Genomic DNA, 91,687 nt, shown 5'->3' with positions numbered 1-91,687 from the left:
TCTTGCACGAGGATCTGGTCTTCGTGGCCTTCCACGTAGACGTTGCCGACCGAGTCGGCGGTGAAGGCGCCCTGGGTGATGTTGCCCTGGGTTTTACCGGTGATGCTGATGTAGGCGGGGGTAGGCATGACGGACTCCGTTGTCGTCGTAATGGCCCCGAAGGGCCGGAAAGCTTCCCGAAGGAGGCGACCCGACGACATATGCAAAATCCATGCCAAGTTAATGAATAAAAAATAACCCCATTAAAATCAAGCACTTGAAAAGCAAACAAACCCCTTTCTAGTTGCTTATCAAAACCAGGACATCAAAAACCCGAGATTTTCACGAAAAATCGGGCCAAATTTGACCCGGTTTTTTCTAAGTGCTTGATAAATAAGGAATCGCACCGGGTCAAAATTGGCCCGGGCGGGTCAAATTTGGCCCGCTCTATCTTCCAGAACGATTTAGCCGGCGAATCGGGCATCCCCTGCCCCAACGTTCCGACCGTGACGGCACTGCGCAAAAGCCGGCCCTACAGCGCCTTAAGCGTGCTGAAAGAACCAGAACGCCACCCCAGTCGGCAAATCCCTCCCGAATACGCATTAGTGATTTGAATATGCAGCCAGGGCTGCACAGGCGCGCAATCAGAAAACAGATATCGACATGAGAATTCAATCGTTCTAGCGCGACGGCGCATCGGCCAGACTGCGTTTTTCCAAAGCGCACACAGGAACACCGATGTCCCTCCCCTCAGTCACCGGCCTGGACCACTACATCATCCGGGTCAACGACCTGCAGGCGGCAACCGACCGCTACGTCAGGCTGGGCTTCAGCCTGGCGCCGCAAGGCCGGCACCATCGCGGCACGCGCAACCAGACCATCATCCTGGATGCGAACTATCTGGAACTGCTGACCTTTCCCGAAGATCTGAAGGCGCAGTCGCGCTTTGGCGGCTTTGACGACGCCTACGAAGGTCCGGTGGCCACCGCCCTGCAGACGACAGACAGCACGGCCGTGCATGCCGAGCTGGCGCGCCTGGGCATCGATGCCGAGCCGCCCGCCAGCGGCGGCCGGCCCGTGCACCTGCCGGAAGGCAGCGAGGACGCCGCCTGGAACAACACCCAGTTTCCCGTCGGCCTGCTTGGCGTGCCCGACTTCTTCACCTGCGGCCACCTGACGCGCCATCTGGTCTACCGGCCCGAATGGCAGGACCATGCCAACGGCGCGCGGCGCATCGAAGCGCTGATCGCCGTCCATCCCGAACCGCGCTCGCTGCGCGCCGGCTATGAGCGCGTGTTCGGCGCCATCGCCATCGGCGAACTGCCCGACGGCGGCCTGCAGGTGCGGCGCGGCAGCCTGCGCATCGATTTTCTGACGCCGGCCGCGTTTGAACAACGCTACCCGAAGGTCCGCGCGCCGGCCGGACTGCCTGCCGCGGCCCAGGGCGGATGGTTCGCGGGGTCGGTCATCGGCGTGCGGGACCTGCAAAAGACACGCGCGCTGTTCGACGCCAACCAGGTGAACTACCGCGCCAATGCGCGCGGCGAACTGGTGGTGCCGCCCGAGGACGCGGGCGGCGCGCTGCAAGTCTTCGCGCAGGAGGCCTGACATGAGCCAGACCCTGCCCGACTACTGGGACTGCTTCGCCAGCGACTACGCGGCGGCGCGACTGGCCTTCGTGACCGCGGCCGCCGGGCGCGGCGCGGCGCTCTTTCGCCATGAGCACCCCACGCTGAAGGACGCGCAGGGCGAAGCCCTGAGCGTGGATGTCGCCGTACTGGGCCGACGCGACGCGCCCCGCACCCATCTGGCGATCAGCGGCACGCACGGCCTGGAGGGCGCGGCCGGTTCGGCGGTGCAGCTCGCGTGGCTGCATGCCGACGGCGGGCGGCCCTTGCCGGACGACGTGAACGTGGTGCTGGTGCATGCCTTGAATCCGTATGGCTATGCGCACGACACCCGCACCACCGAGAACAACGTCGACCTGAACCGCAATTTCGTCGACCACACGCGCCCCTACCCCGCCAATCCGCACTACGCCACGCTGCACCCGCACCTGATCCCGACGCAATGGACCGAAGCCACGCTGGACGCGGGCGCCCGGGCGCTGGCGCAGTTCAAGGACGCGCATGGCGCGGACGTGCTGTTCAACGTCACCGCCAGCGGCCAGTACACGCACCCGGACGGCCTGGTCTACGGCGGCCAGGCCCCGGAATGGTCCAACCGCACGCTGCGCCGCATCGTCGATGAACACCTGGCCGCCAGCGAGCGCGTGGCCTTCATCGACTGGCACACCGGCATCGGCGAATACGGCGAACCCTTTTTCCTGTGCTTCAACGACGACGGCAGCCCGGAGCAGGCGCAGGCCGCAAGCTGGTGGGGCGCCGAGCGCGTGCGCGACCAGCGTCCGCACGGCCTGGCGCGTCCCGACTATCAAGGGCTGGTGTTCCGCGGCGTGCAGCAGGCGCTGGGCGAGTGCGCACTGGCGGGCGCGGTCGTCGAGTTCGGCACGCGCGGCCTGCAGATGCGGCCCGCGCTGCGCCTGGACCAGTGGCTGCGCTTCAAGGCGCCGCTGGCGGCCGACGCCGCGCGCGACGCCCAGTTGCGCGCCGACCTGGTGGACGCCTTCGTTCCCGTATCCAGCGTGTGGCGGCGCAGCGTCGTCGCGCACGGCCTGCACATTACGCGCCAGGCCATAGCCGGCGTGGCCGGCTGGTGATTTTTTTCCCATACAACCTCTCTTTAACTGGCAGTCATGAAAGCTATTGTTTTGCGTGAACACGGCGGCAGCGACAAGCTGCGCCTGGAAACCAACTTCCCCGATCCCGTGGCCGGTCCCGACGACGTGGTGATCCGCGTCAAGGCCTCGTCCCTGAACTATCACGACGTGTTCACCCGCCGCGGCATGCCCGGCATCAAGCTGCCCTTCCCCGTCATCATCGGCCTGGACGTGGCCGGCGAGATCGTGCAGACGGGCGACAACGTGCGCGACTGGAAGGCGGGCGACCGCGTCCTGGTGGACCCGATAGACCGCGTCGACGGCGGGCTGGTCGGCGAGACCATCCACGGCGGCCTGGCCGAGCTGTGCCGCGTGCCCGCGCACCAGTTGCTGCGCCTGCCCGACGAGGTCAGCTTCGAGCAGGCCGCGGCGCTGCCGGTGGCCTACGGCACCGCGCTGCGCATGATGAACCGCATCGGCCAGGTGCAGCCGGGCGAAAAGGTGCTGATCCTGGGCGCCAGCGGCGGCGTGGGCGTGTGCGCCGTGCAACTGGCCAAGCTGGCCGGCGCCGAGGTCATCGCCTGCGCCGGCACCCCCGAAAAGGGCGAGGCGCTGCGCGCCCTGGGCGCCGACCACATCATCCTGTACACGGAAGAGGACTTCCTGAAGGCCGTGCAGGAACGCTTCGGCAAGCCTTCCCGCCGCCGTGGCGGCAAGCCGGGCGGCGTGGACGTGGTGGTCAACTTCACGGGCGGCGACACCTGGGTCAAGTCCCTGCGCTGCCTGCGCCTGGGCGGACGCCTGCTGACCTGCGGCGCCACCGCCGGCTTCGATCCCAAGGAAGACCTGCGCTACATCTGGACCTTCGAGCTGCAGATCCGCGGCTCCAACGGCTGGGACCGCGACGACCTGCATGAGCTGCTGGCGCTGGTGCGCGACGGCCGCCTGCGCGTGGAGGTGGACCGGGTCTGGCCACTGGAACAAGGCGCCCAAGCGCTGGCCTCGCTGGAAGATCGCAAGATCGTCGGCAAAGTGCTGGTGGCCTCATGAGCGCGGTGCTGGATGCGGCCGAGATCCAGGCCAAGTTCGACGGATCGCCCTTCATCGCCTGGCTGGGCCTGTCGGTGCGCGAGGTGAACCACGAACATGGCGAGCTGACGGTGCTGGCGCCGATGCGCCCGGAATTCGAGCGCGGCGCGGCCAGCGGCCAATGGCATGGCGGCCCGCTGGCTGCCGTGATCGACACGGTGGGCGACTTCGCCGTCGGCATGCTGCTGGGCCGAGGCCTGCCCACGATCAATTTCCGCGTCGACTACCTGCGCCCCGCCGTGAACACCTCGCTGACCGCCGTGGCGCGCGTGCGCCGCAACGGCCGCAGCGTGGGCGTGGCGGACGTGGACCTCTACAACGACCAGGGCGCGCTGGTGGCCATCGGCCGCGCCACCTACGCCACGCTCAGCCAGGGCTGAGCCGGGCAATTCAATCAAGGATTTCATCATGACACTCGCCACGCGCCCCGGACGGCGCGCCTTCCTCACCCGCTCCGCCGCGGGCGGCCTGGCCGCCACCGGCCTGGGGCTGGGCCTGGCGCCCCGCGCCCTGCTGGCCGCCACGGACCAGCCCGGCGCCGATGCCGGCCCCGCCCGCAAGGGCGGCACGCTCGTCGCCACCTGGGGCGGCCTGGAGCCGCAAGCCCTGTTCGTGCCGGGCGGCGGCGGCTCCAGCCCCTTCCAGACCTCCACCAAGATCCTGGAGCGCCTGCTCAAGCTGGACGCGGACCTGAAGTTCCAGCCCGCGCTGGCCCTGTCCGTGACGCCGGCGGCGGACTTTCGCAGCTACACGATCAAGCTGCGCGAAGGCGTCGCGTGGCATGACGGCGCGCCCTTCACGTCGGCGGACGTGGTCTACAACGTGCTGCAGCACTGGAAGCCGATCTCGGCCGGCATCGCGCTGAAGTCGCTGACCGAGGCCACCGCGCCGGACCCGCACACCGTGGTGCTGAGCTTCAATGCGCCCGTGCCGGAGTTCTTCCTGAAGTCCACGCTGTCCGGCCAGTACCAGCTGCTGGTGCCCAAGCACCTGTACGACGGCAAGGACCTCATCACCAATCCGCTGAACAATACGCCGGTGGGCACGGGCCCGTGGAAGTACGGCAAGTGGGTGCGCGGCAGCCACGTCGAATACCTGCGCAACGACAAGTACTGGAATCCCGGACTGCCGAACCTGGACAAGCTGGTGATCCGCTGGTGGGGCGATCCGGCCTCGCGCGGCGCCGCGCTGGAAACCGGCGAGCTGGGCCTGGCCTATTCCAATCCGGTGCCTGCCCGCGACATCGACCGGCTGATCAAGACCGGCAAGGTGGTCGTGGACACCCGCGGCTACCAGAACACGGCGTGGACCGTGACGGCGGAATTCAACCAGCGCCGCGATATCGTCAACCGCCGCGAGGTGCGCCAGGCCATCCTGCACGCCATTGACCGCCAGTTCATCGTCGACACCATCTACTACGGCCGCGGCAAGCCGGCGATTGCGCCCATCTTCAGCAGCAACCCGCTGTTCTTTACCGAGGACGTGCCGCGCTACCCGTTCGACCCCAAGAAGGCCGCCGCGCTGCTGGACGCCGCCGGCCTGCCCGTCAAGGACGGCAAGCGCTTCACCGTCAACCTGCTGGCCGCCGCCTGGTTCGAGGAGAACGCCAAGCTGGGCCAATACCTGAAGCAGGCGCTGGAAGACGTGGGCATTGCCGTCAAGCTGGATTCCGTGGACCGCGCCACCGCGCTCAAGCGCATATATGGCGACTACGACTACGACATCGCCGTGTCCAACTTCACCTCGCCGCTGGAACTGGTGCCCACCGTGACCCAGTTCTTCACCACCGACGGCATCGTGCGCGGGGCCGCCTTCCGCAACGCCACGGGCTATTCCAGCCCCGAGATGGACGGCATCGTCGCCAAGCTGGCGGTAGAGACCGCGCCCGAGGCCCGCCGCGCGCTGGCCGCCCAGTTCGCGCGCCTGGCCTCCACCGATGTGCCCATCGTGCCTCTGGTGGAAATCCAGTCGTTCACGCTGGCCGGCAAGAAGGTGCGCAACTTCACCACCGGCGCCAACGTCCAGGGCGAAACCCTGGCCGACGTCTGGCTGCAGGCATAGGGCAGCGCCATGCCGATCCGCCTGATCTCGCGCCGCCTGCTTCAGGCCATCCCGCTGCTGCTGGGCGTGGTGGTGCTGAACTTCGCCCTGATCCAATCCGTGCCGGGCACCTTCCTGGATGTCATGACGGCCGAGCAGCAGGTCACCGATCCGGCGCTCATCGAACGCCTTCGCGTCACCTACGGCCTGGACCAGCCGCCGGCCGTGCAACTGCTGAAGTACATCGGTTCGGTGGCGCGGCTGGATTTCGGCTATTCCTACCGGCACAACCTGCCGGTGCTGGACGTGATCCTGGCCCACCTGCCGGCGACGCTGGTGCTGATGCTGGCCAGCATCGCCATCGCCGTGCTGGTCGGCATGGCGGCCGGCATCGTGTCGGCCGTCAAGGTCAACACCTGGTGGGACAGCGCCGTGTCGGCGTTCGCCGTGCTGTGCTTTGCCGCGCCTAGCTTCTGGCTGGGCATCATGCTGATCATCCTGTTCTCGGTGAAGCTGGGCTGGTTCCCGGTGGGCGGCATGGTGACCATCGGCCTGGACGGCGGCCTCTGGCGCCAGGCGCTGGACGTGCTGCACCACCTGGCGCTGCCCGCCATTGCGCTGGGCCTGTTCTATTCCGCGGCCTATGCCCGCGTGATGCGGGCGTCGATGCTGGAAGTCAGTCGCATGGACTACGTGCGCACGGCCTACGCCAAGGGCCTGACGCGCGCCGCCGTCGTGCTGCGCCACATCCTGCGCAACGCCGTCCTGCCCATCGTGACCCTGCTGGGCCTGCAGCTGGGCGCGGTGCTGGGCGGCAGCATCGTGATCGAGGCCGTGTTCAGCTGGCCCGGCATCGGCGGCGTGCTGTTCGACAGCGTCATGAGCCGCAACTATCCCGTCGTGCTGGGCATCCTGGTGCTCAGCTCCGTCGTGGTGATCATCGCCAACATCATCGTGGATCTCGCCTACACGCGGCTGGATCCGCGCATCAAGGCCGCCTGACATGCCCGCATCTCCTGCTCTTAATCCTCCCGCCCGCGTGGCAGCGGCCGGCAGCCGCCCGGCCTCGTTCGCCGCGCGCTTCGCCCGCAATCGCGGCGCGGTGGCGGGCGCCCTGGTCCTCCTGCTGGTGGCGCTGCTGGCCGCCGGGGCGGGCTGGCTCTACCCGGTCAACCCGCTGCGCATCGTCGGCGCGCCCGAAATCTGGCCCTTCGAATCCTGGCGCTATCCGCTGGGCACCGACTCCATGGGCCGCGACATCGCCGCGCTGATCGCGCACGGCGCGCGCGCCACCCTGCTGATCGGCCTGGTGGCGGCCGCCACCGCCACGCTGATCGGCGTCAGCGTGGGTGCGGCCGCCGCCTGGTCGGGAGGCTGGATCGACGAGGCGCTCATGCGCGTGACCGAGCTGTTCCAGATCATCCCCAACGTGGTCTTCGTGCTGACCATCGTGTCGGTGCTGGGCCCGCGCATCGAAACCATCACGCTGGCCGTCGGCCTGGTGTCCTGGCCCCCGATCGCGCGCCTGACCCGCGCCGAATTCCTGTCCTTCAAGGAGCGCGAGTTCGTGCAGGCCTGCCGGGCCGTGGGCATGCGCCCCTTGCGCATCGTCGCCGCCGAAATCCTGCCCAATGCGCTGCCGCCCGTCATCGTCATGTCGTCGCTGGTCGTGGCCGGCGCCATCCTGTACGAATCGGTGGTGTCCTTCCTGGGCCTGGGCGATCCCAACATCGCCAGCTGGGGCCGGCTGGTCGGCGAAGGCCGCAGCCTGATCCGGTCCTCCTGGTACATCTGCGCCGTGCCCGGCGTGGCCATCATGCTTACCGTGCTGTCGCTGAACCTGGTGGGCGACGGCCTGAACGACGCGCTCAACCCCAAGCTGCACAGGCGCTGAGCCGCCAACTTCCGGAATCTCTCCCCATGACGCATCCCCTCAAGAACCTGGGCGACCTGGCCGATCCCCGGCTGCCCGCCGAGCTGCCCGCCATCATCGACCTGCGCCAGCCCGGCGCGCCCGCGCACTACAGCCACGGCGAGGCCGACCGGGTCGCCGGCGGCGTGGCGGCGTGGCTGACCGCCCGCGGCCTGGAACCTGGCGCCCGCATCGCTATCGCGGCGCTGAACCGCGCCGAATACCTGATCGCCTACTTCGGCATCATGCGCGCCGGCTTCGTGGCCGTGCCCATCAACATCAAGCAGTCGCAGGAGAACATCGACTACGTGCTGCGCGACGCGGATATCGCGCTGGCCTTTGTCGATGGCCCCCGGCGCGCCGCGTTCGAGGCCACCGTGCCGGTCCTGGACTTCGACGACGCTGGCCCGCTGGGCTTTGCCGCGCAGATCGCGCCCGCCAGCTTCGCCGCCGTCACGCCGGCGCTGCATGACATCGCGCAGATGCTGTACACCTCCGGCTCCACCGGCAAGCCCAAGGGCGTGCCGCTGACCCACGCCGGGCAGCTCTGGGCCCTGTCGGCCACCTCCGGCCCCGCCGCGCCGGCGGACAAGCAGGCCCGCTACCTGCTGGCGCAGCCGCTGTTCCACATGAACGGCCTGTTCATGGCCAAGCGCGCCTTTGCCAGCAACAGCCTGCTGGTCATCCAGCCCGCGTTCGACGTGGCCGCCTACGCGGATGCGCTGGAGCGCTATCGCATCACCGTGCTGACGGCCGTGCCGACCATGTTCGCCCGCCTGGTCAAGGACCCCGCGCTGCTGCGGGACCGCGACCTGTCGGCGCTGGAGCGCGTGATGCTGGGCTCGGCGCCCATGACCGTGGCCTTGTATGAACGCATCCAGCAGGCGCTGCCGCAGGTGCGCATCACCCATGGCTACGGCACGACCGAGGCCGGGCCCGCCGTGTTCGGCCCGCATCCCGCCGGCCTGCCCACGCCGCCCCTGGCTGTCGGCCACCCGCTGCACCCGGACCAGGTGCGGCTGGCGGACGGGCCGGGCCCGGACGAAGGCGTGCTGTTGATGAAGAACCCCGCCGTGCTGGCCGGCTATCACAACCTGCCGGAGAAAAGCGCGCAGGTGTTGAAGGACGGCTGGTACTACAGCGGCGACGTCATGCGCCGCGACGGCGACGGCTTCTATTATTTCGTGGGCCGCGCCGACGACATGTTCGTGTGCTCGGGCGAGAACATCTATCCGGTGGAAGTCGAGAAGCTGCTGGAATCGCATCCCGACGTGCGCCAGAGCTGCGTGGTGCCGCTGGCCGACGAAGAGCGCGGCAACATCCCCGTCGCCTTCGTGGTGCGGCGCGGCGGCAGCGCGCTGGATGCCGAGGCGCTCAAGCGCCATGCGCTGGCCCACGGCCCGGCCTACCAGCATCCGCGCCGCATCCGCTTCGTGGACGACCTGCCCTGGGCGGGCACCAACAAGGTCGACCGCAACGCCCTGCTGCAACAGGCGCGCGAACTGGAAGCCCGCCAGGCTTGGACTCGGACAGAGAAGGAGGCCGCATGAGCGCCGCGACGGACTCCCTGGCCGGCAAGACCGCCCTCGTCACCGGCGCCAGCCGCGGCATCGGCCGCGCCATCGCGCTGGCATTGGGCCGGCGCGGCGCGCACGTCGCCGTGCATTACAACGCGGCGGCCGGAGCGGCGGATGAGGTCGTCAGCCAGATCCAGGCGTCGGGCGGACAGGCCTGGGCCTTGCAGGCCGACCTGGCGGACCCGGATGCGCCCGCCAGGCTGGCGGGGCACGCGCGCGCCGCCCTGCGCGAGCGCACTGGCGAGGACGGCCTGGATATCCTGGTCAACAACGCCGGCGTCGGACTGCGCGCCCGCTTGCCCGACGTGACCCCGCAGGACTTCGACCGCGTGCTGCAGGTGAACCTGAAGACGCCGTTCTTCCTGATCCAGCACTGCCTGCCCTTCCTGCGCGACGCGGGCCGCATCATCAATATCTCGTCGATGGGCACGCGCGCCGCCTATCCCGAGATGAGCGTCTACGCCCCGGCCAAGGCCGGCCTGGAAGCGCTGACCCTGCTCTTGGCGAGCGAACTGGGCGCGCGCGGCATCACCGTGAACGCGGTGCTGCCCGGCGCCACGGCGACCGACCTGAACCAGCGAGCCCGCGATCCGGAGACCAGCCGCGTCATTGCGCAGACCATCGCGCTGGGGCGCGTCGGCCAGCCCGAGGACATCGCCGACATCGTGGCATTCCTCGCCTCGCGCGAGGGGCGCTGGGTGACCGGGCAGAGCATAGACGCCACCGGCGGGCAGCGCCTGTAGCGCGCGCCCGCGGATTACCTGCGCGGCGCCCCCCGCACAGGTATTCCCATATACATATGTGATATCGGTATTTTTCATGCGGGCCTGGGTCTTTTAGGATTCCAGCGTTGTTGTCCCCTTTACGCTGGAATTGCCTTGCCACGCCTGACTCCCCTGGATCCCGCCAAGCTGGATCCCGCCACCGCCTCCCTCTTCAATCAGCTGCTGCAGGACTACGGCCCCTACGCCAACATGCTGAGCGCCTTTGCGCCGCGTCCGCCGGCGTTGAAGCATTTTTTCTCCTACCTGGTGCAATCGCGCGAAGACGGCCTGATCTCGCCGCGCCATCTGGAAATCGCGCTGCTGACGGCGTCCAAGGCGCATGCCTGCCACTATTGCGTCACGCTGCACACGCCCAAGCTGGCCGCGCACGGCATCTCGCAGGAGGCCATCGATCGCCTGCTGGAACCGGCAGTCCCCGGGCTGGATGAGAAGGACCTGGTGGTGCGCGACTACGCCGTGCTCGTCACGCTGACGCCGGCGCAGGTCAGCGACGCGTTCTACCGCAAGCTGCAGTCCTTCTTCAGCGAAGAGCAGATCGTTGAACTGACCATCCGCATCGCGCTGTGCAGCTTCTTCAAGCGTTTCAACGAAGCGCTGGAAGTGCCGCAGGAAGACGTGGTGGCCCTGGAACTGGAGCATGGCGCGGCTTGAGGCGGCGTGATTCGCCCCGCCATGAGCCCCACCCCTCCCCTCAAGCTGGAAATCCGCAATCTCTCCAAGCGTTTCCAGACCGACACCGGCCCGGTCCAGGTCCTGGACGACATCAGCCTGAACGCGGCCAGCGGTGAATTCGTCAGCATCATCGGCCCGTCCGGCTGCGGCAAGTCCACCTTGTTCAACATCCTGACCGGCCTGCTGGAACACGACGCAGGCACGATCTCGCTGGACGGCCAGGCCCTGCCCAATCTGCGCGGCCGCGTCGGCTACATGCTGCAGCGCGACCTGCTGATGCCCTGGCGCACCGTGCTGGACAACGTGCTGGTCGGGCTGGAAATCCGCGGCACGCCGAAAGCCGAGTCCACGGAGCTGGCGCGCGACTACCTGCACACCTTCGGCCTGCTGCCGTTCCAGGACAGCTACCCGAAGGCGCTGTCGGGCGGCATGCGCCAGCGCGTCGCGCTGGCGCGCACGCTGCTGCCGGACCCGGACGTGCTGCTGCTGGACGAGCCGTTCTCGGCGCTGGACTACCAGACCCGGCTGTTCCTGGAATCCATGCTGGCCGACACCGTCAGCAAGCAGGGCAAGACAGTGGTGCTGGTGACCCACGACATCGACGAGGCGATCGCCCTGTCCGAGCGCATCTTCGTGCTGAGCGCGCGTCCCGGCCGCCTGAAAAGCGTGCACGAGATCGAGCTGGGCACGCGTTCGCCGCTGCAGGCGCGCCACGACAACCGCTTCCCCGGCTACTTCGACCTGCTCTGCCAGGAACTCGACATACAGACCGCCCGCAAGGACGGCGCCCACGCATGAGCCAGACTACCGCTTCCATCGCCCAGGGCGTCGCGCCCCCTGCTCCCACCTCGCGGCGGGCGGGTTTCCGCCTTCCCGTCCTGGCCACCCAGCTGCTGATTCTGGCCGTGCTGTTCGGCGCCTGGGAAGCCGGCGTCCACTCAGGCGCCGTTTCGGGCTTTCTGTTCGGCTCGCCTGCCGGCGTCCTGCAGGCCGCCTGGAAGATGACCGTGTCCGGAGAACTCTGGGAACACGCCAATTACACCTTGTGGGCATCGGCAGCGGGCTTTGTCGTCGGCACCATCCTGGGCACCGCGCCCGGGCTGGCGCTCTGGTATTCACCCTATGGCGCCAAGGTGGTCGAACCCTTCCTGGTCGCGATCAACAGCGTGCCCAAGATCGCGTTCGCGCCGCTGGTGATCCTGTGGTTCGGCACCGGCCTCATCTCGAAGGTGGCGCTGTCGATATCGCTGACTTCCATCGTCGCGCTGCTGGCCGCCTTCCAGGCCGCCAAGGACACCGATCCCGACATCCAGAAGATGCTGGTGTCGCTGGGCGCGACCAAGCGGCAAATCTTCACCAAGGTCGTCGTGCCGTCCGCCCTGCCCGCCATCATCAGCACGTTCCGCATCAACATCGGCTTCGCGCTGGTGGGCACGGTCGTGGGCGAATTCATTTCGTCCAGGTACGGGCTCGGGCACGTCATCTTCGTGGCCTCCTCGCTCTATGACCTGAACACCGTCTGGGTCGGGATCTTCTCGCTGATGCTGCTGGGCTTTGTCCTGTACGCCGGCGTGGACATCGCCGAGAAGCGCCTCCTGCGCTGGAAAGACCAGACCTACGCCACCCAATTCAAACTGTGAACCGCGCCGTCGCGCCACTGCAATCGACCATGAAAATCACATTCCCCCTGCGCTTTGCCGCCGCCGCCGCGGCCTCGCTGCTGTCCGTCTCCGCCATGGCCAACGACAAGGCCGTGGTGTCGGCCGCCTTCAAATCGGTGTTCTACCTGCCCGTGTACTTTGCCGAGGAACACGGCTACTTCAAGGACGAAGGACTGGACGTGCGCATCGATGTGGCCTCCTCGTCCACCAATGCGCTGGCCGCGGTCATCTCCAAAAGCGCGGACTTCTCCCTGCACGGCCCCGAGTGGACGGCCATTTCGTTTGGCCGCGGCGCCCCCGTCAAGGTCGTGGGCGGCACCTTGAACCGGCTGGGCGTGTGGCTGACCTGCAAGCAGGGCTTCGCCTTCGACGGCTTCAAAAGCCTGAAGGGCGCCACCATCGCCACGGGCGCCATGCCCACCACCAGCTCGTCCGCCTTCATCAAGCTGGTCAAGAACGCCGGCCTGGACCCCAAGCGCGACCTGAACCTGCTGGAAGTGCCCCTGGGCAACGAGATCGGCCCGCTGAGCTCCGGCCAGGCGGATTGCGCGGTGCTCTACGAGCCCGGCGCGTCGCAGGCGCAAGCCCAGGGCTACAAGGTCGTGTCCGCGTTCTCGCGGGAGATCGGCCCGTACACGTTCTCGGCCATCTCCACCCGCCAGGACATCCCGCAGCAGGTGTCGCGCAAGTTCGTGTCCGGCATCGACCGCGCGCTGAAGGCCATCCATCAGGACCCGGCAGCCGCGGTGGCCAGCGGCCTCAAGCTCTTCCCCAACCTGGACCCCGCGGTCGTGCGCGCCTCGGTGCAGCGCCTGATCGACGACGGCGTGTTCGCCGATTCGGTGGCCGTGCCGGAACAGGCCTTGAAGGACGCGCTGCAAACGCAGATAGACCTGGGCAACCTGGACCGCATCCCGCAGGACGGCAAGTGGCTGGATCTGGGGTACTCGCAGCAGATTTCGGGCAAGACGTACTGACGCGGCGCAGGATCGGTCTCGCCGCGTGGGCCAACGCCCGCGCAGCGATCTATCCCGGCGGGCTGGCCCAGTCCTTCCGGCCAGCGTCGACTTCGAACGCCAACAGGCATAGAAATGCCCCGATTGCAGGATCTTCGTGCTCAGATCAGGAACTGGCGGTAGGCCTCGTTGCCGGTCTCTTCGGAGTGCGCGTAGCCCAGTTGCCGCAGGAAGGCGTCCAGCGCCGCGTCGTCGGCCATTGGCGCCTGGATGCCCACCAGCGCGGAGCTGAAGTCCGCGCCCTGGCTGCGGTAGTGGAACAGGCTGATGTTCCAGTTGGGCGCCATCTCGGACAGGAATTTCATCAGCGCGCCCGGGCGCTCGGGGAACTCGAAGCGGAACAGGCGTTCGCCGCCCGCAAGCGGCGAGCGCCCGCCCACCATGTAGCGGATGTGCTGCTTGGACACTTCGTTGTGGGTCAGGTCGCTGGCGGAAAAGCCCTGCTCCTGCAGCGCCGCCATGATGTCGGCGGCCTCGCCGCGGCGCGCTATCTGCACGCTCACGAAGATGTGAGCGGTGCGCGCATCGGCGATGCGATAGTTGAACTCGGTGACGCTGCGCTGGCCGATGACGCGGCAAAAGCGCCGGAAGCTGCCGCGCTCCTCGGGCACGGTTACGGCGAACACCGCTTCGCGCGCCTCGCCCACCTCGGCCCGGTCGGCCACGAAACGCAAGCGGTCGAAGTTCATGTTGGCGCCCGAGGTGATGGCCACCAGCGACTGCCCTTGCGCGCCTTCGCGCTCCACATACTTCTTCAGGCCCGCCACCGCCAGCGCGCCGGCCGGCTCCAGCACGCTGCGCGTATCCAGGAACACGTCCTTGATGGCCGCGCACACGGCGTCCGTGTCCACCAGGATGATTTCGTCCAGATGCTCGCGGCACAGGCGGAAGGTTTCCTCGCCCACCAGCTTGACGGCCGTGCCGTCCGAAAACAGGCCGACCTCGGCCAGGATGACGCGCTCGCCCACCCGCAGCGACTGCGCCATGGCGCAGGAGTCTTCCGTCTGCACGCCGATGACCTTCACGCCGGGATTCACCGCCTTCACGTAGACGGACACGCCCGCGGCCAGGCTGCCGCCGCCGATGGGCACGAAGATGGCGTGCAGGGGCTCGGGGTGCTGGCGCAGGATCTCCATGCCCACCGTGCCCTGGCCGGCGATCACGTAAGGGTCGTCGAATGCGGGGATGAAGGTCAGGTCCTGCTGCTGCGCGAGCGTCTGGGCATGGGCGTAGGCGTCGCTGTAGGAGTCGCCCGCCTGCACCACCGTGACGGTGGGGCCGCCATGGGCGCGCACGGCGTCCACCTTGACCTGCGGCGCGGTCTGCGGCACCACGATGATGGCGCGCACGCCCAGCTTGGCGGCCGAGATCGCGACGCCTTGCGCATGGTTGCCGGCGGACGCGGTGATCACCCCGCGGTCGCGCGCCGCCTGAGGCGTGTTGCGCATCTTGTTGTAGGCGCCGCGCACCTTGAACGAGAACACCGGCTGGTTGTCCTCGCGCTTGAAGTGGACGGTGTTCTTCAACCGCGCCGATAGGCCGCGCGCGAGGTCCAGCTCGGTTTCCCGGGCGATGTCGTAGACCCGGGCGGTCAGGATCTGCCTCAGGTATTCCATCGGCGTGGCATTGCCGGCCTGGAATGCCGATGCGGTGTGCGGTGTAGCGGACATGGGGTTCTCTGCTTGGGTAGGCTTGCCCGGCAGAGGCGGCCACAAAAAACCCGCCTCTTGGGGCGGGTGGCTGTGACTGTTGCGGTCGCGCGCTAACCCACCATTCTCGGAATGATGGTAATAATCAGCGAAATGCGGACGGCGCGGAAATTCATGGGGCGTAGCTTCCTCCAAGCACGCGGCTTTGTCAAACCGGACGTTCTCCGGGGTCGGGCAGGAAACCCGCCGCGAGCCCGGGCGCGGACGCGGCCACCTCCGGCGGCAGCCCGTCTTCGGCGCGATAGCGCGCCATCTGGGCCACGATGCCGCGGTACATGCGCTCGCGCCCCGCGGCTTGCGGCACGCGCCGCACGAACAGATAGTCGTAGTGCGACAGCATCCGGCGCAGCAAGGCCGCGTCCAGGCTCAGCAACAGCAGCCGCAGGTCGTCGGGCAGGCTCGCATCCGGGTCCGACAGGAACAGGCCGAGCTGCATGCGCGTAAGCGGCTTGGTCTGGTAGAGCCTGCGATTGGCCTCGTCGCAGGCGGCGCGGTCGCCCATCGCCAGCAGGGTCGTGCACTTGAGCACCAGCAGGAACACCTGGAACTCGGAACCCGGCTCGGCCAGCTCGATCCCCTGGTCGAAGTCCGCCACCGCCTCGTCCAGCCGGCCGCGATTCAGCTTCAGCTGCCCCAGCACGGCGAAGGCGGACGCATAGGCCGTGCCCTGCGCGAACGCCTCGTCGGCCAGCGCTTGCGCCAGGTCCAGGTGGTCCGGGCTGACAAAGCACAACAGCTTGGCCGCCGCCAGCATCAGCATGGGATTGTCGCGGATGTGCGGCAGCGCCTGGAACACCTGGGCCTCGATCTGCGGCTCCAGCTCCGCGGGCTTGCTGCCCAGGTCCAGCACCAGCCGCGCGTACAGGTGCGACGCCCACATCAGCGCGGTCTGCGGATCGTCCGGGTGCTCGGCGCGCAGCTTGTCCAGTTCCTCCGCCGATTCCAGCCAGCTTTGCGGCGTGCGCGACAGCAGCACCGCGGCGCGGTGTATGCGCAGCTCGAACGGCTCGTCGGTGGGCCCGGCGTGTTCGCCCCGGGCGCGGGTCAGGCTGCGCCATATCTCGCTCTTGATCGACGCGGCGCAGGCGGCGGCCGCGCGGCTCAAGTCCGGCGTTCCGCCCGCGCCGATGACGAGCCGGTCGGCGCGCAGCGCCTGTCCGCCGGCGGCCTCGCGCAGGGCCACGGCGCAATGCACGCCGGCGTCGTCCTGGCGCAAGCCGATCTCAACCCGGAACGGCGCGGCCGACCGGGCTTGCGCGCCCGGATGCAGGCTGACGCCCCGCTCGCTAGGCAGGCGTTCGCGCAAGGCCTCGGCCAACGCCGACAGGAATGCCTGAATGGACGGATCGCCGCGCAATCGCTCGGGGCCGGCCACCGGGCCGATGGCCAGGTAGACGGCCTCGGGCAGTTCGGGCGCGGCCGCGGCGATCCAGCTGTAGCCCTCGCCATAGCTGGTCGCGATATAGCGCGGCGCGCGGGCGGAATCGCCCAGCTTGGCGCGCAGGCGATTGATGAGCAGGTCGACGCTGCGCTCCAGCGCGTCGGCCTCGCCGCGCTGGGTGGCGTCCAGCAGGCGCTGGCGCGGCAGGATCCTGCCCGCATGCTGGATGAGGAGCGCCAGCGCGGCGGATTCCGCCGGCGTAAAGGGAGTGGCCTGGCCCCGGCCATCGGTGGCGTAACGGAACCGCTCGTCGAATATCAGGTCACCGAACCGCATCTGCTCTCCTGGCTGATGGCGCGCAACAACGGCCATCGCCGGCCGCTGCCCCGGCTGACCATCGGGACAAATCCTTGTGGGATGCGAAATATATTCGATGCTTGCCCGAAGATGCCAGCACGTTGTCGCCAGGACCGGCGCCCAAATTCGTGAAAAATAATATGTCCCCGCTTAATTTCTGGCCCCATCCGGCCGCCTGGGACATCAAATGCGATCCGTTTCGCGGCGCAATGCGTAGCACGGTATTACAATGGAAGGTTCGTGGCAGTCGCACTTCCCAAGGCGGACCAGGATTTGGCCGGTGAAACCGGCGGTGTCCCGATCCAGTCAAAAAATAGGGCAGGCGGCGGCCATGTTGGGCGGACGCTCGGCCTGTCGTGTCCGCCCATACGAACCCACTCTCGACAACATCTACCGGCGTATGCCGCATAGCATGTTCGGGTCTGCGCGTTAAGCGCCTCTCGCCGAACAGATTCAAGGATCATGTCTCTTACTCCGAAGATTATCTATACCCTCACCGACGAAGCTCCGGCGCTTGCAACCCGTTCGCTGCTACCCATCGTCCAGGCATTCGCCAAGCCCGCAGGCATCACGGTCGAGACCCGCGACATCTCGCTGGCAGGCCGCATCATCGCCCTGTTCCCCGACTACCTCCAAGACAGCCAGAAGCTGTCCGACGCGCTGGCTGAGCTCGGCGCGCTGGCCGTCCAGCCCGACGCCAACATCATCAAGCTGCCCAACATCAGCGCCTCGATGCCCCAGCTGAAGGCGGCCATCAAGGAACTGCAGGAACAGGGCTACAAGCTGCCCGACTACCCGGACGCTCCCGCCAACGACACCGAGCGCGACGTCAAGGCCCGCTACGACAAGGTCAAGGGCAGCGCCGTGAACCCGGTCCTGCGCGAAGGCAACTCCGACCGCCGCGCGCCCCTGTCGGTCAAGAACTACGCCCGCAAGCATCCCCACAAGATGGGCGCCTGGGCGGCTGACTCCAAGTCGCACGTCGCGCACATGAGCGAAGGCGACTTCTACGGCACCGAAAAGTCGGCCCTGATCGCCGAAGCTGGCGACGTCAAGATCGAACTGACCGCCGCCGACGGCGCGAAGACCGTGCTGAAGGAAAAGACCCCGGTCAAGGCCGGCGAGATCATCGACGCCGCCGTGCTGTCGACCGCCAAGCTGAAGTCGTTCCTGCAGGCGCAGATCGACGACGCCCGCGCCACCGGCGTGCTGTTCTCGGTGCACCTGAAGGCCACGATGATGAAGGTCTCCGACCCCGTCATCTTCGGCCACGTCGTGTCCGTGTTCTACAAGGACGTGCTGGCCAAGCACGCCGATGCGCTCAAGCAAGCCGGTTTCGACCCCAACAACGGCATTGGCGACCTGTACGCCAAGATCCAGTCGCTGTCCGCCGACCAACAGGCCGCGATCACCGCCGACATCGACGCCGCCTACAAGACGCTGCCGCCGCTGGCCATGGTGAACTCCGACAAGGGCATCACCAACCTGCACGTGCCCAGCGACGTCATCGTCGACGCGTCCATGCCCGCCATGATCCGCGACTCCGGCAAGATGTGGAACGCCGAAGGCAAGCTGCAGGACACCAAGGCCGTCATTCCGGACCGCAGCTACGCCGGCGTCTACCAGGCCGTCATCGACGACTGCAAGCGCAACGGCGCCTTCAATCCGGTCACGATGGGCAGCGTGCCCAACGTCGGCCTGATGGCGCAGGCCGCCGAAGAATACGGTTCGCACAACAAGACTTTCGTCATCCCGGCGGCCGGCATCGTGCGCGTCACCGACGCCTCGGGCCGCGTGCTGCTGGAACAGGCCGTCGAAGCCGGCGACCTCTGGCGCATGTGCCAGACCAAGGACGCCGCGATCCAGGACTGGGTCAAGCTGGCCGTCTCGCGCGCCCGCGCCGCCAAGACGCCCGCCGTCTTCTGGCTGGACGAAAAGCGCGCCCACGACGCCCAGGTCATCGCCAAGGTCAAGCAGTACCTGAACGACCACGACACCAGCGGCCTGGACCTGCGCATCCTGGATCCGGTCGAAGCCACCAAGTTCTCGGTCAAGCGTATCCGCGAAGGCCTGGACACCATCTCGGTGACCGGCAACGTGCTGCGCGACTACCTGACCGACCTGTTCCCCATCATGGAACTGGGCACCAGCGCCAAGATGCTGTCGATCGTGCCGCTGGTGGCCGGCGGCGGCCTGTTTGAAACCGGCGCCGGCGGTTCGGCTCCGAAGCACGTGCAGCAGTTCCTGGAAGAAGGCTTCCTGCGCTGGGATTCGCTGGGCGAATTCATGGCGCTGGCCGAATCCCTGGATCACCTGGGCCGCACGTACAAGAACCCGACCGCCCAGATCCTGGCCAAGACGCTGGATCTGGCGACCGCCAAGTTCCTGGACGAAAACAAGTCGCCGGACCGCAAGGTCGGCGGCCTGGACAACCGCGGCAGCCACTTCTACCTGGCCATGTACTGGGCCCAGGCCGTGGCCGCGCAAACCGACGACCGCGCGCTGGCTGCCCAGTTCGCGGCCGCGGCCGGCGCGTTCTCGGAAGGCGAAGGCAAGATCCTGGAAGAGCTGAAGGCCGCCCAGGGCAAGCCGGTCGACATCGGCGGCTACTACCAGCCCAACGAAGCGCTCGCCAGCCAGGCCATGCGCCCCAGCGCCACGCTGAACCAGGTGCTGGCCTCCATCGGCTAAGCCCCTTCCCCACCGGCCGGCCCACGCCGGCCAGGCAGGGAACCTAGCCGGCAGCCCTCAAAGGGCTGCCGGCTTTTTCATTTCCGGCCCGCCGCCCCGGACGGGCTGCCCGGCTCCAGCCGGTCCAGCCGCAGGCGCCCGCGTTCGTCGGTCAGCCGGCGCATCGCGCCCCAGGCCGCGCCCATCGCCGCCATGCCGCTGGCGCCGCACAGCAGGAACATCAGCAGGATCTGGTACTTGGCGGCCTCGACCGGGTCCATGCCCGCGATGATCTGGCCGGTCATGATGCCGGGCAAGGTGATGATGCCGGCGGCCGACATCTGGTTGATGCTGGGCACGATGCCGCGCCGCACCGACTCCCGCAGCAAGGACGAAAATGCCTGATGCACGGTCGCGCCCAGCGCCAGCCGGGCCTCGATCGCCAGCTTTTCCCGCCTGACTCCGGACAACATGCCGTCCAGCGCCAGGCTGGCGGCGTTCAGCACGCTGCCCAGCACGATGCCGACCAGGGCGATCGTGTAGCGGGGGTCGTACCAGGGGTCGGGGCGCAGCGCCGTGCTCAGGATGAACAGCGCCGTGATCGCCGTGGTGGCTACCACCGCCAGCGTGCCGACCCAGCCGTTGCCGTGTCCCGTCAGCCGGGACTTGGGGCGGGCCGCCACTTCGCGCGCCGCCAGCGCCATCATCACGGCCACCACCAGCGCCGTCAGCCACGGGGCCGCGTGCGCGAAAACAAGGCGCAGGATCTGGCCGACCAAGAGCAACTGCACCACCGTGCGCACCGCCGCCCACAGCACCTGCCGCTGCAGGTTCAGGCGCAGCGCGAAGGAAATCCCGGCGCTCAGCAGCACCAGGAACGAGGCGATGGCCAGATCCAGCGCCTGCAGCCTGATCACGTCCATAGCGGCTCCATGCTGCCCTGCTCCATGCGCCACGAGCGGCGGGCCAGCCGCGCGGCCTGTTCGGCGCTGTGGGTGACCAGCAGGATGGCGGCGCCCGCCGCCAGGACGCGCAGCAGTTCCTGTTCCACCCGTTCCGTTGCGGCCTTGTCCAGGGCCGCGGTGGGTTCGTCCAGCAGCAGCACGCGCGGGGCCTGCATCAAGGCGCGCGCCAGCCCCAGGCGCTGGCGTTCGCCGGTGGACAGCTCATGCACCAGCGCGTCCAGCTTGGCTTCGGCCAGGCCCAGGCGCCCCATCACGGCTAACGCCGCGGCGCGGTCCGTGAAGTGCGCGGACACGTGGTCGTCCCACCAGCCGGCCTCGGCCTGGCAGTACACGACATGGCGGCGCCATTCAAAACCGCGCATCGCCGAACGCCTGTGGCCATCCAGTTCGGCCTCGCCGTGGCCGGGATCCAGGTCGGCCGCCAGGCGCAGCAGCAGGGACTTGCCGGAACCCGATGCGCCCACGATGGCCGCGCACTCGCCGGCGGCGAGATCCAGGCTGACGGGCGCCACGCGTTCGCTGTATATGCCCCGCAGCCTGAGCAGGGGCGCGGCGTCAGTGGCGGATCGCATGGCGGAAAGCGGTGGTAGGCATGAGTACCGATCTTAGACCGCTTCCGCCTTCACCCAATCGATGAAGGCCTGCACTTCCGGCCGCGCCAAGGCGTCCGGCCGGCTGACGATGTAGTACGCAAAGCGCGCGGGCCAGGGCCGGTCCAGCGCGACGGCCAGCTTGCCAGATTCGAGGTCTTCGCGCGCGTGGGTGTCCTGCACCAGGGCGATGCCCTGCCCCGCGCCGGCCGCGCGCATCAGCAGCAGGTCGTCCTCGAAGCTGGGGCCGCGCTGGGCGTCCGGCCCCGCGTCCACGCCGTGCGCCTGCAGCCACAAGGCCCAATCGGCGCGGTCGGCGTCCTGCAGCAGCGTGTACTTCAGGCAGTCCTCCGGATGCGCGATGGCGGGGCCTTGGGCCAGCAGCGCCGGGCTGGCCACGGGCAGCAGCACGGGGGCCATCAGGCGGAAGGCCGACAGCCCCGGGTAGTGGCCCAGGCCGTGGCGCAGCGTCACGTCGATCCGGTCGCGCTTGAAGTCGGCCAGCTTGGAAGACGCCTCCACCCGCACCTCGATATCCGGATGCAGAGCCGAGAACCCGCCCAGGCGCGGCACCAGCCAGGACGAGGCGAATGAGGGGACGGTGCTGATGGTCAGGGCGCGCCGTGCGGAATGGGATTGCAGCAGCGACATCGATTCCTCGATCTGCTCGAAGGCGCGCAGCAGCCCCGGATACGCGCTGGCCCCGGCCTGCGTCAAACGCACCCCGTGGCGCTCGCGCACAAAAAGCGCCACGCCCAGGCGGTCTTCCAGCAGGCGTATCTGCTGGCTGACCGCGCCCGGCGTCACCCCCAGCACCTCGGCCGCCGCCTTCAGACTGCCCAGGCGTCCTGTCTCGGTGAAGGCCCGCAGCGCGAGCAAGGGCAGCACGGCTCCCATGGGATCAGAGCATATGCGCCAGGAACTCCCGGCTGCGCGCCTGCTGGGGCGCGCTGAAAAAGTCGGCCGACGGGGCTTCTTCGACGATACGGCCGTCGTCCATGAAGATGACCCGATGCGCCACTTCGCGCGCAAAGCCCATTTCGTGGGTGACGACCAGCATGGTCATGCGTTCGTCGGCAAGCTGCTTCATGGTGCGCAGGACTTCGCCGGTCAGCTCCGGGTCCAGCGCGGACGTGGGCTCGTCGAACAGCATGATGTCGGGCTCCATCGCCAGCGCGCGGGCAATGGCCACGCGCTGCTTCTGGCCGCCGGACAGGCGCGTCGGATAGTTGTCGCGCTTGTTAAGCAGGCCGACCTTGCGCAGCAGCTCTTCCGCCTTCGGGATGATCGCGGCGCGCGACATGCCCTTGACCGTGATGGGCGCTTCAATGATGTTCTGCAGCACCGTCATGTGCGGGAACAGGTTGAACGACTGGAACACCATGCCCATCTTGCGGCAGATGCGGCGCACGTCGGCGTCGCTGGCGTACTGGCTGCGCCCGCCGGGGACCGCGGTGGCCATGGCTTCGCCTTCGACCTCGATGCTGCCCTCGTCGATGGTCTCCAGGTGGTTCAGGCATCGCAGGAAGGTGCTCTTGCCGGAGCCGGACGGCCCGATCACCGCCACCACTTCGCCCTGGCCCAGGGTCAGCGACACCTCGTCCAGCACGCGGTTCGCGCCGAAGGACTTGATGATGTCGCGGGCTTCGATCATGACGGGACGGGAGGCCTGCCCCGTCTGGCCGGGCAAGGGATTACTGGTCATATTTGGCATAGCGCTTTTCCATGTGCTGGAAGAACCACGTCAGGACCAGCGTCATGAGGAGATAGAAGGCGGCGGCGACCAGGAAAGGCGTGGTCGTGAAATCGCGCTGCACGATGCCCCGCGCCGTGCGCAGGATGTCGTTCAACGCCAGTACGTAGATGAGCGAGGTGTCCTTGACCAGCGTGATGGTCTCGTTGCTCATGGGCGGCAGGACGCGCTGCACCATCTGCGGCAGCACGATGCGGCGCAGCGTCTGCAGATAGGTCATGCCCAGCACCTTGCTGCCTTCGTACTGCCCGCGGTCCACCGACTGGATGCCAGCGCGGAAGATCTCGGCAAAGTACGCCGCGTAGTTCAGGGCAAAGGCCACCACCGCGGCCGGAAAGTCAGGCAGCCGCACCCCGACTACCGGCACGAACGGCAGCGCGAAGTAGATGAACAGCATCTGGAGCATCAGCGGCGTGCCGCGCATCAGCCAGATATAGCCATTGACCATCCGGCTCAGCAGCCGCCACTTGGAGATCCGCGCGAGGGCCAGCACCAGCCCCAGCGGCACGGCCAGCGCCAGCGTGATGAAGAACAGCGTCAAGGTCACTTTCGCGCCTTGCGCCAATGGCCCCAGAAGGGAGAGTACGTAGTCCATGCAGTGGGTTCGCGCCGCGAAGGCTAGAGGGGAATCATGGGCAAGCCCGCCTGGCGCGATGGCGCCGCGGCGGGCTGCGGGACTGCAACGGCGCAAGGCGCCCGGGCCGGCAGGCCGCGGGCGCCGTCGCCGCTTACTTGATGATGTTGGCGCCGAACCACTGGGTGGCGATGCGGCCGGCGGTGCCGTCCTGCTTCATCGAATCCAGCGTCTTGTCCAGCTTGGCCAGCAGCTCGGTGTCGTCCTTGCGCACGCCGACGCCGTAGTCTTCGGTGCCGAAGTTCTCTTCCAGCACGCGGTATTCGCCCGCGCGCTTGCTGATCAGGTAGCGGCCCACCACCTCGTCGACGACGATGGCGTCCAGGCGGCCGGCCGCCAGGTCCATCAGGGCCGTGACGTTGTCGCCGAACTTCTTCACTTCCTTGATCTGGGCGGCAACCGGGTCGCGGGCGATGGCGTCGGTGGCGCTGCTGCCGTCTTGCGCGCCGACCACCTTGCCGGCCAGGTCGTTCTTGACCTTCACGGGCGAGGCGTTGCCCACGATGATGATCTGGTGGTTGGCCATGTAGGGCGCGGTGAAGCTGATGTTCTTCTTGCGCTCTTCGGTGATGGTCAGGCCGTTCCACAGCACGTCGACGCGCTTGCCGTTGAGCTCGGCTTCCTTGGCGCTCCAGTCGATCGGCTTGAATTCGACCTCGATGCCCAGGCGCTTGCTGGCTTCCTTGGCCATGTCGATGTCGAAACCGACGATCTGGTTGCTGGCGTCGCGAAAGCCCATGGGCGGGAAATTGTCGTCCAGGCCGACGACGACCTTCTTGGCGACGGCCGGCGCCTGGGCGCCCGAGGCGGGCGCGTTGTCGCTGGGACCGCAAGCCGTGAGCATCGTGGTTGCGGACACAAGAAGAACAGCAGTCAGTTTTTTCATAGTTATGGGTGCGCCTGGCGCAAGAATGAAGAATGCCGGGAAGGCTCGACAATAAGCCGCGAGCCGGTATTTTAGCGTCCCCACGGGGAAGTGCCGGCGCCACTGCCCCCGGGGCGGCGCGTCCGCCTGCCGGACAGGGCCGGCATGCTAGGCTTGGGCCCCTTACTGCATGGATGCCGCATGACCCCAGCCATTCGTCTTGGTCCCCTCGTATTTCCCACGGAGCTCGCGGTGCTGATCGCGGCCGCGGCCATCGGCCTGCTGGCGGGACGCATCCTTGACCGCCGGTCCGGGCCGGATCGCCCGGCCGACGTTTCGACCGTCCTGTGGCGCGCCCTGATCGCCGGGCTGGTCGTGGCGCGGCTGGGCTTCGTCTGGCAGTACCGGGAGCATTTCGCGCAGGATCCCATCAGGGTCCTGGACCTGCGCGATGGAGGCTGGTCGGGCATGCTGGGCCTTGCCGCCGCCTGGATCTACGGCGTGGGCGCCATGGTCCGGCGCGGCGCGCCCCGGCCGGCGGTGCTGGGCGCCCTGCTCCTGTCCAGTCTTGCCTGGATCGGCGGCGCACGCTTGCTGGCTCCCGCCGGCGAGCCGCCGCCGGCGCTGGCCGCCTTGCCATTGCAGCAGCTGGACGGCGCGCCGGTCACGCTGGCGGTCTTCAATGGCAAGCCGACGGTGATCAACCTGTGGGCAAGCTGGTGCCCGCCGTGCCGCCGCGAGATGCCGGCCTTCGCCCGCGCGCAGGCAGCGAATCCGGATGTGAACTTCGTCTTTCTGAACCAGGGCGAAGCCACTCCCGAAATCAGGCAGTACCTGGACGAACATGCGCCCGCGCTTGCGAACGTGCTGCGCGACCCCACGAGCGAAGCGTCGCGCGAGATGAGCAACCGGGGGCTGCCCGCCACCCTGTTCCTGGATGCAGGCGGCCGCCTGGTCGACCTGCGCGTGGGCGAACTGTCCGCGGCCACGCTGGCCCAGCGCCTGGAAGCGATCCGGGCGGCCGAAGGCGGAAAATAGCCGCGGATTGCCGGCGAGAGCCCGCCCGCCGCCTGGCCAGCCTAGGCCGGCAAGACCGATGCCCAGGGCAAGGACTGCCCCTGCATCCGGCGTTCGAACAGGCGCAGGCGCTGCCCGGCATGGCTGGGCATTTCCTCCAGCCGCAGCACCAAGACCGGCCCTTGCGGGCAAGCCCGGGCGGTCGCGATGATGGCGGGCGCGTCCGCGCCCTTGGCCGGCATCGCGGTCCAGGCCTGGAGTTCCGCATATTCCACCGCGACGGCCTGCGCCCGGTCATGGCCGCAGGCCGGGCACCACAGCCGGGCCGGATAGACCCGGTGCCCGCAGGCGCGGCACTGGCTGACGTCGACGCTCATGCATCCTCCCTGGCCAGCACGGCGGCGTTGGCGCACATGCCATAACGCAGCTGCACCATGCCGTAGCCTGTAGCCACGCCCACGCGCGCGCCGTTCAACTGCCGTTCGCCGGCGCGGCCCAGCAACTGGCGCGCGACCTCGGCCAGGCCGTGCATGCCGCCCGCCGTGCCCGCCTGGCCGGCGGACAACTGCCCGCCCGCCGTATTGACGGGCAGGTCGCGCGTCGCCAGGCGGCGGGCGATGAACCCCGGCAGATCGTCCGCGCTGGCCAGGCCCAGGTCGCACAACTGCGCCAGCGCCATGGCCGGATAGTCGTCATAGACGCTGACCACGTCCATATCGTCCGGCCCCAGGCCTGCCTGCCGCCATAGCGCCGGCGCGAACGCGGCGATGCCGGTTTCCAATCCGTCGCCTTCCTGCTGATCGCCGTTGTAGCGCGCGTCGCTGGCCAGCAGCCGCACGCTGGCGCCCCCGGGACGGGCGCGCAACACCAGGGCGCAGGCGCCGCTGACCACCGGCACGCAGTCCATCCGGCCGAGCGGCGGCGCCACCATGGGCGCGTCCAGGTACTGGGCCAGCGTCAGGGGCTGGCGATAGGCCGCGTTGGGATTGGCCGACGCCCACCGCCGCTGCGCCACGCACAGCGCGCCGTAGTCCTCGCGCCGCAGGCCGGTGCGCGCCATCTGGCGCTGCGTCAGCATGGCGAAGAGCGGATTCGGGCCCTCGCAGCCCAAGGGGCTGAGATAGTCCTGCGCGCTGCGGTTGTAGCCGCGCACGAGTCCGGCAAAGTCCGCCCCGGCGAAGTGGTCGCCGGCCACCAGCACGATGGTCTCGGCCTGGCCGGCCTGCAGCGCCAGCCAGGCTTGGCGCAGCAGGTTGATGGCGCTGGCGCCCCCCATCTCGTCCTGCATGCACCAGTTCAGCCGCAGCCCCAGCCGCCAGGCCAGGTCGATCGCGCGGTCCGGGCGCAGCGTGAACGACGCCACGCCCAGCCCGTCCACCTGCGCGGGCGTCAAGCCCACGCTGGCCAGCGCCTGGCCGATGGCCTGGGCCATCAGCGCCGTCGTGCTGCAATCCGCGGCGGGATGGCGCAGCGCCGGCGTTTCGCCCACGCCGACAATGCCCGGATGGCGGGCCGAATTCATTCCGTGTCCTGCCTGGGCGGCTCGCGCGTCAGCAGCAGCGTGACCACGGTGACGGCGGCCATCCCGACCAGGAACCACGCCACGGGCGTAGCCGATTCGTACTCGCGCAGCAGCGCCATGGCGATCAGGGGCGAGAGGCCCCCCGCAAACACGGATGCCAGTTCATGGCCCAGCGCCAGCCCCGTGTAGCGGACCTCGGCCGGGAACAGTTCGGCGAAGTACGCCGGCTGGGTGCCGATCATGGCGGCATGGCAGACGGTGTTGCCCAGGAAGAACGCCAGGAAGATCCACAGCGGCTCCTTGGTCTGCACCATCCAGAAGAACGGAAACGCCACCAGCATCAGGCCGACCGACCCGATCAGGTACACCGTCCGCCGCCCGATGCGGTCGGACAGGTGGCCAAACCAGACCAGGGTGCCCAGTTCGATGAACATGGACAGCAGCACCCCGCCCAGCATGACGTCGTTGGGTATGCCCAGAAACTTGCCGTAGGCCAGCGCGAACGCCAGGAAGATGTAGGAACCGCCGTTCTCGGCGACCCGCAGCCCCATCGCGGTGAAGACCTGGCGAGGATAGCGGCGGAACACCTCCACCGCCGGCATGCCGCGCTTGGCCGTCTTGGCCGCCTGCACGAACTCCTCGCTTTCCGGGATGTGCTTGCGGATATACAGCCCTACCCCGAAGATCAGCACGCTCAAGATGAACGGCAGCCGCCAGCCCCAGCTCATGAACGCCTCTTGCGGCAGTTGCTGCGCCAGCATGAAGACGCCCGAGGACAGCACGAACCCGCCCGCCACGCCGAGCTGGCTGAACGAAGAAAAGTAGCCGCGGCGCTTGCCGCCCACGGCCTCGCTGATCAGCAGCACGCCGCCGCCCCATTCCCCGCCCGCCGCCGCGCCTTGCAGGATGCGCAGCGCCACCATCGCCACCGGCGCCCAGACGCCGATCTGCTCGTAGGTGGGCAACAGGCCGATCAGGAAGGTGGCCACGCCCATCAGGCCCAGCGTCCATTCCAGCGCCAGCTTGCGGCCGTAGCGGTCGCCGATGTGGCCGAAGATCACCCCGCCCAGGGGCCGCGCCAGAAAGCCCACGGCAAAGCCGGCGAATGCCCCCATCGTGCCCAGCAGCGGGTCGGTGCCCTTGGGAAAGAACAGCTCGCCGAACACCAGCGCCGCCGCCGTGCCGTAGATGAAGAAGTCATACCATTCCATCGCGTTGCCCGCGACGGACGCCATCACCACGCGCCGCGTCCGCTTCCTGCGCGCAGCGTCGCCGGCGGACACCGCCGCCCCCTTGTATGCCATCGTCATTGCCGCCCCTTGTCTGTTTGAATGGATCAATGGCGCCTAGCGCGCCACGCGATAGCCGGCGGCGTCCCGGTCCCAGGTGTCGCCGGTGATGCCTTCATCCCGCAAGCGGAACTTGCGGACCTTGCCGTTCTCGGTGCGCGGCAGATCGTCCATGACGCGCAGGTAGCGCGGCACGGCGAAGTACGGCATGCGGGGCTGGCAGAAATCAAGCAGGGCCTGGGGCGCGATGGACAGCCCGGCCTTGTAGACCAGCGCGGCCATGACTTCGTCCTCGGCCAATTCGGAGCGCACCGCATAGACGGCCACGGTGGCGACCGACGGGTGGGCCAGCAGGACCTGCTCCACCTCGTAGGACGAGATGTTCTCGCCGCGGCGGCGGATCGCGTCCTTCATGCGGTCCAGGAACCGGAAGTAGCCGTCCGCGTCGCGGATCACCCGGTCGCCCGTGTGGAACCACAGGTTGCGCCAGGCCTCCACGGTCTTGTCGTCCATGCCGAAGTAGCCGGTAGCGATGGCAAAGGGCGGATGGGCGCGCAGCAGCAGCTCGCCGGGCTCGCCATCCGCCACCGGCGCGTCCTGGTCATCGGCCACCATGGCGTCGAACTCCGGCGCCACGCGGCCCATGCTGCCCGCGCGCTGCTCGGCCAGCGTGCCGCCCAGCGCAAAATTGGTTTCGGTGGAGCCATAGCCCTCCAGCAGCGCAATGCCCGTGCGCTCGGCGAAGGCCGCATGGAAGCGTTCCGGCACGCCCGGCGCCAGCGCAATGCGCGCGCGATGCCGGCGCTCGGCCGTCGCGGGCTCATGGGCCAGCAGCATCGGCACCATCGCGCCCAGCAGATAGGTCACCGTCGCGCCGGTCGCCTCAAGGCGGTCGAAATAGCGGCTGGCCGAAAAGCGTTCGTCGCAGATGATGGAGGCGCCCGTGACCAGCGCCTGGAAACAGGCGTTCAGGGCGTTGGTGTGGAACAGCGGCAAGCTGGTGTAGAGCACGTCGTCCCGCGCGATCTCCAGATTGCGCGCGGCGATCCTGCCCCACCAATAGAACTGCGCATGCGGACAGCACACGCCCTTGGACAGCCCCGAGGTGCCGGAGGTGTACAGGATGGCCAGCGTATCGCCCGGCCCGAGGTCGGCCGCGGGCGGCAAGGGCCCTTCCGTTTTTTCTGGAGGCGCGCTGGCGGGCGCGGGCAAGGGCGGCGCGCCGGCAGCCCCATCCAGCAGCCAGATCCGGCGCAGGGCCGGCGCGCCGCCTTCCAGCGCCGACAAGGCGGGACAGCAGGCGGCATCCGCCACCAGCAAGGCGCAGCCGCTGTTGGCCAGGATGTGGGAAAGCTGCATGCCGCGCGACGCCGTGTTGATGGGCACCACCACCGCCCCCAGCCACCCGCAGCCCAGCACGATCGACAGGAATTCAAGGCGGTTGCCTGCCATCAGGCCCACGCGGTCGCCGCGCCCCACCCCTGCCGATGCCAGGCGCGCCGCCCAGTCCGCCGCGTGGGCAGCCGCATCCGCGTAGCGCAAGCCGCCGCCAGGGGCTTGCACCCATAAGCGCTCGCCCAGGCGGGCGGCCTGATCCAGCAACAACGACGGCAATGTCAACGCTTGCATGGCGACGCTTCCCCTGTTGTGCGGCCGCCGGCTGGCGATGCGCGACCTTCTGTATTTAGTCTAGGAATCAACTATTTATGTGTCAAATTTATGGATATTATTTATCTTATAAATCTCACTGATATCAAGGGCGTGCGTGGACTTCGACCTGAATCTCATGCGGGTTTTCCTGACGGTGCTGCATGAACGCAGCGTGACGCGCGCGGCGCAGCGGCTGAACCTGACGCAGCCCGCCGTGAGCTATGCGCTGGCCCGCCTGAGGGAGAAGTTCGACGATCCGCTGTTCCTGCGCACGCCCTCCGGCATGCAGCCCACGCCGGTCGCCTTTGCGCTGGCCGACCCCATCGAACGCGGCATGAACAGCTTTGCCGAGGCCATCAGCCTGCGCCTGCAATTCGAGCCCGCCAGCAGCACGCGGCGCTTTCGCCTGTCCATGTCGGACATCGGTGAAATGGTGTTCCTGCCGCCGCTGATGGAGCGCGTGCATGCGCTGGCCCCACGCCTGCAGGTGGAAGTGCTGGAGATTCCGCTTGAACACCTGCCGCAGGCGCTGAAGGATGGCGAGGTGGATCTCGCCATCGGCAACCTGGCCGGGCTGGGGCGCCATACCTGCCACGCCGACCTCTTCAGCGAACGCTACGCCTGCATGGGGCGGCGCGGCCATCCGGTGCTGTCGGCGGGCCTGACGCGCGGCCAGTTCAAGCGCCTGGACCACATCCTGGTGGCCTCGCGCGCCAGCGCGCACCGTCTGCTGGACGACGTGCTGGGCGAAGCCGGACTGCATCGCCAGCCCTACCTGACGCTGCCGCATTTTTCGGCGGCGGCCGAGATCGTGCGGCGCACCGACCTGACCGTGACCCTGCCCTACCGCGCCGCCATCTGGTTCAACCGCGACAAGGCCTTCGAGATACGCCCGCTGCCCATCGCGCTGCCGCCGCTATGCGTCACGGTGCACTGGCATGCCCGCTTCGAAAGCGATCCCGGCACGGCGTGGCTGCGCAAACTGGTGGTGGAGACGCTGGCGGACCGCGGCGACGCGCCATAGCGGCACGGCCGGCCTGTATCGGCAGGCCCCCGCCGCCGGCGGCCCGCCGCGCGCCCCTCAGCCCATCGCGGCCAGCATCAGGTCCAGGTTCTGCACCGCCGCGCCGGACGCGCCCTTGCCCAGGTTGTCGAACACCGCGGCCAGCAGGACCTGGCCGTGCTGTTCATTGCCGTACACGGCCAGGCGCAAATCGTTGGTGCCGTTGAGCGCCTGCGGATCCAGGTGCGTGTGCGCCGCCGCGTCCTGGCGCGCCGCCACCTGCACATGCGCGGCGCCGGCGTAATGCCGAGCCAGGCAGTCATGCAGCTGCTGGCTGTCCACGCCCGCCGGCAGCAGGCGCAGGTGCAAGGGCGCGGTCAGGACGATGCCCTGGCGGAACGCGCCATAGGCGGGCACGAAGATTGGACGCTGCGCGAGGCCGGCATGGCGCTCGATTTCTGGCGTGTGCTTGTGCGCCAGACCCAGGCCATAAAGCTGGAACGCCGGTCCCTGCGGGCCGCCCGAAGCTTCATAGGCGGCTACGCTGGCGCGGCCGCCGCCCGAATAGCCGGACACCGCATGCACGACGGCCGGATAGTCCGCGGGCACCAGGCCCGCCTGGATCAAGGGCCGCAGCAAGGCGATTGCGCCGGTCGGATAGCAGCCGGGATTGCTTACCCGCAGGGCGCGGGCAATCCGTTCGGGCTGGCCGGCGCTCATCTCGGGAAAGCCGTATTCCCAGCCCGCATCCGTGCGGTGGGCGGAACTCGCGTCGATGATGCGCACCTTGGGGTTCACGACGGAGGCCGCCGCCTGGCGCGCCGGCTCGTCCGGCAGGCACAGGATCGCGATGTCGCAGGCGTTGATCGCCTCGGCGCGGCGCTGCGGGTTCTTGCGGTCGGCTTCGGGCAGCGTCAGCAGGCGCAAGCCGCTGCGCCCGTTGAGGCGCTCGTGGATCTGCAGGCCGGTGGTGCCCTGGTCGCCGTCGATAAAAACAAGAGGTTGGGTCATGACGCTGTCCGTCTGGGGTGATGGGTGGCATTCATCATCGATCCAGCATCCAGATAAGAAAAGTCGAATATCATGACCATCTGATTCAGATTTTCTGAAGAAAAGAACCCATGCGAGAGATCAGCCTGGACCGTCTGCGCACCCTGGTGGCAATCGCCGACCTGGGATCGTTCGCGGACGCCGCCCGCGCCTTGCACCTGGCGCCGCCCACGGTCAGCCTGCACATTGCGGATCTGGAGGCGCGCATCGGCGCGCCGCTGCTGACGCGCAAGCGCGGCCAGGTGCGGCCCACCGCCATTGGAGAAACCCTGCTGGAACGCGCGCGCCGGCTGCTCGCGGAGGCCGACCAGGCCCTGGACGACGTGCAGCGGCAGGTGCAGGGGATGGCCGGGCGCGTGCGCCTGGGCGCGTCCACCGGCGCCATCGCGCATTTGCTGCCGCAAGTGCTGGAGACGCTGGGCCGCGACCATCCCGGCATCGACGTGCAGGTGGCCGTGCTGACCTCCCAGGAAACCCTGCGGCGGCTGGCGGACGGATCCCTGGACGTGGGCCTCGTGGCGCTGCCCCAGCCCCCGCTTGACGGCCTGGTGCTGCGCCCCTGGCGCCGCGATCCGGTCATGGCCTTCCTGCCGGCCGGCTGGAAGGCGCCGGCCCGCATTGCTCCCGCCTGGCTGGCCGAACGGCCTCTGATCCTGAACGACGCCAGCACCCGGCTGTCGCGCCTGACCGCGGAATGGTTCGCCGCGGCCGGCCTGAACCCGCGCGCCCGCATCCAGCTGAACTACAACGACGCGATCAAAAGCCTGGTGGCCGCGGGCTATGGCGCCACGCTGCTGCCGCACGAAGCCACCGCGCCAGAACCCGATCCGCGCGTCATCATGCGGCCGGTGCGGCCCGCGCTGTGGCGCCCCTTGGGCATCGCGCACCGGGCCGGGCAAGTCGAGCGCGCCACGCAGCATGTGCTGGACGTGCTGTGGGAACTGCGGGCGGCAGGCGGGCGGGCCGCCGCGCCCTAGACGTCAGGCGCGCGAGGACGACGCGCGGCGAAAGAAGGCCATGCGCTGGCTTTCCTCGCGCAGCCGCCGGGCGCGGGACCGGAACAGGTCCTTGCGGCCCACAATGCCCAGCAGGCGGCCGCTCTTGCGGTCCACGATCGGCACGCGGCCCGCGCCGGACAAGGCCATGCGGTCGGCGATCTGGCTGGCCAGCTCCTCCGGGTAGCCATGCACCAGTTCGCGTCCGGCCAGGGCTTCGGCCAGGGTCCGGTCGTCCTGTTCGCTTTCCAGGGCCCAGGCCAGGCTGTCGGCGCGCGTCACCTCGCCCACCACCACGCCGTGGCCGTCCAGCACCGGGTAGCTGGTGTGGACCGGCTGCGCGGTCGTGAAGTGCTCGATGGCCTGCGCCACCGTCAGCGTGTCGGGCAAGGTCTGCACCGGCGTCGTCATCACTTCGGCCACGCGCAGCAGGTCGAAGGGGTCCACCCGGTACTCGCGGCTGATATGGTGGCCGCGGCGGGCGATCTTCTCGGTCAGGATGGAGCGCTTGAGCAGCAGCACCGTGACGCCGTAGGCGAACACGCACGCCGACAGCACCGGCAGCAGCGCGCCGATATTGCCCGTCAGCTCCACCGCGAACAAGGTGGCGGTCAGCGGCGCGCGCATGGTGCCCCCCATCATCGCGGCCATGCCCAGCAAGGCCCAGAAGCCCGGATCCGCCTGGGGCAGCAGGGGCGACGCGAGCGCGCCCAGCGCGCCGCCAAAGATCAGCAAGGGCGCCAGCACGCCGCCCGAGGTGCCCGACCCCAGGGCGATGGACCAGATGGCGACCTTCACCACCAGCAGCACCAGCACCGCCTGAAAGGCCAGGTCGCCCGCCAGCAGATGCCGGATGTTGTCGTAGCCCACGCCCAGCGCCGCAGGCTCGATCAGCCCGCCGATGCCGATGGCAAGGCCGCCGATCGCCGGCCACCACATCCAGTGGATGGGCAGCTTCTCAAACAAGTCCTCGGCCGTGTAGACCAGCGACGTCAGCACGCCCGACCCCAGGCCCGCCACCACGCCGACCGCGGCGCAGGCCAGCAGGTGCCAGGGCGTAAACGCGAGCGCGCCCGAATACGCGAAGATGGGGCCCGGCTCCAGCACGAACGCGCGCGTGGCGGCGGCCACGAGCGCCGCCATCGCCACCGGCAGAAAGCTGCGCGGCTTCCATTCGAACAGCAGCAGCTCCACCGCCAGCAGCACTGCCGCCAGCGGCGTGCCGAAGATGGCGGTCATGCCGGCCGCCGCGCCCGCCACCAGCAGCGTCTTGCGTTCGCCGTCGTCCAGGTGGATGGTCTGCGCCAGCAGCGAGCCGATTGCGCCGCCCGTCATGATGATGGGCCCTTCCGCGCCGAAGGGGCCGCCCGTGCCGATCGACACGGCCGAAGACACAGGCTTCAGGATCGCCACCTTGGGCTGGATGCGGCTCTTGCCGATCAGGATGGCTTCCATGGCTTCGGGTATGCCGTGGCCGCGTATTTTTTCGGAACCGTAGCGCGCCATCAGGCCGATGATGAGACAGCCCACGACGGGAATGGCGACCGATCCCAGGCCCAGCCGCCCGGTCGTGATCGGCAGGTCCGCAAACGAAAACAGGCCGTGGTAGGCCAGGTTGGTGCACAGCGAGATCAGGCGCAGCAGGGCCCAGGCGGCGGCCACGCTGGCCAGCCCCACGGGGATGGCCAGCGCCATCAGCAGGACCACGCGGCGGTCGGTGGTGAAGTCGCCCAGCCGCGGAGCGGCGCGGACGAATGAAGAAGTGGGAGGCATGTTCGGCGGGAAGTTGAGGTCATGCGCGGAAAGTTTGCGCAAAATCATTTATATCGTATCACGACATATATTAGAATCGGACGGGTGAACCCGCCCCGCTCCCCCGCCCGCCTGTCTCCCGCCGACTACGAACTGCTCGCCGACTTCCGCTACGCGCTGCGCAGATTCGCGGCCTTCAGCGAAAGCGCCGCCGCCGGACTGGACCTGATGCCGCAGCAGCATCAGGCGCTGCTGGCGATCAAGGGCACCCGCAAGAGCGCGCCCGGACGGCGCGGCCTCTATGTGGGTGAAATCGCCGAACGCCTGCTGATCCGCCCGCATACGGCGGCCGAACTGGTGGGCCGTCTTGCGCGGCTGGGACTGGTCAGCCGCGAGCCCGATCCCGAAGACGGGCGCCGCGTCGAAGTCGTGCTGACGACCAAGGCGGAGCGCATGCTGGAAGACCTGTCGGCCTCGCACCTGGAAGAACTGCGCGCCATGCGCCCGCTGCTGACCCGCCTGCTGACCCGCATGGACAGCGACGCGGATCCGGACTGACCCCCGCCAAACGGCATAAGCTCATACCTGCAAGCAATCAGCCCCGTGATAAATTGTCGTCCCGCGACATAATTGAGAAGCGCGAGGAGAGACTGTTTTGGGTGTTGCAATGAAGCGCTGGCTGGGTTCGTTCGCGCCAGCGCCGGTGGGCGTCAACGGACGCGAAAAAATCTATGGCGTGCTGGGCGCGCTGGTTGGGCTGTTCTGCACGGAATGGGTGGGACGGCACGCGCTGGGCGCGGCCAACCCCTGGTTCATCGCCCCCATGGGCGCGTCCGCCGTGCTGCTGTTCGCCGCGCCCGCCAGCCCGCTGGCCCAGCCCTGGTCCCTGATGGCGGGCAACGTCGTTTCGGCCCTGATCGGCGTGTTCTGCGCCCAGTTCATCCCGGTGCCCGGCGTGGCCGCGGCCGTCGCCGTGGCCCTCGCGATCGGCGCCATGTTCTCGCTACGCTGCCTGCATCCGCCCAGCGGCGCGGTGGCGTTGACCGCCGTGCTGGGCGGCCCCTCCGTGGCCAGCCTGGGCTACGGCTTTGCGCTGTGGCCGGTGGCCCTGAATTCCCTCATCCTGCTGTGCATCGCCGTGGTGTTCAACGGCGCGCTCAAGCGCAACTACCCGCGCCGCCACGCCGAGCCGGCGGCCGGCCACAGCACGCGCGACCCCGTTCCCAGCGCGCGGCTGGGCTTTTCCCGCGCCGACCTGGACGATGCGCTGAGCCAGCGCGGCGAACTGCTGGACATCAGCAAGGAAGACCTGGAAGCGATCGTGCTGGACGCCGAGCTGCGCGCCAGCGTGCGCCGGTTTGGCGACGTGCGCTGCGCGGACATCATGTCGCGCGACGTGGTGTCGGTCATGGAAAAAGATCCACTGGACTATGCGGTCCGGCTCTTCGACAAGCACCGCCTGCAGGCGCTGCCGGTGCTGGACTCGGCCGGCCGCTACGCCGGCATGGTGGCCCAGGGCGATGTGCTGGCGCGCAAAAGCCGCCTGACCCCCGTCGCGGCCGGCGGCGAGCCCGCGCCCGACCTGCTGGTGGGCGACTGCATGCGCAGCGAAGTGCCCTTCGCCACCCCGGGGCTGCCCGTGATCGAGCTGGCGCGTCCCATGTCGGACAGCCTGCACTGCGTGCCGGTGCTGGACGAATCGCGCACCCTGCAGGGGCTGGTGACGCAATCCGACCTGGTGGCGGCGCTGTACCAGATGGCGGTGTCGGCCAATTCGCAATCCGCCGGCGGCGCGGACCCGCGCAAGCTGGCCGCCTGATCCCTCCGTAGCCCTACGGATTCCTGTCCGCGCTTGCCGCAAGGCATAATTTCAGGCGTGAATCCCCTATCGCGCACGCGCGCCCTCTTCTGCTGGCTGGTCTTGTTCTGCCTGGGCGCCGCCTGGATCGGCCGGCAGGAATACGTGGACCAGCACGAGCGCTTCTTCCAGAGCACCAGCGTGGCCCAGCGCATGCTGAGCCAGAAGACCGTGCAGCACGAAGCCGTGCTGGCCACGCTGGCGGCCTTGTCGCACCCTCCCTCGCCCGAACGCCTGTTCCCCAGCCTTCAGCCCGCTATGCCGCAACTGCTGGCGCTGGGCCGCCTGCCCGACGGCGCCTGGACCGGCAGCGCGGCCGAACCGCCCGGCTTGCCGGGCGCCGTCGAGCGCGCGCGGCAACTGGGCCGGCCCGTGGCGCTGCCCGTGGACGCCGCGCACTACTGGCTGGTCGCGCCGTCCGGCTGGAGCCTGCTGCTGGACGCCCGCCAGCTCGTGCCCGCGGCGGACTTCCCGCCCGGCCTGGCCAACCTGGCGCTGACGGTGGACCAGACCCCTTTGCGCCTGCTCGACAAGCAGCCGGACGAGACCGCGCTGGGCTGGAAACTGGCGCTGCAAAAGCCCCTGGGCGCGGCAAGCCAGCCATTCCAGATGCGCAGCACGCGCACGCTGACGCCCGACGCCTGGCCGTGGAAGGCCTGGCTGGCCTGGGGGCTGGCCAGCGCCCTGCTGGTGGCGGGCGCCGCCGCCTGGCAGCGCTCGCGCGCCGAGGCCCGGCGGCAGCAGGAGCAGGTGCGCCTGGCCGCCATGGCGCGGCTCAGCACGCTGGGCGAGATGGCGGCCGGCATCGCGCACGAACTCAATCAGCCCCTGACCGCCATCCTTGCCCACACCCGCGCTGCCGAACGGCTGCTCGACGACGACGAGGAGCGCCCCGCCGTGCGCCATGCGCTGCTGGCCAGCGCCGAACAGGCCAGGCGCGCCGCCGACATCATCAGCCGCATGCGGGCGCTGGTCCAGCCCAGTTCGCCCGCGCTGCGAGAGGCGCTGGACCCCGACGCGCTGGTCGCGTCGCTGCGATTCCTGCGAGAGCCCGAGCTGGCCCGGCAAGGCATACGCCTGTCCTGGCACAACGCCAGTCCCGGCGCGCGTCCCCTGGGCGACCGCGTGGCGCTTGAGCAGATCCTGCACAACCTGGTGCAGAACGCGGCGGATGCGCTGGCCGGCACCCAAGGCCTGCGCCATATTTCCCTGGAAGGCGGGACGCAGGACGCAGACTACCTGTTCAGCGTCAGCGACACCGGCCCGGGCATCGCGGCCGACGCGATGCCGCGCCTGTTCACGCCCTTCTACACCACGCGCGCCCACGGCATGGGCCTGGGACTGGCGCTGTGCGAAACGCTGGCCGGGTCCATGGACGGCCGCATCGCCGCGCGCAACCTCAGCCCGGCCGGCGCCTGCTTCACCGTCAGCCTGCCGCGCGCGGGAGGCGGCTCATGAACCCGAACGACCAATCCCCGCTGGTTTACCTGGTGGACGACGACGACGCGGTGCGCGACGGCCTGGCGCTGCTGCTGCGCAGCGTCGGCCTGCGCAGCGCGGGCTTTGGCGACCCCATGGCGTTCCTGGCGCAGCTCACGCAGCCCTCGATCGGCTGCGTGGTGCTGGACATCCGCATGCCAGGCATCAGCGGGCTGGACGTGCTGGCCCGGCTGGCCGAGCGATCCGACCTACCCGTGGTCATGCTGACCGGCCACGCCAACGTGGACCTGTGCCGCCGCGCGTTCAAGGGCGGCGCCATGGAGTTCCTGCAAAAGCCGGTGGATGACGACGTCTTCCTGGACGCGGTGCAGGCCGCCGTGCGCACGCACATCGCCAGCCGCGAACGGCTTGCCGTCACGCAGGCCGCCACCGACCGCCTGGCCCGCCTGTCCGGGCGCGAGCACGAGGTGCTGGAACGCATTGTCCAGGGCATGAGCAACAAGGAGATCGCGCGCGAGTTCGAGTTGTCTCCGCGCACCGTGGAAACCTATCGGGCCAATGTCTTTGCCAAGCTGGAGGCGGAGTCGCTGGCGCAGCTGATCCGCCAGTACGCGACGCTGCTGGACTGAGCCCGCCTCCGTAACGCTACGGAGGCGCGCGAGTAGTCGGGCGTATACCGCCCGGCCGGCCTTTTGGCCACACTGTGTGTTCCTACCGCAAGCACCAACAAGGAAGCAGACCATGAACCGAATCACGCTCGCCGCCCTGATGTCCACCCTGGCTTTCGCCGGCGCCGCCAACGCCGCCGTGCTGAACGAAAGCAATCTGTCGATGGCCGACGCCCAGAAGCTCGCCACCGCCACGGTCGCCGCCTGCCAGGCCAAGGGCTATAACGTCAGCGCCTCGGTCGTCGACCGCGCCGGCCTGCTCAAGGCCTTCGCGCGCGCCGACAACGCCGGCCCGCACACCATCGAAGCCAGCCGCGCCAAGGCCTTTACCGCCGTCTCGGCCAAGACGCCCACGTTGGCCATGATGGAAAATTCGCAGAAGAACCCGGGCGCGGCCAACCTGACCGACATCCCCGGCTTCCTGCTGCTAGGCGGCGGCGTGCCGGTCAAGGCCGGCGCCAACGTGATCGGCGCCATCGGCGTGGCCGGCGCGCCGGGCGGCAACCTGGACGCCCAATGCGCCGACGCGGTGCTGGAAGAAAACGCCGCGATGTTCAAGTAAACCGGGGTTCGGCGGCGGGCGGCTAGAACAGCATTTTGACGCCGGCATTGACGTTGTAGCTGCTTGTCTTCCTGCCGCCGATGCCCTTTTCCAGGCCGCTTTGGATGTTCACGAAGGTATTTTTGCCGACGACCCGGTCGTACCCTAGCTTGAAGCCCGCCCGCGGGCCTGCCAGCTTGTTGTCGAACGACACGTCTCCCCGGGTCTCTGTCGGGTAGCGGCTGGACGAGTTTCCCGCCGTGGCAAGGAGATTCACCGTTGCCCATGCGGTGCTTGCCTTCGCGGATTCGGGCTCCCAGGTTTTGGAAAACCGTACGCCCAGCCTTCCCGTCAAGCTGTTTACACCGGGAATATCCACCGCGCTCACGGCATCGCTGCCGCCGGCATACTTGATGCGCTGATAGATCAATTGCGCCTGCGGCTCGACCCGCAGATTGCTCTCGTCCTCGCCCACGGCAAAAGACTTGCCGGCCTCCGCGGACGCCAGCCCGCCCCAGCCTGTGGTCTTCAACTCCAGATCGGCCGTGGCGGCGTTTGTCGTTACGCCATAGCGGCTTGCCTGCGTTACCAGATCCAGGTAGCCGCCCTTGCCGTCCAGGACCGTATAGTATCCGCCCAGGCTATAGGCCGATTGCCTGCTGCGTCCGGCAAAGCTGGATTTCCTGGCGCTTTCCGAATAATGATCCACATCAGAAACCATGGTCGCGGCGGATGCAAAAACCCCGGCGCTGCGTCGCGACAACCCCTTGAAGCTCACGTACACGTCCGTTCCCAGCTGAATACCGCCCAGCCTGGTCTTCGTCGCGATGTCTTCCTCGGCCCAGCCCATGCCGCTGCCGCGATTGCGGCCTAGCTCGGTCAGGGTGCGCGCCCATGCGTACGGGTAGACCTTGCGGGCCAGCGCTTCCGTCGCCCCCATCCGGTCGTTCAGGGTTCCGACGCTCAGCTCGCCATGGCGCGACGCCTGATTGCCCAATTGCGAGTAGATGGATACTTCCGGACGCGCTTCGCTGCGCAAGTACCAGTTGTTCGGATTTTGCCGGGCGCCGTCGACCAGCCTGCCGCCGTGCTGCAGCAGATAGACAAATGCGCCCCTGCGATTGCTCAATGGCGTTTCTATTTCCTGGACAAATGCATTATCCGTGGCGCCTCCCGCCTGAACCACCAGAAGGCCATCGCCATTCAAGGGGTCTCCTCCCGCGGCAGGCTCCATCCGCAGCGACAGGCTTGTCGTTCCCGTGGCTCCATTATTCAGGACGATGTAATCGCTCGCCCCGTCGTACTTCGGCACGGTAAACAGCTTCACGGTTCCGTTCTGGCCTACAAGGCTATCGGCCGTCACGCTTCTGCCCACGGATTCGCTCGCGGCAGTATCGGGCGCCGCGAAATTGACGCGGCCGGCAAGCGTCAATTCCCCAACGGTGCTGAGATTATTGCCGGCGGCCGGATTCCTGGCGTCCGACAGCACATTCCAGCTGCTTGAGCGGTCCACGCCCAAACTGCCGTTGCTGCTGATCCAGCCGTTCAATTCCGCATTGCGCAGATCCAGGCTTTCGTTCCTGCCGCGCCCTACGACCGCCGCAAGCGCAGCCGATCCGGACCCCAGCGTCGTGCCGTCGATGACCAGCGAGCCGCCGTTGATGTAGGTCTTCCCGGCGTAGGTGAGCAAGCCCGTCAGCGTGGTCTGGCCCGGCCCCTCCTGCAGGACGTCGCCCCGCCCGCCGATCGCATTCGCCATCACCACGTCGTCGGCGCGCCTGAACGCCAGCGCGCCGTGGGTGATCAATGCCCCCGGTCCGATCCTTCCGGCAACGCCGCCGTCGCCGAGCTGCAGCGTTCCTTCATCGACCACCGTGACGCCCTGATAGTCGCCGTCGCTTGCTACCACCAGCAGCCCCGCGCCGGTTTTTCCGAATACGCCGCCACTCCCTTCGACGACGCCATGGAGCACCGACCGCGCGCCTTCGTCGATCTGCACTCCGCCAGCGCTTTGCACAACCATGTTGCGGAAAATGGCCGCGTTGTCCAGAACCTGCAGCGCTCCGCCGTCCAGGTTCAAGGCATCGGCGACGCTGCCCAGGCTCAAGTCGCTGCGTATCGCCAGCGTCCCGCCTTTGAGCGTCCACGGCGTGCTGGCCTGGGTTGGCGTGTTCGCCAATTCCCAGGCGCCTTCGGAAGTTTTCTCGAAAGACGTGAAGCCTTGATAGAAATCCGTGGTCGCTACGCTGGTTCCAACGGCGCCCAGCTTGGAAACATCAAATGCAATCCGGGCGCCGGTGGAGGGATCGGTTTTCCCTGGTCCGTCCAGCACCAGCTTATTGTTGGTCGACCGGGTGGCATCGACCGCGCCCAGGATCTCGCTGCCCGCCTGCAGGCGCAGGATTGAATTGTTGGCGGTTTCCGCGTACATGATGGCCACGGCCTGCGCCGTGCCGACGCCAGGGGCAATCCGGCCAGCGTTGGTGATCTGGGTGTTGGCGCCGAGCACGTGCACACCGTAGCCGCCGATGGAGGTGCCGCCGGCGCCCGATGCAGGACCTCCACTGGCCTCGCCACCCTTGCCCCCCAATCCCCCTGGCGCGCCGCCCCCGCCGCCGCCGCCGCCGGTCAACTTGTCAGACGCGTCGGCCGCATCCGCGCCATTCAAGCTGGGAGCAGCGCCAACCTCCCCTCCTTCTGCACCATAAAACGTTCCGCCGCCGCCGCCAGCCGCGCCACCGCAACCATTGTCGGGACCCACTGCGCCAGTGCAACCGAAAGGATTATTGCTTCCCCCCGCTCCACCTGCCCCACCACCGAACTCTTCATTTTGCTGAGTCTGACTGCCATCCTCCCCAGCTTGTCCGCCGTTGCCGCCGTCACCCGCCGGATTGGCGTTGAGGTAGATTACGCGCCCATTGGCAACCTGAAAATAATCGATATCGCCGCCACCGCCGCCTCCGCCGCCCGCGCCGCCGACCCCATCGCCACCGGCCCCACCCCTAACCGCGAAATCGTTCCATGCGCTGCCTCCTCCCCCGCCCCCTCCGCCGCCCGCGCCGCCTTGAAGAAGCCCCAGGTTCGTCAGCACCGCGCCGTCCGCCAAAAGGCGAACGCCATGTCCACCCTGACCTCCGCTGCCTCCCGGCGCTCCCGCCCCAGAGTCCGTGACAGGCCGGACGCCACCGTTATTCCTCCCGTCGCCACCACCGCCGCCGCCGCCGCCTCCCCCTCCGCCGCCGGCGCCGCCAATCAAGCGGTCAGCATTCACGAACGGCGTCGTATCCGTCACCACGACGGCGACATGCCCGTCGCCGCCATTTCCCCCCGCGACGCCGGGCGCGCCTCCCAGTCCGGGAGTGCCGCTCTGCCCGATGATATCCCCCAGCACTTTGGACGGCATGAATATCGCCAGTCCGGCAACAAAAAGCGCCGCCCGCTTCACGCGAAATTCAAATATCCGCCCGTCCAGATAATCGCATTTGGAACTCACTCAACCACCTTGCATAGAATCAGCCATATGGATGCCTGCAATTCCACAAGGCGCATATAGCTATGCAATATTCAATTGAATAATGTGGGCGCAGGCGCTCGTTCAGCGTCGCCATGCTATGTGATTGATTAACTGGAGTATTGAGTACTAACACTCAACATTGCGATACGGGAAAAACCACACGGGATTATTGAGTAGCAACACTCAGCCCGTTCTCCAGGCCCGCAGCCCCGCCCAGATCCCCGCAAGGCAGGCCGCGCCGAATACCCATCCCGACAAGGCGCCGGCCATCACGCCCGACAGCAAGGTGCCGACAGTGCAGCCCAGCGCCGTCATGCCGCCCCAGCCCATCAGCACGCCGCCCGCGAAGTTTCGGACGATGTCCCGGGCGGAAGGAAGCCTGGGCCTGAAGGCGCCCGCCGCCAGCGCGGCCGCCCATGCGCCCGCCACCAGCGCAAGCACGAAGGCGCCGTTGTTCGACAGCAGCACGCGCTTGACCGCCGTCGCGCAGCCCGCGAACGTATCCAGCCCTTCAAGCCTGGCCGGCAGCCAGCCCGACGCGGAGGCCGCGGTGCGCGCCAGGCTGCCCAGCTCGGCCGTGACGCCCAGCGGCGCGATGCGCAGGTAGGCGATGACGCCGATGAAACCCACCAGGATGCCGCCCACCGCAGGCGGCCAGCGGTCCTGCAGGACGGCGCGCCACAGCGGCGCGGCGGGCCGGGCCGGCAGGTCCGCGCCCCGTCCCGCAAGGCTCAGCGCCCATGCCAGCGCCGCCAGCACGCCGCACTGAAGCAGCACGCTGCCGCCATAGCCCAGATGCTGCGGCAGCCACGCCACCGGCGCCTCCCGGATCATGGCCAGATACAGCGTATTCCACGAGGCGAACCCCAGCACGAAGCCCGCCGCCGCGCCCAGCAGCGCGAAGGGCGAGGCCAGCGCGCCTTCGCCCAGCCGGTAGAAATGCGCGCTGATGCAGGACCCCGAGACCCGCATGCCGACGCCAAAGACAAACGCGCCCGCGACAAGCGCGAGGCTGACCGGCCCGATATGCGCGCCGGGCGGCAGGCGGCCCGCGGCGGGAATGGGCAGGAAGGCGCCGAACACCGCGTGATAGCCCAGGGCGCCCGCGCCCAGCGCGATCAGCACCGCATACAGGCCCGCGGTCTCCCTGCGTTCGATGAAATCGCGCGCGATGCAATAGAAACAGAAGCGCGAGCGTTGCAGCACGATGCCGAACGCCGCCCCCAGCAGGACGGACAGCGACAGGCTGCGCCCGCCCTCGGGCACGGAGGACAGCAGCCACGCCGCAAGGAAAACGGCCGCCAGCACCAGGGCGGCCGCACTATGGCGCAGGGCAATCACTCAGGTCTTGCCCCACACGGTGCCCGACGGATTGCTGATGGGCGATCCGACACTGTTGCCGTACTCCGTCCACGATCCATCGTAATTGCGCACGTCGTAGCCCAGCAGCTTGCTCAGCGCGAACCAGGAATGGCTGGATCGCTCGCCGATGCGGCAGTAGGTGATGATGGGCTTGCTGCCGTCGACGCCGGCGGCCTGGTAGATCGCCTTGAGTTCGTCGGCGGACTTGAACGTGCCGTCCTCGGCGACGAGCTTGCTCCACGTGACGTTGACGGCGCCGGGCACGTGGCCCGCGCGCACCGCCAGTTCCGGCACGCCATTGGGGGCAAAGATCTTGCCGCTGTATTCGTCGGCCGAACGGATGTCGACCAGCACGCCCTGCTTTTCCTTGCGCGCAACGGCCAGCACATCCTGCAGGCGCGCGCGCAGGGCCGGGTTGGCGTCCTTGATGCGGGCCGTACCGGCCGCGTGAATCTTGGCGCTGTTGGACAGCGGGCGTCCTTCTGCTTCCCACTTCTTGCGGCCGCCGTCCAGGATCTTCACGTTGTCGACGCCGTAGATGTCGAAGATCCATGCGCCCCAGGCGGCGAACCAGTTGTTGTTGTCGCCGTAAAGAATGGTCGTGGTGTCGGCGTCGATGCCCGAGCGCGCCAGCAATGCCTGGAACTGCCTGGGCGGCGCGATGTCGCGGTTCACGGTGTCCACCAGGTCCGTATGCCAGCTGGCATTGGCCGCGCCGGGGATATGGCCGCGTTCGTACAAGCCGGGGTTCACGCTGACTTCAACCACCCGGACCTTGGGATCGTTGAGGTTCTTCTCAAGCCATTCGGTCGTGACCAGGTACTTGGCGTGCTGCGCGGTCGTGGGGAAGGCGACGAAGGTTGCCGCGGCGGCAAACCCGCCGGCCAGCAGTTTGCGAAGGGACATCGGATTCTCCTGAGATGGGCTGCTGACGAGCCCTTGGAATCCGGACGATATCGGGTCGTTCTCTAGCCGGGAACGACATTGTTTTTATATTCTGATTACCTGTTCAGGCAGTTGTCAGGCTGACAGCCTGCCGCGAACAAAACGGCGCGCCTGAGCGCGCCGTTCGTGTTCAGCCTTGGCGCTCCCGCGCCACGGAACGCGCAAGCGACAGATGCTTGCCGAGGAGGATCGCGTCCGCCTGGGCCGGATCACGGCGCCGCAGGTGGTCGTCCTCGCGCGGCTCCAGGTCCGCGGCCCGCACCAACAACAGCAGATCCCGCGTCTTCGACTCCGACACCGGAATGGTGCTGTCTCCAACCAGCTCGCCCTTCATGTACGTCTGCACGCGCATGGACAGGTTGCGCGACTGCGTGAGGGTCGCCGCCGCCAGCCTGCCTTCCTCGTAGCGGATGTCGGTCTGGCTGCTGACCTTGTCGTTGATCTGGTAGAAGCGATAGTTCTGCGAGTCCTTATCGTTGCTGAGGTCCAGCTTCATCTGCGGCGTCAGCGCCGCGTGGTAGCTGGCGGCCAGGTTCGAGCGTTGTTCCTGCTTGACGGCCAGGTCGAACAAGGGCCGGCCGCTGACGCTGCTGCTCTGCGCAACCTGGTAGGTGAACTGATCGATTTCACTGGTCTTGTACGGATTGGTCATCTCCATGGTCTGCGAGACCGAGGCCGAGAAATCCGCCACGCCAGACAGCAGGCTGCGATACGTGTAGCCGGCCGCCACGCGGCTGGACGCCTGGCTGGACGGCGCGGCGCCGGCCTCGTAGGTCTTGTGCAATTCGGTGAACGCATCCTTGAACAGCGCCATCAGATCGGCGTCGCCCTTGCCCCGCCCTTGCGCGGTATCGAACTGCTGCAGGTAATCGCTGACCGCCGCGGCCCGTTGCTGCTCATTGCCGAACAACGCGGGCTTGCTCACGTCGACATCGACCTTCACCACGCCGGCCGCGCTCTTGACCGTCAGGGAGCGCTGCTTGCTGTCGGCCACGAAATCGATCGTCTGCGCCATCACGCCATTGGTGCTGGAGGTGGCTTGCAGGGACACCGACGACAGCACCGCCGTGTTGAACTTTGCCAGGCCGGCCAACGCCATGCGCGGAGGCACGGAGGCCAGCCCATCGACCGCATCCTGGAACGACTTGGACAGGCCGGCGATCGCATTGCGCTCGGTTTCCGACAGTTCGCCGTCGGTCACTTCGATCTGCACGGCAAGGCCGTCCGCGTTGTTGCCCAGCGTCACGGCGACCTTCGCCCCGCTGGCCGTGGTGATGCGCAGCGTATAGGCATCGTCGGATTGCGCGGGCAGCCGGGCCGCCATGGCGTCCGTCAGCCCAGCCAGCTGGTCGGGGGTGCGCGGCAACACGGCGGACTGCGAGAAATTGCCGCCATCGGTCTTGAACCGCGCCAGCAGCGCCGAGGCCACGCCCTCCAGGCGGCCGGCCGCGCTGCGGGACAACACCGCGCTTGCCATGGCGGAGGACACCGCATCGACGGCGTCCCGTTCCCAGGTCACTCCGGAAGTCGAGGCCGTGGACGGCGGCGAGTACGTCAGCGTCGTGCCGGCGCCCTGGCCCAGGACGACCGACGTGGACGAAGGAATGGGTGGGGCGTTAGAAATGGTAACCGCGCGCCCGCCGCCGGACGATGCCGGTATAGGATTTATCGCGGTGAGCGGGCCCACTGAAGAAACGGATGTCAAGGCGTCTACTCCTCCGGAGGGCCATGAGCATCGTTGCCCATCCATCTCCCCCTTGGTTGCATGAGGTGTAACGGCAGAATTGCGCCGGAATTAAGCCCTATTTCGAGGCATCATCCTCAGCCAGTCATCGTGGCGCGTCTGGCCTGCCCTCCGCCTATACCTTTGCACGACGCGCCAAGCCCAGCGCAGTATGTTCGACCGGCGCGCAAGGCCCTAGTCTGTTCCTGAGGCACACCCCCCTGGAGAAACTGACCATGAGCACCATCACCACCCCCGACGGCGTCGACATCTTCTACAAGGACTGGGGCCCCAAGACGGCCCAGCCCATTGTGTTCCATCACGGCTGGCCGCTGTCGGCCGACGACTGGGACGCCCAGATGTTGTTTTTCCTCGCCCAGGGCTTTCGCGTCATCGCCCACGACAGGCGCGGCCATGGCCGCTCCAGCCAGGTCAGCGACGGCCATGACATGGACCACTACGCCGCCGACGCCTCCGCCGTGGCCGGACACCTGGACCTGCGCGACGCCGTGCATATCGGCCACTCCACGGGCGGAGGCGAAGTGGCGCGCTATGTGGCCAGGCATGGCGAGCCGCAAGGCCGCGTGGCCAAGGCGATCCTGGTCAGCGCCGTCCCTCCCCTCATGGTGAAGACCGAGGCCAACCCGGGCGGCACGCCCATCGAGGTGTTCGACGGCTTTCGCAAGGCGCTGGCCGACAATCGCGCGCAGTTCTTCCAGGATGTGGCCGCGGGCCCCTTCTACGGCTTCAACCGCCCGGACGCCAAGGTCTCCCAAGGCATCATCGATAACTGGTGGCGCCAGGGCATGATAGGCAGCGCCAAGGCCCATTACGAGGGAATCAAGGCCTTTTCGGAAACCGATCAGACCGAAGACCTGAAGGCGATCTCGGTCCCCACGCTGGTCATGCATGGCGACGACGACCAGATCGTGCCGATCGACGACGCCTCGCGCCTGTCGGTGAAGCTGCTGAAGAACGGCACCCTCAAGGTGTATCCGGGCTTTCCGCACGGCATGCTGACCACCCACGCGGAGGTGCTCAACGCGGACCTGCTCGCCTTCATCAAGGGGTGACCGGACGCCTGATCGCCGCCCTAGCCGGCGGCGATCAGGCGGATGGCCCGCGCTGCCGCCGCGCTCCAGCTGCGCCGTCTCGGCTGCGGGTGCTGGTGTGCTCATGAGGGAACCCGGTCCATGGAGGAGGAATGGGTCAGCCTACGCCCGGCGCCTCGGGCCGGACAACGTAGAAATGCGTCTATGGATATGCGGCGGGCGTTGCGCGCCTGGGGTCCAAGGCTTTTCGCCTCAGGCGTCGCCCTTGAGCTCGCGCTCCACGAGCTCGCGCGTCAGCGTGGGCACGAACATCTCGATGAAGTGAAAGGCGTAGCCGCGCAGCCAGGCGCCGCGGCGGATGGCGAGCCGCGTCAGGTTGATCTCGAACAGGTGGCGCGCATCGATGGCGCAGAGGCGCGTGTCACGCTCGGCGTCCCAGGCCACCGCCGCCACGATGCCCACGCCCAGCTCCAGCTCCACATAGGTCTTGATCACGTCCGCATCCATGGCGGTCATGACGATGTCGGGCGTGATGCCGGCCCGCGCAAAGGCCTCGTCGATATGCGCCCGCCCCGTGTAGCCGCGGCCATACGTGATGATGGGATAGCGCGACAGCTGCGACAGGCTCACGCCCTCGTGCTGCCGGTCCGGCGGCTGGCGGTCCAGCGGATGGCCGCGGGGCACGATGATGCTGTGGCTCCAGCGGTAGCACGGCAGGTTCACCAGCCCGGGATAATCGGCCACGGCCTCGGTGGCCACGCCGATGTCGGCCTCGCCTTCCAGCAGCATCTCGGAAACCTGCTTGGGCGAACCCTGGTGCAGATGCAGCACCACCTCGGGGTAGCGTTGGCGGAATTCCTTGATGACGGGCGGCAAGGCATAGCGCGCCTGCGAATGCGTCGCGGCGATGGACAGTACGCCCGTCCGGCTGTCCGCGTATTCCGCGCCCGCGTGGCGGATGTTGTCGGCGCATTGCAGGATCTGCTCGACCAGCGGCAGGATCAGTTCGCCCGGCGGGGTCAGGCCGATCAGGCGCTTGCCCGAACGCACGAAGATGTCCACGCCCACCTCTTCCTCCAGCTCGCGGATCTGCCGGCTGACGCCGGGCTGCGAGGTATGGAGGCTTTCGGAGACGTCGGTCAGGTTGAAGTCCTGGCGCACGGCTTCGCGCACGGAACGGAGTTGCTGAAAATTCATTGCGCGCCTTCAGCCCAGGATGGCCAGTTGATTGCCCGAAGGGTCCTTCACGTACATGATGCGCGGAAGGACGTCGGGCAGCGAGCAGACCGGATGATGGCCCGCCAGGCGCAGGCGGGCCAGGATGTCGTCATAGGCGCGGGTCTTGATGGCCAGGTAGTCGGGCCTGACCGCGCGGCTGACTTCCTCGACCGGCGACAGCGACAGAGTCGCCTCGCCCAGCGCAAAGCGCAGGCGGTCGTCGCCGGCGCCAGCCACTTCGTCCAGGCCGATGACCCGCAGGTAGAACTCGCGCACCGCGTCGAGCCGGCGCGACAAGAACGGAAGCTGTACCGAGTCGATCGAAAGAAGAGTAGACATGCCCTGCCGCCAGCCGTGGAACAGGGCAAATTCTAGTACCGCGAGGTACAACCAGACAAAGAGGTTGTAATTGCTTCTACATAGCCAGAAACCCTAAAGAGAACGGCTAATTTGCATATGCCTTGCGCGCCGCGCTCTTTGGCGCTACTTCAGCTTCACCTGCGCCGAGGCGATCACTTTCCGGTACGTGGCGATGTCGTCGCGCACCGTCTGGTCCACGGCCTCGGGCGCCGTGGCGGCGATGGTGAAGCCCAGGTTCTCCAGCAGCGCGGCGGTCTCGGGCTCGCGCAGCACGGCCACCACATCGCGGTTGATGCGGTCCACGACGACGCGCGGCGTGGACGCGGGAACCGAAAAGCCCTGCCAGCTTTCCACCACATAGTCCGGCAGGCCGGCTTCCTGGATGGTCGGCACGTCCGGCAGCGCCTTGGAGCGATAGGGTGTGGTGACGGCCAGCGCCACCAGCTTGCCGTTGCGCACGTTCTCGGTCGCGGCGGCCAGCGTGATCAGCATGGCGTCCACATGCCCGCCCAGCACGTCCAGCGTGGCCGGCCCGCCGCCCGGATACGGAATCTGGTTGGTCTTGGCGCCGATGCGCTCGTTCAGCAGTTCCACCGCCAGGTGCTGCAGGCTGCCCGTGCCGCCTGGCAGCGCCATCGAGATCTCGCCCGGCCGCTGCTTCACCAGCGCCACGAACTCCTGGAAGGTCTTGATCCCCAGGCCCGGTCGAACCACCAGCAGCTGCGGATTGACGACCGCCTTGGTCACGCCCTGCAGGTCGCGCACCGGGTCGTAAGGAAGTTTTCCCGGCTGCAAGGCATTGAGCGACAGCGCGTCGCCGCCCAGCAGCAAGGTGTAGCCGTCGCCGCGCGCATGCGCGACCGCCGCGTTGCCGATGGCGCTGCTGGCGCCGGGCTGGTTCTCGACCACCACGCTTTGATGCCACTTTTCGCCCAGCTTCTGGGCCACCGTGCGCGCCAGCTTGTCGGCGCTGCCGCCCGCCGACACCGGCACGATGATCTTGACCGGCCGGTTCGGATAGCGATTGGCGTCCTCGCCCGCCACGGGCGCGGAGCCCGCGAAGTTGCTCAGCAGTCCGGCGCCCAGCACCACGCCCACGATCAGTCCCAGGGCTGCCCGGACGGCCGGTTTGCGTTTGATGCTCATGCCGCCGCTCCGGTTTGCGCGCCGCGTTCCGTGCCGAATGCGCCGAACGGCTTGCCCAGCACGGCGTTCGAATGCCGGCCGTCCACGCCCACGGGCACATCGCCTTCGAGCGTGATGCGGTAGAGCACCCGCTCGTCGTCCAGGTAGGCGAAGTCGCCCGGCCCCTGATGCGCGGTTGCGCGGTTGTCCCAGAAGGCAATGCTGCCGGGCTGCCAGCGAAAGCGCGCGGTGTATTCGGGCCGCGTGATTTCCTCGAAGAACAGATTCAGCAGATGGCGGCTCTCTTCTTCGCTTACGTCCTTGATGCGGCGCGTGAAGCCGGGGTTGACGAACAAGGCGCGTTCGCCCGTCTCTGGAATCACCCGCACGACGGGGTGCTCGGACACCAGCGGGCTCGCCTGCACGCGCTGCGCATAGACGGTCTGGTTGTCGAAGTCGCCGTTGTAGCCGCCGAACTGGTGCCGCGCGCGCAGCCCGTCGGCCAGCGCCCGCACCGCGGGCGACAGATGCTCATACGCCGCCACCAGGTTGGTGAAGACGGTGTCGCCGCCATAGGCCGGCACCTGGCGGCCGGCGCGCAGGATGGAGCCCGCGGGCGGATTGACCACGCCGGTCACGTCGGTGTGCCAGCGCTCGCCGCGGCGGCCGGTGGTGGACTTGGAGGAAATGGTGCGGATCTGCGGATAGCCTTCGGGCGGGTTGGCATCGTAGGGATGCGCCGAGGTGGGCCGGCCGAAATACTCGGCGAACGCCAGATGCCGCGCGTGGTCGATGTGCTGGTCGCGAAAGAACACCACCTTCCAACGCAGCAGCGCGGCCTTGATCTCGTCGACCTCCGCGCTGCTCAAGGGTTGCGTCAGGTCCACGCCGTGGATCTCCGCGCCGGTGAAGACGGATAGCGGCCGGATGTCCAGCCGCATGCGTTCAAGTGTGGTCATGTGCCGCCTCGATCTGTGTTGTGTAAAAACAGAATAGGTGCGGCGCGCAAGCTCAACAAATACCGATACGCAATGTGAAAATATCCTGTTAGGCGCGCCTGGCCGTCAGGAACTCCAGCATGCGCCGCGCCAGTTCTCGCGGTTGCTCCTCGGGCAGATAGTGGCCGCAGTCCTGCAGCACGCCGCCCTGCAGGTCGCGCGCCAAGGGGCGCAGCGCCTCATGCAGGTCGGGCGCGCTGCCCCGGTCTCCGCCCAGCGCCAGCACCGGCACCGTCAGCGGCGTGTCGCGCAAGGCGCGGTTCTGCGCGGCGTCCTCGACCGCCGCGCGGTAGTACCCCAGCATCCCGCGCAAGCCGCCCAGCGTCTGGTGCACGCGTTCGTATTCGTCGATGTCGGCGCGGCTGAACACGCCCGGCTTGTTGGCCGTCTTGCGCGAGAAGAACCATTCGATCAGGATGCGTTCCCGGCCGGCCAGCAAGGCTTCAGGCAGGTCGGGAACGCTGTTGAAAAGGAAGTGCCAGCTCTTCCAGCTGTCGGGCCCCAGTTCAATCGAGGCTTTAAGCGTCACGCCGGGAATGTTCGCGTCCAGCAGCACCAGGCGCTCGACCTCGTCGGCATGGCGCGCCGCGTACGGGTACGCGATCCACGCGCCGATGTCATGGCCGGCCAGCGCATAGCGGGTCAGCCCAAGCGTGTGGAACAAGGCCCGCAGCCGCTCGCCCGCGGTGCGCGTGTCGTAGCCGTCGAGCGGCTTGTCCGAATCTCCCTGGCCCGGCAAATCCACGGCGAACACGCGGAAGTACGGCGCCAGCAGCGGCATCACGCGCCGCCATGCGTACCAGCTCTGCGGAAAGCCCGCCAGCAGGATCAGCGCGGGGCCCGCGCCGCCCTCCACCACGTGATATCCCAGGCCATCGACCAGCACCCGGCGATGCTGGAACCTCACGCCATCCAGCGCGAAGGCGTCCGCGTTCATCAATGCGTCCATTGCCGTTTGCTCCCGTTCAATGCAGCGCGCCGCCGCCCAGCTTGATGTCCTGCGTGACCGCCAGCGACGTGGCCACGATGATCTTCACCCCATGCACCAGCACGTCCAGCGCCAGGCTGGGCTGGCCTGGATGGCGCGCGGCCATCTCGGGCAGATACGGCACATGCACGAAACCGCCGCGCAGCCCGGGCCGTTCGGTGGCGATGTAATGGGCCAGGCCATAGAAGATGGTGTTGCAGTTGTAGGTGCCCGCCGTCAGCGACACCGAGGCCGGCACGCCTGCCGCCCGCAGGTCGCGCACAATGGCCTTGATGGGCAGGGTCGAGAAGTACGCGGCAGGGCCGCCGTCCACCACCGGCTCGTCGATGGGCTGGCGCCCTTCGTTGTCGGGGATGCGGGCGTCAACCACATTGATCGCCACGCGCTCGACGGACACATCGCTGCGTCCGCCCGCCTGGCCCAGGCAGATCACCAGATCGGGCTGCACGTCCTCGATCGCCTGGCGCAACACCCCCGCCACCTTGCCGATCACGCACGGCAGTTGGCGCGCCGCCAGCCGGGCGCCGGCGACGGCCTGGCCGTCCAGGCGCCTGGCGGCTTCCCAGGAGGGGTTCAGCGTTTCGCCGTCAAAAGGTTCAATTCCGGTGATCAGCACGGTGGGCATTGCGGCTTCCTTGTTGTGTTGCATGCCGGCCATGGTAGAGGCGCAGGCCTAAATTCTTGAAATCGATAATCGCTATTCGTACTATTGACTGTATGAATCTATCGTCTATCGACCTGAACCTGCTGGTGGCCTTCGAGGCGCTGTACGAAACGCGCAACGTGACGCTGGCCGGCCAGCGCATCCACCGCGCCCAGCCGTCGGTCAGCAGCGCGCTGAACCGCCTGCGACGCGTCTTCAAGGACGAGCTGTTCCTACGCACGGCCGACGGCATGCAGCCCACCGGCCGCGCCACGGCGCTGATGCCCGCCATCGGCGCCGCGCTGGACCAGATACGGCGCGCGCTGGAGCAAGGCGCGGGCTTTGACCCGCAAGCGGCGCAGGGCCGGCGCTTCACCATCGCGGCCAGCGACTATGCGGACATCGTCATCGTGCCCCATATCGTTGCCCGGCTACGGCGCGAAGCGCCCGGCGCGGACCTGCGCATCGCCCGGCTGGACCGCGCCACCCTCTACGAGCAGTTGGACAACGCCAGCGTGGACATCGCCATCGGCGGCCACCTGACCCCGCCCAAGCGCATGCGCGCAACGCGCCTGTATGAAGAACGGTTTATCTGCATCGCGGACAAGCGGCATCCCGCGCTGCGCGGCCGCAAGCTGGATCTCGACCGCTACACGGCGCTGCCGCATGCCTTGTTCGTGCCCAGCGACGACGGCTCGGCCCGCGGCGTGGTGGACGCCAGCCTGGCGCGGCTGGGCCGCAAGCGGCGCGTGGCCTGCACCTTCGCGCATATCGTCGCCCTGCCCCACGCGGTGCTCGGCACGGACCTGATCGCCACAATGGCGCGCCGCGCCGCGCTGCGGCTGGCGGGCAAGGACCTGAGCCTGCGCCCCCTGCCGCCGGAAGTCGATCCCGGCCCCTTCGGCATAGACATGATCAGCAGCCGCCGCGCCCCCGCCGACCCGGCCCTGGCATGGCTGCAGGGGCTGATCGAAAACGCGGTGCGGGATCTGGGCGGGAACGCCCCTACAGCCCGGGCGCCGTCGTAAACCCGCAACACCGTGATCTCGCAGGTGGTGGCGGCCATGGCGCAGCTCGATGCGCAGCTCGATGCGCTGCTGGATCCGGCCTGAGACATGGCCGCTCCCGCCCAAGACCCGGTCTACCTTGCCGCCCTGGAATGGCTGGCGCGCCTGAACGACGAAGACGCCGCCGACCAGGACCGCCGCGCGTTTGCGCGCTGGCTGGACGAAGACCCGGCCCACCCCGCCGCCTATGCGCGGGCGCAGGCGCTGTGGAACCGTTTCGAGATAGTGCGCCCCGCCGCCGACCGCATGCACCGCCGCCGCGCCGTGCTGGGCGCGCTTGCCGCGGTGGCGGCCGTGCCCGCCCTGTATGCGCTGTCGCGCCAGCACTGGCTGGCGGACTATCGCAGCGGCATTGGCGAACGGCGCCGCATCGTCCTTGCGGATGGCAGCGCCGTCGAGCTGGGCAGCGACTCCGCGCTGTCGGTCAGCTTCAGCCAGGCGCGGCGCCGGTTGACCCAGCATCGCGGCCAGGCCTACTTCCAGGCCGCTGCAAGCCGCCGTGGACCTGGCCCGGCGCACGCTGCCGGATCGCGACATCAGCTTCCTCGCGCTGCCCGGCTCGCTGTTTTCGTCCGAAGGCGCCTACACCGTCTTCATGCAGGGCCGCAGCACGCTGACGCAGCACCTGCTGCAACCGGTCGTCGTGCGCATCGCCGACGGCGCGCTGATCAGCGCCGAGCCGCCGCCCTGGTACATGTGGCTGCTGGAGGGCTCGCGGCCGCTGCATTTCGGCAATTACGCCGGCCTGCCGCTCAAGCTGATCTGGGCCTTGCTGGACCTGGCGACCATCGCCGCGCTGCTCACGGGGCTGTATCTCTATCTGCCGAAGAAACGCAGGCAGACAGGCGCAGCAGGCAATCCGCGTCCAGTGCGCTGAGGTCCACCACGCCGAGCAGGCCCATGTTGCGCCGGACCTCTTGCACGATGAGGGCGATGGCATGCGCCACGCCCCGTTGCCCGGCCACCGCCGCCGCGTAATTGAAGGGCCGGCCCACAAAGACGCAGCGCGCGCCCAGCGCCATCGCCTTCAGCACATCGGACCCGCGCCGCACACCGCTGTCCAGCATGACGTCCATGCCGCCCGCCGCGTCCACGACGGCGGGCAAGGCATGCAGGGGCGAGATGCTGCCGTCCAGTTGCCGGCCGCCGTGGTTGGACACGATGATGCCGTCCATGCCCTGCGCCCGCGCCGCACGCGCATCGTCCGGGTGCAGGATGCCCTTGATCACCATCTGCCCCTTCCAGCGGCGGCGGATGGCCGCCACGTGTTGCCAGTTCAAGTGGCCGCGATCCGAAAAATCCCGCAGCACGCGGGCGGACAGGATGGGCGCGCCGCGCGTCGCGTAGTTATTCTCGAAGTGCGGCATCCCATGGCGCGCGAGCGTGCGCAGGAAGGTGCCGAACAGCCAGCGCGGATGCGTCAGCCCCTGCCAGGCCAGGCCCAGGCTGGGCCGCAGCGGCGTGGAAAAACCCGCCCGCACGTTGTTCTCGCGGTTGGCGGCGACCGGCGTGTCCACCGTCAGCACCAGGGTCGACACGCCGGCGGCGGCCACCCGATAGATCAGCGCGGCGATCTGCGCGTCGTCGCCCGGCAGGTAAGCCTGGAACCAGGTGCCGGGCGCGGCCGCCATCACCGCCTCCAGGCGGATCAGGGACGACCCGCTCATGATGCAGGGCACGCCGGCGTCCGCCGCGGCGCGCGCCAGCACAATGTCGCCGCGATAGGCCGACAGCGCCGAGATGCCCATCGGCGCCACGCCCACGGGCGCGGCGTACTCGCGGCCCAGCACCGCGGCCCGCGTGCTGCGGCCGGACACGTCCACCAGCACCTTGGGCCGGAATCCGTACCCGGCAAAGGCCTGGCGGTTGCCGCGTTCGGACTGGCCGTCTTCCACCGCGCCGGACACGTAGGCGTAGATGGGCTTGGGCAGGCGCTTCTTGGCCGCCTGCTCGAAATCATGCAGGCTGAGCAGATGGCGCAGGGGGTCGGACATGCTGGGCTCCTCGCGGCGCCGGGCCCGTGGCGGGCGCGCCGGTTCTCGTCGGTGTTGGCGGACGACTATAGGCGCGGCGCCAGTTTGAATAAAGTGACTTTATCGATCCTCGTCACTACACTTTTATTCGCCCTCACCATCGGTTCACCCCGCCATGACGCTCAAGCAACTCGAAGCCTTCTACTGGGCCGCTACCTGCAAGAACTTCGCCATCGCCGCGAACCGGCTGAATATCTCGGTGTCATCGCTGTCCAAGCGCATCGGCGAACTGGAAGCCTCCATCGGCGCCGATCTCTTCAGCCGCAGCGCCCGCAGCGCCACGCTGACGGCGCTGGGCGAACAGCTCGCGCCGCACGCCAAGGACCTGCTGCGCAACGCCGACCAGTTCATGCAGCAGGCCAGCAACAACCTCACCTATTCGGGGCGCTGCCGCTTCGGCGCGGGCGAACTCACCTCGCTGACCTGGATGCCGAGGCTGATCGAAGCCATCCAGCGGGCGCACCCCAACCTGCTGGTCGAGCCGTTCGTGGGCGTGGGCGAACTGGTGGAGCGCGGCCTTGAGGAAGGCGAACTGGATTTCGCGGTGATCGCCGGCCCCTCGTCGCGCGCCTCGATCGCGTCGCGCCTGATCGGCAGCGCCGAATTCGAATGGGTCGCATCCGCGCGCGCCGTGCCCGACCCCGCCGCGCTCACGCCCGCGGACCTGCCGGGCCTCACGCTCATCACCTTGCCGCAAAGCTCCGGGGCGATCCGCATCCTGGACGACTGGCTGACCGAGCAGCGCGTATCGCCCGGCCGCAATCAATGCTGCAACAGCTGGGGCGGCATCGCCGGCATGCTTCGGCAGGGCCTGGGACTGGGCTTTCTGCCCACCGCCTGGGCCCGCATCCTGATAGAACGCGGCGACGTGCGGCCGCTGCCGGGCTTCGCGCCCCTGCGCCCGCTGCCCTACACCTTCCAGTGGCGCCGCGACGACACGCGGCCCATGCTGGAAAGCCTGCGCGCGCTGGCCCAGGACTGCCTGGACTTCCACGCGCCGACCTGCCTGGCGTAGTCGCCGCAAGGCGAATGCTTTCTAAAAAGCGATTTATCGAAGCGCAAATTATTCGCTTTATCTCCTGTTTAGCGCCGGGTAGAGTCGCCTCGAAAGCACACCCACGGAGACAGAGCGCCATGCCGGATTTTGGTTTCACCCTGCAAGACCGCCCCGCCGGCCGCTACCGCGCCTGGGTCGACGCCGCGCTCAAGGCCAGGGGCGCACTGTGACGGCGGCGGCGAAGGACAAGACGGCCAGGCTGTGCCGGCTGGACCTGTGGCTGAACCCGGTGTTCGACGAGATCGTCGGCGCAGCGCCCGGCATCTCGCTGTCGGTGCTGCCCGCGCGCGGCGGCGACGCGCGCACGCTGGCCGGCCTGAAGACGGCGCATGCCTATCACGTGTCCGCGGCCAAGGACGAACTCCCCCGCCAGTGGTTCGTGAACGCCGGGCTGATCGCCCAATGCCCGGACCTGGTGTGCGTATCGTCCGGCGGCGCGGGGTACGACACGGTCGACGTGGCCGCCTGCACGGCCGCCGGCATCGCGGTGGTGAACCAGGCCGGCGGCAATGCCGCGTCCGTGGCCGAACATACCTATGCGCTGCTCCTGGCCGTGCAGCGCCGCGTGGTCGAGTCGCACAACCGGCTGCGCCACGACGCGGGCTTTACCCGCGAAGACCTGATGGGCCATGAGATCCATGGCGGCGTCATCGGGCTGGTGGGCATCGGACAGATCGGCACGCGCGTCGCCCGCATTGCGCAAGGCTTCGGCCTGCGCGTGCTCGCGCATGACCCGCTGCTGGACGCCGACACCATCCGCAGCCGCGGCGCGGAACCCGTCGCGCTGGACGAGCTGCTGGCGCAATCGGATTTTGTCTCGCTGCATTGCCCGCTGGACGCCTCCACGCGCGGCATGTTCGGCGCGCAGGCCTTCGCGGCGATGAAGCCGCATGCGGTGTTCATCTCGACCGCGCGCGGCGGCATCCACGACGAAGCCGCGCTTTACGACGCGCTGCGCGCCGGCCGCCTGCGCGGCGCGGGCCTGGACGTGTGGCGCCAGGAACCGCCCGACCGCGACGCCCCGCTGCTGGGCCTGTCCAATGTGGTCGCCACCTTTCACACGGCCGGCGTCACGCACGAAGCGCGGCGCAATGTCGCCCGCTCGTCGGCCACCCAGCTTATCGCGATGCTGCGCGGCGAACGGCCGCCGCAGCTCATCAATCCGGAGGTCTGGCCCATCGCCGCGGCACGCATCGCAAACCTGAAATAACAGTGCGGCAGCAAGCCGCCGATTCATCCCAAGAGGAGACAACCCATGCAACAACAATACAAGCGCCGCACGCTGCGCACCCTGGCCTCCCTGCTGGCAGGCGCCGCCCTCTTTGCCGGCGGCGCCCAGGCGGCCGGCTACCCCGAACGCCCCATCAACCTGATCGTGTCCTATGGACCCGGCGGCGGCACCGACCTGGTGGCCCGCATGATGGCGCCCTTCCTGCAAAAGCACCTGGGCGGCGACGCCCGCATCGTGGTGCTGAACCGGCCCGGCGCGGGCGGCGCCATCGGCTTTGCCGAGCTGGCCCGCGCGCAAGCCGACGGCTACACCATCGGCTTCATCAACACGCCCAATCTCCTGACCATCCCGATCGAGCGCAAATCGAGCTTCACCTGGCAAAGCTACGACCTGTTGGGCAACCTGATCGACGATCCCGGCGCATTCACCGTGTTGAAGGACAACCCGCTGAAGAACCTGGCAGACCTGTCGGCCTATGCCAAGCAGAATCCGGGCAAGGCCACCGTGGGCACCACCGGCACCGGCTCGGACGACCACCTGGCCATGCTGCGCTTTGAACGCGCATCCGGCACCAAGCTCAGCCATATCCCGTACAAGGGCGCGGGCGAAGTGCGCGGCGCGCTGGCGGGCGGCGAGATCACCATCGGCGCCATCAACGTGGGCGAAGCGCTGCAATACCAGAAAGGCGGCACGCCGCTGCGCTTCCTGGGCCAGATGGGCAAGACGCGATCGGCCGCGCTGCCCGACGTGCCCACCTTCAAGGAACAGGGATACGACTTCGAGCTGGCGTCGCTGCGCGGCCTGGCGGCGCCCAAGGGGCTGCCGGAGGAAGTGCGCGCCAAGCTGGTCGACGCCGTGAAGCGCACGGTGGACGACCCGGAATTCCAGGCCAAGGCGAAGGATATGTTCGCCCCGCTGCGCTACCTGCCGCCGGCGGACTACGCCAAGGAACTGGCTGGCGGCGAAGCCGAATTCCGGCAGCTCTGGAAGGAAGCGCCCTGGCTGGACAAGTAGGCGCCCAAGGGACTCAGGGCCTGTAGTGTGAACAGGCCCTAGTTGGGCTTCTCGTCCTCGCCGGCGTAGCCGTCGATGTACGCGCGGCCCGAGCAGCGCACCATGGCCACGCAGGCCGGGTTGCCGGTCTTGGCGGTGCAGGCGGCGCGCGATTCGTTGCGCGCCGTCTTCGGGTCGGGGTTCAGCGCCGTGAAGCTGGTGCCGCGGCCCTTGGCGCCCTTGGCCCAGGCCAGGCCCACGCAACTGTCCGTGTAGGTCAGCACCTTGGTGCAGCCCACGCAGTCTTCCCATTCCAGCAGCTTGGACAGCGCATCGTTTTCGTTGGGATAGCCGTCCGAGTAAACCAGGTCGCCCGACTCCTTTTCGGCGATGGCGCCCCAGTACGCGCGCTGGTTCAGCCGGGCCGACAGGGCTTCCAGTTCAGCGGGCTTTGCCCGCGCCGGCGCCTGCATGTCCTCGGCGCTATAGCCCGGGCCCACGCACAGCGGCATCGTGGTCAGGCGGCACTTGCCGTCGGGGCTGCCCGCCGTGCAGCGGCGAATGGCCTTCTTGGCCGCCATCTCGGGCGACACGCTGTTGCCGGGGAACAGATCCTGGACCGAGTTGCGGGCATAGACCATGCAGCTGTCCGAGAACCAGCTCAGCACCTTGCAGTCCTTGCCGCCGGCGCGCCGGCACTCGGCCAGCGCCGCGGCTTCGGCTTCCTTGCCCGAGGTTTCGGGCAGTTCCCAGTAGATCTTGGAGTGCTTGCCGTCGGTGGCGATGCCGCCATAGAGCTTTTCGGCCGCATGCGCGGCGGGAGCGCCCAGGCCCGCCATCAGGGCAAGCGCGGCGAACGCGGCGCGGATCAGGGGGAGAAAACGGGCAGGCATCATCGTCGGTTACCGGATCGAGTGGATTTAGCGGGGACGATCTTAGCAAACACCTCCTCTGCTCCGTCCCTCTATGCGAACGCTCGACCGGCATATTGCGTAACAAATTTCACACCTTGTTGACCGGACCCTGGCCCCGTTTTCCGGTAAAAATGTCGGACTTTCTTAAGCAGGACGTAAGCGGGCGGCGCGCTCGCCCTCCGCACACAAAGCCTTCCCCTGGGCCGGGCTTGTCACGAAGAGAAACAAACATGAAGCCGCAACCGCACAACCCGAACCGCCGCAAGCCGCTCCTGCTGTCGGCCTGCCTGATCATCGCCGTGGCCGGCCTGGCCGGCTGCGCCCCGATGCCTACCGGCGGCAGCTCCACGATGCCGTCGCTCAGCAAGCTGTTCAAATCGGGCCTGTCTTTTTCGCCCAGCGTGAACGTGGCCAAGAACATGGAAGGCCGCTCCATCGACGACGCCATCGCCGCGCTCGGCGAGCCCTCCAAGAAGCGCCCCGTCGGCAACACGATGGAGCTCGAATGGTCGGACTACCAGACCGCCCCCTACACGGAATGGGTGGTCGACAGCACCAGCCAGCAGGTGGTGGGCATGATCGCCGCGACCCCCACCACGGCCGCCACCCCCGTGTTCCAGACAAACAGCACCGGCCATTACTCGAACCGTTCCCGCGTCTACGAATGCACGGTGCTGATGCGCATGCAGGACAGCGTCATCACCGACACCAGCGTCGATGGCAACGTGTGCCCGGAGTTCATCGCGTCGCTGCGCAAATGGGCGGGCGAGAACGAGATGAACAATTACGTCGTGAAGTGATCGCCGCGGCGCAGCCGCCGCGGTCCCCTCCCTGGGGTCCATGGAACTCCACGCGGACTTTCGTTACTCATTCCTTCACGCAGCAGTAACTTTCCCTGAACAACCCGGTTCCGCCTGATTGGCGAACGCGCTTGCGCGACGCCGCCACGCGCGAGGTGTTTCGAGGAAGGCCCGCTGTCCGCTTCTGGAGGAACACGCTTTGAACCACATTTACCGTCTGGTCTGGAACCGCAAGCTGCGCGTCTGGCAGGCTACGTCCGAACTGGCGTCGCAATCGCGCGGCGGACGCTCGCCAGCGGGCAACTGCACAGCGGCGCGCACGCCCCGGCATGCGCTGCGCGTGGCGCTGGCGATCAGCCTGTCCGCGCTGAGCACGGCGGTCCAGGCCGTCTGCACGGTGTCGGGCGCGAGCGTGACGTGCACGGGACCGGCCGATCCGGCATCGCCCGGCTTCAGCAGCGGCGCAAACAACCTCGCCGTCACCGTGGCCCCGGGCGCGACCCTCGGGGTTCCGGTGCCCAACGGCGGCACGGCAATGGCCCTGACCGGCACCAATGTGACCCTGACGAACGCCGGCAGGATCGACGCCAAGCTGTTAGGGGACCCCATCGTCTTGTCCTCGGGACTGATTGTCGGCAATGCCTCCGCCAGCACAGCCAGGGTCTCCAACATGGCCTCGGGAACCATCGCCGGCACCGTGGGGTTGGTAGGCAGCGCCCTCCCCGACCTGGACGGCATGGCGCTGGCCGTGCAGAACGGCGCCGGCGGCGTGAGCCATCTGAGCAACGCGGGCATGATACGGAGCCAGCCGCTCGCGGGTTTGCTGATGGCCGGCGCGGATATGCCGGTGATTGCCGCCCACGGCGGCGGCCAGGTGAACTTCGTCAATGAGCCTACGGGCACCATCACCGGCCGCATCGCTTTCGAGGCTTCCGGCACGCCCGGGGCAGGCAACAGCTTCGCCAATGCCGGAACCATCGTGGGCGGCGTATCGCTGGGCCAGGGCGGCAGCGCCAATACCTTTACCGCCGTGTCCGGCTCCGTGATCACGCGCGGGACTGGTTCCGCCATAGCGGATCTGACCGTAACCGGCACGCCGAATCTCCGGTTTGCGCCGCCCGGCAAGGTCGATGGCGGCGCTGGCGGCGGCAATACGCTGGTCCTGCAAAACGTCCTGCCGTCGGTAGGCACGGGCAGCGGCGCCAGCGGCGCGGTCACCGCCGTATCCGGCGATACCTACATCAACTTCCGGAATGTGCGCATTAACAGCGGCACCTGGAATCTGGACGGCTCGTCGCTCGTGGGCGCCGGCGGCGGCAGTATCGAACTGAACGGCGGCCTGGCCAACCTGGCGAATATCGGCGTGTTCGGCGCGAACGTGATCAACGCTCAGGGCGGCAGCATTTCGGCCGGCGCGGCCGGCCTGACGTTTGGCAACACCATCGTACTGGGCGCAGGCGGCCTGACGACGACGGGCGCCAACAGCTTCTCCCTGGCCGGCCTGCTGTTGGGGCCCGGGAGCCTGAATGTCGCCGGGCCCGGCACGGTCAGTCTGCGCGGGATCAGCAACTACATGGGCGGAACCACTATCGGCAGCTTTGCCTCCCTAACGGGCGACAACGACAGCCTGCAGGGCAATATCGTCAACCAAGGCTTGCTGACATTCTCCCAAGGCACCAACGGCGCCTATGCCGGAGCCATCTCCGGCGGCGGCTCGCTGCGCAAGGAAGGCGCGGGCACGCTCACGCTGACCGGCCAGAGCACCTACACCGGCAGCACGACCATCTCGGCCGGCACGCTGGCGGTCGGCGCGACCGGCAGGCTGCCCGTTGGGGCAGTGGATCTGCTGCCCGGCACGACGCTGGATCTGAGCAGCGCGGGCAACCAGGCGCTGAGCACGCTGGCAGGCGCGGGCAGCGTATTGCTGAACGCGAATACGCTGACTGTGAACGGCTCCGCCAGCGGCATGTTCGACGGCGTCATTTCGGGCGCGGGCGCGCTGATGAAGACGGGCACGGGCACGCTGACCCTTACCGGCGCCAACACTTTCACGGGCGGCGTGACCGTGAACGGCGGCACGCTGGCCCTGGCCCCCGGCGGCGGCCTGCGGACAGATTCGGCAGTCACGGTCAACACCAGCGCCACGCTGGATTTGTCCAGCGGCGGCAGCCGGACGCTGGGAACGCTGGACGGCAATGGCGGCGAGGTGCAAATCGGCCCCAACACCCTGACCTTGGGCGCGGGAACCTACGCCGGCGTGATTTCGGGCGCAGGCGGCGTGACCAAAAGCGGAGCCGGCGCGCTGGCCCTGAATGGCGCCAATACCTACACCGGCGTCACCCGGGTGAACGGCGGCGCGCTGTGGATCGGGGCGGATGCCTCGCAGGCCACGGCCCGCGTCAACGGCAACATCAACGTGGCAAACACCGCCGCGCTGGGCGGCTTCGGGCAGGTCAACGGCGACGTGATCGTCCAGACCGGCGGCCGCCTCGCCCCGGGCAATCCGGGCGGCGTGTTCACCGTCAATGGCGACCTGACCCTGGCTCAGGGCAGCCTGGCCGAATTCAACCTGGGCGCGTCCGGCGCCAGCCACAGCGTGACGGTCAACGGCAACCTGCAATTGAACGGCGCCCTGTTCAACATGCAAGATGCGGGCGGCTTCGGCGTAGGGGTGTATCGGCTGTTCGATTACACCGGCACGCTGACCCTGTCCGACGGCGGCCTCCTCGCGCCGTCCTTGGGACTGGGGATTCAGATAAACAGCAGTTCCAGGCTGATCAGCCTGATCAGCACGGTTGGCGCGGAGCTCAATTTCTGGAACGCCAACAGACTGGCCAGCCCCACCCGGATGGGCGGCGGATCCGGCGTCTGGTCGTCGGCCGCACCGAACTGGACGGACGCCACCGGCAGCGTGACCGCGCTCCGCCAGCCCGCCGACGCCTTCGTCATCTTTGGCGGCGACCCCGGCATCGTGGAGGTGGACACCCTCGGGGGCACAAGCCCGGTCGCGGCGCAAGGCATACAGTTCGCCAGCGATGGCTACCATCTGACGCGCGATGCCTTGGCGTTGACCGGGACCTCGCCCGGCGCGCCAGGCGAAGTGCGTGTCGGCGACGGCAGCGCGGCCTCCGCCGCATGGACCGCCATCATCGACAATGTGCTGACCGGCAACGGCATCGACAAGACGGGCCTGGGCACCCTGGTCCTCAATGGCGCCAACACCTACACCCAGGCCACGCGCCTGACGCGGGGCACGCTGTCCGTGTCCGGCGACGCCAACCTCGGCGCTGCCTCGGCCAGCCTGGACTTCCAGGGCGGCACGCTGCGCGTCACGGGCACGGCCTATCAGAGCACCGCCCGAAGCATCTCCCTGGGCGCGGCGGGCGGCGGCTTCGACATCGCCGCTGCCGCCAACACCTTCACGGTGGCGCAGCCCCTGGCGGGCAACGGCGGCCTGGCCAAGCTGGGCGCGGGCACGCTCGTGCTGACCGGAAGCAACACCTATCTCGGCGGCACGTCGGTGCAGGCCGGCACGCTGCAGGTGGGCGATGGCGCAACTTCGGGCAGCATCGCCGGCAACGTCGATATTGCAAGCGGCGGCACGTTGTCCTTCAACCGCGGCGACCGCGTGCTCTTTGGCGGCAACGTGAGCGGCGCGGGCGAACTGCGCCACGCCGGCACGGGGGCGCTGGTGCTCACCGGCCAGAACACCTACACCGGCAACACCACGATCCAGTCCGGCACGCTGCAGGTGGGCGACGGCGGTACCGCGGGCGCGCTGGCCGGCAACGTGGTCAACAACGGCAGCCTCGTCTTCAACCGCTCGGACGACTCCGTCTACGCCGGCGCGCTGTCCGGCGCAGGCGCGATGACCAAGCTCGGCGCGGGAGCGCTGGCATTGACGGGCGACAGCAGCGCCTACACCGGCGCGACGCAGCTGTCGGGCGGCGCCTTGCAGGTCGACGGCAAGCTGGGCGGCGAGGTCGTGGCCGCCGCGGGCACAACGCTGGCAGGCGCCGGCACGCTCCACACGGTGACGGTGGCTTCCGGCGCCCTGCTATCGCCGGGCAACGCCGCCGCCCCATTCGGCCGCATGAACCTGCTGGGCGACCTGAACTTCAAGCCTGGCTCCGCCTACCGCGTTGCAACCGCCGCCGACGGCCAGCACAGCAGCGTGCACGTGGCCGGCACGGCCAACCTGGCAGGCTCGGTCGTGCAGCTTGCCCAGAACGGCAACTATGCGCCATCGACCACCTACGCCATCCTCACCGCCGGCAACGGCGTGCAGGGGCGCTTTGACGCCGTATCCAGCAACCTCGCCTTCCTGACGCCGTCTCTGTCCTACGGCAGCAACAAGGTCGACCTGGTCGTGAACCTGAAAGATGTGCCTGGCGACAATGGCGGCGGCACGCGTCCCATCGAATTCGCCGATGCCGCGTTCACCGGCAACCAGCGCGCCGTGGCCCGGGCGCTGCAAAGCCTGCCCACGAACAGCGCGCTCTACCGCCATGTGCTGAACCTGCCCAACGACGCGCCCGCCGCGGCCTTCAACGCCCTGTCCGGCGAATCCCACGCCAGCACGGTCTCGGCCCTGCAGGGCGTGGCCAGCACCTTCACCCAGGCGCCGATGACGCGCCTGCGCGCCAACCTCAACGCGGGCTGGATGCCCGGCGCGCCCACCGCCCAGCTCGGCCTGGGCGATGCGGCGGCCCTGCCCCAGGCGGCTGCGCAACCGCTGTGGACACAGGTGTTCGGCAACTGGACCACGCTAGGCGGCGACGGCAACGCGGCCAAGACGACCCAGTCCGACGCCGGCGTCACCATCGGCGGCGACCAGTCCGTCGGCGGCGGCTGGCGCCTGGGCGGCGCGTTCGGCTACACCAATAGCCGCAGCCGCACCGGCGACCGCGCCTCCAGCTCCGACGCCGACAGCTACAGCGTCACGGTCTATGGCGGCAAGGCCTTCGAGGCCGGCGCCGGCAAGATCAACCTGAGCCTGGGCGCGGCCTATACCTGGCACGATCTGGAAACGCAGCGCAACACCGCCGCCGCGGGCCTGGACCAGACGCTGAAGGCCAGCTACGGGGCCAGCACCGGCCAGGTCTTCACGGAGCTCGGCTATGCCGTGCCGCTGAACGAGCGCGTCACGCTCGAACCCTTCATCGGCGCGAACTACAGCGACCTGCGCACGCGCGGCTTTTCCGAGTCGGGCGGCGACGCGGCGCTGCGCGGCGAAAGCGGCAGCAACAGCGTAACCACCACCACGCTGGGCCTGCATGCGCTGACCACCTTCGAAAGCGCCGGCGCGCGCGGCCATGTGCACGGCACGCTGGGCTGGCGCCATGCCTTCGGCGACCTGAACCCGGCCAGCACCCTGTCCTTCGTCCAGGGCAGCGACTCGTTCACGGCCACCGGCGCGCCGGTGGCGCGCGACGCGGTCGTGGTCGAACTGGGCGTGGGCATGGAGGTCAGCAAGCGCACCACGGTGGGCCTGGTCTACGGCGGCCAGTTCGGCGAAGGCAACCGCCAGAACTCCGGCACGCTGGACGTGCGCTACCGGTTCTGATCGGCGGCGTCAGGCCCGGGGCGCCAGCTGCCTCGGCGCCCATGCGCTGTCGGCGGCTCCCCGGCCGATGCGGCGGGAAGTCGCCTTTGCCATCCAGGCAAAGCCCAGGGCCGCCGCCGCCGCCGTCGCGTCGACGGCGAGCGCCGTGGCCGACGTGTGCGCCCACAGGCCGGTTGCGGGGAACAGGCCGCCCACGAGCGAAGTCGCCGGAATCGCCAGCGTCAAGGCCGCGGCCAGCCACAGCAGATGGACGGCCGCCGCCGCGCCGCCGCGCAGAAACGACCAGGCCACGCACGCGAAGAAGGCCAGGTAGTACAGCCCCTGCAGCCAGGCGTCCAGGTCCCCGACGCGCCCGTTCAGCAATTTGGCGGAGATCATCATCAGCGAGATGCCGCACACGCACCCGAGGCAGATGCCGACGGTGGCGGACGCCATCAGGCGGGTGTCCCGCCGCTGAACCGGCGCCGCCCCGGTCTGCCGGTCGGCGCGCTTGCGGCGCGTCTCGATCCACAGCAGGTTGCCGCTGTAGAACAGCCACGCGCCGGCCAGCCCCAGCAGGAAGTAGAGCCACTGCACCGCCACGCCGCCAAACGACGCCATGTGCAGGGCAAAGAAGCTGCTGACCCAGAGATTGGGCCCGTCCTGCCCGCCCGGCAAGTAGTCGCTGTTGATGATCTTGCCCGTATACGGATCCATCGCCACGAAGCCGCCTCGCGCCCTGGGCGACACGGCGGCGTCGTCCTTGCCCCATACGCGCACGATGGCGCGGGGACCGGCAACTTGCTGGTACTGGAGCGTGGCGGGTTCGAAACCCGGCGACAGCTCGCGGGCGCGCGCCGCCAGCTCGCCTGGCGCCAGCATCGCGGCCGGATCGCGCGGGGCGGCGTCCGGCGCGGGCCCGCCGGGCCGCTGGAACACCGATTCCAGCTTGCCGCCGTACATCAGCTTGTCCTGCAGGAGATATATCCCGTCGTGATAGGCGAACACGACGGAACTCAACGCCATGACGATGTGAAACGGCAGGGAAACAATGCCCACCACGTTGTGCGCATCCAGCCACATGCGCTTCAGGTTCTTGCCGACCCGCAAGGCGAAGAAGTCCTTGACCAGCGACGGCAGCAGCACGATGACGCCGGACACCAGCGCGATCGCGTAGAGCGATGCGATGACGCCCATGATCCAGCGGTTGGGGTCGTTGTCCACGGGCAGGCCCACCACGCGATGCAGCACGTCGATGAAAGACGCAAGCCCGCTGGGCGCGGACTGCTCCACCTGGACGTCGCCGTCCGGATCCAGGTAGGCGACGTAATGGCGCGTCGACGACTCGTCGTGATCGCCGGCCTGCGGGTCGCGGACTTCCCAGCCCATGCGGGCCGGCGCGTGCTCGGCATCCTGCAGGTGGATGCTGAACCCCTTGGCCGCCTCCGGCCGCGCCGCCAGCGTTCTGGCGATCAGGCCGGACGCCGCGTCCAGGGGCACCGGCGCGATCGCGGACGGCGGCGTAGCCCAGCGGACGATCGGCTCCTTGAACACCGTCAATGCGCCGGCATAGAACGCGATGAAGAGCGCCATGCCTGTCAGGATGCCCGTCCAGGTATGGACCGATTTATAGATGCGTATGAAGTCGGCTCTCATGGTCGCGACCTCCTCTTCAAAGCGCGCCGGCCAGGAACAGGCCGCCGTAGAGCGCCAGGCAGGCCCCGCCCAGCCAGGCCCACGCGCGCAGGCCGCTTTCGAAAAAATAGACGGCGCTCAGGATGCCCAGCCAGACCGGCGGCACCAGCCACATGGCAAGCTGCGAGCGCGTCGCCAACGGCACCCCGGCCATGGCCGCCGCCAGCAGCGCGCTCGCCCCCAGGGCCAGCGCAAAGCCCAGCAAGGAGCCCGCGAGGCTCTTGGATATCCAGTCGCGCCGGATGGGAGCAGGCTTAGCGGGTTTCATTCGAGTCGCTCCTGCGCAGTCCCGCGAGCGCGCCGAGATACGGAACAAGACAGAAAAACAGCATCACGGCCGTACAGAACACGAACACGGCCGCGACGGCGGAGAATTCGCGCAGGCAGCCCCAGCCGCCAAATGCCAGCAGCGCAATGCCCGCGGCGCGGGCGCGCAAAGCCGGCCAGGGCGTGGCGCGCCACCGCTGGTTCGGCGACGCGCGATAGATGCAGAAGCAGCCCAGGAACATGGCGATGAGGCTGACGGGGACCAGGGCTTGCATGGTTGCGGCCTATCAGAAGCTGATGCTGGCCGACGCGGTGACGGTGCGCGCCGGGCCCAGGGTCGCGATCGGGGTCGTGTCGCTGAATATGCCGGAGTAGTAGTGCCGGTCGAACACGTTGTTGACGTTCAGGCGCAGCACCACGTCGCGGCCATTGACCTGCGTGGCGTAGCGGGCGCCAAGGTCCAGCTGGCCCCAGCCCGGAATCTCCAGCTTGTTCGCCGAGTCGGCGTACTGGCTCGACGTTGCCTGCACACGGCCGGTCAGCGTCAGGCCAGGCACCCAGGGCGTATCCCATTCCAGGCCGGTATTGACCTGCCAGCGCGGCGCGCCGACAGCGGTATTGCCGTCGTAGCGGCCAAACGAGGTCTTGGTCTGCTTGCCTTGCGTATACGTCACGCCGCCCAGCACGCGCACGCCCTGCGCAAGCTCGCCGAACGTGTTCCATTCCACGCCCCGCACGCGCTTCTCGCCGCCGTCCGCGTAGGTCGGATTGGCCGTGGAGCCCTCGGTGACCAGCATGGGCTTGTCGATCTGAAAGAGCGCCACCGTGTTGGTGAAGGTGCCGGCGTTCCACTTGACGCCCACCTCCTTCTGCTCGGTCTTGTAGGGTGCGAAGACCTCGCCGTAGTTGCTTGCCGTGGTGTCCGTGACGCTGTCGCCCTTGCTCAAGCCCTGCACATAGTTGGCGTATAGCGAAACGTCCGGTCCCCAGGGCTTGACGACCACGGCCACCGCGGGCGTCACGGCATCCTCGTCATAACGGGAAGTCTTGCTGCCCGTCTTGTCGAAATTCGTGGTCTTCACGCGCTGGTTGCGCAGCCCGCCGGTCACGCGCAGCGCGTCGTCGAAGAACGACATGGTGTCGACCAGGGCCAGGCTGGACAGCGTGTTCTCGCTGGTCTTGGGCGCGCTGCCCGGCACCGGGGGCATGACGGGTGTTATCGGGTCATAGATGTTGGACCTGAACGTCGAGGCCGGACCAGTGGCCGAGCCATCCTCCAGGTCCAGGACGGAGGCTTGCAGCACCAGCTCGTGCCCCACGCTGACCGTCTTGAACCGCGAACGCAGGCCAGCCTCGGCCGAGGTGGCGTCGGTATAGGCCCGCTGGCCGATGATGGATCCGGTGAAATTGCCGTTGGCGTCGATCTGGCGCGCATGCGTGCCGTTGATGAGCCCAGACTGGTGGCTGTCGCGCCTGCCCACGCCGGCGAAGGCCGACACGCTGTCGTTGAACCGGTACTCGCCGCGTGCGATCACCGCATTGCTCTGCACGTTGCCATAGCCGGTGCTGAACTGATTGATGCGGGGGTCGGGCGCGTCGGGAACGACGGACCCGCCGAACCAGAACATGGCCGGGGTGCCGCCTTTGAACGATTCCTGGCTGTGGTAGGCGTCCAGCGACGCCGTCAGGGCGCTGCCGCGGTAATCCAGCCCGGCCGACAGGAACTCGCGCTTCCTGGATTGGCCGTCCAGCGTGGTGGCCCCGTCGCTGAAGGAGCCATTGACGCGCGCGCCCCATTCGTTGCCGGCGCCAAAGCGCCGGCCGGCGTCGATCGTCGTGCCCAGTTGCCCGTCGGACTGCCAATTCACCCCGTACGTGACGTTGGGCGTATCGCCCGCGCGCTTGGGCACCAGGTTGACCGTGCCTCCCACCGCGCCGCTGGGCGCCATGCCGCTGAACAAGGCATTCGGGCCTTTCAGCACCTCGACCCGCTCAACGAACTCCAGCGGGGTGCGGCCCATGGGCGCCAGGCCGAACATGCCATTGACGGCCACGTCGTTCTGGTTGACGTCGAAACCGCGGATGCGGAAGTTCTCGTACGCGTGCCCGCTCGAGGTCGTGAACCGCACCGACGGGTCATTGGCCATCACGTCGGCAAGCGTGCGCGCCTGTTGGTTCTGGATGAGCTCGGACGTATAGCTCGTGACGTTGAACGGCGTATCCATCACGTCCTGGTTGCCCATCAGGCCCAGCCGCGCGCCCTGCGCCACCTGCCCGCCCGCATAGGGCGGAGGAAGTTCAGCGTCCGCCAGCGCCCCCGCAGTGACCGTGACCGGCTGCAGCGTGGTTGCCGGCGCCGCGCCCTGCGCCCAGGCGTTCGGCAACGGCAACAGCGCGCCCAGCACAAGGCCGGGCGCGAGCCGCAGCATTCGAGAGTCCAGCAAAAAAGCCCGTTCCTTAGACAATTCCCCACCCCGGTAATGCAAATGATAATGAGTGCGGATTATATTACACACAAGTTAAGGAATGTACAGGCTCCCGCGCGTTACGCCGCCGCCGGGGCCGGGGGCGCTATGGGCAGGCGCCGGATGCGCCTGCCTGTGGCGTCGTGGATGGCGTTGCGCAGGCCCCGACCTTTTCCATCCACTCCACCGCTTTCCCGTCCAGGGACTCGGCGATCGCAACGTGGCTCATGCCCACCGTGGGACTGGCGCCATGCCAGTGCTTGACGCCGGGCGGAATCCAGACGACGTCGCCCGGACGGATTTCCTGCACGGCATCGCCCCATTTCTGCACCCGCCCCAGGCCCGCCGTGACGATGAGCGTCTGGCCTAGCGGATGCGTATGCCAGGCGGTGTGCGCGCCCGGTTCGAAGGTGACGATGCCCCCGCCCACGCGGGCCGGCGCGGCGGCCTGGAAGCGCGAATCCACGCGCACCGAGCCGGTGAAGTTCTGTTCGGGGCCGGCGCTGGAGGGCTGGGAGCCGACCCTGGCGACCGTAATGGGCGCCTGCTCCGTGGCCGAGGCGGCGGACAGGCCGGCATTCAAAGCGATGGCGGCGGCAAGCAGTTTCATCTTCATTGGTTCCGTCCTTGCATCGCGCACCCTCCTGCGCAAATCCAGGCCACCAATGTATCGACCCTGCCTGCAGGCGACTAGATGGTAAGATCGGCACAGACTTGTGAGGCAAACTCATAAATGCAGAGAGACCGCTACAACGACCTGCTGGCTTTCATTGCCGTCGCGCGAGAGCGCAGCTTTACGCGCGCGGCGGCGCAGCTAGGCGTGTCCCAATCGGCGCTAAGCCACACCATCCGGGCGCTAGAGGCCCGGATGGGAATCCGGCTGCTGACCCGCACTACCCGCAGCGTCGCCCCGACGCAAGCCGGAGAGCGATTGATGCAGAATGTCGCTCCGCGCTTTCAGGAAATCCAGGCAGAGCTGGCCGCGGTGGGCGAACTGAGCGACCAGCCGGCCGGCATCGTCCGCATCACCGCCACGGAAAATGCGGCCGAGACCGTGCTATGGCCACGACTCGCCGCCCTGCTTCCCAAGTATCCCCAGATCAAGGTCGAAGTCACGCTGGACTCGCGGTTTGCCGACATCGTCGCGGATCGCTACCAGATGGGCGTGCGACTGGGCGATGAGGTTGCGCGCGGCATGACCGCCGTGCGCATCGGCCCCGACGTGCGCTTTGCGATTGTCGGCGCGCCGGCCTATCTGGCCAAGCGCCCTCCTCCCGCCAAGCCGCAAGACCTGGCCGATCACGACTGCATCAATCTGCGCCTGATGAGCCATGGGGATATCTACGCCTGGGAGCTCAAAAAGGGCAAGCAGCAGATCAACGCCCGAGTCGAAGGACAGCTCGTCTTCAACGCCCCCAGGCAGATCCTCCACGCCGCGGTCGCGGGCTTCGGACTTGCCTACCTGCCCCTGGACATGGCGCAGGCCCATGTCGCCGAGGGACGGCTTGCGCAGGTTCTGGACGACTGGTGCCCGACGTTTACGGGTTATCACCTCTACTACCCCAGCCGCAAGCACTTGCCCCGCGCGATGGCCACGCTGATCGAAGCGCTGCGCTATCCGCCGGCAGCGGCATGAACCCCAGCACCCATCAGGTCCGCGAATGGCCATAGAGAGTTTCAGCGACGTGCTTGCCTTCGTCCATACCGTGCGGGAAGGCAGCTTCACCCGCGCGGCCGCGCTGCTGGGGGTGTCTCCCTCGGCGCTCAGCCATTCCGTGCGTGGGCTGGAAACACGGCTGGGCGTCCGGCTTTTGACGCGCACCACCCGCAGCCTCTCTCCCACCGAGGCGGGAGAGCGGCTGTACCTCAGCGTGGCGCCGCGCTTTGACGAGATCGACGCGGAAATCGCGGCGGTGCAGGAACTGCGCGACAAGCCGGTCGGGAACCTGCGCATCACGGCGGCCGAACACGCCGCCAACAGCGTCCTCTGGCCCAAGCTGTCCAAGGTCCTGCATGCCTACCCCGACATCAACGTCGAAATCACCATCGACTACACGCTGTCGGACATCGTCGCCGCCCGCTATGACGCGGGCGTGCGGGTGGGCGACCAGGTGGCCAAGGACATGATCGCCGTGCGCATCAGTCCGGACCTGCGCATTGCCGTCGTCGGCTCCCCGGGCTATTTCGCCGCGCGCAAGAAACCTCGCTCGCCGCAGGAACTGGCCCAGCACAACTGCATCAGCCTGCGCCTGCCCACGCACGGCCGCCTTCTTCAGTGGGACTTCGGCAAGAATGGCCAGGAGGTCAAGTTCCGCGTCTCGGGCCAATGGGTGTTCAACAACAGTTCGTCCATCGTCCGGGCGGCCCTGGCCGGCTATGGCCTGGCGTTCGTGCCCGAGGACATGGTGCTGGAGCACATCGCCGCAGGCAGGCTGGTCAGGGTGCTGGACGACTGGTGCCAGCCCTATCCGGGCTACTACCTCTACTACCCCAGCCGGCGCCAATCCTCCCGCGCGCTGGCCGTCGTCGTCGACGCCCTGCGGCATCGGGAATAGTCAGGAAGGCCCGGGTTCGCGCGCCTGCGCCAGCCAGTCCAGCGCGGCCTGCACCGCGGGCATCCGCGTTCCCTGCTGGCGATAGATGGCGCCGATTGCGCCGAAATTCGCCTCGATGCGCAAAGGCAGGACATCGAGCGCGCCCCGGTCGCGGCAGAACCCGGCGATGGCGGTCGGCATGGCCGCGAGCCAATCGCTACGGCCGATATGGGCCAGCGTCGCCAGCAGCGAATTCGTATGCATGCGCGCCGGCGGCACCGGCAAGCCGGCCTGCTCGAATGCCCGCTCCAGCCGTTCCCGCAACATGGTGCCCGGCAAGGGCAATACCCACGAACACCCCTGCAGCTCGCGCAGATGCAGGCCGCGCCGGCCGGCCAGCGGATGGCCCGGCGCCGATACGATGCAGATCGGTTCATCGTGCAGGCGCATCGCTTCGCATTCGGCCGGCAGCGGACGTCCGCCCAGCCGGCCCAGGACGATATCCAGCTCGTCCACGGAAAGCCTGTCCAGGAGGTTGTCCAGCACACCCTCCACGAGCGTCACTTCCAAGGCGGGCATGCGTTGGCACAGCGCGGCGATCAGCCGCGGCGCCACCGTGACCGCCGCCGAGGGCAGCGTGCCCAGCCGCAGCAGGGTGGTTCCGCGTTCCTGCGCCGCCTGCAGCTCCGCCGCGACCCGCGCCGCCGAGCCCAGCGTGTGGCGGGCGTGCAGGATCATGACGGCGCCGGCGGCGGTGGGCCGGGTGCCCTGGCTGGTGCGTTCGAACAAGACATAGCCCACCTGCTCTTCCAGCTGCGTCAGCGCCTTGGACGCCGCGGGTTGCGACATGTGCAGCCGGCTGGCCGCGCGCCCGAGGTTGCGTTCTTCATCCAGAGCAATCATCAACTCCGCATGGCGCGGCTTCAAATGCGTACCAAGGCGTGCGGGCATGACTTAGATAACTGAATGGTTATGGTCTGGTGAGTTTATTTCATTTTTCTGGCATGAACGCCCCGCTCATACTGTGGACGCTGCGTCCCATGCATGGCGTGGCGGGAGACAACGATGAAAACAATATTCGCTGCGATTGCAGCCTGTATCGCCCTGGCCTCGCCGGGCGCGCACGCCGCCGGCGCCTATCCGGCCCGGCCCGTGCAGCTGGTAGTGCCGTTCTCGCCGGGCGGCGCAGTGGATGTGCTGGCGCGGCAATTGGCGCAGCGCATGCAGGCCCGGGGCTACACCGTCGTGATCGAGAACAAGCCGGGCGCCGGGGGCAACATTGCCGCCAGCCTGGTGGCGCGCGCAAGCCCCGACGGCTACACCTTGCTGATGGGCACGACCAACACCCACGGCATCAACAGCGCCTTGTATCCCACCATGCCGTACGACCCGGTCAAGGACTTTGCGCCCATCGGCATGGTGGCTGAAAACGTGGTGGTGCTGCTGGCGAACCAGAGCTTTCCGGCCAGGACGCTGCGAGAGGCCGTGGACGTGCTGCGGAAGAATCCCGGCAAGTACACCTACGCCTCGCCCGGCGTGGGCACCGTGCATCAGCTTGCGATGGAGCAGCTCAAGCACGCGGCCGGCCTGGACGTGGTGCACGCGGCGTACAAGGGCGCCGGGCCCGCCATGAGCGATCTGGTGGCCGGGCATGTGCCGCTGATGATAGGCGGCATTGCGCCGGCCTTGCCCTTCCTGTCCGATGGCCGCGTCCGGGTCCTTGGCGTCGCCAACCCAGAGCGCTACCCCGCCCTGCCCGATGCGCCGCTGTTCTCGGAGGTGGCTCCCGGCGTGAGCGTGCAGTCGTGGATAGGCCTGTTCGCGCCGGCCGGCACGGCGGCGCCGGTTGTCGAGCGCCTGAGCGCCGATCTGCGCGCGGTGCTGCAGGATCCCGGATTCGCGGCCACCTTGCAGCCGCTGGGAATGGCCCCGCGTCCGATGACACCGCAGGCGTTCGGCGATATGGTCCGCAATGACATGCCCAAGTGGAGCACTGCGGTAAAAGCGTCCGGAGCCACGCAATGAAGCCGAACCGCCCCGTGAATTTCCTGCTGTTCATCACCGACCAGCATCGTGCCGACCACCTGGGCGCCTATGGCAACCGCGTGGTCGCGACGCCCCACCTGGACAAATTGGCCGCCGGCGGATGGCGCGCCGGCAATATGCATGTGGCAACCCCCATATGCATGCCCAATCGCGCCAGCCTGATGACCGGCCGCTATCCGTCCACCCATGGCGCTCGCCACAACGGCATTGCGCTGTCGCTGCGCAGCAGGACCTTCGTGGACATGTTGCGCTCGGCCGGCTGGCGCACCGGCGTGGTGGGCAAGCTCCACCTGCAGAACATGACGGACATTCCGCCTTCCTGGCCTGTGCGCGCCGAGGAGCGCCTTGCGCTGGAAGCCGTCGCGCCAGACACCGGCGGACGGTACGACCAGGAGAACCGGCGCGCCTGGCTGGAACGCGAAGACTACGACCTGAGCTACCCGTACTATGGATTCCAGCAGGCCGATCTTGTCGACGACCATAGCGATCAACCGCATGGGCACTATCGCTACTGGCTGCGCCGCCATCACCCGGAGGTGGAGTCGCTGATCGGCTTTGAGGCCGCCATCGCGGCGCCGGAGTACGAGCTGACCCGCATACGCCAGGCCTGGCGGACCCGCGTTCCCGAGGAGCTGTATCCCACGGCCTACATCGCGGACCGCAGCATCGAAAAACTGCGGGAATACAGCCGCGGCGACAGTCCGTTTTTCTTGCAATGCTCGTTTCCCGACCCGCATCATCCCTTCACGCCGCCGGGCCGGTACTGGGACATGTACAGGCCCGAGGACATGGAACTGCCGGAGTCGTTTCACGCCAGGCATTCCCTGGCGCCGCACGTCGCCTGGCTGCGCGACCAGCGCGATAGCGGCAAGGCCGTCAGGCATACGCCCGCCATCTTCGCCTGCAACGAGCGCGAGGCGCGCGAAGCGCTTGCATTGAATTATGGCTCCATCACCAATATCGACCACCATATCGGACGCGTGCTGGCGGCCCTTGAGCAAAGCGGCCAGGCGGAAAACACCGTGGTGATCTTCACCAGCGACCACGGCGACTACCTGGGCGACCACCAACTGATGCTGAAAGGCCCCATCCACTACCGGGGCCTGACCCGGGTGCCGTTCATCTGGCGGGACGGCGCCGGCGCCGCCGGCGGTTCCGCCAGCGATGCGCTGGTCAGCACGATCGACATTGCGCCCAGCATCCTGGCGCGCGCGGGCGTCCAGCCCTACAACGGCATGCAGGGGCACGATCTTGCGGCGATCATTTCGGGCCAGGCCGCCGGCGTGCGCGATGCGCTGATGATCGAGGAGGAAGGCCAGCGCGTCATCCTGGGTTTCGACCGCCGGATTCGCTGCCGCACGCTCCTGGGGGAAAACCATCGCCTGACGATATACGACGGCGCAGGCTGGGGAGAACTGTACGACCTGCGCCAGGATCCGCACGAGTTGCATAACCTCTGGGACGCGGCGCAGAGCGCGCAGGTTCGCGCGCGCCTGCTGGAGGCGCTGTCTCGCGCCATGCTGTCCCACATCGACACCAGCCCCTACCCCACGGCGCTGGCGTAGTCGCCAAGCTGTCCTCGAGGGGGCTGCGGCTGGACCCGCAAGCCCTCCCCGCAAACGGGGCTACAATCCGCACCGGTTTTTTTGCGGTTTTCGGAATCGAGGATTTCATGTCTCGGCAGTTGTTGGCCCTGGTGCTGGGGCCTCTTCTTGGCTTGTTCGTTGTCTGCATCGGCAACGCTTTCATTTCTTCCCTCACGACCCTGCAGATGGACGCGGCCGGCGAATCGGCCACCGTCATCGGCATCATTTCCTCGTCATACTTCATCGGCCTGACGCTGGGCGCCATCTTCAATGACCGCCTGATCCTGCGCATCGGCCATATCCGCGCCTACAGCAGCTTTGCCTCGCTTATCGCGGTCACGGTGCTGCTGCAGGGCCTGATCTTCAATCGCGAAGCCTGGTTCGTGCTGCGGCTGGTCAACGGCTGGGCGAGCGTAGGCGTATTCCTGGTGGTGGAAAGCTGGCTGCTGCTGGCGGGCGATCCCAAGATGCGCGGGCGCCTGCTGGCGCTTTACATGATCGCCCTGTATGGCTCGGGCATGCTGGGCCAGATCGAGCTTGGCGCCATCACCCGGCTGGGCGAGATGGCGCCGTTCATGGTGGCCGGGCTGCTGGCCTCGCTGTCCGTGTTGCCGATGGTCATCATCCCGCGCGTCTCGCCGCTGGTGGAACGCGTGGAGCCGCTCCTGCCCCAGCACCTGGCCCGCATGACGCCCACCGGCGTGATGGGCTGCTTTGGTTCGGGCGTGGCCATCGCCGCCATCTACACCCTGCTGCCGCTATATCTGCAGCGCATCGGGCTGGACGTAGCGCAGGTGGGCAAGATGATGGGCGCCGTGATCCTGGGCGCCATGGTGCTGCAGTATCCGGTCGGGCGCTGGTCCGACTTGCGCGACCGGCAGGTGGTGCTGATCGCGCTGGCTGTCTTCTGCGCCGCGCTCAGCCTGCTCATCCTGCTGCTGCCGGCCGGCTCGCCTCTGCTCATCGTGCTGCTGTTCCTGCTGGGCGGCGGCGTGTTCGCCATCTATCCGGTGGCCGTCAGCCACGCCGCCGACCGCGCGCCGGCCGATGCCCTGGTGCGCATGATCCAGGGCCTGCTGCTGATCAATTCGCTGGGTTCGGCCCTGAGTCCGCTGGTGATCTCGCCCGTCATGGCGAAGTTTGGCGAGGCCGGCCTGTTCTGGTGCTTCGCCCTGCTCAACCTCGGCCTGGTGGCCTTCTTCACGTGGCGCCGGGGCGAACGCCCCGCCCCAGCGCCCGTCGCCCCGTTCGCCGCGGCCGCGCAGATGTCTCCCGCCGGCGTCGAATTGCGCGTGACCGAAGACCTGATGCAAGGCGCTCTCGACCACGAGATGACCGAAGACCTGACCAACGTGATCCCCGGCGCCGAGGCGGCGGAACCGGTGCTCTCGGCGGCGCAGGACAGGCCGGCGGCGGGCTAGCGGGCCAGGGGTGCAGGCGTGTTTGCGGCGGGAGGCGACCATGGTAGATTCAAGCATCTTTCCTGTCGCCTGCCCCGATATGCCGCCACGAATCGAATCCGGGATCGCCCCCGCGAAAACCGCTCTGCTGGTCATGCATTACCAGACCGACATCCTGGAGCTGTTTCCCTCCGTCGCCCCCGCCTTGCTCGCCAATACGCGCCGGCTGTGCGACGCCGCGCGGCATGGAGGCGTCAGCGTCTATTTCGCCAAGATCCATTTCAGCCCTGGCTATCCGGAGGTCAGCCCGCTGAACAAGAATGGACAGGGGATCAAGCAGCTTGGCCTGTTCGTCCACGACCAGGTTTCGCCGGAACTCGGCAGGCAGCCCGGCGAGCCGCTCATCCTCGCGCATCGCGCCAGCGTGTTCTTCGGCACCGACCTGGAGGCGCGGCTTTCCGCGCAGGGCATCGACACGCTGCTCATGGCGGGCATAGCGTCCACCGGCGTCGTGCTGTCGTCGGTCGCGCATGCAAGCGACGCGGACTTCCGCCTGTTTACGGTCAAGGATTGCTGCTACGACCCGGACCAGGTCGTGCACGACCATCTCTTTTCAACGGCGTTCGAATCGCGCACCACGGTGCTCTCCCTGGCAGAAGCCTTGTCCCTGCTTGACGGGAAAAATGATGCGCCCGCAAGCGGACAGGTCGACGCCCCGCCCGGGCTGCTTTAGCGGGGAACCCCCTGCAGGGAGTAGACTGACCGGCCCTCTTTGCATTTCGAGTCTGTCTCTATGCTTGTTAAAGCTCTGCGTGTCGGCCTGGGTCAATTGATCGTAGTTGGCGACGCGCTTACCCGCCCCCGCCCGCAGCGGCGCTCACCCCAAGGCCAGGCTGCCGTAAACACGGAAGCGGCCGCGCTGTCGCTCTACCAATTCCACGCCTGCCCCTTTTGCGTCAAGACGCGGCGCGCCATCCATCGGCTGAATGTGCCGATAGCCCTGCGCGACGCCAAACAGGATCCGCAGGCGCGCGAGCAACTGCTGGCGGGGGGAGGCAAGGTAAAGGTGCCTTGCCTGCGCATCGAGGAGGCGGGCGGCACGCGCTGGATGTACGAATCCAGCGACATCATCGCCTACCTTGAACAGCGTTTCGCAAACGTGGTCTGACCGGGGCTCGCCGGCACGGCGCATCTTCAGGGCCGCAACCACCCGTGCCCCAGCATTTTCCCCGCCCCCGAATGCCAGGCGGCGTGAATGCCGCCCTGCTCCACGGGCGCAGGCCCCAATTCCCGCGCAAAGCGCCGATAGCCCTCCATGCATTCGTCGCCGCGACAGGATTGAACCAGGACCACGGCTAGCCTGGCCGTATAGCGGGCAGCCTGCCTCAAGGCCAATGCGGCATCCTCGCGCAGGCGCTGGGCATCGGCGCCACAGGCATCGCGCACCACAACGGAAAGCAGCCCCTGATCGCTGCGGCCCAGTATCCAGACTGACTCTGGATCCGGGCCAAAGCCGCTTGCAGGCACCACCCGCAGCAGGCCGCTGATGCCGGAAAGATACAGGCCCTGCTCCATGATCCGGCAGGCGGAAGCAGGCAGCGCAACGTCCTGGCACCAGCGGCGAAAGGCCGATTGCGCGAGCGCGGCGGCCGGTACCGAAAAGCCGGTTTCCCCAAGCATGCAGGGTGAATCCGGCGGCAATGCGTCGGACTGGATGGTCAGATAGTCCTTGAGAATCACGGTGTTCCTCCCAGATTCCGGCCGTCGATCTCCAAGCCTCTTACAGATCAAGCACCAGCAGCTCGCTGCGGGCGCGCGAGACGCATACGGTCAGGTATTCCCGCTGCTCCGACGGATCCAGCACGTAATCCTGATGGTCCACTTCGCCGGCCAGATAGCGCACCTTGCAGGTCGCGCACAGGCCTGCCTCACAGGATGTCTCTATCGCCACGCCCGCCTCGCGCAACACGTCGGCGATGCTGCGGTCCGCCGGCACGGCAATGCACTGCCCGGTGCTGGCGATCTCCACGCGGAAGTCCCCGCCGCCTTCCTGCGCCGATCCGCCCGGCGCCCGTTCCGGCGCCTTGAAATGCTCGCTATGGACCGTGCCGGCCGGCCAATGGCCGGCGGCTTGCGCGCACGCCCCCATGAAGCCGGCGGGGCCGCAATAGTAGAGATGCGTGCCCTCGGCCGGGACATCCCGAAGCAAGCCGGCGATGTCCAGGCCCCGCGACGGATCGCCGTGGTCGAAATGCAGATGCATCCGGCCGGAATCCAGCAACGCTCCAAGATCGCGGCTGAACGCCGCGGCGTCCGCGTCCCGGGCGCAGTAATGCAGGTCGAATTCCATGCCCTGTCCCTGCAGGGCGTGGGCCATGGCCTTGAGCGGCGTGATGCCTATTCCTCCGGCCAGGAGCAGGACCTTGCGCGCGGCGGGGTCCAATTGAAAATGGTTGCGCGGCCAGCTGACCCGCACACGGTCCTGGACGCGCAGATGGTCATGCAAGCGCTGCGAACCGCCTCTCCCCTTCGCGTCGCGCAGTATGGCGATCACGTAGCGGTGCCGCTCGCTGGGCGAATTGCACAGCGAATACTGCCTGACCATGCCCTGGCCAAAATGGATGTCGACGTGCGCCCCGGCCGAGAACGGCGGCAATTGCGCGCCGTCCGGGTCCACCAGTTCATAGGAATGGATGTTCCTGCCTTCGTAGCGGATCTGCGTCAGGAACAGTTCCAGCATCTCTGCCTGATTGGCGGTTGCCTCGCCCTTGTTCATCTTGTCTCCTTGCGAGCCGACTGCTCCAATGCTTGCAGGCGCGCGCGCACCGCCGCCGCGCGCTCGTCGCCCTTGAGGTGTTCGCACTCCGTCAAAATGGCGACGATCCCCTTGGAAATGCGGCGGCGCTGCGCCACTTCGTCCTTGATGTCGTCGGCCTGCGGAACCTCCAGCACGTTGCCGGAGCAATAGCTGTTGGGCGCCCCGGCCACCGATCGAAGCCACTCGGCGTATCCCTGCGGGCCCGCTGCGGGATTGGCCCCGCGCACGGCGTCGCGCAGCAGCTTGCGGAACATGTAGAGACCCGCGTCGAACTTGGTCGGGTTCTCAAGCGCATGCACCGCGATCGGCCGCTGGCTGATGATCGCCTCGTAGTCGCCCGGGGCGTATTGGGCTTCCTTGTAGTTGGCGCGCTCGCGGTGGTTGGGCGGAATCGGAGGCATGTCTTCGATTGAGTACTCGCCAAACCTCTCGGGGCGCCGCAAGGCCACCTGCCCTTCCAGGAAATCAATGCTCTCGTATCCCACCCATTCCTTCTTGCCGACGCCGCGCGTGTCGATGCCTGGCCCCATCACGCGCCAGCCGATCATCTTGCTGTTCTCGTCGTCGACCGGGACGGTCCAGCGGATGATGTGAAACCGGCTGAACAGCTTCTTCTTCGAGCCGTCTTCCGACGTATAGGCGTGCAGGCTCAGGTTAGGCAATGCCTGATGCTGCACCCGGATGAAGAGGCGGTCCTTGTCCACCCGGCGGGCGCCCGCGCAGGCAAGGCTGCGGCCATTCTGGACGGGGATGAACTGCATGTCGGGCGCCACTTCCATGGATGCCGCGCCGACCTCGTCAAAGGTGGTGCCCTGGTAGTGGCCGCCCACCACGTTCTTGCCGGCATGCAGCGCCGTGGGGTGATAGTTGTCGGCCGCGTTGTCCTGCACCTGCAGCCAGTTGCAATGCTGGAAGTTGCTGTAGGGCACCAGTTCGTCGCCGGGCAGCACGGTGAAGTCGCCCTCCCATTCGGGAAAGGGGGGCTCTTCGTCCGGCGGGCCCATGTAGGCGAACACCAGGCCGTTGCGCTCCAGCGCCTTGTAGGCCCCCTGCCGGATCGAGCACGCGTACTTTTCGGCCTCTGCCTCTTCGCCGGCGGGAAACGGCACATGCAGACAGGTTCCGTCCACGTCGAACACCATGCCGTGATAGCAGCATCTGATGCCGCGCTCCTGGATGGCGCCGTACTCCAGCGACGCGCCGCGATGCACGCAGTGCGCGTGCAGCAGGCCGACCCTGCCGCTGCCGTCCCGGAAGGCCACCAGCTCCTCGGTCAGGATCTTCAGGAAACGGGGCGTATCCGTCAGTTCCATGGACATGCAGACCGGCTGCCAGAACCGGCGCATGTACTCGCCCGTGGGCGTGCCGGGTCCCGTCTCGGTCAGCTCCGGATCGTGGCCGACCGTCTTGTTCGTGTAATAGCCGCCGTACGGAATCAGTTTTTTCACGGCGCCCTGCCCGGAGCCGCCCGCGCCTGCCTCGCCATCACGTTTATCCATCGGTTTGCTCATGCCTAGTCTCCTGGGTATGCGGCCTGGCCGCGCTCGTTGTAAGAAATCACTCCGGATACCGAACTCTGTATACAGACTTTAGGGGCATTAAGCCGCCTTGTTCATTCGGGATACTACTGATAGCCGCTGTTGATTGACGCTCTGTTACGCCCCCTGTACTCTGAATCCAAAGTACAGAGAACCGCGCACATGACAATGAAATTCGACAAGATTCAGACCCGTCCCGACTACGTGGACGAGGTCTACGGGGTATTGCTGGATGCGATCAGCGATGGCTCGCTTGCCCCGGGCACGCGCCTGACGCAAGAAGAGATCGCCGAGCAGTTCGCGGTATCGCGCTCCCCTGTCCTGCAGGCGCTGCGCCTCCTGAAGAAAGACGGCCTCGTGCAGGATGCGCCGGGACGCGGCGTGCTGGTCGCGCCCCTGGACCTGGAGTGGATCGGCAAGCTGTACGAGGTCCGCGGCGCGCTGGACGCGCTGGCCGCCAAACTGGCGGCGCAGCGCGGGGCGCGCATCGACAAGGCGCTGATCGCTCACGGCCGCAAGGCGTCGAAGGGCAAGGATGTGAAGTCGATGATCGACGCGGATATCGCCTTTCACAACGCCGTGTACCAGGCTTCGGGCAATCCGCTCATCGCCGACAGCGCCCACCTGCACTGGGTGCACCTGCGCCGCGTGATGGGCGCGGTGCTGCAGTCCAGCGCGCAGCGCGAATCGATCTGGGACGAACACGCCGCCATCGCGGATGCCATCAATGCCTGCGATGAAGCCCGCGCCGTGGAACTGACCGAAGAACACACCGTGCGCGCGCGCCGCAACCTGCTGCAGCGCCTGGGCGAAGTCATGGACGAACGCTGAGGCTGGCGCCTTCAGCCGACTGGCGACAGTTGCGCGCGGGGCCATCTGCCTATCCCCGGCCGCGCGCCGCCGGCGCGGTGTTGACATCCTTGGCCGGCACCAGAAAGGTCAGCAAGCTGCCAAGCACCATGCTGGCCGCGATGCCCACGATGCCGCCGCCGGTGGAACCGGTTGTCGTCTGCATCCAGCCGATCAGGTACGGGCTGATCACGCCCGAGATGCTGCCGATGGAGTTGGCAAGCGCGATGCCGGCCGCCGCCGCCGCGCCGCCCAGAATGGCCGGCGGCACCGTCCAGAATTGCGAGATCGTGGTCATCACGCCCATGGTGCCGGCCGTCAGCGCAATCATGGCCAGCACGGTGTTGTTCGCGTAAACCACGCTCAGGCACAGCGCCGCCGCGCCTATCACCCCCGGCACCGCCAGGTGCCAGCGGCGTTCGCCTCGCGCATCCGAACTCTGCCCCACCAGAATCATCGCCAGCGTCGCGGCGGCGTAGGGCAAGGCCGACAACAGGCCGATGTTCATGGTGTCCGACACGCCCGCCGCCTTGACCAGCGACGGCAGCCAGAAGCTCACGCCGTACAGTCCCATCGTGAAGCAGAAGTAGATCGCGCTCAGAAGCAGTATGCGCGGGCTCAACAGTCCGTCCCGCACGGAGCTCAGCTTCTTCTGCCCGGCGCTGTCGTGACGCAGGTTGTGCGCGATCAGGTCCTTTTCGTCTTGCGTCAGCCATTTCGCGTCGGCCACCCTGTCGTCCAGGAAGAAGAAGGCCGCCACGCCGATCAGAACCGTGGGGATCCCTTCCAGAAGGAACAGCCACTGCCAGCCCGACAGCCCGTGCACGCCGCCCATCGACGACATGATCCATCCGGACAGCGGTCCGCCCACCACGCCGGACATGGGAATGCCAGTCAGGAACAGCGCCGTCACCTTGCTGCGCTGGCTGGCCGGAAACCAGTAGGTCAGGTACAGCAGAATGGCCGGAATGAACCCCGCCTCGGCCACGCCCAGCAGAAAGCGCATGATGTAGAAGCTGGTGGGCGTCGTCACGAACATCATCCCCGCCGAGATCAGGCCCCACGTCACCATGATGCGGGCGATCCAGCGCCTCGCGCCCACCCGGAGAAGAATGAGGTTGCTGGGCACCTCGAACAGCAGGTAGCCGACGAAGAAGATGCCGGCGCCCAGGCCGTACACCGCTTCGCTCATGCTCAGGTCGTTCAGCATCTGCAATTTGGCGAAGCTGACGTTGACCCTGTCCAGATAGGCAAAGAGATAACAGAGGAACAGGAACGGCAGCAGCCGCCACATCACTTTGGAATAGACCGCCTCTTCGGACCGAGGCGCGTAGCCGGCATGGCTGGAAATGCTCATGGTGATTTGTCTCCATCGGTTTTGATCGCACGCCGTCTGACGCGGCGTGGCGTGGGCAGGCGCCTGGCGGCGCCGCGGGCTCAATCGAACATGTCGGGCTGGGTGGCAACCAGCTGGTCCCAGATGGCCTGGAAATGCAGCCAGCCGATGTACTCGCTGCCCACATGCTCGCGGCTGTAGCGCGCCCGCTCCTCGGTGACCAGGCGCGGCTTCATGCCTGTCGCTTCAATCATCAATTGCTGCTGGCAGCAACGCTCCAGCGCGATGAACCAAAAGGCCGCGGATTCAATGCTGTGGCGGCTGGCGGTAAGCAAGCCGTGGTTCTGGTGGATCGCCGCCTTGACGCCGCGGAACGCGTTCGCCACCTTGTGGCCCGCCTTCACCTCCACCGCCACCTGCCCCGCCTCGTCGCCGATCACGACGTGATCCTCATAGAAGGCCGCGGCGTCCTGGCTGATGGGGTCCAGCGGCTTGCCCAGCGAAGCGAACGCGGTGCCGTACACGGTGTGCGCGTGGCACATGGCGACGATGTCGGGATGCGCCTCGTGCACCGCCGCATGCAGCACAAAGCCGGCGCGATTCACCGCGTGGCGTCCTTCCACGACCCGGCCCTCGTGGTCGGCCAGGATCAGATTCGATACCTTCACCTGCGAGAAATGAACCGCCATCGGGTTGGTCCAGTACACGCCCGGCTGCTCGGGGTCGCGGACCGTCAGGTGCCCGGCGAACCCATAGTCGAAGCCCTGCAGCGCAAAGGCGCGACAAGCGGCGACCAGGCGTTCCTTCAAGTGCTGGCGCTGCTCGGCATGGGTGGAAAAGGAAGGCAATTCCGGGTAGATCAAGCCCTCCTGTTCGGGTTGGTAGATAGAGATGCGACCCCTCAGGTCGATCTGCGGGCGGGATTTTTCCAGTACGGCGGACATGTCTCTCTCCTGTTCCAGGGTTCGGGTAGGAAGCATGTTCAGCCCGGCCTCGACCTTTGACAAACGATGGTTGTTCATGGAAAGATGAACTGAATTCATCTGAAAGGCGCGGCCGTGAGACGCATCCCAAACTTTGTCCTGCTGCGCGCCTTCGAGGCCGCGGCGCGTTTGCAGAGCTTTGCGCTGGCCTCCCAGGAACTGCACCTGACCCCGTCGGCCATCAGCCATCAGGTCAAGGAACTGGAGGAGTACTTCGGGCGCGCGCTGTTCACGCGCCGCAACCGGCGCGTCGAACCCACCCCGGAAGCGGTGCGCCTGCTGGAAAGCCTGAGCCGGGTGTTCGATGTGGTGGAGGCCGCGTGCAGCGAAGTGGCGCTGGCGCCCCAGGCCCAGGTTCTGGCGCTGCATTGCGCGCCCAGCTTCGCCGCCAAGTGGCTGGGGCCGCGGCTGAGCCTGTTCACGCAAGCCCACCCCCATATCACGATCCGCCTCACCACCGGCGCCGAGCCTCTGGACCTGACCCGGGTGCACGAGATCGACGTAGGCGTATCGTATGGCAGTGCGCTCGAGCGCGCCGGCATGCAGACCGTTGCCTTGGGACGCGAACGCATCCTGCCCCTGTGCGCGCCGGAACTGCTGCGCGGCGGCGTATCGGCGCGAGAGCTCATTGCCGGCCTGACCTTGATCGACTCGCAACTGAGCCGGGTCACCTGGAACGATTGGTTCGGTGCCAACGGCATCGAGCTGCCCGATGCTCCGCGGCCGTCATTCGACCGGGCGGCCATGGCGATCGCCGCCGCCGTGGACGGCATGGGCGTGGTCCTCGAAAGCGCCAGGCTTGCCGCAAGGGAAATCGGCCGCGGCGAGCTGGTGGAATTGGGGCGGGGAGAATTTCCAGCCATACAGCGAGAGACGCATTTTCTCTCTTGCCGATCCAACGAGATCCAGCGGCCGAAGGTCCAGGCATTCATCTCATGGTTGTTGAGCATTGCCGGACAGGACACCGAATCGCTTTCAACGACTCAACCCACCCTATGAGGAGTCAGTACATGTCGGAGCAGACACCCAAGGCCGCAAAGAAAACCCCCGGCAAGACGGCCAGGCCGCGCAAGGCGGAGCCGTCATCGCAACCCGGCGGCGTCGTCCTGCTGTCTGGCGGCAATCCGCAGATCGTGAAGGGCTATGGCGATGCGCCGGTGCAGGCCTACATCGCGGCCATGCCGGACTGGAAAAGCCAGGTGGGCCGACGCATCGACGCCCTGATCGAAGAGGCCGTTCCCGGGGTTCACAAGGCGGTCAAATGGAACTCGCCCTTCTATGGCATCGAGGGCGAAGGCTGGTTTCTCAGCCTGCATTGCTTTACGAAGTACATCAAGGTGACGTTCTTCCAGGGCGCGTCGCTGCAGCCGCCGCCGCTTGGAAAATCCAAGTACCCGGACGTGCGCTATCTGGACATCCATGAAGGCGAGCTCGACGAAGCGCAGTTCGCCGCCTGGGTCAGGCAGGCCAGCCAACTGCCCGGCGAACGCATGTAATCACGGCCTTGCGCGCGCGGGATTGCCCACCACTTTCGCCCCCGCCGGCACGTCGCGCGTAACCACGCTGCCCGCGCCGATGATGGCATCGTCCCCGACGGTCACGCCCGGAAGAATGATCGCGCCGCCGCCGATCCAGACTTGCCTGCCGATATGCACCGGGCGGCCGAACTCCAGCATGGCGCGGCGTTGCGCGGGGTCATGGGGGTGGTCGGCGGTATAGATCTGGACGGCCGGTCCGATCTGCGTGCCGTCCCCGATCGTCACCTGCACGACATCCAGGATGACGCAATTGAAATTGATGAAGACGCCGGCCCCGAGCGAGATGTTGTAGCCGTAGTCGCAATGAAACGGGGGCCGGATGGTCGCGCCTTGTCCCACCGCCGCGAACCGCTCCTTCAGCAGCGCATGCCAGCGATCCGGGGCTTCGCCCAAAGCGGCATTGAACCGCTTCATCCATACGCTTGCCGCGAGCTGGTCCGCCTGGATCTCGGGATCCGCGGCAGTGTAAAGCTCTCCTGCAAGCATCTTCTGCTTCTGGGTTTGGGTCATGCGGCCTCCATTTTCCTTTCCGCCACCGTCCCGCTACAGTTCCCTACCCGCCCCCGCATCAGCGCAGCGCGGCGACCTCGATGACGCTTGCTCCGCAAGCCTGCACCAGTTCGGGATCGTGGCTGGCGAACAGCACGACGCGGTCCCGGGACCAGGACTTGAACAGTTCGGCCAGCACCTCGCGAGCCCCGGCGTCCAGCCCGTTGCTGGGGCCGTCCGCGATGACGACGGCCGGGTCGCCCAAGGCAGCGGCCGTCAGGAAAACCTTGCGGCGCGTGCCCGTGGACATCTGTTCGAAGCGCTTGTCCAGGTGCGGTTCCAACCCTAGCTCGTGTGCCAGGTCGAGCACGGCATCGTCCAGGGCGGCGTTCTTTTCCAGGGCGACTTGCTCAAGCAATCCGCGCCCCGTCTGCGCGGGAAACGCCAGGCAATTGTCGGGCACGTATGCCAGGCGCGCTTTGGCCTCCCGCGGCGCGTGGATCATGGAATGCCCGTCAATCCAGACGTCTCCCCCATCCGGCGCGATGACGCCCGCGATGATGCCCAGCAGGCTGGATTTGCCGGTGCTGTCTTCTTCGCACAGCGCCGCGCATCCCGGGGGGAAGCTGTGGGTCAGCCCCTGGAATACGAGATGGTCGCCAAAGCGCTTGCTGAGATTGTCGATGCGTAGCATGGCGGAAGTGTACGCATGAATGCGGCGGGCGGCCAGATGGCTTCGGCTGCACCGCAATTCCCGCTGGCGACCTCGCGCCAGGCATTCTCCTGCGCCATGCAGATGAACGCTTGACCTTACAACGGTGGCCGCCTTTACGCTCGTCGTCATGATTTCTCGCCCCCTGCGCGCTGCGGGAAATCCACTCTTGAACACACGAACAACGAGCCCCAACATGCCAAAAATCACCGTTCTACCCCATCCCGATCTCGCACCCGCCGGCGTTGTCGTGGAGGTGGCGGCCGGAACTTCCATCTGCGACGCGCTGCTCGACCACGGAATCGAAATCGAGCACGCGTGCGAGCAAAGCCGTGCCTGCACGACTTGCCACTGCATTGTCCGCAAGGGCTTCGAAGCGCTCAACGAGATAGAGGAAGGCGAAGAGGATTTGCTGGATCGCGCATGGGGACTCGAGCCGCAGTCGCGCCTTAGCTGTCAAGCCATCGTCGGTGAGCAGGACCTTACTGTCGATATTCCCAAGTACACGATCAATCATGCCAAGGAAAACCACTGAAGCCTCGCATTGACATATCGGGAAATCCCGATACAATCGCTTCATGGACTTGCTCGAAATATTCAAAGCCCTCTCAAACCGTACACGCCTTGAAATCTTGAAAGGCTTGAAGGATCCCGCGAAGAACTTCCCGCCACAGGATGAAGGGGACGTTCTCACGGTGGGAGTCTGCGTGAGCAGTATTCAAGAAGGCGTCGGACTGTCGCAGTCAACAGTGTCCGACTATCTTGCAACGCTGCAACGAGCGGGCTTGGTCGAAGCCAGGCGCATCGGCCCGTGGACCTACTACAAACGGAACGAAGCAGCCATCAGCGCTCTTGCCCAGGTCATAGGGAAAGAGCTGTAGTTTTTTTTACCCCGTCACATCGGAATTTCCCGATATCCCGTTTTATCGATAAAAGGATTTGCAATGAAAGCCCTAGTACTTACATCATTTGGCGGCCCGGAATCGTTCGAGCTTTGCGACGTGCCCAAGCCTGTGCCGCACGCGGGACAAGTCCTGGTCCGTGTGCATGCAAGCTCCATCAATCCGTTGGATTACCAGGTCCGGCGTGGCGACTATCCCGACCTGGTGCAACTGCCGGCCATTACCGGACACGACGTATCCGGCGTTGTCGAAGAAGTCGGGCCGGGCGTGACGGCCTTCTCGCCCGGAGACGAAGTCTGGTACACCCCGCAGATTTTCGACGGGCCAGGAAGCTACGCCGAGTACCACGTTGCTGCCGAGGGCATTATCGGAAGGAAGCCTCCCTCGCTGAGTCACCTGGAAGCGGCAAGCCTGACCTTGGTTGGCGGAACGGCGTGGGAAGCACTGGTCGTGCGGGCGGCGCTGCGAGTGGGGGAAAGCATCCTGGTGCACGGCGGCGCGGGAGGCGTCGGCCATGTGGCGATCCAGCTCGCAAAAGCCATGGGAGCAAGGGTGTTCACGACCGTGCGCGAAGCCAACTTTGAGTTCGCACGAAGCTTGGGCGCCGACGAGGTCATCGACTATGAAAAGGAGGACTATGTCGACGCCATCATGCGGGCAACGGGAGGCCGCGGAGTCGATGTCGTGTTCGACACCATCGGCGGCAACACATTGTCGCGCAGCCCCGATGCGCTTGCACAACTGGGCCGGGTTGTCTCGATCGTGGATATTGCACAGCCACAGAACATCCTTCAGGCCTGGGGCAAGAATGCGAGTTATCACTTCGTTTTCACACGGCAAAACCGCGGCAAGCTTGACGAGCTGAGCGCATTGATAGCGCGCGGCCAGTTGCGGCCCCATGTGGGCGCCGTGTATACGCTTGCCGACATTCCGCTCGCCCATGCGCGGCTGGAGAGTGCCAACAACGGCATTCAAGGAAAAATCGCGATTGCAGTCGGGCCATAGGCTCGCCTTGCGGCGCTGTGCGCCGCCTCCTCCTTGAAGAACGGCACGCGGCCCGCAGGTGGCGTGCCTGCCCTCTTTCCCGGGCCTCAGGCCGCCAGGGCGCCGCTTGCATTGCGCAGCGCCTCTTCGAGCGGAACAAGTCCTTTCATCGCGCCGCTGCCGATCGCCGGCTTGCCGTCTTCGACCGCCAATGCGAAGCGAAACGCGGGATCGGCCTCGATGCGCTGGCGCAGCGCCAGGATGCGCGGATAGTCGCGCGGCTCGATCGCCTGATGGAAGTCCGCCCAGCGCGCCACGCCGGCGAACACCGCGTCCGCCAGCGTCGGCTCGTCGCCCAGCAGATAATCGCTGTCGCCGATCATCGCCTCCAGCTGTTCATGCCGCAGGGCAACGAAACTGCGGCCAAACTTGCGCAAGGTTTCCTTCTCGCCTGCGGTGGCGTCCTGCGCTTCCAGCGCGACCCACATGGGGTAGAAAGCGCCGGTGAAGCCGGTGTTGAGGAAGGCGAGGTACTGGTGCAGCCGGTCGGCCTGCGGTGTGCCGGGCTCGAAGCTGATGCGGCTCTCGGTGTCCCGCGCCGCCAGCCACAGGGCGATCGCCATCGTCTCGGTGAGAACGTGGCCTTTTGGGGTGATCAGGACCGGGGTTTCCACCCTGCCGTTCAGGCGCTTGTAGGCGTCCGTGCGCATTTCCCCCAGCATGTCCACCCGGGTAATGCGATAGGGCTGACCGAGCCATTCGAAGGCGGCGACGAGACCGGCCGAGCTGCCGAGGGGAAAACCTGCGATGAAGATCGG

Annotated in this window: 83 protein-coding genes and 2 pseudogenes (1 of these 85 only partly in view); 44 read left to right on the top strand and 41 right to left on the bottom strand. The window is 67.6% G+C overall.

Features of this window, described 5'->3' with window-relative positions; genetic code table 11:
* Positions 1-128 (bottom strand): annotated as a pseudogene (locus tag ACFWP0_RS21770) (type VI secretion system tube protein Hcp); the annotation flags it as partial.
* A 589-nt stretch (positions 129-717) separates the two neighbouring features.
* Between ACFWP0_RS21770 and ACFWP0_RS21765 the strand changes: the two are divergent.
* From ACFWP0_RS21765 to ACFWP0_RS21705, 13 genes are all read left to right on the top strand, one after another.
* Positions 718-1,587 carry a VOC family protein gene (locus ACFWP0_RS21765; RefSeq protein WP_377845522.1) on the top strand — a complete coding sequence of 290 codons (870 nt, stop codon included), beginning with the start codon at positions 718-720 and terminating at the stop codon, positions 1,585-1,587.
* Between the two features lies 1 nt (position 1,588).
* Positions 1,589-2,698, top strand: a complete 1,110-nt coding sequence (locus ACFWP0_RS21760; protein ID WP_377845520.1) for a M14 family metallopeptidase — start codon at positions 1,589-1,591, stop codon at positions 2,696-2,698.
* A 36-nt stretch (positions 2,699-2,734) separates the two neighbouring features.
* Entirely contained in the window at positions 2,735-3,748 is a 1,014-nt protein-coding gene (locus tag ACFWP0_RS21755; RefSeq protein WP_377845518.1) for a zinc-binding alcohol dehydrogenase family protein, read from the top strand.
* Entirely contained in the window at positions 3,745-4,167 is a 423-nt protein-coding gene (locus ACFWP0_RS21750; protein ID WP_377845516.1) for a PaaI family thioesterase, read from the top strand. Before ACFWP0_RS21755 ends, ACFWP0_RS21750 begins: the two co-directional genes overlap by 4 nt.
* A gap of 28 nt (positions 4,168-4,195) precedes the next feature.
* Positions 4,196-5,848, top strand: coding sequence for an ABC transporter substrate-binding protein (locus ACFWP0_RS21745; protein WP_377845515.1), 1,653 nt, complete (start codon positions 4,196-4,198; stop codon positions 5,846-5,848).
* A gap of 9 nt (positions 5,849-5,857) precedes the next feature.
* Positions 5,858-6,829, top strand: coding sequence for an ABC transporter permease (locus ACFWP0_RS21740; protein WP_377845513.1), 972 nt, complete (start codon positions 5,858-5,860; stop codon positions 6,827-6,829).
* A 1-nt stretch (position 6,830) separates the two neighbouring features.
* The gene (locus ACFWP0_RS21735; protein ID WP_377845511.1) at positions 6,831-7,721 is read left to right on the top strand and encodes an ABC transporter permease; all 891 of its coding nucleotides are present in this window, start codon (positions 6,831-6,833) and stop codon (positions 7,719-7,721) included.
* A 26-nt stretch (positions 7,722-7,747) separates the two neighbouring features.
* The gene (locus ACFWP0_RS21730) at positions 7,748-9,289 is read left to right on the top strand and encodes a class I adenylate-forming enzyme family protein (protein ID WP_377845509.1); all 1,542 of its coding nucleotides are present in this window, start codon (positions 7,748-7,750) and stop codon (positions 9,287-9,289) included.
* Positions 9,286-10,059: an SDR family oxidoreductase gene (locus ACFWP0_RS21725; RefSeq protein ID WP_377845507.1), complete on the top strand. Its 774-nt coding sequence runs from the start codon at positions 9,286-9,288 to the stop codon at positions 10,057-10,059. Before ACFWP0_RS21730 ends, ACFWP0_RS21725 begins: the two co-directional genes overlap by 4 nt.
* A gap of 135 nt (positions 10,060-10,194) precedes the next feature.
* Positions 10,195-10,752: a carboxymuconolactone decarboxylase family protein gene (locus tag ACFWP0_RS21720; protein ID WP_377845505.1), complete on the top strand. Its 558-nt coding sequence runs from the start codon at positions 10,195-10,197 to the stop codon at positions 10,750-10,752.
* Between the two features lie 21 nt (positions 10,753-10,773).
* Positions 10,774-11,571, top strand: a complete 798-nt coding sequence (locus ACFWP0_RS21715) for an ABC transporter ATP-binding protein (protein ID WP_377845504.1) — start codon at positions 10,774-10,776, stop codon at positions 11,569-11,571.
* Positions 11,568-12,413 carry an ABC transporter permease gene (locus ACFWP0_RS21710; RefSeq protein WP_377845502.1) on the top strand — a complete coding sequence of 282 codons (846 nt, stop codon included), beginning with the start codon at positions 11,568-11,570 and terminating at the stop codon, positions 12,411-12,413. Before ACFWP0_RS21715 ends, ACFWP0_RS21710 begins: the two co-directional genes overlap by 4 nt.
* A 29-nt stretch (positions 12,414-12,442) precedes the next feature.
* A complete protein-coding gene (locus ACFWP0_RS21705; RefSeq protein ID WP_377845500.1) occupies positions 12,443-13,411 on the top strand; it encodes an ABC transporter substrate-binding protein in 969 nt (322 codons plus the stop codon).
* A 140-nt stretch (positions 13,412-13,551) separates the two neighbouring features.
* On the opposite strand, the gene ilvA is transcribed toward ACFWP0_RS21705, so the two are convergent.
* Both ilvA and ACFWP0_RS21695 read right to left on the bottom strand, forming a co-directional pair.
* Positions 13,552-15,120 (bottom strand): threonine ammonia-lyase, biosynthetic, encoded by a 1,569-nt coding sequence (gene ilvA / locus ACFWP0_RS21700; protein ID WP_377845498.1) that lies wholly within the window; start codon positions 15,118-15,120, stop codon positions 13,552-13,554.
* Between the two features lie 187 nt (positions 15,121-15,307).
* Complete coding sequence (locus tag ACFWP0_RS21695; RefSeq protein ID WP_377845496.1) at positions 15,308-16,876, bottom strand: winged helix-turn-helix domain-containing protein; 1,569 nt, start codon at positions 16,874-16,876, stop codon at positions 15,308-15,310.
* 483 nt (positions 16,877-17,359) lie between these two features.
* On the opposite strand from ACFWP0_RS21695, the gene ACFWP0_RS21690 reads away from it, so the two are divergent.
* Positions 17,360-19,588 (top strand): NADP-dependent isocitrate dehydrogenase, encoded by a 2,229-nt coding sequence (locus ACFWP0_RS21690; RefSeq protein WP_377845494.1) that lies wholly within the window; start codon positions 17,360-17,362, stop codon positions 19,586-19,588.
* A gap of 77 nt (positions 19,589-19,665) precedes the next feature.
* Here the strand turns inward: ACFWP0_RS21690 and ACFWP0_RS21685 are convergent, their stop codons facing one another.
* From ACFWP0_RS21685 to ACFWP0_RS21660, 6 genes are all read right to left on the bottom strand, one after another.
* Positions 19,666-20,490, bottom strand: a complete 825-nt coding sequence (locus tag ACFWP0_RS21685) for an ABC transporter permease (RefSeq protein WP_377845493.1) — start codon at positions 20,488-20,490, stop codon at positions 19,666-19,668.
* On the bottom strand, positions 20,481-21,104 hold the full coding sequence (locus ACFWP0_RS21680; RefSeq protein ID WP_377845491.1) for an ATP-binding cassette domain-containing protein: 624 nt from the start codon (positions 21,102-21,104) through the stop codon (positions 20,481-20,483). The genes ACFWP0_RS21685 and ACFWP0_RS21680 overlap by 10 nt, the downstream gene beginning before the upstream one ends.
* A gap of 33 nt (positions 21,105-21,137) precedes the next feature.
* Positions 21,138-22,019 carry a LysR substrate-binding domain-containing protein gene (locus ACFWP0_RS21675; protein WP_377845489.1) on the bottom strand — a complete coding sequence of 294 codons (882 nt, stop codon included), beginning with the start codon at positions 22,017-22,019 and terminating at the stop codon, positions 21,138-21,140.
* A 4-nt stretch (positions 22,020-22,023) separates the two neighbouring features.
* Positions 22,024-22,776, bottom strand: coding sequence for an amino acid ABC transporter ATP-binding protein (locus ACFWP0_RS21670; protein WP_377845540.1), 753 nt, complete (start codon positions 22,774-22,776; stop codon positions 22,024-22,026).
* 40 nt (positions 22,777-22,816) lie between these two features.
* Positions 22,817-23,470 (bottom strand): amino acid ABC transporter permease, encoded by a 654-nt coding sequence (locus tag ACFWP0_RS21665; RefSeq protein ID WP_377845487.1) that lies wholly within the window; start codon positions 23,468-23,470, stop codon positions 22,817-22,819.
* A gap of 133 nt (positions 23,471-23,603) precedes the next feature.
* Positions 23,604-24,395, bottom strand: coding sequence for an amino acid ABC transporter substrate-binding protein (locus ACFWP0_RS21660; protein WP_377845485.1), 792 nt, complete (start codon positions 24,393-24,395; stop codon positions 23,604-23,606).
* A gap of 180 nt (positions 24,396-24,575) precedes the next feature.
* Between ACFWP0_RS21660 and ACFWP0_RS21655 the strand changes: the two genes are divergently transcribed.
* Entirely contained in the window at positions 24,576-25,412 is an 837-nt protein-coding gene (locus tag ACFWP0_RS21655) for a redoxin family protein (RefSeq protein WP_377845483.1), read from the top strand.
* A gap of 41 nt (positions 25,413-25,453) precedes the next feature.
* Here the strand turns inward: ACFWP0_RS21655 and ACFWP0_RS21650 are convergent, their stop codons facing one another.
* Genes ACFWP0_RS21650 through ACFWP0_RS21635 form a run of 4 tightly spaced genes read right to left on the bottom strand, consistent with a single transcriptional unit; the run spans position 25,454 to position 29,870 of the window.
* On the bottom strand, positions 25,454-25,768 hold the full coding sequence (locus tag ACFWP0_RS21650; protein ID WP_377845481.1) for a zinc ribbon domain-containing protein: 315 nt from the start codon (positions 25,766-25,768) through the stop codon (positions 25,454-25,456).
* A complete protein-coding gene (locus ACFWP0_RS21645; RefSeq protein WP_377845479.1) occupies positions 25,765-26,913 on the bottom strand; it encodes a thiolase family protein in 1,149 nt (382 codons plus the stop codon). The genes ACFWP0_RS21650 and ACFWP0_RS21645 overlap by 4 nt, the downstream gene beginning before the upstream one ends.
* Positions 26,910-28,223, bottom strand: coding sequence for an MFS transporter (locus ACFWP0_RS21640; protein WP_377845478.1), 1,314 nt, complete (start codon positions 28,221-28,223; stop codon positions 26,910-26,912). Before ACFWP0_RS21640 ends, ACFWP0_RS21645 begins: the two co-directional genes overlap by 4 nt.
* A gap of 36 nt (positions 28,224-28,259) precedes the next feature.
* Positions 28,260-29,870, bottom strand: coding sequence for an ATP-dependent acyl-CoA ligase (locus ACFWP0_RS21635; RefSeq protein WP_377845538.1), 1,611 nt, complete (start codon positions 29,868-29,870; stop codon positions 28,260-28,262).
* 97 nt (positions 29,871-29,967) lie between these two features.
* Here ACFWP0_RS21635 and ACFWP0_RS21630 point away from each other — a divergent pair, with 97 nt between their 5' ends.
* Complete coding sequence (locus ACFWP0_RS21630) at positions 29,968-30,876, top strand: LysR family transcriptional regulator (protein ID WP_377845476.1); 909 nt, start codon at positions 29,968-29,970, stop codon at positions 30,874-30,876.
* Positions 30,877-30,933: 57 nt separating this feature from the next.
* On the opposite strand, the gene argC is transcribed toward ACFWP0_RS21630, so the two are convergent.
* Entirely contained in the window at positions 30,934-31,866 is a 933-nt protein-coding gene (gene argC, locus ACFWP0_RS21625; protein ID WP_377845474.1) for an N-acetyl-gamma-glutamyl-phosphate reductase, read from the bottom strand.
* Between the two features lie 110 nt (positions 31,867-31,976).
* Here argC and ACFWP0_RS21620 point away from each other — a divergent pair, with 110 nt between their 5' ends.
* Positions 31,977-32,882, top strand: coding sequence for a LysR family transcriptional regulator (locus ACFWP0_RS21620; protein WP_377845472.1), 906 nt, complete (start codon positions 31,977-31,979; stop codon positions 32,880-32,882).
* A gap of 3 nt (positions 32,883-32,885) precedes the next feature.
* Here ACFWP0_RS21620 and ACFWP0_RS21615 read toward each other — a convergent pair whose 3' ends face one another.
* Entirely contained in the window at positions 32,886-34,673 is a 1,788-nt protein-coding gene (locus tag ACFWP0_RS21615) for a chloride channel protein (RefSeq protein ID WP_377845536.1), read from the bottom strand.
* Between the two features lie 84 nt (positions 34,674-34,757).
* Between ACFWP0_RS21615 and ACFWP0_RS21610 the strand changes: the two genes are divergently transcribed.
* The 5 genes from ACFWP0_RS21610 (at position 34,758) to ACFWP0_RS21590 (ending at position 39,180) form a co-directional block, all read left to right on the top strand.
* Positions 34,758-35,210 carry a MarR family winged helix-turn-helix transcriptional regulator gene (locus tag ACFWP0_RS21610; RefSeq protein WP_377845470.1) on the top strand — a complete coding sequence of 151 codons (453 nt, stop codon included), beginning with the start codon at positions 34,758-34,760 and terminating at the stop codon, positions 35,208-35,210.
* Between the two features lie 109 nt (positions 35,211-35,319).
* A complete protein-coding gene (locus ACFWP0_RS21605) occupies positions 35,320-36,471 on the top strand; it encodes an HPP family protein (RefSeq protein WP_377845468.1) in 1,152 nt (383 codons plus the stop codon).
* A gap of 57 nt (positions 36,472-36,528) precedes the next feature.
* Positions 36,529-37,968, top strand: a complete 1,440-nt coding sequence (locus ACFWP0_RS21600) for a sensor histidine kinase (RefSeq protein WP_377845466.1) — start codon at positions 36,529-36,531, stop codon at positions 37,966-37,968.
* Positions 37,965-38,579, top strand: coding sequence for a response regulator transcription factor (locus ACFWP0_RS21595; RefSeq protein WP_377845464.1), 615 nt, complete (start codon positions 37,965-37,967; stop codon positions 38,577-38,579). Before ACFWP0_RS21600 ends, ACFWP0_RS21595 begins: the two co-directional genes overlap by 4 nt.
* 112 nt (positions 38,580-38,691) lie before the next feature.
* The gene (locus tag ACFWP0_RS21590) at positions 38,692-39,180 is read left to right on the top strand and encodes a heme-binding protein (protein WP_377845462.1); all 489 of its coding nucleotides are present in this window, start codon (positions 38,692-38,694) and stop codon (positions 39,178-39,180) included.
* A gap of 22 nt (positions 39,181-39,202) precedes the next feature.
* Here ACFWP0_RS21590 and ACFWP0_RS21585 read toward each other — a convergent pair whose 3' ends face one another.
* The 4 genes from ACFWP0_RS21585 to ACFWP0_RS21570 all read right to left on the bottom strand — a co-directional run bounded on the left by ACFWP0_RS21585 (position 39,203) and on the right by ACFWP0_RS21570 (position 46,685).
* Positions 39,203-42,652 (bottom strand): autotransporter outer membrane beta-barrel domain-containing protein, encoded by a 3,450-nt coding sequence (locus ACFWP0_RS21585; protein ID WP_377845460.1) that lies wholly within the window; start codon positions 42,650-42,652, stop codon positions 39,203-39,205.
* A 204-nt stretch (positions 42,653-42,856) separates the two neighbouring features.
* Complete coding sequence (locus tag ACFWP0_RS21580) at positions 42,857-44,014, bottom strand: YeeE/YedE family protein (RefSeq protein WP_377845459.1); 1,158 nt, start codon at positions 44,012-44,014, stop codon at positions 42,857-42,859.
* The gene (locus tag ACFWP0_RS21575) at positions 44,015-44,941 is read right to left on the bottom strand and encodes a sulfurtransferase (RefSeq protein WP_377845457.1); all 927 of its coding nucleotides are present in this window, start codon (positions 44,939-44,941) and stop codon (positions 44,015-44,017) included.
* Between the two features lie 169 nt (positions 44,942-45,110).
* Positions 45,111-46,685: a hypothetical protein gene (locus ACFWP0_RS21570; protein ID WP_377845456.1), complete on the bottom strand. Its 1,575-nt coding sequence runs from the start codon at positions 46,683-46,685 to the stop codon at positions 45,111-45,113.
* 254 nt (positions 46,686-46,939) lie between these two features.
* Here ACFWP0_RS21570 and ACFWP0_RS21565 point away from each other — a divergent pair, with 254 nt between their 5' ends.
* Positions 46,940-47,776, top strand: coding sequence for an alpha/beta fold hydrolase (locus tag ACFWP0_RS21565; RefSeq protein WP_377845454.1), 837 nt, complete (start codon positions 46,940-46,942; stop codon positions 47,774-47,776).
* Positions 47,777-48,007: 231 nt separating this feature from the next.
* On the opposite strand, the gene ACFWP0_RS21560 is transcribed toward ACFWP0_RS21565, so the two are convergent.
* The 6 genes from ACFWP0_RS21560 to pcp form a co-directional block, all read right to left on the bottom strand.
* Positions 48,008-48,952, bottom strand: coding sequence for a CysB family HTH-type transcriptional regulator (locus ACFWP0_RS21560; protein WP_377845452.1), 945 nt, complete (start codon positions 48,950-48,952; stop codon positions 48,008-48,010).
* A 9-nt stretch (positions 48,953-48,961) separates the two neighbouring features.
* Positions 48,962-49,312, bottom strand: a complete 351-nt coding sequence (locus ACFWP0_RS21555; protein ID WP_377845450.1) for a VOC family protein — start codon at positions 49,310-49,312, stop codon at positions 48,962-48,964.
* Between the two features lie 144 nt (positions 49,313-49,456).
* Positions 49,457-50,479, bottom strand: coding sequence for a Bug family tripartite tricarboxylate transporter substrate binding protein (locus ACFWP0_RS21550; protein WP_377845448.1), 1,023 nt, complete (start codon positions 50,477-50,479; stop codon positions 49,457-49,459).
* Positions 50,476-51,417: a TauD/TfdA dioxygenase family protein gene (locus ACFWP0_RS21545; protein WP_377845446.1), complete on the bottom strand. Its 942-nt coding sequence runs from the start codon at positions 51,415-51,417 to the stop codon at positions 50,476-50,478. Before ACFWP0_RS21545 ends, ACFWP0_RS21550 begins: the two co-directional genes overlap by 4 nt.
* A gap of 88 nt (positions 51,418-51,505) precedes the next feature.
* Positions 51,506-52,405 carry an alpha/beta fold hydrolase gene (locus tag ACFWP0_RS21540; protein ID WP_377845445.1) on the bottom strand — a complete coding sequence of 300 codons (900 nt, stop codon included), beginning with the start codon at positions 52,403-52,405 and terminating at the stop codon, positions 51,506-51,508.
* A 16-nt stretch (positions 52,406-52,421) separates the two neighbouring features.
* A complete protein-coding gene (gene pcp / locus ACFWP0_RS21535; RefSeq protein WP_377845443.1) occupies positions 52,422-53,069 on the bottom strand; it encodes a pyroglutamyl-peptidase I in 648 nt (215 codons plus the stop codon).
* Positions 53,070-53,161: 92 nt separating this feature from the next.
* Here pcp and ACFWP0_RS21530 point away from each other — a divergent pair, with 92 nt between their 5' ends.
* The 3 genes and pseudogenes from ACFWP0_RS21530 to ACFWP0_RS21520 all read left to right on the top strand — a co-directional run bounded on the left by ACFWP0_RS21530 (position 53,162) and on the right by ACFWP0_RS21520 (position 55,031).
* Positions 53,162-54,115: a LysR substrate-binding domain-containing protein gene (locus ACFWP0_RS21530; RefSeq protein WP_377845441.1), complete on the top strand. Its 954-nt coding sequence runs from the start codon at positions 53,162-53,164 to the stop codon at positions 54,113-54,115.
* A gap of 87 nt (positions 54,116-54,202) precedes the next feature.
* Positions 54,203-54,595, top strand: a pseudogene (locus tag ACFWP0_RS21525) (DUF4880 domain-containing protein); the annotation flags it as partial.
* 58 nt (positions 54,596-54,653) lie between these two features.
* Positions 54,654-55,031 (top strand): PepSY domain-containing protein, encoded by a 378-nt coding sequence (locus ACFWP0_RS21520; protein ID WP_377845439.1) that lies wholly within the window; start codon positions 54,654-54,656, stop codon positions 55,029-55,031.
* On the opposite strand, the gene ACFWP0_RS21515 is transcribed toward ACFWP0_RS21520, so the two are convergent.
* Complete coding sequence (locus tag ACFWP0_RS21515) at positions 54,955-56,148, bottom strand: alpha-hydroxy acid oxidase (protein WP_377845437.1); 1,194 nt, start codon at positions 56,146-56,148, stop codon at positions 54,955-54,957. The genes ACFWP0_RS21520 and ACFWP0_RS21515 overlap by 77 nt on opposite strands.
* 154 nt (positions 56,149-56,302) lie before the next feature.
* Here ACFWP0_RS21515 and ACFWP0_RS21510 point away from each other — a divergent pair, with 154 nt between their 5' ends.
* From ACFWP0_RS21510 to ACFWP0_RS21500, 3 genes are all read left to right on the top strand, one after another.
* Positions 56,303-57,202 (top strand): LysR family transcriptional regulator, encoded by a 900-nt coding sequence (locus ACFWP0_RS21510; RefSeq protein ID WP_377845435.1) that lies wholly within the window; start codon positions 56,303-56,305, stop codon positions 57,200-57,202.
* Between the two features lie 208 nt (positions 57,203-57,410).
* Positions 57,411-58,454, top strand: coding sequence for a hydroxyacid dehydrogenase (locus ACFWP0_RS21505; RefSeq protein ID WP_377845433.1), 1,044 nt, complete (start codon positions 57,411-57,413; stop codon positions 58,452-58,454).
* Between the two features lie 45 nt (positions 58,455-58,499).
* Complete coding sequence (locus tag ACFWP0_RS21500; RefSeq protein WP_377845431.1) at positions 58,500-59,489, top strand: tripartite tricarboxylate transporter substrate binding protein; 990 nt, start codon at positions 58,500-58,502, stop codon at positions 59,487-59,489.
* A gap of 38 nt (positions 59,490-59,527) precedes the next feature.
* Here ACFWP0_RS21500 and ACFWP0_RS21495 read toward each other — a convergent pair whose 3' ends face one another.
* Complete coding sequence (locus ACFWP0_RS21495) at positions 59,528-60,364, bottom strand: DUF4189 domain-containing protein (RefSeq protein WP_377845429.1); 837 nt, start codon at positions 60,362-60,364, stop codon at positions 59,528-59,530.
* A gap of 248 nt (positions 60,365-60,612) precedes the next feature.
* Here ACFWP0_RS21495 and ACFWP0_RS21490 point away from each other — a divergent pair, with 248 nt between their 5' ends.
* Positions 60,613-61,182 carry a hypothetical protein gene (locus tag ACFWP0_RS21490; protein WP_377845427.1) on the top strand — a complete coding sequence of 190 codons (570 nt, stop codon included), beginning with the start codon at positions 60,613-60,615 and terminating at the stop codon, positions 61,180-61,182.
* 199 nt (positions 61,183-61,381) lie between these two features.
* A complete protein-coding gene (locus ACFWP0_RS21485; protein ID WP_377845425.1) occupies positions 61,382-66,748 on the top strand; it encodes a DUF6850 family outer membrane beta-barrel protein in 5,367 nt (1,788 codons plus the stop codon).
* Between the two features lie 9 nt (positions 66,749-66,757).
* On the opposite strand, the gene ACFWP0_RS21480 is transcribed toward ACFWP0_RS21485, so the two are convergent.
* The 5 genes from ACFWP0_RS21480 to ACFWP0_RS21460 all read right to left on the bottom strand — a co-directional run bounded on the left by ACFWP0_RS21480 (position 66,758) and on the right by ACFWP0_RS21460 (position 71,764).
* Positions 66,758-68,383: a PepSY-associated TM helix domain-containing protein gene (locus tag ACFWP0_RS21480; protein WP_377845424.1), complete on the bottom strand. Its 1,626-nt coding sequence runs from the start codon at positions 68,381-68,383 to the stop codon at positions 66,758-66,760.
* A gap of 16 nt (positions 68,384-68,399) precedes the next feature.
* Positions 68,400-68,690 carry a hypothetical protein gene (locus tag ACFWP0_RS21475; protein ID WP_377845422.1) on the bottom strand — a complete coding sequence of 97 codons (291 nt, stop codon included), beginning with the start codon at positions 68,688-68,690 and terminating at the stop codon, positions 68,400-68,402.
* Positions 68,677-68,964 (bottom strand): hypothetical protein, encoded by a 288-nt coding sequence (locus ACFWP0_RS21470; protein ID WP_377845420.1) that lies wholly within the window; start codon positions 68,962-68,964, stop codon positions 68,677-68,679. The genes ACFWP0_RS21475 and ACFWP0_RS21470 overlap by 14 nt, the downstream gene beginning before the upstream one ends.
* Before the next feature lie 12 nt (positions 68,965-68,976).
* Positions 68,977-71,133, bottom strand: coding sequence for a TonB-dependent receptor (locus ACFWP0_RS21465; protein WP_377845418.1), 2,157 nt, complete (start codon positions 71,131-71,133; stop codon positions 68,977-68,979).
* A 127-nt stretch (positions 71,134-71,260) separates the two neighbouring features.
* Entirely contained in the window at positions 71,261-71,764 is a 504-nt protein-coding gene (locus ACFWP0_RS21460) for a cupin domain-containing protein (protein ID WP_377845535.1), read from the bottom strand.
* Between the two features lie 123 nt (positions 71,765-71,887).
* On the opposite strand from ACFWP0_RS21460, the gene ACFWP0_RS21455 reads away from it, so the two are divergent.
* Positions 71,888-72,790, top strand: coding sequence for a LysR family transcriptional regulator (locus tag ACFWP0_RS21455; RefSeq protein WP_377845416.1), 903 nt, complete (start codon positions 71,888-71,890; stop codon positions 72,788-72,790).
* A gap of 25 nt (positions 72,791-72,815) precedes the next feature.
* Positions 72,816-73,709: a LysR family transcriptional regulator gene (locus tag ACFWP0_RS21450; protein WP_377845414.1), complete on the top strand. Its 894-nt coding sequence runs from the start codon at positions 72,816-72,818 to the stop codon at positions 73,707-73,709.
* Here ACFWP0_RS21450 and ACFWP0_RS21445 read toward each other — a convergent pair whose 3' ends face one another.
* Complete coding sequence (locus ACFWP0_RS21445) at positions 73,710-74,639, bottom strand: LysR substrate-binding domain-containing protein (protein ID WP_377845412.1); 930 nt, start codon at positions 74,637-74,639, stop codon at positions 73,710-73,712.
* Between the two features lie 114 nt (positions 74,640-74,753).
* Between ACFWP0_RS21445 and ACFWP0_RS21440 the strand changes: the two genes are divergently transcribed.
* The 5 genes from ACFWP0_RS21440 to ACFWP0_RS21420 all read left to right on the top strand — a co-directional run bounded on the left by ACFWP0_RS21440 (position 74,754) and on the right by ACFWP0_RS21420 (position 79,888).
* Complete coding sequence (locus tag ACFWP0_RS21440; protein WP_377845410.1) at positions 74,754-75,713, top strand: Bug family tripartite tricarboxylate transporter substrate binding protein; 960 nt, start codon at positions 74,754-74,756, stop codon at positions 75,711-75,713.
* Positions 75,710-77,299, top strand: a complete 1,590-nt coding sequence (locus ACFWP0_RS21435) for a sulfatase (protein WP_377845409.1) — start codon at positions 75,710-75,712, stop codon at positions 77,297-77,299. The genes ACFWP0_RS21440 and ACFWP0_RS21435 overlap by 4 nt, the downstream gene beginning before the upstream one ends.
* A gap of 107 nt (positions 77,300-77,406) precedes the next feature.
* Positions 77,407-78,741: an MFS transporter gene (locus ACFWP0_RS21430; RefSeq protein WP_377845407.1), complete on the top strand. Its 1,335-nt coding sequence runs from the start codon at positions 77,407-77,409 to the stop codon at positions 78,739-78,741.
* Positions 78,742-78,820: 79 nt separating this feature from the next.
* The gene (locus ACFWP0_RS21425) at positions 78,821-79,453 is read left to right on the top strand and encodes an isochorismatase family cysteine hydrolase (protein ID WP_377845533.1); all 633 of its coding nucleotides are present in this window, start codon (positions 78,821-78,823) and stop codon (positions 79,451-79,453) included.
* A gap of 60 nt (positions 79,454-79,513) precedes the next feature.
* Positions 79,514-79,888 (top strand): glutaredoxin family protein, encoded by a 375-nt coding sequence (locus ACFWP0_RS21420; protein ID WP_377845405.1) that lies wholly within the window; start codon positions 79,514-79,516, stop codon positions 79,886-79,888.
* A gap of 26 nt (positions 79,889-79,914) precedes the next feature.
* On the opposite strand, the gene ACFWP0_RS21415 is transcribed toward ACFWP0_RS21420, so the two are convergent.
* From ACFWP0_RS21415 to ACFWP0_RS21405, 3 genes are read right to left on the bottom strand one after another with little or no spacing between them, the layout of a single operon-like run.
* Entirely contained in the window at positions 79,915-80,460 is a 546-nt protein-coding gene (locus ACFWP0_RS21415) for a hypothetical protein (protein ID WP_377845403.1), read from the bottom strand.
* 40 nt (positions 80,461-80,500) lie between these two features.
* Complete coding sequence (locus tag ACFWP0_RS21410; protein WP_377845402.1) at positions 80,501-81,496, bottom strand: PDR/VanB family oxidoreductase; 996 nt, start codon at positions 81,494-81,496, stop codon at positions 80,501-80,503.
* Positions 81,493-83,049 (bottom strand): Rieske 2Fe-2S domain-containing protein, encoded by a 1,557-nt coding sequence (locus ACFWP0_RS21405; protein ID WP_377845400.1) that lies wholly within the window; start codon positions 83,047-83,049, stop codon positions 81,493-81,495. The genes ACFWP0_RS21410 and ACFWP0_RS21405 overlap by 4 nt, the downstream gene beginning before the upstream one ends.
* A gap of 189 nt (positions 83,050-83,238) precedes the next feature.
* Between ACFWP0_RS21405 and ACFWP0_RS21400 the strand changes: the two genes are divergently transcribed.
* Entirely contained in the window at positions 83,239-83,907 is a 669-nt protein-coding gene (locus tag ACFWP0_RS21400) for a GntR family transcriptional regulator (RefSeq protein ID WP_377845398.1), read from the top strand.
* 49 nt (positions 83,908-83,956) lie between these two features.
* On the opposite strand, the gene ACFWP0_RS21395 is transcribed toward ACFWP0_RS21400, so the two are convergent.
* Positions 83,957-85,282: an MFS transporter gene (locus ACFWP0_RS21395; protein ID WP_377845396.1), complete on the bottom strand. Its 1,326-nt coding sequence runs from the start codon at positions 85,280-85,282 to the stop codon at positions 83,957-83,959.
* A gap of 80 nt (positions 85,283-85,362) precedes the next feature.
* Positions 85,363-86,205 (bottom strand): class II aldolase/adducin family protein, encoded by an 843-nt coding sequence (locus ACFWP0_RS21390; RefSeq protein ID WP_377845395.1) that lies wholly within the window; start codon positions 86,203-86,205, stop codon positions 85,363-85,365.
* A gap of 114 nt (positions 86,206-86,319) precedes the next feature.
* Here ACFWP0_RS21390 and ACFWP0_RS21385 point away from each other — a divergent pair, with 114 nt between their 5' ends.
* Both ACFWP0_RS21385 and ACFWP0_RS21380 read left to right on the top strand, forming a co-directional pair.
* The gene (locus ACFWP0_RS21385; RefSeq protein ID WP_377845393.1) at positions 86,320-87,243 is read left to right on the top strand and encodes a LysR substrate-binding domain-containing protein; all 924 of its coding nucleotides are present in this window, start codon (positions 86,320-86,322) and stop codon (positions 87,241-87,243) included.
* An 11-nt stretch (positions 87,244-87,254) separates the two neighbouring features.
* Positions 87,255-87,740, top strand: coding sequence for a DUF1801 domain-containing protein (locus tag ACFWP0_RS21380; RefSeq protein WP_377845391.1), 486 nt, complete (start codon positions 87,255-87,257; stop codon positions 87,738-87,740).
* Here the strand turns inward: ACFWP0_RS21380 and ACFWP0_RS21375 are convergent, their stop codons facing one another.
* Together ACFWP0_RS21375 and ACFWP0_RS21370 are read right to left on the bottom strand one after the other, a co-directional pair.
* Positions 87,741-88,292: a sugar O-acetyltransferase gene (locus tag ACFWP0_RS21375; RefSeq protein WP_377845389.1), complete on the bottom strand. Its 552-nt coding sequence runs from the start codon at positions 88,290-88,292 to the stop codon at positions 87,741-87,743.
* A gap of 58 nt (positions 88,293-88,350) precedes the next feature.
* A complete protein-coding gene (locus ACFWP0_RS21370; RefSeq protein WP_377845387.1) occupies positions 88,351-88,965 on the bottom strand; it encodes an ATP-binding cassette domain-containing protein in 615 nt (204 codons plus the stop codon).
* Between the two features lie 214 nt (positions 88,966-89,179).
* Here ACFWP0_RS21370 and fdx point away from each other — a divergent pair, with 214 nt between their 5' ends.
* From fdx to ACFWP0_RS21355, 3 genes are all read left to right on the top strand, one after another.
* Positions 89,180-89,518 carry an ISC system 2Fe-2S type ferredoxin gene (fdx, locus tag ACFWP0_RS21365; protein ID WP_377845385.1) on the top strand — a complete coding sequence of 113 codons (339 nt, stop codon included), beginning with the start codon at positions 89,180-89,182 and terminating at the stop codon, positions 89,516-89,518.
* A gap of 43 nt (positions 89,519-89,561) precedes the next feature.
* Positions 89,562-89,864, top strand: coding sequence for an ArsR/SmtB family transcription factor (locus ACFWP0_RS21360; protein ID WP_377845383.1), 303 nt, complete (start codon positions 89,562-89,564; stop codon positions 89,862-89,864).
* A gap of 63 nt (positions 89,865-89,927) precedes the next feature.
* A complete protein-coding gene (locus tag ACFWP0_RS21355) occupies positions 89,928-90,890 on the top strand; it encodes a zinc-dependent alcohol dehydrogenase family protein (protein WP_377845382.1) in 963 nt (320 codons plus the stop codon).
* Positions 90,891-90,976: 86 nt separating this feature from the next.
* Here ACFWP0_RS21355 and ACFWP0_RS21350 read toward each other — a convergent pair whose 3' ends face one another.
* Positions 90,977-91,687: the 3' portion of a glutathione S-transferase family protein gene (locus tag ACFWP0_RS21350; protein WP_377845380.1), read on the bottom strand. 18 nt of this gene lie beyond the right edge of the window; the window shows 711 of its 729 coding nt (coding positions 19-729); its start codon lies beyond the right edge, outside the window; its stop codon occupies positions 90,977-90,979.

Origin of the sequence: Achromobacter sp. NPDC058515 (assembly GCF_042721735.1) — a bacterium.
In the GTDB taxonomy this organism is placed as follows: Bacteria; Pseudomonadota; Gammaproteobacteria; order Burkholderiales; family Burkholderiaceae_B; genus Achromobacter.
The sequence above is the reverse complement of the archived record's forward strand: the minus strand, read 5'-3'. Positions and strand labels throughout refer to the sequence as shown.

What these genes read in the sequence shown, in the direction of transcription:
- ACFWP0_RS21765 (WP_377845522.1), top strand. Translation starts at nt 718, where the DNA reads ATGTCCCTCCCCTCAGTCACCGGCCTGGACCACTACATCATCCGGGTC.
- ACFWP0_RS21760 (WP_377845520.1), top strand. Translation starts at nt 1,589, where the DNA reads ATGAGCCAGACCCTGCCCGACTACTGGGACTGCTTCGCCAGCGACTAC.
- ACFWP0_RS21755 (WP_377845518.1), top strand. Translation starts at nt 2,735, where the DNA reads ATGAAAGCTATTGTTTTGCGTGAACACGGCGGCAGCGACAAGCTGCGC.
- ACFWP0_RS21750 (WP_377845516.1), top strand. Translation starts at nt 3,745, where the DNA reads ATGAGCGCGGTGCTGGATGCGGCCGAGATCCAGGCCAAGTTCGACGGA.
- ACFWP0_RS21745 (WP_377845515.1), top strand. Translation starts at nt 4,196, where the DNA reads ATGACACTCGCCACGCGCCCCGGACGGCGCGCCTTCCTCACCCGCTCC.
- ACFWP0_RS21740 (WP_377845513.1), top strand. Translation starts at nt 5,858, where the DNA reads ATGCCGATCCGCCTGATCTCGCGCCGCCTGCTTCAGGCCATCCCGCTG.
- ACFWP0_RS21735 (WP_377845511.1), top strand. Translation starts at nt 6,831, where the DNA reads ATGCCCGCATCTCCTGCTCTTAATCCTCCCGCCCGCGTGGCAGCGGCC.
- ACFWP0_RS21730 (WP_377845509.1), top strand. Translation starts at nt 7,748, where the DNA reads ATGACGCATCCCCTCAAGAACCTGGGCGACCTGGCCGATCCCCGGCTG.
- ACFWP0_RS21725 (WP_377845507.1), top strand. Translation starts at nt 9,286, where the DNA reads ATGAGCGCCGCGACGGACTCCCTGGCCGGCAAGACCGCCCTCGTCACC.
- ACFWP0_RS21715 (WP_377845504.1), top strand. Translation starts at nt 10,774, where the DNA reads ATGAGCCCCACCCCTCCCCTCAAGCTGGAAATCCGCAATCTCTCCAAG.
- ACFWP0_RS21710 (WP_377845502.1), top strand. Translation starts at nt 11,568, where the DNA reads ATGAGCCAGACTACCGCTTCCATCGCCCAGGGCGTCGCGCCCCCTGCT.
- ACFWP0_RS21705 (WP_377845500.1), top strand. Translation starts at nt 12,443, where the DNA reads ATGAAAATCACATTCCCCCTGCGCTTTGCCGCCGCCGCCGCGGCCTCG.
- ilvA (WP_377845498.1), bottom strand. Translation starts at nt 15,120, where the DNA reads ATGTCCGCTACACCGCACACCGCATCGGCATTCCAGGCCGGCAATGCC.
- ACFWP0_RS21695 (WP_377845496.1), bottom strand. Translation starts at nt 16,876, where the DNA reads ATGCGGTTCGGTGACCTGATATTCGACGAGCGGTTCCGTTACGCCACC.
- ACFWP0_RS21690 (WP_377845494.1), top strand. Translation starts at nt 17,360, where the DNA reads ATGTCTCTTACTCCGAAGATTATCTATACCCTCACCGACGAAGCTCCG.
- ACFWP0_RS21685 (WP_377845493.1), bottom strand. Translation starts at nt 20,490, where the DNA reads ATGGACGTGATCAGGCTGCAGGCGCTGGATCTGGCCATCGCCTCGTTC.
- ACFWP0_RS21680 (WP_377845491.1), bottom strand. Translation starts at nt 21,104, where the DNA reads ATGCGATCCGCCACTGACGCCGCGCCCCTGCTCAGGCTGCGGGGCATA.
- ACFWP0_RS21675 (WP_377845489.1), bottom strand. Translation starts at nt 22,019, where the DNA reads ATGGGAGCCGTGCTGCCCTTGCTCGCGCTGCGGGCCTTCACCGAGACA.
- ACFWP0_RS21670 (WP_377845540.1), bottom strand. Translation starts at nt 22,776, where the DNA reads ATGATCGAAGCCCGCGACATCATCAAGTCCTTCGGCGCGAACCGCGTG.
- ACFWP0_RS21665 (WP_377845487.1), bottom strand. Translation starts at nt 23,470, where the DNA reads ATGGACTACGTACTCTCCCTTCTGGGGCCATTGGCGCAAGGCGCGAAA.
- ACFWP0_RS21660 (WP_377845485.1), bottom strand. Translation starts at nt 24,395, where the DNA reads ATGAAAAAACTGACTGCTGTTCTTCTTGTGTCCGCAACCACGATGCTC.
- ACFWP0_RS21655 (WP_377845483.1), top strand. Translation starts at nt 24,576, where the DNA reads ATGACCCCAGCCATTCGTCTTGGTCCCCTCGTATTTCCCACGGAGCTC.
- ACFWP0_RS21650 (WP_377845481.1), bottom strand. Translation starts at nt 25,768, where the DNA reads ATGAGCGTCGACGTCAGCCAGTGCCGCGCCTGCGGGCACCGGGTCTAT.
- ACFWP0_RS21645 (WP_377845479.1), bottom strand. Translation starts at nt 26,913, where the DNA reads ATGAATTCGGCCCGCCATCCGGGCATTGTCGGCGTGGGCGAAACGCCG.
- ACFWP0_RS21640 (WP_377845478.1), bottom strand. Translation starts at nt 28,223, where the DNA reads ATGACGATGGCATACAAGGGGGCGGCGGTGTCCGCCGGCGACGCTGCG.
- argC (WP_377845474.1), bottom strand. Translation starts at nt 31,866, where the DNA reads ATGACCCAACCTCTTGTTTTTATCGACGGCGACCAGGGCACCACCGGC.
- ACFWP0_RS21620 (WP_377845472.1), top strand. Translation starts at nt 31,977, where the DNA reads ATGCGAGAGATCAGCCTGGACCGTCTGCGCACCCTGGTGGCAATCGCC.
- ACFWP0_RS21615 (WP_377845536.1), bottom strand. Translation starts at nt 34,673, where the DNA reads ATGCCTCCCACTTCTTCATTCGTCCGCGCCGCTCCGCGGCTGGGCGAC.
- ACFWP0_RS21605 (WP_377845468.1), top strand. Translation starts at nt 35,320, where the DNA reads ATGAAGCGCTGGCTGGGTTCGTTCGCGCCAGCGCCGGTGGGCGTCAAC.
- ACFWP0_RS21595 (WP_377845464.1), top strand. Translation starts at nt 37,965, where the DNA reads ATGAACCCGAACGACCAATCCCCGCTGGTTTACCTGGTGGACGACGAC.
- ACFWP0_RS21590 (WP_377845462.1), top strand. Translation starts at nt 38,692, where the DNA reads ATGAACCGAATCACGCTCGCCGCCCTGATGTCCACCCTGGCTTTCGCC.
- ACFWP0_RS21575 (WP_377845457.1), bottom strand. Translation starts at nt 44,941, where the DNA reads ATGTCCCTTCGCAAACTGCTGGCCGGCGGGTTTGCCGCCGCGGCAACC.
- ACFWP0_RS21565 (WP_377845454.1), top strand. Translation starts at nt 46,940, where the DNA reads ATGAGCACCATCACCACCCCCGACGGCGTCGACATCTTCTACAAGGAC.
- ACFWP0_RS21560 (WP_377845452.1), bottom strand. Translation starts at nt 48,952, where the DNA reads ATGAATTTTCAGCAACTCCGTTCCGTGCGCGAAGCCGTGCGCCAGGAC.
- ACFWP0_RS21555 (WP_377845450.1), bottom strand. Translation starts at nt 49,312, where the DNA reads ATGTCTACTCTTCTTTCGATCGACTCGGTACAGCTTCCGTTCTTGTCG.
- ACFWP0_RS21550 (WP_377845448.1), bottom strand. Translation starts at nt 50,479, where the DNA reads ATGAGCATCAAACGCAAACCGGCCGTCCGGGCAGCCCTGGGACTGATC.
- ACFWP0_RS21545 (WP_377845446.1), bottom strand. Translation starts at nt 51,417, where the DNA reads ATGACCACACTTGAACGCATGCGGCTGGACATCCGGCCGCTATCCGTC.
- ACFWP0_RS21540 (WP_377845445.1), bottom strand. Translation starts at nt 52,405, where the DNA reads ATGGACGCATTGATGAACGCGGACGCCTTCGCGCTGGATGGCGTGAGG.
- pcp (WP_377845443.1), bottom strand. Translation starts at nt 53,069, where the DNA reads ATGCCCACCGTGCTGATCACCGGAATTGAACCTTTTGACGGCGAAACG.
- ACFWP0_RS21530 (WP_377845441.1), top strand. Translation starts at nt 53,162, where the DNA reads ATGAATCTATCGTCTATCGACCTGAACCTGCTGGTGGCCTTCGAGGCG.
- ACFWP0_RS21515 (WP_377845437.1), bottom strand. Translation starts at nt 56,148, where the DNA reads ATGTCCGACCCCCTGCGCCATCTGCTCAGCCTGCATGATTTCGAGCAG.
- ACFWP0_RS21510 (WP_377845435.1), top strand. Translation starts at nt 56,303, where the DNA reads ATGACGCTCAAGCAACTCGAAGCCTTCTACTGGGCCGCTACCTGCAAG.
- ACFWP0_RS21500 (WP_377845431.1), top strand. Translation starts at nt 58,500, where the DNA reads ATGCAACAACAATACAAGCGCCGCACGCTGCGCACCCTGGCCTCCCTG.
- ACFWP0_RS21495 (WP_377845429.1), bottom strand. Translation starts at nt 60,364, where the DNA reads ATGATGCCTGCCCGTTTTCTCCCCCTGATCCGCGCCGCGTTCGCCGCG.
- ACFWP0_RS21490 (WP_377845427.1), top strand. Translation starts at nt 60,613, where the DNA reads ATGAAGCCGCAACCGCACAACCCGAACCGCCGCAAGCCGCTCCTGCTG.
- ACFWP0_RS21480 (WP_377845424.1), bottom strand. Translation starts at nt 68,383, where the DNA reads ATGAGAGCCGACTTCATACGCATCTATAAATCGGTCCATACCTGGACG.
- ACFWP0_RS21475 (WP_377845422.1), bottom strand. Translation starts at nt 68,690, where the DNA reads ATGAAACCCGCTAAGCCTGCTCCCATCCGGCGCGACTGGATATCCAAG.
- ACFWP0_RS21470 (WP_377845420.1), bottom strand. Translation starts at nt 68,964, where the DNA reads ATGCAAGCCCTGGTCCCCGTCAGCCTCATCGCCATGTTCCTGGGCTGC.
- ACFWP0_RS21460 (WP_377845535.1), bottom strand. Translation starts at nt 71,764, where the DNA reads ATGAAACTGCTTGCCGCCGCCATCGCTTTGAATGCCGGCCTGTCCGCC.
- ACFWP0_RS21455 (WP_377845416.1), top strand. Translation starts at nt 71,888, where the DNA reads ATGCAGAGAGACCGCTACAACGACCTGCTGGCTTTCATTGCCGTCGCG.
- ACFWP0_RS21450 (WP_377845414.1), top strand. Translation starts at nt 72,816, where the DNA reads ATGGCCATAGAGAGTTTCAGCGACGTGCTTGCCTTCGTCCATACCGTG.
- ACFWP0_RS21445 (WP_377845412.1), bottom strand. Translation starts at nt 74,639, where the DNA reads ATGCCCGCACGCCTTGGTACGCATTTGAAGCCGCGCCATGCGGAGTTG.
- ACFWP0_RS21440 (WP_377845410.1), top strand. Translation starts at nt 74,754, where the DNA reads ATGAAAACAATATTCGCTGCGATTGCAGCCTGTATCGCCCTGGCCTCG.
- ACFWP0_RS21435 (WP_377845409.1), top strand. Translation starts at nt 75,710, where the DNA reads ATGAAGCCGAACCGCCCCGTGAATTTCCTGCTGTTCATCACCGACCAG.
- ACFWP0_RS21430 (WP_377845407.1), top strand. Translation starts at nt 77,407, where the DNA reads ATGTCTCGGCAGTTGTTGGCCCTGGTGCTGGGGCCTCTTCTTGGCTTG.
- ACFWP0_RS21425 (WP_377845533.1), top strand. Translation starts at nt 78,821, where the DNA reads ATGCCGCCACGAATCGAATCCGGGATCGCCCCCGCGAAAACCGCTCTG.
- ACFWP0_RS21420 (WP_377845405.1), top strand. Translation starts at nt 79,514, where the DNA reads ATGCTTGTTAAAGCTCTGCGTGTCGGCCTGGGTCAATTGATCGTAGTT.
- ACFWP0_RS21410 (WP_377845402.1), bottom strand. Translation starts at nt 81,496, where the DNA reads ATGAACAAGGGCGAGGCAACCGCCAATCAGGCAGAGATGCTGGAACTG.
- ACFWP0_RS21405 (WP_377845400.1), bottom strand. Translation starts at nt 83,049, where the DNA reads ATGAGCAAACCGATGGATAAACGTGATGGCGAGGCAGGCGCGGGCGGC.
- ACFWP0_RS21400 (WP_377845398.1), top strand. Translation starts at nt 83,239, where the DNA reads ATGACAATGAAATTCGACAAGATTCAGACCCGTCCCGACTACGTGGAC.
- ACFWP0_RS21395 (WP_377845396.1), bottom strand. Translation starts at nt 85,282, where the DNA reads ATGAGCATTTCCAGCCATGCCGGCTACGCGCCTCGGTCCGAAGAGGCG.
- ACFWP0_RS21390 (WP_377845395.1), bottom strand. Translation starts at nt 86,205, where the DNA reads ATGTCCGCCGTACTGGAAAAATCCCGCCCGCAGATCGACCTGAGGGGT.
- ACFWP0_RS21380 (WP_377845391.1), top strand. Translation starts at nt 87,255, where the DNA reads ATGTCGGAGCAGACACCCAAGGCCGCAAAGAAAACCCCCGGCAAGACG.
- ACFWP0_RS21375 (WP_377845389.1), bottom strand. Translation starts at nt 88,292, where the DNA reads ATGACCCAAACCCAGAAGCAGAAGATGCTTGCAGGAGAGCTTTACACT.
- ACFWP0_RS21370 (WP_377845387.1), bottom strand. Translation starts at nt 88,965, where the DNA reads ATGCTACGCATCGACAATCTCAGCAAGCGCTTTGGCGACCATCTCGTA.
- fdx (WP_377845385.1), top strand. Translation starts at nt 89,180, where the DNA reads ATGCCAAAAATCACCGTTCTACCCCATCCCGATCTCGCACCCGCCGGC.
- ACFWP0_RS21360 (WP_377845383.1), top strand. Translation starts at nt 89,562, where the DNA reads ATGGACTTGCTCGAAATATTCAAAGCCCTCTCAAACCGTACACGCCTT.
- ACFWP0_RS21355 (WP_377845382.1), top strand. Translation starts at nt 89,928, where the DNA reads ATGAAAGCCCTAGTACTTACATCATTTGGCGGCCCGGAATCGTTCGAG.